Below are 115,343 nucleotides of genomic sequence, written 5' to 3'. Positions count from 1 at the left end.
CGCGAGGCTTTCTATGTAAAGGCGACCGAGCCGCAGCAGACGGCAAAAGTGGCCAAGAAGATCGATGAGTATCCGAATACATATGAAGTCGTTTACGGACAGGGAAAGGTCGAGAAACTGTTCAACTTCTTGAACCTCGGAAGAAACGCCGGCCTTGTGCTCATTCTGGCTCTCCTTTTTACCGCCATGTTCTTGATCGCAAACACGATCCGCATTACGATCGTCGCCAGGAAGACCGAAATCGGCATCATGAAACTTGTCGGTGCGACAAACAGCTTTGTGAGAATCCCATTCGTGCTTGAAGGGATCTGGCTCGGCCTCTTCGGCTCCCTGATTCCGATGATCATCATCACTCTCGGCTACATGGAGTTTTATGACTATGCCGAACCGCGACTGCGCGGCGAAATGATCCAGATCATCCATCCGCTGCCATTCCTGTATATTGTGAACGGCCTCGTCCTGTTCATGGGGATTTTCATCGGGTCCTGGGGCAGCTTCATGTCCGTCCGTAAATTCCTTAAAGTTTGAGGAACAGCGAATGAACTTCATTTGAACTATCGCAAAGCCGCTGAAGCCGGGGCTGCCGTCCCGGACATCCGATATGTGGAAGGATCAGCGATAACACTTGGAACCCAACGGGCAACCGCCCTCATCAGATAGAAACCGCAAGTTTTTGAAAGGGGAAATGAACGTTGAAGCAGTCGAAGCCGCTGATCGCCACGGTCGCCGCCACTATGCTCCTGAGCTTTGGTCTCGGTGCCGGAAATACAAGTGCATCCGTGTTGGATGATTTGAAAAACGAACAGAAACAACTGGAGCAGAAGAAAGCCGATCTGAACCGTGATATCAATGAAACCAAATCCGAAATCCAGGCAAAGTCCGCTGAAATGGACAAGCTTCTTGCACAAATCAAAACCCTGCATGAGAAGATCGACGAAACTCAAGGGAAAATCCGCTCTCTTGAAGAAGAGATCAATCTGACGAAGAGTGAGATTGAGGCGCTTCAGGCATCCATCAAGGAGCTCGAACAAAAGATCGCAGAGCGCGACGCACTTCTCCGTGACCGTGTCCGGGCGATGCAGGTGACCGGCGGGTCGACCAGCTATCTCGACGTTCTCCTCGGCGCAAACAACTTCTCGGACTTCATCGACCGGGTGTCGGCTGTGAACACACTCCGTGAAGCGGACCGTGAAATCATCCGTGAACAGAAAGCGGACAAGGAACAGCTGGAAGAGCAGAAGAAGATGGTTGAGCAGAAACTCGCCGAGCAGGAACAAAACAAGAAAAAGCTCGAAGAGCAGAAAGCCCAGCTTGACGCCCAGAAGAAAGAGCTCGACGGTCTTGTGACGAAGCTTGAAGAAGAGCAGAACCGCCTCCAGAAGGAACAGGCGAACAAAGAAGCAGAATATGAAGAAACACATGAAGTGAGCGAAGAAGTGACGCAGAAGATTGTCGCTGAACAAAATCGCCTTGCTGAAATTGCACGAAAGGCCGAGGAAGAGCGCAAACGGAAGGCTGCTGCAGAAGCAGAGGCGCGCCGTCAAGAAGCTGCGGCAGCGACGACGGCTTCCACAAAATCTTCCGGAAAGTCCGGACAGAGCAGTTCGGCACCAACACATTCTTCGGGCAGCAATACATCTTCTGCACCGAAGCCTTCCGTTTCATCCGGTGCGTGGACACGCCCTGCTGCCGGACGGATTTCCTCGACCTACGGTTACCGCCCGATCGGTTGGGCTTCCTCCAACCACGCAGGCGTTGACATCGCGAACGGAGTCGGAACTCCGATCGTTTCCGCTGCAGACGGAGTGGTTTCCTTTGTCGGCCAGTTCGGCACATACGGCAATGTCGTCATGGTGACCCACTCGATCAACGGCACCATTTACACAACCCTTTATGCGCATATGTCCGGTTTCAATGTCAGCAAAGGACAACATGTGAACAAAGGACAGCAGGTCGGCCGGATCGGCGTCACAGGCCGGACGAGCGGACCTCACCTTCACTTTGAACTTCACATCGGAAGCTACGGCAATCCGGTCAACCCGATGCGTTATGTTCCAATCTAAATCGAGCACACCCAAGCCCGCCGTCACGGCGGGCTTTTTGCATGCTTGTATCTGCTCGGTCCTCTTCCTCCTGCACCGGCAATCATTTGTTACGGGGCTGATGACCGGCACCATTTGCCTGAATTCATCATTCGGACACAACCTTCATGAAAAGAAGGCAGAGGGGTGGACGGTGCGGGGTTCCTTCCTCTAACCTATTTAAGAAGGGAAGCGGAGGGATTGCCTGTATGCCTGTGACCACTTGGATCACATTGTTCACACTGACGGTTCCTTCTTCATGGATCGCCGCCATTGCCGCCCTGGCGGCCGCGTATGCGGTTGTCCGCATCCGGGCGGGAAAAGAAGCGGCTGCCGTGTATTCGGATGCCGCGTTCTTGTTTGTCGTCATCTGGAAATTGTCTTATGCCGTGTTTCATTTCGGAACGTTCATCAAATCTCCTCTCTCGCTTCTTTATTACAACGGCGGTTTACCCGGCACCATCATTGGACTGCTGTGGGCGCTTTTTACCCTTCACCGGAAAGGGGCGGGACGAAGCGCATGGCTGCTCACCGCTGCGGTGCTGCTGCAGGCGGTGTACCAGACATCGATGGCACTGTTCAACGAGGGCGGCCTGCTGCCGAAGACCGTGACGATCGGCGCCTTCACGGTTCTGCTCATCGCCGTCTTGATAAAGGCCGGGACGACATCGAGCTGGACGATCCAGCTGGCGATCCTGTTTCCGGTGGTCCATCTGTTCGTGGCTGCGGTGCAGCCGGATGGATTCACGGGACTTCCCTTGTTGGCAACCGGGATTTTCAGTGTTTATTTCATCTTCATGAACGTACGTTTTAACATATCGGAACGGGAGGCACACGGATGAATAAGAAAGTGTTCGGGTCGATCGTGGCTTTGGTCATCATCGGGACGCTCGTTGCCATCATGGTCCGGGATGCAACCGGCGAGGAGTTCAACGGGCGCCAGAAACAATTGGAACGACAGCTCGAGGAAGCCGGCCAGACGGAGACGGTTTCCGACGACGAGGAAGCGGTCGGGATTCGGCCGGGCGAGGCTGCGCCGGACTTTACACTGCAGAAGCTGGACGGCGGAGAGATGTCGCTGTCGGATTTCCGGGGCAAGAAAGTGATCTTGAATTTCTGGGCATCCTGGTGCGGCCCTTGCCGGTCAGAGATGCCGCATATGGAAAACTTCTATAAGCAGGAGGCCAAGAAGCTCGGGGTGGAGATCCTCGCCGTCAACCTGTCGGCTTCGGAGCGGGGGAGCGATGAAAAGGTGATGGAGAACATCACCAACTTCGTCGGTGAGTTCGGAATGACGTTCCCGGTCCTGCTGGACAAGGACGGGAAACAGGGAGACATCTATCAGGCGATCAGTATCCCGACCTCTTATATCATCGATTCGTCGGGAGTGGTACGCCAGATGGTCCGCGGGCCGATGGATGAAAAGATGATGCGGGAACTTGCCGAAAGCATCGAATAAAATCAATGCCGGTTCATGTGTCGTATGATCTTCCGGCCGTTCATACAATTGGACGGAGGAGGGATGCAGATGCGCATGAGCCGGTTTTTCCTGTTGGCGGCGGTCGCTGCAGTTGCAGGCGGCCTGGTTTATTTTATCCTGAACGGCAAAGGGGAGGGGCAGGAGCCGATCAGCGAACAGAATCCGATTGACGAGGCACATGATCTCATCATGGAACGGGCCGTTCACCGTGTCGGGACGGACGAGCTTGTCGAAGGTGCGCTCCGTGGGATGGCGGATGTGCTGGGCGATCCGTACAGTACATACTTGACCAAGGAGGAGGCGGCCGAGCATGAGGAATCGCTGTCGGACGAACGGGTCGGCATCGGTGCGGAGATCACGGAGAGCCGCGGCCGCTTCATCATTGTGGCGCCGGTAAGAAATTCCCCGGCGGAGAAGGCAGGGATCCTGCCTTATGATGAGATTGTCAGAGTGGACGCCGAGCGGGTCGAGGGCCGTACGATGAAAGAGCTCCTGCGGCTGATCAAGGGGAAGGAAGGGACGAGTGTCGCCCTCACCTTGTTCAGGCCGGAAGAGGGCCGGCATGTCGAAGTGTCGGTGAAGCGCGCCGCAATCCCCCAGAAGACCGTAGAGAGCAGGCTGATCGAGCAGGACGGATATACGATCGGCTATCTCGGACTGTCGATGTTCGGGGAAAAGACGGCTGAGGAGTGGGAGACCCATACGCGGAAGATGATTGCAGGCGGGGCGGATGCGTTCATCATCGATGTAAGGGGTAATCCCGGCGGCTATCTCAGAAGCGTCGGAAAGGTAGCGGGCTCGCTTCTTCGTCCGGGCACGGTTTTCGCTTTCATGGAAGACGCGGACGGGTTGAAAGAGCCGCTTGAGACAGAAGCGCCCGGTGACAAGGAATACGCCGAGAAAATGCGCCGCATGCAGGCCGTGATCCTGCAGGACAAGGGCAGCGCCTCCGCAAGCGAGGTGCTGAGCGGTGCGCTCCGTGACAACGGCCGCGCATTCATCATCGGCACCGTCAGCTTCGGGAAGGGGACCGTCCAGGAAACGATGCCGCTTTCGAACGGCGGTGAGATGAAGCTGTCGACACGGAAGTGGCTCACGCCGTCAGGGACATGGATCCACGGCAAAGGGATCCAGCCGGACCTGAAGTCGGACCAAGGCCCGCTGTACGGCATCCCGTCAATGCCGGTGGACGGCCGGTACCGCCCGGGGGACTACGGAGAAGATGTCGGCTACGCACAGAGGGTGCTCGGAGCACTCGGTTATGAAATCTCCCGGAAAGACGGCTATTTCGATGAAACGACGGAGAAGGCGGTCGAAAAGTTCAGGAATGACGAAGACCTGCAGCCCGGCCGGGCGATGGACCGCGACTTCTTCCGTTCCCTCAGGAGCCGGATCACCAAATATCAGGCGGATGTGAAAAACGACGAGCAACTCCAGCTCGCCATCGGATATATGAAGCATGCGCTCCGCACGGGCAATTAAAAAACGTTCCTATCCATCCCGGCGTTTGATAGAATGGAAAGAAGAGTGATGTTCTATCGGGGATGGTGAGAAGTCAATGATCCAGGAAATCTTGTTGGAGTTGCTGAAAGGGGCGGGCCGGTTTTTCTTGAACCCGCTGTTCTATATCGTCCTGCTGTTCTCGGTTCTCCTCGGCTACATCCGGGTGAAGCGGGAGCGGCGGGATTTTCGTGTCCGGATCGATGACGGGCTGACCGAGCTGCGGAACGTCCTGAGCGAATCGTGGATTCATGCAGTGGTCCTTTCCGTGGCCATCGGAACGGCGGGGCTTGCCGTCCCGAAAGGCTGGCTTGTCCTGTTCTGCGCGGCGATGCTTCTTGTCGTCCTGTCCGTGCAGTATGCCCTCGGCTCCCCGGTCTACGCGGCCGGGGCGGCGGCGCTCGCATACTGGCTGCTCGGCCATTACGGGGCAGACACCGATCTGCCGCTGATCGGATGGACATACAGCGGACAGCCGGAGGGCATGGCATTCACGGTGCCGCTCATCGCGGGACTGCTTCTGTTGGCAGAGGGCATGCTCATCCGCCGGCGTGCCGCGGATGATGCGTCTCCGCTCCTCCTGAATACCGCACGCGGACTCAAAGGTGCCGCATACCGGACCAGGCGGCTGTGGCTGCTGCCGCTCCTGTTCGTTGTTCCGGGAAAGGCGATCGCCGAGCTGCTCCCATACTGGCCGCAGTTCACGCTCGGGGAGGAGACGTTCTCCTTCATCTTCATCCCGGTGGTCATCGGATTCCGGCAGACGGCGAAGCACACTATGCCGGAAAACCTGTTCCCCGGACTCGGCAAGGCCGTCATCTGGACGGGGGCCGGAGCCTCAGCGGCGTCATTCCTGTATTTCTGGCTGCCTGACTCCGGCTGGTACGTACTCGGCGCCTCCGTCCTCGTTCGCGCCTTCATTTCGTTCTGGTACGCCGCCCGGGAAAGAAAAGGCAACTTTGCCGTCTCTCCGCGGAGTGAAGGCGTGACGGTCGCCGCCGTCCTGCCGGGCTCTCCGGCCGATAAGATGGGCATCCTTCCGGGTGAGACGATCCGGAAAGTGAACGGGGTTTCCGTTGCCGACGAACGTGAATTATATGATGCCATCCAGGTGAATGCCGCCCACTGCCGGGTCGAAGTGCTCAATCGTGACGGGGAGCTGCGGCTCTGCCAGCATGTCATCTTCCGGCACGATCACCACCGGATCGGCCTGCTCGTCATCCGGTGACCCTGTCCTCAGGAGGGATTGAATCATGCTCGAATCCTATGTGCTGAAAATCATCCTGGCGCTCTTCATTCCCGGACTGCTGGTTGTCCTGCTCACGCGGATCACCTACCACCACGTCGTGGGCCTCGTGCTGACCGTCGCGCTCATTGCGGCCTCGGTCTACGCGGGCTACACCCACACCTGGCTCCTTTATACTGCTGACGCGCTGTCGCTCACTGCCGGCTTCTACTTTGCCGGACGGATGAGGCAGCAAAAGGGCAGGAAATAAAAGAACGTCCCGTGCACGGCCGGAATGGCCGGAGCACGGGACGTTTTTGATGTGCCGGTTAATCCGGGCTGCACGATGTTCCGCCGGTCATCAGACGAGCAGACTGTACACGGCAAGAACGGCGATCGTGCCGAGGACCGTGCCCATGACGCCTCCGCCGAGCCACGCGATCGCCAGGGCGGCGATGGTGCCGATGACGCCGAACAGGAGATCGGTCTCCTGGGCATACAGGATCGCGGGGAAAATCAGTGCCCCGAGAACGGCGTACGGGATATTCCGCAGGACACCCGAGACGGCGGGAGGGAGTTCCCGCCCTTCGAGGAATGTGAGGGGGATGGCACGCGGGATGTACGTCACCGCCGCCATCCCGAGGATCATCCACCAGTACCAGCTGCTCATCATGCGCCCTCCCTTCCGCCTGCCGCCCGCCGGATGACGGCACCGCGGCGCGAGTAGATGATTTCAACGAAGATGGCCGATGCGAGCGTGGAGACCATGATGGCCCAGCCCGTCGAGAGCAGGCCTGTCCAGAAGAAGAAGCCGTTCAGCGCAGCGGCGGTGAGCGCCAGCATGACGACTTTCCGGTTGCCTTTCATCGAAGGGACGAGAAGGGCGACAAACATGGCGTAGAGGGCGATCGACATGGCGGCCTGCAGAAACAGGGGCAGGTTCGCGCCGATCACATGCCCGACGCCCGTGAAGATGACCCAGCTCCCATATGCCATGATGATGACGCCCGCGGCATATGAGGTCCGGACACGCCCCTCACCGTGAGTGGAAATGACGGAAAAGGTTTCGTCGGTCACGCCGAATGCATAGACCGCTTTTTTCCAGCGTGTCTCCGGCTGCATCTTTTCGTTGAGCGAAGCCGTCATAAGAAAGTGGCGGATGTTCACTATGAACGTATTCAGCACGATCACAAGAGGATCCACTTTTCCTGCGATCAGGCTGAGGGCAATATACTGCGAGGCTCCGGCGAACACAAAAATGCTCATGCCGACGGCCTCGATGATCGAAAGGCCCGTGGTTTTGGCGAGCAGGCCGAACGTCAGGGCGATCGGAAAATAGCCGATCGCGATCATGGAGCCTGATTTCAGGCCTGCCTTGAATCCGTCTTGCTGCATAAAATCCCGACTTTCCTGAGTGAATAGTAAGACTTATTATACTACAATTGAAATAGACCCGGGCAACAGATTTTTCAACAGGCGGGTAACTGACTTAAAATTAGGGAAAAGATGAGTTAGAAATTTGGCGGAGGTTGGACTAATGGGGAACTCGTTTGACATCGATACAGTAATTGAACTGACGCGCCATTACCGGGCTTTCGGACCGCTCATCGGATTCCTTCTCCCGTTCATCGAGGCGTTCCTGCCGTTCCTGCCGCTATTCGTGTTCGTCATCGCGAATGCCACGGCCTACGGGCTTGTCTTCGGATTCCTGCTAAGCTGGGCGGGAACCGTCGCGGGTTCCTATGCGGTTTTCCTGCTGGTCCGCAAGTACGGTGAGACGCGTCCGTTCCGTTTCCTGACGAAGAGCCAAAAAGTCCGGAAGCTGATCCACTGGGTGGAGCGCAACAGCTTCGGTCCGCTGTTCGTCCTCATCTGCCTGCCGTTCACCCCATCGGCCCTCGTCAATCTTGTCGCCGGCCTGTCGAACATGAAGAAGAAAGTTTATTTGCTGACGCTCATGGCCGGCAAGTTCGTCATGATCGGCACCGCCAGCTTCATCGGCTCCGACCTGAAAGCGCTCCTCACGCAACCGGTCCGCACGGCCATCGTCATTGCCGTGATCGTCATCCTCTGGTATGCCGGGAAGCGGCTTGAAGTGCGTCTCAACAAGAAGGTCGAAGCCGAATTCCGCGAGATTTCCGAACAGCAGGCCGCCGCCGGCCGGGAGGGGAAAGTTGAGGGGGCCGATCAAAACCGCGCAACCGGCACGGAATCCCCGGAGCGGCCTCATGACAGAATGAAATGAATACGTCACCCGCACATCCGATCAATTGAGCGAACCCGGTCCCGTTTTCATTCCCGCGTACCCTTCGGTACAATGGGAGAGAACGGGTTCTTTTATTCTCTTAAAACGAATCAGGAACATTTGTTCCCTTACAAGCAATCATTTATAATGAAAAGATCACAATAGTAGGGAGGGTCAGCGATGACATTCAGGTTGATCACCGGGCGTGCAGGCTCGGGAAAGACGACAAAGATCAGGCAGGAGATTGCCGGGCGGCTCAAGGAGGATCCGCTCGGACCGCCGATTTTCGTCATCGTGCCGGACCAGATGTCGTTCTCGATGGAGAAAAGCCTCTCTGCGGAGTATGGTCTGAAAGGGACGATCCGTGCGCAGGTGGCGACGTTCAAGCGCCTTGCCTGGCGGATCCTCCAGGAAACGGGCGGAATCACGCGCACCGAGGTGAACGGCTTCGGTTACCGGATGCTCATCAGGAGTCTGCTCGCTGAAAACCGGGAAGAGTTCAAGCTGTTCCGCCAGGCGGCGGACAAGCGGGGGTTCACCGAGCAGGTGGAGGAGCTTCTCAAGGAGTTCAGCCGGTATTGCCTGGACTGTACGAGGATGACGGACATGCACGGCGAGCTCGAGAAGGCGGGCGCCCCGAGGGCGCTTCTCGACAAGGCCGATGATCTTGAACTGCTCATGCAGAAGATCGAAGAACGGCTCGGGACGTCATTTGTCGACAGTGAAGGCTATCTGGCGCTGCTTGCGTCACAGATTCATTTCTCGGAGCTGGTGAAGGACTCGGATATTTATATTGATGGTTTCGTCACGTTCACGACCCGGGAGCTGGAGATTGTCGAGGAACTGATGAAGCATGCCAGGAGGGTCACCGTCGTGCTCCCGATGGAAGAGCCGTACGGGCCGGCAAGCGGTTCACAGCTCTTCTTCAATGCGATGGGCAGTGCGGCCCGTCTGTTCGACGCGGCCAAGCGCAATGGGGTGGAGACCGAGGAAACGGTGCACGAGTACGGACAGCGGCGGTTCCAAAGTCCCGCGCTGGCACATGTTGAGGCGGAGTTCGACCGCTATCCCGCCGGCCAGGCTTCCGCCGGAGGGGACGTGGAGATCATCCGTGCGGCGGATGCACGGGCAGAGGTGCATGCGGTGGCACGCCGGATCCGCGGCCTCATGATGGACGGGATGCGCTACCGGGACATGGCGATCCTGTACCGCCAGCCGGAAGTGTACGATGAGCTGATTGAGACGGTATTCCCCCTCTATGACATCCCGGTGTTCATCAGCCGCAAGAAACCGATGCTTCACCATCCGCTGATCGAGTTCAGCCGTTCGGTGCTTGAGGCGGTTGCCGGCGGGTGGACATACGAGGACCTGTTCCGGGCGATCAAGACCGACCTGTTCTTCCCGCACGGCGCCGATATTCCGGAATGGCGGGACCGCGCGGACCGGCTGGAGAACTTCGTGCTGGCGAACGGCATCTACGGTGAACGGTGGTTCGATGAAGACCGCTGGAAGGTGAAGCGGTACCGCGGCCTCGAGTTCCATTCATCGGTGCAGACCGACGAGGAGCTCGCAACGGAGAGGGACCTCCGCATGGTGCGCGATGCCGTCCGGGATCCCCTCGCAAACTTCGAGGCGAGGCTGCGCCGGGGGAGCACCGGGCGTGACATTGCCGCCACTCTCTTCACATTTATGGAAGACTTGAATGTCTTCGAAAAGATCGTCGATCTGCGGCGCCGCGAGGAAGAGGCGGGCCGCCTGTTCGCGGCGGCCGAACATGATCAGGCATGGAACACGTGGATCGAGGTGCTCGACCAGTTTGTTCTCATGTTCGGCGATCAGGAGCGTCCGCTCGGGGAGTTCGTCAAGATTCTCGACGAAGGCTTCGATACATTGGAATTCGCCCGGATCCCGCCGTCCATCGATGAGGTCACGGTGACGACGATCGACATATCCCGGCTTATGGACATCGAGGCGGTGTTCGTGATCGGCGTGAACGACGGGGTGCTTCCGAAGCGGATCGACCAGGAAGGGCTGCTGTCCGACCGGGAGCGCGAATGGTTCATGGAGATCGGATTCGAGCTCGCACCGACGACGAAAATGCGCCTCATGGACGAACTGTACATGGCGTACCGGGCATTCACGACGGCTTCGTCCAAACTGTACGTCTCCTATCCGGCTTCCGATGCCGAAGGAAAAGCGCTCATCCCGTCCCTGTACATCAAGCGGATCGGCCAGCTGCTTCCCGATGTCCCGGAAACGGTCGTGATGAACGATCCGGCGGGCCTGCCGGATGAAGAAAGCTGGCGTGAATACATCAGCCACCCGCGTGCGACGCTGCAGCACGCATCGATGCAGATGCGGCTTGCCGAGCACGGGGGGGAGCTTTCCGCGCCCTGGCTTGCAGTCATTGATTATTACACGAGAGATCCGTACTGGGCACCGATCGTGGGACGCATCCTCCGCCCGGCAGCTGGACGGAAGCGTGCGGAGAACCTGGATCCGGATGTGACGGCGGGCCTTTACGGAAAGGAAATCGCCTCCAGTGTGTCCAGGGTCGAGTCGTATTTCAGCTGTCCGTTCCAGCACTTCGCCAATTTCGGCCTGAAGCTCCGCGAGCGCGGCGAGTTCACGCTCGATCCGCCCGCAGTCGGCGACCTGTTCCACGCGGCGCTCAAATGGATTGCGGATGAAGCCGCACGGACCGGAAAGTCCTGGGGGGAACTGAGTGCGACCGAGTGCCTCACCCTTGCAAGGGATGCGGTCGAGTCGATCACGCCGTATTTCTTCAACCAGATCCTTCTCTCCTCCAGCCGCTATCATTACATCAAGCGGAAGATCACACGGATCATGCAGCGGACGATGCTGTCGCTGTCAAAGCAGGCAAAGGCCTCCGGCTTCCGTCCCGTGGCGATCGAAGCCGCATTCGGGCCCGGCGAGGCATTCCCTCCGCTCCGGATCCCGCTCAAGGGGGGCCGGGCGATGCAGATGCGCGGCCGGATCGACCGGGTCGATGCTGCGGAGATCGACGGGACGCCGTACATCCGGGTCGTCGACTACAAGTCGTCTGCTCGGGCGCTCGACCTGACCGAGGTGTATTATGGGCTGTCCCTCCAGATGCTCACGTATCTGGACGTTGCCCTGCTCCACTCCGAGGAGTGGCTCGGAACGGAGGCGCTGCCGGCCGGCGTGCTTTATATGCATGTCCATAATCCGATGATCCGCGCAGACGCAGGCGTGATGGAAGAGCGCGAGATCGAGGCGGAGGCGATGAAGTCGTACCGGATGCGGGGTTATGTGATCGACAACCCGGACGTCGTGCTCGAGATGGACCGGAACCTGGAGGGCTCTTCTGATGCCCTTCCGGTCCGGATGAACAAAAACGGGACGTTCTCGAAGACATCCAAAGTGCTCACGCCCGCAAGCGTAGGGCTCATGCGGTCGTACGTCCGGAATAAGCACCGGGAGGCGGGGGATTCGATGATCCTCGGGGATACCCGGGTCCTTCCATACCGCCTGAAGGACAAGATGCCCTGCCAGACGTGCGCTTTCAGGTCCGTGTGCCAGTTCGATCCTACCGATCCCGCACAGAAATACAAGCAACTGCATCCGCTCTCGCCCGAAGACTCGATCGACCGGATGAAGAAGGAGGTTAAAGGAGATGAACATACCGGCGAAACCCGCTGATGCCACCTGGACGGATGCCCAGTGGCAGGCAATCCATGCAACCGGCAGCGACATCCTTGTGTCCGCGGCGGCAGGATCCGGGAAGACGGCTGTCCTCATCAACCGGCTCATCGGGAAAGTGACCGATCCCGCGAGCCCGATCGACGTCGATGAGCTGCTCGTCGTCACGTTCACGAATGCCGCGGCTGCGGAGATGCGACACCGCATGGCATCCGCACTCGAGGAGGCGATTGCCAAAAATCCTCAGTCTTCCCGGCTGCGCCGCCAGCTGAGCCTGCTCAACAAAGCGCAAATTTCCACGCTTCACTCGTTCTGCCTGAATGTCGTGCGCCAGTATGCATATATCCTGGACGTTGACCCGGGCTTCCGGATCGCGGACACGGCCGAGGCCGCGCTTATCCGCGATGATGTGATCGGCCGCGTGCTCGAGGAAGCATACGGCTCCGATGATCCGGAACCGGTCTACCGCCTGGCCGACAGCTTCACGTCGGACCGGGACGACCAGGCGATCGAAGTCCTGGTCGACCGGCTGTATGACTACTCGCGCGTCCACCCGCAGCCGGAGGAATGGCTGAAATCGATTCCGCGGGCCTATCATCTGCCGGAGGGGGCGGACATTGATCATCTGCCGTTCATCGGACCGCTGAAGGAAGCGATCCGCCACCGTCTGGAAGAGGCGGCGGCGATGTCAGGGGAGATCGGGCGCATCGCACGCATGCCGGACGGCCCGTCACCGTTTGCCGTCACCGCGGAAGAAGATGCCATGACCCTATCCGTCCTGCTCCGGATTCTGAAGGAAGGCACCTGGGCGGAGGCGCACACGGCGTTCTCCGCGCTCACCTGGTCCCGTGCGGCGGCGATCAAGAAAGACAGCTGCGACGAGGAGCTTGCCGAACGGGCGAAGAAAAAGCGCAATGATGTGAAGAAAATCGTCAATTCCCTGAAAGAGGCATATTTCGTCCGTACGCCGGACCGGCTGCTCGATGAGATGCGGCTCATGGCACCGATGATGGATACGCTCATCGGATTGACGATCCGGTTCGGCCGCCGTTATGCCCAGGTGAAGAAAGACCGGGGCATCGTCGACTTTTCGGACCTGGAACATCTGGCGCTCGCCATCCTGTCCGAGGAAGAGGACGGCCGGCTCGTGCCGTCGCCGGTCGCGCTCGACTTCCGGGAGCGGTTCAAGGAAGTGCTCGTGGACGAGTACCAGGATACAAATCGGCTCCAGGAAACGATCATCGGTCTTGTGAAGCAGGGCGGAAACGAGGACGGCAACCTGTTCATGGTCGGGGATGTCAAGCAGTCGATCTACCGCTTCCGCCTTGCGGAGCCGATGCTCTTCCTCGGCAAATATCTCCGTTTCGGCGGAGAGGCGGAAGATTCCGGCCTGAAGATCGACCTCAATGCCAACTTCCGCAGCCGGAGCCAGGTGCTTGAAGCGACGAACTATGTGTTCTCCCAGGTGATGGGCGCCCGTGTCGGGGAGATCGATTACGACGAGGCGGCCGCCTTGAAGCCCGGTGCCCCTTATCCGGATGGCGGCATGCCGACGGCGCTAACGATCATACATGAACCTTCGGAAGAAGATCCGGAGGCAGCCGAGGAACCCGTTTCGGCAGAAGGCCTCGGCAGGGGGGAGACGGTGAAGCAGTCCCAGGCGGAAGCCCGTGCAATGATCCGGGAGATCCGCCGGCTCATGGACGCCGGGACCCCGGTGACCGACCCGTGGAGCGGAAAACAACGCCCGCTCGAATACCGGGACATCGTCATCCTGCTCCGCTCGATGACCTGGTCGGGGGAGATTGCGGACGAGTTCCGGCTTGCGGGCATCCCCGTGTATGCCGATACGTCCGGCGGCTATTTTGACGCTCTTGAAGTGATGATCATGCTGAACACGCTGCGGGTGATCGACAACCCGTACCAGGACATCCCCTTCGCTTCGGTCCTGCGATCGCCGTTCATCGGACTCGGTGAAAATGAGCTTGCCAGGATCCGGCTGGCGGCCCCCGACGAGCCGTTTTATGAAGCATTGAAGCAGTTCGTCAGGAACGGCATAGCTTCCGGGATCCCGGCAGCGACCGAGGAAAAGATCCGCCGGTTCTACATCCATTTCGAGAATTGGCGGAATCTTGCCCGCCGCGGTTCGCTTGCAGACCTCATCTGGCAGGTGTACATCGATACGCACTACTACGAGATGGCCGGCGCCATGCCGAACGGCAAGCAGCGGCAGGCCAATCTGCGTGCGCTCCACGACCGGGCTATCCAGTATGAGCGGACATCGTTCCGCGGGCTCTTCCGCTTCCTCCGGTTCATCGACCGGATGAGGCGCCGCGGCGATGACATGGGCACCGCCCGGGCGGTGGGTGAACGTGACGATGTTGTGCGGATCATGACGATCCATTCCTCGAAAGGTCTTGAATTCCCGCATGTGTTCATCGCGGGGGTCGGACGGTCGTTCAACAAGATGGACTTCAATGAACCGTACTTGTTCGACCAGCATTTCGGCCTTGCCGTCAAGGCGGTCGACCCGGATAACCGGATCCAGTACACGTCACTGCCGTTTCTCGCGATCCGTGAGAAAAAGGAACTGGAAATGCGGGCGGAAGAAATGCGTATTCTTTATGTCGCGATGACTCGCGCGAAGGAAGGACTGCATCTGGTCGGATCCGTGAAGGATCTGCCGGCGGCGGTCATGAAATGGCAGGAGGGCCAGCTTGCGCCCGCGGATGCCATGCTCCCCGAGTACGTCCGGTCACGTGCGGCGGGCTATCTCGACTGGATCGGCCCCGCAGTGGCGCGCCATCGTGATTTTGAGCCGTTCGGCACGCTGCCGGGCGCCCGGCTCATCGATGACCCGTCCGACTGGAAAGTGGCGTTCATCCCGTCCGGCGATCTGTCGGCAGAAGAAGCGGCGGCCGGAGAGCCGCCGGCCGAACATGCGGCGGACCGGGAAAATGCGGAGGAGGAGCTGGCCGCCGCCGCAAGGGTGCGGCAAGTATTCGACTACTCCTATCCGCATGCGTCCTCGGTGCTCAAGCGGTCCAAGCAGTCTGTGAGCGAAGTGAAGAGGATGTGGCTGCTCGAGAGGGCGGAAGAACCGGATCCGTTCATGACCCGGTCGGATGAAATCCGTCCGGTGTACATGCATGACCGTCCGGAGTTCATGCAGGAACGCACCTTGTCTGCTGCAGAGATCGGAACGGCCGTCCACGCGGTCATGCAGCATGCTGATCTGTCCAGCCCGCAAAATGTCCGGGATATCCAGAAGCTCATCACGGGACTGGCGGACCGGGAGATCATCACTCCGGCGGAGGCCAGGGAAGTGGATGCTTCCTCGATTGCCCGGTTTTTTGCGAGCCCGCTCTACGGCCGGATCAGAAAATCGGATGATGTCCGCAGGGAAGTTCCGTTCACGTACGGTTACGATGCGGGCGAAGGCGACCGCCAGATTATCCAGGGGATTGTCGACTGTCTGTTCCGGGAGGGGGACGGCTGGGTGCTCCTCGACTATAAGACGGACCGGACACGGATGTTCGGCTCCGAGGAAGCGCTTGCCGCCGAGATGGAGAACCGCTACGCGGTCCAGCTAAGCCTATACGCCCGCGCACTCCGTGACATCCTGAACATCGAAATCAAAGAAAAGCTTCTGTACCTGTTCGACGGCGAGCGGGTGATCAGTATCCGGGGGGATCATTTTGACGACTTTGAAACCGACCGCATTGGCTGAACGCATCGACGGTCTTGACTATTTGAGGGGATTTGCACTGCTCGGGATCTTCGTGGCAAACATGCTGTTTTTCCATATGCCGTATGTGTACGTCGATCCGTATTCCTGGTTCCCTTCACTGAGGGACGAAGTGTCGCATATGTGGGTCGACATCCTGTTCCAGAGCAGCTTTTACCCGTTGTTTGCGATGCTGTTCGGCTATGGCATGAACATGCAGTATGAGAAGGCGAAGAAGACCGGCCGGCCCTTCATCCCGATGGTCTCGAGGCGGATGGCGGTGCTGCTCGCGTTCGGGATTATCCATGCCTTCCTCATCTGGCCGGGTGACATCCTGATCACGTATGCGCTCATGGGCTTCCTGCTCATGCTGATGCTCCGGCTGCCGGCTGCGGCGCTTGCAAGCATCGCGTCCGGTTTGTACATCATCGGGCTCGGAGGACTCACTGCTCTTGTCTGGCTTGGGGAGCTCCTCACTCCCGACGGGTCCCTCGCCGAATATGCGGACATCACGTCCATCAACAACTCGATTGCCGCTTATTCAAACGGTTCGTACTGGGATGTGACGGTCCAGCGCACGGCCGACTGGCTCTTCATGAATACGTCCTCGCTCCTGCTGGCGCCAGTCATGATCCTGCCCCTCTTCATGATCGGAGCGGCAGCCGCAAAATGGAAGCTCATCGAGCGTGCGGACCAGCAATGGAGGCGGTGGATCTTCCCGACGGTCCTCGGACTGGCAGGCGGGCTCTCACTGAAAACATTGCCGTATTTCTCGGACCATATGCTCACGGCGAGCATGGTCCAAGACTCTTTCGGGGGACCGCTCCTGACGGTCGGCTACACGGGACTGATCCTTCTGCTGCTACGGTTGAAGCTGTTCCGAACGGTGTTTAACCCGGTCCGGATGGCGGGACGGATGTCACTCACCGTATACATCAGCCAGTCGGTCATCGCGACGCTCATCTTTTATTCGTACGGCCTGGGCTATTACGGGAAGATCAGCGTGGGCACCGGAACCTGGATGGCGGTCGGCATCTTCGCCATCCAGGCGATCCTGGCCGGCCTGTACTTGCAGAAATTCCGTCAGGGGCCGCTTGAGGCATTGTGGCGCCGGCTCACCTATGGCCGGCCGGGTCCGGAGGGCCGGTGAGGGGGCACCCCTGCAAATCTGTGTTTCGCAAGAAAAAGGATTCCGGACGGTCCGTGTCGTACTTTATCAAAATACGAAAACTCATGACGAAAGGAAGGCCAGCCATGAAATTATTGTCGTTCCGCTATGGCGGGGAGCAGCTGTTCGGTCCGAAAGTGAAAAGGGAAGAGGCGGTATGGGATGTGATCGCCATCCAGGAGGAGCTCGGCGGCGCAGCCCCGTTCCCCCGCCGACTGATCGACGGAGTCGGGGGCGGCATGGAATTTGTCGAGCAGATCCGCAAGCTCGTCAGCATGGCGGAATCCTCGGACCGGGCAGGCGAATTCAAACACTCATTCGATGAGATCGAATGGACGGCCCCGATTCCCCGGACACCGAAAAACGTCATCTGCATCGGAAAAAACTATGCGGACCATGCGACGGAAATGGGTGCGGAACGGCCGCCCGAAAAACTGGTCGTCTTCACAAAGTCCCCGCTGGCCATCGCAGCGGATGAGGAAGAGCTGCCGGTTCATGCCGGCGTCACGGAAAACTATGATTATGAGGGAGAGCTCGCCGTCATCATCGGAAAAGGCGGCCGCCATATCAAAAAGGCGCTCGCTTTCGACCATATCTTCGGCTATTCGATCGCCAATGATCTGACGGCACGCGAAGTGCAGGCGGCCCACCAGCAGTTCTTCCTCGGAAAAAGCCTGGACAAATCCTGCCCGATGGGTCCGTATATCGTCACAAAAGACGAGATCCCGGATCCTCAGAAGCTGTCACTCGTCACGAAGGTGAACGACGAGGTGCGTCAGAACGGCCATACCGGGAACATGATCTTCCCGGTGGACGAACTGATCGCCCAGGTATCCACATATGTCACGCTTGAACCGGGCGATGTCATCCTCACGGGTACGCCTGCCGGTGTCGGCAAAGGGATGAAACCGCCAAAATTCCTGAAGGCCGGGGACACGGTGAAAGTATCGATCGAAGGGATCGGTACGCTGTCCAACACATTTGCCTGACCTCCATGCGTGAACGGATCGGAAAGCTATGATAGGATAGAAGGGCAATCATAGTAAATGAGGTGACAAGTTGGGCGTATTCACGGATACTACACATCTTCATATCTTCACTTGGGTGGTCGGGATCATCCTGTTCCTCATCGCCGCCGTCATGGCGAAAGGGACGAAGGGACGGAAGATTGTCCATATGATCCTTCGGCTGTTCTATATTCTCATCATTGTGAGCGGCGCATTCCTGTTCTTTAAATGGTCCAGCTCGGACGCGATGCTGTACGGCATCAAGTTCCTGATGGGAATCCTGACGATCGGCTTCATGGAAATGACGCTCGTCCGCCAGAACAAAAACAAGCCGGTCACCGTCATGTGGGTGCTGTTCTTCATCAGCCTCCTCGTGACCATGTTCCTCGGCTTCAAGCTGCCGGTCGGCATGAAGTTCTTCTGATCCCGGTAATCCGGAAGCGGTTCATCCCGCTTCCGGATTTTTTATGGAATGAATGGACGCATCGAAGGACGGGATGCCCCCGCACCCGCCATTTTTCACATTTCCGACGAATTTCTGCAGAATTCCGGACTGCCCCGGGAATTCCGGTCGCAGGGCTCTTCGGGGAGTGATAAAATAACGGGTGATGGCAACAGAGGAGGCACTTGCGTTGATCAAACAATCACTCGCTGCACTTTCCGCAGCAATCATCATCGGGGCAGCTGCCTGGACACCTTCCGCATCCGCAGCGCCGGCATCCGGCGACCCGACATTTGACGGCACCATTTATGACACACTCGTCGACCGTTTCTTCAACGGCACACCGGCGAATGACCAGGACGCAGATCCTGCCGATCCGGATGCCTTTTCGGGCGGCGACTTCGCAGGGTTGATCAAAAAAAGAGATTATATCCAGTCGATGGGCTTTACCGCCGTTTCAATCGGTCCCATCTTTTCAACGGACACGTATGACGGCCACGGCGTGCTGGACTACGGCTCGATCGAGGACCGGTTCGGCACCGAGAAGGAGCTCTCCGGGCTCATCAGTGAGTTCCATAAACAAAACATGGACATCTATGCAGACTTTCCGGTCGGGCAAGTGAGTGCACATCATGTGTGGACGACCGATCATGAGGACTGGGCGGTCCGCAATCCGGACGGAACCGTCAGCTGGAACATCGAAAAGCCCGAAGTGAGGGAGGCGCTGATCGGAGCGGCCGTCTCCTTTGTGAAGAAAACAGGGGTTGACGGACTGCGGCTCACCCGGTTCGGAGAAGGGGACGCAGCATTCCTGAACGAACTGATCCGGGCCGTCAAGGCAGAGAAGAAAGACCTGCTCGTCTTTTCGGATGAACCGTCGGGCGCTGAATTCGACCTCTCTTACAATACCGGGGAAAACGCCATTCTGAAGCAGGTGTTTTCAGAAATGGACCCGAACTCCTCGGTGCTGGAAGGGATCGAACCGACCGATCCGCCGAGCCTGCTGTTCTTCGACACGCTTGAGGGGGACCGGTTCACCGCGGAAATGGTGGAAAAGCGAATGTTCCCGCCGACCCGGTGGAAAGTGGCCGCAACAGCGTTGTTCACGCTTCCCGGCGTCCCGATCATGACTTACGGCTCCGAAGTGGCCGAGGCGGGGACCGGCCATCACGGGAATCATCCGAACCATGATTTCAAGGCGGATGAGGACCTGAAAGATCATATCGCCAACGTCAATGAGCTCCGGAATAAGTCGGAGACCCTCCGGACGGGCGATTATGAACTCCTTTACAACGAAAAAGGCATGATCGTCTACAGACGCTATACCGAGGATGAAACGTGGATCATCGCGCTCAACAACACGAGTGAGACGCAGCGGGTCGACATCCCTCAGGAAAAGGTGGGGGGCGGAGACAAGACGCTCCGGGCGCTGTTCGGAAGTGACCTCATCCGCCAGGCCGACCGGGGAGACTACCGGATCGTACTTGACCGGGAAACGGCCGATATGTTCATCGTCGAAGAGGACAAGGGGCTGAACATCCCGTATATTATCGCGGCCATCCTCGTCTATACGATTTTCCTCCTGTTCATCTGGCAAGTCTGGCGGAGAGGACGCCAGCGACGGGCCGATGAAGCAAAAGCAAAATAAAAAGCCCCCGTGCCGCCGATGCGGCCGGGCGCTTTCTATCAAACCATCCGTCCCCATTATCGGGGCGGATGGTTTTTTATTTCCCGTCTGTGCGGTTCCCCGGCCGGTCCATCGATTTGTATCCGGCCATATTGACCGGATCCTTCGGAGAACTGTAGGCGGGGGAATACGCGATTTCAATCGCGGCCAGATCGTCCATCGTCATGCGGCCGCGGATGGCGGTGGCGATGATGTCGATCCGTTTGTCCGCGCCCTTCTCGCCGACGGCCTGGGCACCGAGGATCAGACGGGTGTCCGGGTCGTAATGAATCTTCAGCCGGAGTTTTCCGTTGCCGGGAAAGTATCCCGCATTTGACCGGCTCTCATGGATGATGGTCTTGAAGGCCATGTTTTCCTCTTTGAGCATCTGTTCCGACATACCGGTCATGCCGGCCGTGAGGGAGAAGAGCTTGGTGATCGACGTGCCGAGAAGCCCGTCCATCTCCGTGTTGCCCCCGGCGATATGATTGGCGGCGATGAACGCTTCCCTGTGCGTGCTCCAGGCGAGCGGCACCCGCTTCGGCTTGCCGGTGAACCAGTCCCGGCCTTCCGCCGCGTCCCCGATCGCATAGATGTCCGGATCGCTTGTCCTCATGAATGGATCTGTCGCGATGCCGCCGGTCGGCCCGATCGTGAGGCCGGCTTCTTCGGCGAGCTCCGTGTTCGGCACGAGGCCGACCGCAGCCGCGATGAAATCTGCACGGAATTCGGAGCCGTCGTCAAGGCATACCCGGTCACCCGTGACCGAACGGACTTCCCTTCCGAGGTGGAGGACGACGCCGTTCTCTTTCATCTCCTGTTCGAGCAGTCCGCTCATGTCCGGATCGGAAATGGGCATGATGCGGCCATGATGCTCAACGAGTTCAGTGTGAATGCCGAGCTGGCGGAAGTTTTCAGCCAGTTCCACGCCGATGAAGCCGCCGCCGATCACGAGTCCGCGCTGAGGATGGGTCCTTTCCAGGTAATTCTCGAATTCGGCCATGTCGTCGAAGTGACGGAGCGTGAACACCGGAATCGACGGCGACCCCGGTATTTCCGGTGTCCTCGCCGAGCCGCCCGGCGACAGCACGAGCTTGTCGTAGGGGAGGGCTTCCGTTTCGCCGCTGTCCAGGTCCCTCACGATCACTTTCTTGCCCGGGCGGTCGATTTCAGTCGCCTCATGGCGCAGCCTGACGTCGATTGATTTCTTGTCCCTGAAAAGCTCGGGTGTCACAGAGACGAGCGAATCCATGCTTTCGACAAGTCCGCCGAGCACGTAAGGCATCCCGCACGTGGCGAAGCCCATCCGGCTGTCTTTTCCGATGACGGTGATGTTGGCATCAGGCAGGAACCTGCGCAGCTGGGAGGAGACGGTCGCGCCTCCCGCAACTGCTCCGATGACCACGATGTTCAATGGCTTCATCCTTTCTGAAGAGATTCGGGCCCCGCCTCAAGGTCCTGGAAAAAGAGGGCAATCGTCCCCGGCCCGGCATGCGAGCCGATGACGGAGCCGATCATGTGAATATCGACTGATTCGGGTTGATGCGTTTCCTCGATCAGTGATTTCAGGGCAAGCGCGGCTTCTTCGTCATCGCCGTGACTGATCGCCACCCGCTGCCGGGAAAGTCCGCTGCCCCGTTCTCCCATGAGCGCATTCATGCGCTGGAACACCTTCTTGCGGCCCCGGTGTTTTTCGATCGGGACGAGTTTTCCGTCCTCGACATGAAGGAGCGGCTTGATGTTCAGAAGGCCGCCGATGAAGGCGCCTGCCCTGGACAATCTGCCGCCCTTCGCCAGATAATCGAGGTCTTCGACCGTAAACAGATGGACCATCCGCGCAGCCATCTGCCGGATGGCATCCGCGATCTCGTCCCGTTCCCTTCCTTCTTCCCGCAGGCGGGCCGCTTCAATCAGCAGCAGACCGTATCCGAGCGATGCACATTTCGTGTCAATGATCTCAAGATCGAGTCCTGGATGATCGCCCATCACCTGGTCCCTCATCATGACCGCCGTCGAATAAGTGCCCGACAGCTCGGACGAAAAGGCGATGTACAGGCCTTTCTCGCCGGAGCGGGCAAGCGATTCCCACTGCCCGATGAATTCTTCCGGGGAGGCTTGGGATGTCTTCGGCCGGTCGCCGCCCCGGATCTTCCGGAAAATCTCTTTTGAATCGATTTCCACGATGTCCCTGTAGCTGGCGCCGCCGATCTCCACATGGAGGGGGATCAGTTCCACATCATGCTCCCGGAAAAACGCAAGAGGCAGATCGGTTGCGCTGTCTGCATACAACTTCATTTGGCTTCCTCCTCAGATCCGGCTGGCAAGCTTCAGCTTCAGCCGTTCTTCGAGGACGGCGGCAATCCCGTCCTCGTTGTTCGTTCCGGTCACTTCATCAGCGATCGTCTTCAGGTCATCGATGGCATTGCCCATCGCGACGCCCGTTCCCGCATATTCAATCATTTCCAGGTCATTGTCCTCGTCTCCGAACGCGATGATCCGGTCACGCGGAACGCCGACCCAGCCGGCGACGGCGGACAGTCCGACCGCCTTGTTCAGCCCGTGGCGGATAATTTCGATGACGTGCCATGGAGCACCCCAGCGGCGGTGGTCGACGGCTTCCGCATGGACTTCGCCGAGCCGTTCCCGGATCCGGTCCGCGTCTTTGGCATCCGGATGGATGAGCAGGCTTGTCGGATTGTCTTTCAAATACGAACGGAGATCACCGACCGTGACCTTCGGGTCGCCCATTGTAAAGATGTTGAGCAGTTTCTCATCGTGCTGGTGAACATACACATCATCCTGCACTTCGGCCACGATATTGTGGAAATTGAATTCTTGGATCGACTCCATCACGTCGCCCACGACGGGCAGGCTGATCGGCTCGTGGATCGTTTTCCAGGAGCGGTCCTTCGGATGATGGACGAACGCGCCATTGAAGTTGACGATCGGCAAGTCCAGGCCAAGTTGCCGGTAATACGGCTCACTTGCCCGGTAAGGGCGTCCCGTCGCGATCATGACCAGGTGGCCCTCCGCCTTTGCAGCCATCAGCGCCTGTTCGGTTTTGGTTGAGATGACCTTTTCATCAGTCAGCAGGGTTCCGTCCAGGTCGAGTACGATCAAATGCTGTTTCATCGATGCATTCCCCCTTCTTCTCTTATATTGAGTGTATCCTTCCCCTTTCTCCCAAGTCAAAAAAATCCCCCGGCAAGTCATTGGTTTAAAGGATGCCGGGCCGATTCCGCCGGCAAGGCCGCCACGCCGCCGGTGTTGCCGGACGGGCCTGCTGCCGTCTCCTGCGATCACCCGCTTCACGGCAGACGGTCCCGCCGAACCGACGGGCAGACCGGTTTGTTTTTCATCCAGGGTCTGTTAGGATAAAAGAAAAAACAGGAAGTGCTGCATATGCTCATCAAGGAAGAACATTGGGCGGGAATCCCGCTTTTGCATGTATACCCGGAAGACGGCGGTGAATCGGCACCCGTCGCGATGTTCCTGCACGGATTCACGAGCGCCAAAGAACATAACCTCCACTATGCATACAATCTGGCAAAGCGCGGCATCCGGGTCTTGCTGCCCGAAGCCCATCTGCACGGAGTTCGTGAAGAGGGACTCGACGAAGTCCAGCTCAGCCTGCGTTTCTGGGAGACCGTGCTCACGACAATCGAAGAAGTCGGCAAACTGAAGGCGGAGCTGCAAAGACGCTTCCCGGACGCAAAGAAATTCGGGCTCGCCGGAACTTCGATGGGGGGCATTGAGACACTCGGCTGCCTGAAGGCGTATGACTGGATCGACACAGCAGGCGTCATGATGGGCACGCCCGGATATGTCAACCTGTCGAAAGCCCAGATGGCCCAATATGAAAGCCGCGGATTCAAGCTTCCCCTTACTGGCGGGGAGCGGACGGCACTGCTCGATACGCTTGCCCGGTTTGACCTGACGAAAGACCGGACGGCGCTTGCCGGGCGCCCGGTCTACTTCTGGCATGGGATGAACGATGAAACCGTCCCGTTCAAGCCGACGGCCAATTTCATCGAAGCATGCAGGAAAGATTATGAGAATGTGCCGGACCGGCTGAAATTCACCGCGGACCGCTCTGCGGGACATGCCGTTTCCCGGACGGGCATGCTTGAATGCACGGACTGGCTTGCAACTCATTTGAACGGTTGAGCACAGGTCTGTTATGATGAATGGAATACGGAACGGAAGGGGTATCACGATGGATCAAGAGATGAAAGAAAGCATCATGGGCGCGCTTGAGAATGTCATCGATCCCGAGCTTGGCATCGATATCGTCAATCTAGGACTCGTCTATGACATCGATATGGACGACGCCGGCAAAGTCGATGTGACGATGACCCTCACTTCGCTCGGCTGCCCGCTCGGGCCGATGATCGTCGACAACATCAAGCGTGAACTGGCTGAACTGCCGGAAGTGAAAGACACTGAAGTGAACATCGTCTGGAACCCGCCATGGTCGAAAGACATGATGTCCCGCTATGCAAAAATCGCACTCGGCGTGCGATGATCATAATCAAAACGCGGATCCCCGAAAGAGGCGATCCGCGTTTTTTATATGCAGGGCAATGACCGGGCCGGTGGCAGCTGCATGATCCGGAACGCCCCAGACTCCCGGCGTTTCACTTTACCCTGTGAAGGGAATAGCATATAATGGAATTAGTCAAAGATGGTCAAAAAGGTTGATGACATTAGGCAAAACGGGGTGAATGTGCAAATGCAGATGAACATGCAGCAGGAGGATCAGAGAAGTCCGCTCGAGCAATTCGGCCGGAATCTGATCGAGCAGGTGAAGGAAGGGAAGATGGACCCGGTGATCGGCCGCGACCAGGAAATCCGGGACGTGATCCGCATCCTTTCCAGAAAAACAAAGAATAATCCGGTTCTGATCGGCGAGCCGGGCGTCGGAAAGACGGCGATCGTCGAAGGGCTTGCCCAGCGGATCGTCAAGAAGGACGTCCCCGAAGGTTTGAAGGACCGGGATTTGTATGAGCTGGACATGAGTGCGCTCGTTGCCGGTGCCAAGTACAGGGGGGAATTCGAGGAACGGCTCAAAGGCGTGCTCCGGCAGGTGAAGGACAGCGATGGGCAGATCATCCTGTTCATCGATGAGCTCCATACAATTGTCGGTGCCGGAAGGACCGAAGGATCGATGGACGCAGGCAATATGCTGAAGCCGATGCTCGCGCGGGGAGAACTCCATTGCATCGGCGCCACCACGCTGGACGAATATCGCATGTATATCGAAAAAGATCCCGCGCTTGAGCGCCGGTTCCAGCAGGTGTATGTCCGCGAGCCTTCCGTCGAAGACACGGTGTCCATTCTGCGCGGTCTGAAAGAACGGTATGAACTTCATCACGGGGTCCGCATCCATGACCGTGCGCTCGTGGCGGCGGCGGCCCTGTCAGACCGGTATCTGACGGAGCGGTTCCTGCCGGACAAGGCGATTGACCTGGTCGACGAGGCTTGTGCGCTCATCCGGACTGAAATCGACTCGATGCCGCAGGAGCTGGATGAAGTGACCCGCCGCATCATGCAGCTGGAGATCGAGGAACAGGCGCTCATGATGGAAAAAGACGAGCGGAGCAAGGCACGGCTTGAAGCCCTGCGTGCAGAACTTGAGGAACTCCGGGCGTCGACCGCAGACATGCGTGATCGCTGGGAACGGGAAAAAGAATCGATCCGTGAAATCCAGGCGAAGCGGGAGGAACTGGACCGTTACCGCCGGGAGCTTGAAGACGCGGAGAACCGGTATGACCTCAACAAAGCGGCCGAACTGAGGCACGGCCGCATTCCACAGGCCGAAAAAGAGCTGGCGCAGCTGGAGGCGCCGCTCACAGATGAGGAGAACCGCCTGCTCCGGGAAGAAGTGACCGAAGAGGAGATTTCTGAAATTGTCGCACGATGGACGGGAATTCCGGTTGCGAAACTTGTCGAAGGCGAGCGGGACAAGCTGCTCCGCCTGCGCGAGACGCTGGAAAAGCGGGTGATCGGACAGGATGACGCCGTCCGGCTCGTCACGGAGGCTGTATGGCGGGCAAGATCCGGGATCAAAGACCCGCACCGGCCGATCGGATCGTTCCTGTTTCTCGGTCCGACGGGCGTCGGGAAGACGGAACTGGCGAAGACGATCGCCGCGACGCTCTTTGACTCGGAATCCCACTTCATCCGGATCGACATGTCCGAATACATGGAGAAGCACTCTGTTTCCCGTCTCGTCGGAGCGCCTCCCGGATATGTCGGATTCGAGGAAGGCGGACAGCTGACGGAAGCCGTGCGGCGCAACCCGTACTCCGTCGTCCTGCTGGATGAAATCGAAAAGGCGCATCCGGATGTGTCGAATATCCTCCTGCAGGCGCTCGATGACGGGCGCATCACGGACAGCCAGGGGCGGAACGTCGATTTCACGAACACGATCATCGTCATGACGTCGAACATCGGCTCCTCCCTCCTTCTCCAGATGGAAGGGGAAGAGGAACATGCGGTCGAAGACCTGATCATGGCCGAGCTGAAGCGCCACTTCAAGCCGGAGCTGCTCAACCGGATGGACGATATCGTCATTTTCCATTCATTGAAAAACGAGGATTTCCGGCGGATTGCACGGAAGATGCTCGACGACCTGGCCGACCGCGTGGCGACTCAGGGTATCGTGCTCACATACGGCGACGGCCTGGTTGACTGGATTGTCCAAGAGGGGACCGACTCCGACTTCGGGGCCCGGCCGCTCAAGCGGTTCATCCAGCGCCATGTCGAAACGGCCGTCGCCCATGGGCTGATCCAGGGCGGCTATCAGGAAGGGGATTCGATCCGTGCCGAGCTTGCGGACGGGAGCATCACGATCCGGAAGCTGGGCAAATGACTACCGCAGCGCAATACAAAAAAACCGTTCTTCCATTTCGGAAGAACGGTTTTTCAGTGAAGTCACGCTTCGTAATCCGGTGTGGACTCACTCGGCAGGACCGCCGAGACGATGAACACGAGAACCGAAAGAACGACAGAGACAATCACGCCGAGTCCAAATTCGAACGGCACGTCATTGATCGAGCTGACCACGTAGTTCAGCATCGTGACGAGTAGGAACGACCAGAAAAATGTCATGATGTATTGCATGAAAGTCACCTCTGCACGGAATTTTCCTTTTTCATCATAACACACTGCACAAGGCCGGGAAAGCACGATTCCGGTGAATGTCCGCCCGTGCCGCTTTTCACGGTCAAGAAGTTGTCAAAACCGGGTCCGCTGTGTTAAATTATCACCAGGTATTAATAGATGATAATAAAGAAAAGGGGTTAAGGAATGGGCGTAGGAATGATCGGAATCGGGAAATGCGTCCCGGAACATGTGCTGACAAATGCTGACCTGGAAAAGCGGCTCGACACTTCTGATGAATGGATCCGCACACGGACGGGGATCGAGGAGCGCCGCATAGCGGGAGACGATATGGACACTTCCGACATGGCGTACAAGGCAGCGGAGGAAGCCATCCGGGATTCCGGGATCTCGCCGGATCAGATCGGGCTCATCCTCGTGGCGACCGTCACGCCCGACCGGCCGTTCCCGAGCGTGGCAACCCAGCTGCAGGATCGCCTCGGCGCCACCCATGCCGCCGCGATGGACATTTCTGCCGCATGTGCCGGATTCATGTACGGTGCTGCCACGGCCATGCAGTTCGTCGAGTCCGGGACGTATGAATACGTGCTAGTGGTCGGTGTGGAGAAGCTTTCGAAAATCACCGACTGGGAAGACCGCAATACGGCAGTCCTGTTCGGGGACGGTGCGGGCGCTGCAGTCATCGGCAAGGTTTCGGAAGGGAAGGGCATCCTTGCATTTGAACTCGGTGCGGACGGCTCGGGAGGAAAGCACCTGTATCAAGACGAATATCTCCATATGAACGGGCGGGAAGTGTTCAAGTTTGCTGTCCGGCAAATGGGCGAGTCCGCCTTGTCCGTCCTCGGAAAAGCCGGGCTCACGAAAGAAGATGCGGATTATCTGATCCCGCACCAGGCGAACATCCGGATCATGGAGGCTTCCCGTGAACGCCTCGGACTTCCGCCGGAGAAAATGTCCAAGCGGATCCACAAATACGGCAACACATCCTCCGCATCCATTCCGATCGCCCTTTGTGATGAAGTGGCGGACGGCAATGTCAAAGACGGGGATCTGCTCGTGCTCGTCGGGTTTGGCGGGGGTCTCACATGGGGCGCCCTTGCCATCCGCTGGGGCAGATGAAGACCCCCGGCCCGCGGGATGCAATTCAGGAAATCCATATATAAATATCTGTGAGAAGGAAGGGAAATGATGATGGAGAAAAGACGTGTCGTTATAACGGGTGTCGGAGTGATCAGCCCGGTCGGCAATGACGCGGCCACTGCATGGGCTGCGATCAAAGATGGAAAATCAGGCGTCGGACCGCTCACGAGGCTGGACCGGGAACTGTTCCCGGCCAAGGTCGCGGCCGAGGTGAAGGGTTTTGACATCGAAGAATATATCCAGAAGAAGGAAGCGCGCAAAATGGACCGCTTCACGCACTATGCACTGGCGGCGGCATTCGAGGCACTCGACGATGCAGGCCTGCCGCGCCGGCTGGATGATGAGACGGCACTCCGGACAGGGGTCTGGATCGGATCGGGCATCGGCGGCATGGAAACGCATGAACAGCAGTTCAAAACGTTCCAGGAGCGCGGATATCGCCGGGTGAGCCCGTTCTTCGTTCCGATGATGATCCCGGACATGGCCGCAGGACAGGTGTCCATCTACACGAACGCCAAAGGGATCAACTCTTGTACGGTCACCGCATGCGCATCCGGGGCCAATTCAATCGGCGATGCCTTTGAGGCGATTGTACGCGGTGATGCGGATATGATGATCACGGGCGGTGCGGAAGCCCCGATCACGACGATGGCGGTCGCCGGCTTCTGTGCGAACACAGCCCTCACGACCAATCCGGATCCGGAAACGGCTTCCCGTCCATTTGATGCGGACCGGGATGGCTTCGTCATCGGTGAAGGTGCGGGCATCCTGATCCTCGAAGATTACGACCGTGCAGTGTCCCGCGGAGCGAAAATCTATGCGGAAATCATCGGCTACGGCTCCACCGGCGACGCACACCACATCACGGCGCCCGCCCCTGAAGGCGAAGGTGCGGCACGTGCGATGCAGCAGGCACTCAGCAAAGCCGGCGTCAGACCCGAGCAGGTCGATTACATCAATGCGCACGGCACGAGCACGCCGTACAATGATGAATTTGAAACGGATGCGGTGAAGAGCGTGTTCGGCGACCATGCCTATGAACTCGCCGTGAGCTCCACCAAATCGATGACCGGCCATCTCCTCGGTGCTGCGGGGGGAGTGGAAGCCGTCTTTACCGCGATGGCCATCCGGGACGGCATCATGCCTCCTACGACCAACTATAAAACCCCGGATCCTGCCTGTGATCTGGACTATGTGACCGAAGGGGCGCGCAAGCATGACATCCGCTACGCCATGAGCAACTCGCTCGGCTTCGGCGGACACAATGTTTCCTTGCTCTTCAAGAAAGCGGAATAAGATTCATGGAACGAAAGTCCCGGACCTATTGAGTGGTCCGGGGCTTTTTTGGTGCATCCGGGCCGGATTCGGGAGATAGGATATTCATCTTGGGACTTATTATCTTAGCAGAATATAAATTCAGAAAACAGTTTGCGAAAGCCCGATATAACTGGATTTTTCAAATGAATACAACCTTTTTCCGATTCCATCAAAATAGGAAATTCAAAAAATACCTTGCGCATGTAATCTTTTTGTAATAAAATTTAGCAAGAACGAAATAACAGAAAAATAGAAATCTTGAGGTGCAAAAATGACAGCAAATCAGGCAACGAACAAGCAGACACCTCTCCTCGAGGTCCACAATCTACAAACCGGTTTTAAAATCGGAAAAGAATATTTCAATGCAGTCGAAAGCGTCTCATTCAGCATAAACCGGAAACAGATTGTCGGGATTGTCGGCGAGTCCGGCTGCGGCAAGAGCGTCATGTCCCTGTCGATCATGCACCTCCTCCCGCAGGGCATCGGTAAAATCCGCGGCGGTGAAATTCTGTTTGAAGGGCAGGACATCGTCGATTACGACGAAAAGAAGATGAACGGCATACGCGGCAAAGACATCTCGATGATCTTCCAGGAACCGATGACTTCCCTCAATCCGGTATTCACGATCGGCTATCAGATCACGGAAGTCCTGCTCAACCACCAGGACATCACAAAGAACGAAGCAAGAACGAAAGCGGTTACATTGCTCAAGAATGTCGGCATTCCGCGTGCCGAACAGATCGTGGATGAATATCCTCACCAACTCTCCGGAGGGATGCGCCAGCGGGTGATGATCGCCATGGCAATCGCCTGCCAGCCGAAGCTGCTCATCGCCGATGAGCCAACCACGGCGCTTGACGTAACGGTGCAGGCACAGATCCTCGACCTGCTGAAGAACATCCAGGAAGTCAATGACATGGCCATCATGCTGATCACGCACGACCTTGGAGTCGTCGCCGAGATCTGTGACGTTGTCCTCGTCATGTACGCCGGCAAGATCGTTGAGCGTGCGACGGTGGAAGAATTGTTCGAGAATCCGAAACATCCATATACGAAGCTGCTGATGGAAGCCATTCCGAAGATGGAAGAGGAACGCGAGCGGCTTGCAACGATCGAAGGGCTCGTGCCGGCGATCAAGGACATGCCTGCCGTCGGCTGCCGGTTCGCCAACCGGTGTCCGAAAGCAATGCCGGAATGCATGCAGGTGACCCCGCGGCTCGGCGAATCCGCAGCCGAACACGAAGTGGCCTGCCTCCTCTATGAAGAAAGCTGGCCGAAAGAAGAAAGAGTGGGTGCACGATGACAACAAAAGAGCTGACAGAGCAAAACAGCAAAAAGAAAGAACGGGAAAACCTTCTTGAGGTAAAAAACCTGAAAACGTATTACCCGATCCACGGCGGCTTTTTCAAGCACGTGGTCGGCAATGTCAAAGCGGTGGACGATGTGTCCTTTACCATCAAGAAAGGCGAGACGATGGGGCTCGTCGGAGAATCCGGCTGCGGTAAGTCGACGACCGGCCGGACTCTCCTCAGGCTCATCAAGCCGACCGGCGGCCAGATCATCTTCGACGGGGAGGACATCACGAACATCAGCGGCTCCCGGCTCCGCAAGGCGCGCCAGGACTTCCAGATGGTCTTCCAGGATCCCTACGCATCCCTGAACCCGATGCAGATGGTCGGGGACATCATCGCAGAACCGATCCTCAACTTTGAGCGCCGGAACAAAAAAGAGCTGGAGCAATACGTCAAATCTCTCCTCACCCGTGTGGGTCTGCCGGAATCGGCTTACTATAAATACGCCCATGAGTTTTCCGGCGGACAGCGGCAGCGGATCGGGATCGCCCGTGCGCTGGCGCTCAATCCTAAGCTCATCATCGCGGACGAGCCCGTGTCCGCGCTGGACGTCTCGGTCCAGTCGCAAGTCCTGAACCTCCTGAAAGACCTGCAGGAGGAGTTCGATCTCACGTATCTGTTCATCGCCCACGACCTGAGCGTCGTCAAGCACATGAGCGATACGATCGGCGTCATGTATTTGGGCAATCTCGTCGAGGTTGCATCAAATAAAGATCTCTACAGCGAGCCGCTGCACCCTTACACGCAGGCGCTCATCTCCGCAATACCGGAGCCTGATCCGAAATTGCGGAAAGAGCGGATTGTGCTGCAGGGGGATGTGCCGAGCCCCGCGAACCCGCCTACCGGCTGCCCGTTCCATACGCGCTGCCCGATGGCACAGGAAATCTGTTCGCAGGAAAAGCCTCCTTTGAAGGAGGTGAGACCGGGTCATCACGTAGCGTGCGTCCTGTACTGATCAAAAATAATCTCTAAATGGGGGGTAAACAAGTATGAAACGCAAGTCGATGTTATGGCTGTTCGCGATGATCCTTGTCCTGTCCGCATTCCTCGCAGCATGCGGCGGCGACAAGGCTTCCGATGACAAATCGGGCGACAGCAAAGGTGACGGCAAAGCGACCGAAACGGAAGATTCCGGTCCGCAGCAGGGCGGTACGCTCACATACGCGCTTGACGCGGTTCCTGAAGGCCTCTTCAGCTTTGCCTTCTATGGCATTGCGACAGACGCAGAGATCATCGATTTCTTCGATGAAGGACTTATCAAGTACGACGAAAACCTCGAGCCGATCCCGAACTATGCGGAATGGGAAACCGAGGACAACCAGCACTTCACATTCAAGTTCAAAGAAGGCGTGAAGTGGCACAACGGTGAAGAACTCACAGTCAATGACTGGGTCTTCGCACTCGAAACACTGGCAAGCCCTGACTACGACGGCCCTCGTTATGCGAACGTCGAAACGGTCGAAGGTGCGCCTGAATTCCGTGAAGGCAAAGCCGACAGCATCTCCGGCCTGAAAGTCATCGACGATTACACAATCGAAGTGACATTCGACGCGCCGCGCCTGAACAACCTGACGAACCTCTGGACATACCCGATGCCGGCAAAAGAATTCGAAGGCATTGAAGTCAAGGATATGTCCGGTTCCGATGCAGTCCGCAAGAACCCGGTCGGCGTCGGTCCGTTCAAAGTTGAAAAAATTGTTCCGGGCGAGTCCGTAGAACTCGTGAAAAACGAAGATTATTGGAACGGAGACGTCAACCTTGACAAGATCATTGTCCGAATCATCGACAACTCCGCCACGGTCGGCGCTCTCCAGAACGGCGAAGTCGACATGGTCGCCATCCAGCCTGTATCCGGCCCTGAAGTCGAGAAGCTCGATAATGTGGAAATCGTCACGGCACCTGGCCTTTCCTATTATTATGTCGGCTTCAAACTCGGCAAGTTCGACAATAAACAACAGAAGATCGTAGAAGAAAATCCTAAGTACCAAGACGTCAAACTCCGCCAGGCTATGGCGCATGCCATCAACCGCCAGGAGTGGATCGATGCATTCTTCTTCGGCTACGGAAAACCGATCAACAAGCCGGTTCCATCGGCACACTGGATTTCCGCAGACGACAGTGAAGTCACAGGCTACGACTACGATCCAGAAAAAGCGAAAAAGCTTCTTGATGAAGCCGGCTACAAAGATGTAGACGGTGACGGCTTCCGCGAAGATCCGAAAGGTGAAAAATTCAGTGTCAAGTTCTCCCACTATGCTACGGGCAACCCGACGTTTGAATCCCGTGCAACAGCGCTGACCCAGTACTGGGAAGAAGTCGGCCTCAAGTCCGAACTTGAAATGGTCGAAGTCAACCTTTACTACGATATGATCGAAAAAGACGACCCGTCGATCGAAACATTCTTCGGCGGATGGAGCACAGGCGCAGATCCGGACCCGACTCCGACATGGGCATCCGACCAGATCTGGAACTACCCGCGCTACAATAATCCTGAGGCCGACGAGCTCCTCAAGAAAGCTCTGAGCGTTGAAGAAATCGGCGATGACAAAGACAAGCGCAAGCAGGTCTATGCTGAATGGCAGAAGATCGTCACTGATGATGTACCGATGATCTTCATCGCAGAACTGGATGAACTGTATGCGGTATCCGATAAGGTTGGCGGCTTCACGGTCGACGTTGCGGGCACAAACAACCCGTCGGAATGGTACAAGAAAGAAGGCAAGTGATCTGACGGATTGACTGAAGAACCTGTCAGCGGCGGGCGGAAAGCCTGCCTGCCGCTGATTCTATTTATTTTATTGTTTGGATGCTCTTAAGCACGGTAAGGAGTATTTCAATAAAAATAATTCTTACCGTGTTTGAGAGTGGCAACGAAGAGAGACAGAAGAGAAGGAGAGTACCGTATGGTTAAATATGTATTGCGCCGGCTGCTCGGGATGATTCCGATGCTGTTCCTCGTATCCGTCGTCGTCTTCTTCCTGGCGAAGGCGATGCCGGGGGACTCGCTCCGTGGCGAAATCGACCCGACCAACACCAACCCTGAATATATCGCCGAGATGCAAGAGAAACTCGGCTACAATGATCCGGTCTACGTCCAGTATTGGAATTGGGTGACCAGTTTCGTGCAGGGAGACTTCGGAAAATCAACCCGCTATAAAATGCCGGTTTCCGATCTGCTTCTCGAGAAAATACCGAATACCGTTTTCCTGGCACTCACTGCGCTGATCATTACATACATCCTTGCTTTTGCGATGGGGATGTACTCCGGACGCAAGCCGTACACGATCGGTGACAATTTAATCGCCGGTTTCAACTATACCGGCCTCGCCATCCCTTCATTCGTCGCCGGGGTGTTCGCCGTTTACTTTTTTGCATTCAAACTTCATTGGTTCCCGTTTGCCGGTTCCGTCGACATCGAAGTTCAGAATGGAACGATCGATTACTGGATGAGCCGCATCCATCACGTCATGCTTCCGGCATTCATCCTCGGACTGTTCAGTACGGCTTCCTATACCCAATTCCTGAGGAATGACCTGATCGAAAACTCGCGCAAGGACTTTGTGCGGACCGCCCGTGCAAAAGGGACTCCGATCGGCAAGATCTACAATGTCCATATTCTGCGAAACTCGATCATTCCGCTCGTGACGTTCCTCGGATTCGACATTGCCAGCCTGATGAGCGGTGCCGTGATCACAGAAAAAATCTTCTCGTATCCGGGCATCGGGCTCCTGTTCCTTGATTCCGTGAACAACCGGGACTACCCGACGGTGATGGCCATCACGATGATGCTCTCGGCACTCGTCCTTGTCGGTAACCTGATCGCTGATATTCTGTACGGAGTCGTGGATCCGCGGATCCGCTTAGGTTAAGGGGGAAAGCACATCATGACAACGAATGCAGCAACAGGGCCGGCCAAAAACCGGGAAAAAAGTCTCTCTCCGTGGGCAATCGCCAGACGGAAATTCATGAAAAATAAACTCGCGATGATCAGTACGGCATTTCTTTTCATCGTCATCATCCTGTCTCTTCTCGCACCGACTTTGGCGCCTCATCTTTCGCCGATCCCGGATGTCGCCAAGGTCAATATCAGCAAAATGAACATCGCGCCAAACGGCGACCATCTGCTCGGTACGGACAAGAGCGGCCGGGACGTCCTTACACGCCTGCTCTACGGGGGCCGGATCTCCCTACTCGTCGGTGCCAGTGCAACGGCACTCGTCATTTTCATCGGAACGCTCGTCGGATCAATCGCCGGATTCTTCGGCGGTGCAGTCGACAGCATGCTCATGCGTTTCACAGACTTTGTCCTGAACTTTCCGTTCCTCGTGTTCGTCATCGTGCTCAACACGATCCTGTTCGGCATCGTGGACGGCCTCTGGGTGCTCATCGGCGTGATCGGGTTCCTCAGCTGGGGCGGCGTGGCGCGGATCGTCCGGTCGAAAGTGCTCGCAGAAAAAGAGAATGAATACGTGCTTGCCGCCATTTCGATCGGCTGCTCTCCGGCAAAGGTCATCGTCAAGCACCTGCTCCCGAACGTCATGTCGACGATCATCGTTCAGGCGACACTCCTGTTCGCCAGTCTGATCATCGCTGAATCCGGACTGTCCTACCTCGGCTTCGGGGTGCCGCAGGAAATCCCGAGCTGGGGGAATATGCTCGCGTATGCGAACGAGCCGGATGTCCTTCAGGGCAAGCCGTGGATGTGGATGCCTCCTGCACTGGCGATCACGCTCACGATCCTTTCCATCAACTTCATCGGGGAAGGCCTGAAAGACGCCCTGAACCCGAAATCGCTGCGGTGAAAACTGCTGTGGTGAGCCGCTGAAGCGGACCGACAGACCAAAACCACACACAAAAGCGGGACCCTTTCCGAATAAGGGTCCCGCTTTTGCTATATGTTGTACAAACCATGAGCAGAAAGGAATCCGGCCATGAACCGTTTCTTCCTTTTCTTATTCTCCTACGGACTGTGCGTGATCACGATGTCCCATCTTGTCCTGTACCTGAACTACCGGGCACTCGGCTATTCCTGGGAGGTCGTGTTCCGCCATATCTTCTCGACGATTGACTTCAAGGTCATGCTCGCCTCACTGGCCGTCCTGCTGCTTACCGTTTCCGGCCGAGGCCCATTGCGGCTTCCATCCGGGAAAGAGTAGCCGAGGCGATGGCGCTCGCTTTTTCAGCCCCTTCATCAAGAATCCGGTCCAGCTGATCGGAATGGAGCAATTCCTGATATCTCTCCTGGATCGGCGTCAGGTGATTGATGACGGCCTCTGCAACCCCCGCCTTGAAATCTCCGTATCCGCCGCCTTCATACTTCCGGACAAGCTCCTCAACCGGCACACCGGAAAGGGAAGCCTCGATGTTCAGCAGGTTGGAGACGCCCGGCTTGTTCAGTTCGTCATAGGCGACGCGGCCTTCGGAGTCGGTCACCGCGCTCTTGATCTTCTTCTCGATCTGTTTCGGCGTATCGAGAAGCGTGATGACGGCCTTCTTGTTTTCGTCCGACTTGCTCATCTTTTTCGTCGGCTCCTGCAGCGACTTGATGCGTGCGCCGTGTTTCGGCAGGCGGATGTCGGGCACGGTGAGTGTCTGGCCGTAACGTTTGTTGAACCGCTCGGCCAGGTCCCTCGTGAGCTCCACGTGCTGCTTCTGGTCATCCCCGACCGGGACGATGTCCGTGTCGTATAGGAGGATGTCCGCGGCCATGAGAGGTGGGTAAGTGAGGAGTCCGGATGAGACGGCTTCCCGGCCCGTCGACTTGTCTTTGAACTGCGTCATGCGTTCGAGTTCGCCGATGTATGAAATGCACTGCATGATCCATCCGGCCTGTGCGTGGGCGGGGACCTCAGACTGGATGAACAGGGTCGCCTTGTCGGGGTCGATGCCGACTGCGACATAGATGGCTGCGAGAGACCGGATGGCACTGCGAAGGTCATCCGGGTCCTGCGGCATCGTGATCGCGTGCTCATCGACGATGCAGAACACACAGTCATAGTCATTCTGAAGCTCCGTAAACTGGCGGAATGCCCCGATGTAGTTGCCGAGGGTCACCATGCCCGTCGGCTGAACACCTGAAAAAATCCTCTTCATTCAAAAAACCTCCTGAAAATAAAAAAATCACCAGCCATCCCATCAAAACTGGGACGGATGATGTGTCATCAACCGCGGTACCACCCGCATTGCCGAAATTCGGCCGCTCAAGCCCGTAACGAGGGCGGACGGAACCGGCTACTCCATTCACCGGTCCTGCTCGGGAGCCCATTCGGCGGGGGAGCCGGCCTGTTCTCACCGGCCACAGGCTCTCTGGACGGCTGCCCTCCGCTTACTCTTCTCCGTTTGCGCATTTGTTGTTAAATGATTTCCCTCTATTATATAGATGCCGGGAAAAAGTCGCAACTTCGGGGTGCCTGAATATTTCCTGTAATCCTTTCTTCGTCTTCCGGGAACTGTTAGAATAAGGGCATCAACCAAAAGGGGTTTTGCGACATGAAGATAAAGTGGATGGCGGCTGCCGTACTCGCCGCCGGCCTGATGATGCCTGCCGCCGCCTCGGCAGAGATGGAACGTCCGGCCGATTTCAAAGAGATCGCCTACGGATTCGAAGATTTTGACCAGGGTCTGATTTCTTCCTCAAAACTCTTCACTTACGACTCCGGTCTGACCTTCGACTATCCGGACGCGGTCCGCGGCATTTATCTGACCGGCCATTCCGCGGGCGGAGCCAAGTTTGATCAGCTCGTGGACTTTGTCGGATCCACCGAGCTGAATGCCATGGTCATCGACATCAAGGATGATTTTGGCTATCTCACCTACGAACCGGAGAAAGACTCACCGCTCGCAGAGATGGGAATCGGACAGCCGTACATAAAAGATCCGCGGGCCATGCTCGAGAAGCTGGAGGAGAAGAAGATTTATCCGATTGCCCGTGTGGTCGTGTTCAAAGACACCATCCTTGCAGAAAAGCGTCCTGAACTTTCTTATACGGACGGCGGGAAAGTCTGGAAGAACGGGCGGGGAGAAGCGTTTGTCAGTCCGTTCCTGAAAGAAGTCTGGGACCATAACATCCAGATTGCCATCGAAGCGGCCAAAATGGGCTTCAAGGAGATCCAGTTCGACTATGTCCGGTTCCCGGAAGGATTCGAGACGCGTGCCGATACACTCGGTTACACGTTCGGTGAATATGAGGACTCGAAGCTCGATCCCGTACAGCGCAGGGTCCAGGCGGTCACCGACTTTGTCGCCTACGCAAAAGAGCAGCTTGAACCGTATGGGGTGGATGTTGCAGTCGACATCTTCGGATATTCGGCCACTTTGCCGGAGGCGCCGGGGATCGGACAGAATTTCTCGAAGATCTCCGAAAACGTGGACGTCATTTCATCGATGATCTATCCAAGTCACTGGACTTCGTATTTCGGGATTGCCAAACCGGACCTCGAGCCTTATAAACTCGTCGCCGAATACGCAAAGGTAGAAAACGAGAAGCTCGGCGAACTCAAGAATCCGCCGGTGTCCCGGCCCTGGCTGCAAGACTTCACGGCATCGTGGCTGGGCAGCGGGAATTACCTGAAATACGGCAAGGCGGAGGTGGAGGCGCAGATCAAGGCGCTCAATGACTCCGGAATCGATGAGTTCCTGCTGTGGAATGCGGCCAACCGGTACACGCAGGGCGTCGACTATACCCCTTGATCAAAAATGGAAGCTGGCCCGAACTGGCATGCACGGAAATAAATTTCCGGTGTATGCCATTTTTTCGTTTATCCCAGGACGAATCGGGAAATATATGAACTAGAACGGAACTTTTTGGCGGCACAATCGTACTAATTAATACAGGAAGATGAATTGAAGACGATTTTCATTCACAGCAACTTAATTGAGAATACCAACGTTCAATTTTCCTGTGTCTGTGTGCATTGAACACATCGCTATAACAGAAGGACAGACAGCTTTTTAACGGCAATCCGCAAATTTCGCGAATTTGTGAAGGCTGATGCCAGAGGGAAAACTTTTTCCGAAAATGTGTATCGCTATGGTCAGAAATGGTGTATAATAAAATCATGCTGAAAGACATTAGAATGATTTTAATCAGAAAGACCTAATAAACGCTCCGACTTCCTACCTATTTGAAAGGACGTGTAGTGGATGAGTGTCACCCTTTTTACATCGCCAAGCTGCACTTCTTGCCGCAAAGCGAAAGCATGGCTTGAAGAGCATGAAATTCCATATACAGAACGGAACATTTTCTCCGAACCGCTCACCATTGACGAGATCAAGCAGATTCTCCGCATGACGGAAGACGGGACGGATGAAATCATTTCGACCCGTTCGAAAATCTTCCAGAAGCTGAATGTTGACCTGGAGAGCCTTCCCCTTCAGACACTTTACGAACTCATCCAGGAGCACCCGGGTCTTCTCCGCCGGCCGATCATCCTCGATGACAAGCGTCTGCAGGTCGGGTACAACGAAGATGAGATCCGCCGGTTCCTCCCGCGCAAGGTGAGGGCCTACCAGCTTCTTGAAGCACAGCGGATGGTCAACTGAGCATAAAGACAGACTGACAGGAGCGTTCCGTGGAGCCTGTCAGTCTTTTCGTTTTTTTTCTTGCTTTCCGTTGTGCCGTCCCATACAATGCTTATACTACTAACTAAGACCTTCCCGCAGGACACGCCTTTCCATTCTTTTGCGGGCCGGCATATACTACAGCAGGACACTTGCCAACGGCGGAACGTTTCTTGATTTCATGTGGGTTTACGGAGATTACCGTCGGAAGGGAGAGGTGCAACATGGAAATAGAACGGATCAATGAAAACACGGTCAAGTTTTTCATTTCGTATATTGATATTGAAGAACGCGGGTTCACCCGCGACGAAATCTGGTATAACCGGGACCGAAGCGAAGAACTGTTCTGGGAAATGATGGAGGAAGTCGACGATGAAGCCGATTTTGCAATCGAAGGCCCGCTCTGGATCCAGGTCCATGCCATGGACAAAGGGCTGGAAGTGACTGTCACGAAGGCCCAGGTCACGCGGGACGGCAAGCAGCTCGAACCGCCGTTCGGCTCTGAAGACCGGAAACGGATGTACGGTCAGGACGAATCCTCCTACGCGGACCTCAACGATCTGGACTACATGCCGGAGTTCAGGCAGGAAGAAGACGAGTGGGCGGACGCCACGTTCCTCATCGGGGAATTCGATGACCTGATCCCGCTTTCCCAGGTCCTCAACGGGGAGCTGCTCAGGACTTCGCTCTACCTGTTTGAAGAAAGCTACTACCTGCATATCGGCTTCGATGATCTTCCGGGCGATGAAAGTGAACTGGAAGACATCAACAGTATCCTGCTGGAGTATGCACAGCGCTCCAATGTCACGATTCACCGGCTTGAGGAGTACGGGAAAGTGATCATCGCGGACGACGTTTTCGGTACAATTGCAGAGCATTTCGGCTGATCTGGAAGCCGTCTGAACGGGAAGCCTGCCGCTTCCCGTTTTTTTATTTGCAGAAAAAGACGGAAAGCCGGGGGTGGTTGCCCCAAAGCAAGATTTTGTTTTGACGCGGTTTCCGATGTCGATTTTAGAATTCGGCGCAACCCCCGTCCCCAAAATCCAAATTTGCCATCCACTTGCGTCGGGCGTGGGTTTGCCGAAAAGCGCCCCCGCGCCTACAATGGCGAAAAGGATGAAAGGGGACGGGGAATTGCTGTCTGCCATGATGGACAACGGGATTCAACTGGTCCTGACCCGACAGATGACGAAGAGTGCGCTGAGCCGGCTCAGGGAAGAGCATCGTTTTCATTGCCCGCAGTGCGAAGGGAGGATGTGGCTGAAACTCGGGGATGTACGGATTCCCCATTTTGCCCACCAGGCCGGAACGGAGTGCAGGGAAGAGTTTGCAGAAGGGGAGTCGGAGGCGCATCTGAAGGGCAAGCAGCTGCTGTACGAGATGTTCGGCAACCTGGGGCTGCCGACCGGAATGGAGACGAGGATCAAGGCAATCCGGCAGAGGCCGGATCTTCTCGTCGAAAAAGAGGGGCACGCCCATGCCATCGAATTTCAGTGCAGCCCGATTTCCGGTTCGGCCGTCAACGAGCGGACAAAAGGATACCGCAGCCTGGACATCGGTGTCCATTGGATTCCGTTGACGCCGGAAAACTGGGGCAGGCCCGGTCCGCCGGTACGTTTGCATACGGTCCCGGCTTTTTTGCGCATGTTTTTCAGGGACGGAGGTGCAGCCGGTCAATACATCATGACCTTTGATCCGCTGACCGCCCATTTTTATTACTTCATTCATCCGATGCATGCGAGCGGAAATCAATTCATCGGAAAAATGATCGCTCTGCCATATACACAGCAGCACTTTCCGTTCGCGGTTCCTTCCCCGCCGGACGAAGCCGAGTTCGGGCGATACTTAACAATATATGCGAAAAAGAGAAAGGCATTCCTTGACCGGCGGGTGCAGCTCAGCCGGAAGGGCATTCAGGACCCCCTCCTGCGGGCATGCTATGAAAACGGCGTGATGATCGGCCGCCTTTCCCCGTATATCGGGGTTCCGACCCTCCATTCGGGACGCTATTCGGACCATGCAGCCGAATGGCAGGCGATGTACGTGTTCCTGCTCGCCTCACACGGCACTGCGGGCAGGTGGAGGGACGGGGGGATGATCGCCAAGTTCCTCCGTAAATATCCGGCACAACTGGGCGACGGGCGCCCGGCCCTGGAAGCATATGCCCGGTTTCTCGAACGCTCCGGCATCGGATCGCTTGAAGACCTGAAGGGGAGGGAAGCCATGACAGATCAATCCGTCCGGCTTCTTTGGAATGATTTCCTTGCCAGTCAAAGTGAATATTGAGAAAATGGTCATGTGTTTTATTTTGGCAAGAGCAGGAAGGGGCATATTCGATGACAACTGAATCAAAGACGGATGTTCTGACAAGGAACCAGGTGCCGGCAGAGGAAACCTGGCGGCTAGAAGACATTTTTGCGAGCGATGAGGATTGGAATGAAGAATACAAAGCGGTCGAAGAGCTTTCCGGGAAAGCGGAAACATACCGGGGTACGCTTGGCGAAGGACCGGAACAGCTGCTGGAGGCGCTTCGCTACCGGGACGAGCTGTTCGAGCGCCTGCAGCGCCTTTATACCTACGCCCATATGCGCTATGACGAAGATACGGCAAACAGCCATTACCAGGCAATGGACAGCCGGGTGAAGACGCTGTATGTGAAGGTGGCGACGGCCTTCTCCTTCTTCACGCCCGAACTGCTGTCGGTGGATGAAGCGAAGCTCAAGCGGTTCGTGGATGAAAGCGAGGGGCTGAGCCTCTATCGCCAGGCCCTGGAGGAGATCAACGCCCAGCGGCCGCATGTGCTTCCGGCAGAACAGGAAGCGCTGCTTGCGCAGTTCTCCGAAGTCGCGGGTTCGTCGTCCGAAACGTTCGGCATGCTGAGCAACGCGGACCTGGAATTCCCGATGATCAAGGATGAGGACGGCAAGGATGCCCGCCTGACCCACGGACGCTATACGACATTCCTTGAAAGCGGCGACCGGTCCGTCCGCGAATCCGCTTTCCGGGCCATGTACGACACGTACGGCAAATTCCGCAATACGTTTGCATCAACACTGGCCGGCAATGTCAAGGCGAACAACGTCAATGCAAGGGTCCGGAACTACAGCTCGGCCCGGGAGGCGGCCCTTTCCGGCAATCACATCCCGGAAAGCGTCTATGACAATCTGGTGGGCACGATCAACAAGAATCTCCCGCTGCTCCACAAATACGTGGCACTCCGGAAAAAAGTGCTCGGTGTCGACGAACTTCACATGTGGGACATGTATACGCCGCTCGTCAAGGACGTCGACATGAAAATCCCATATGAAAAAGCGAAGGGCATGATGCTCGAAGGGCTCCGGCCGCTCGGCGATGAGTATGCCGCCATCCTGAGGGAAGGGCTTGAAAATCGCTGGGTCGACGTCCGGGAAAACAAGGGCAAGCGTTCCGGCGCCTACTCGTCGGGGTCTTACGGGACGAACCCGTACATCCTCATGAACTGGCACGACAATGTGAACAATCTGTTCACGCTCGCCCATGAATTCGGCCACAGCGTGCACAGCTACTACACACGGAAAACACAGCCGTTCGTGTACGGTGACTATACCATCTTCGTTGCAGAGGTCGCATCGACATGCAACGAGGCCATCCTCAACGACCATCTGCTGAAGACGCTCACAGACGAGCAGCAGAAGATGTACCTCCTCAACTACTGGCTGGAAGGGTTCCGCGGCACGGTCTTCCGCCAGACGATGTTTGCGGAGTTCGAGCACAAAATTCACAAGCTTGACCAGGAAGGCGTTGCGCTCACGGCGGACAAGCTGACCGAAGTGTACTATGCCCTCAATAAGAAATACTTCGGCGAAGACCTTGCAGTCGACGAAGAGATCGGACTTGAGTGGGCACGGATTCCTCACTTCTACTATAACTACTATGTGTACCAGTATGCGACAGGCTACAGCGCCGCCGTCGCCCTGAGCAACAAAATCCTTGAAGAAGGAGAGCCGGCAGTTGACCGGTATATCGGGGAGTTTCTCAAGGCGGGTTCGTCCGACTATCCGATCGAAGTGCTGAAGAAGGCAGGCGTCGACATGACGACGAGCGAACCGATCGAGGCGGCTTGCCGGGAGTTCGGCGAGAAGCTGGCGGAGCTGGAGAAGCTGCTCGCTCAGTCCGAGTGACAGGCGGCAGAAGCCGGGCAGGGAACGGGATAACCGGTTCCTGCCGGCTTTTTTGCTTATAAGAAAATAGTAAATGATTTTACGTTTTTTGATTTTTTAATTTCGGATTACTTTTTATATATAATTATTAATAGATTGAAAACGTTCACAATGTGACAACCATGTGAAATTCATTGTGAAAACTTGCGCATACTATTATTCCGTGTTAAATTAAGAACGTGAAATATTTCACCAAACAAACACCCCTTTTGTTTGAACGTGAACATTTCCCCCATCCCCTTCGTGTAATACGAAAAAGGCACCCGCTCCTCCCCCGGAGCGGGTGTTCTTTTTGTTTTCGGCCTTCTGTCTGTTTCCATAAAGAATGGGACATCCCTGTAATCATGGCCCCATGGAATTGACATGAACCGCCGGAGCCAAAATAAAGCCCCGCAACGCTTCGGCAGCGGGGCAGGGCAGTTCCGGATATGATGGCGGTCAAAGATCCAATTTTCGGCGCCAGAGCTTCGTTCCCGAGAAGGGAACGCATTCAACCCGGCGCTGGAGGAGGCGCTTTTTCAATTCGCGCTCAGCCGTACGGATATTCACTTTATAAATGGCGGCGATTTCGTTGGTCGTGAGGGAGTCGAACCGTTTGAACAGTTCATCCAGTGAAGGCGGGACGGCTTTGTCCATCTGTTCACCGAGCAGCTCCTCGAGCACCTTCACATAGATCTCATAATCGTGGACACCCTCAACCATCAGACCTTCGTCTTCGAAATTGTTGTTGAAGAAGACGAAGCTCGGGGCATTGTCGACCTCCATCTCCCTCGAAATGTACAGGTCGCACTGGAACGACTTTGCGGCGTTGACCGACCGGAAGTCCTGTATGAACTCATCGATATCGATGCCGATCCGGCCGGCAATCTCGATCAGCGTCTCGGGGGTGCTCACATCGCGGCCTTTCAGGAAGCGATAGTCGAACAGCTTGGACAAGAACTTGAAGCCGGCCCGTTTGCCCTGGAATTCAGCAGCCTTTATGGCCACAGCCGGGAGGGCGGGATGCGCAGCCTGCAGCATGCCGGTTTCGATGGCGTATGGGATTCCCCGCTGCGCCACCTTTGAGACCTTCATGATGACACGGTAGGTGAAGTACCGGTCGTACTCCACCTGAAGCCGGCGGAGCACAGGGATGAGGTTCCAGCATAAATCATCGCCCGGGTCGATGAACACATAGAGTTCAAGCGGCTTGGACGGTTGCTCGGCCTCGGTGCTTTCAGACGGGTTCGGCATGAGATTCAACTGGATCCCTCCTCATCCGTGTCTTGACGATTGACCATGTGGTTCGCGGTCAAAATGAGGCGGTTGTAAAAGTCGTCCCGGATCTTCCCGTCGAGTCCGACTTCATCCATCGCCTCTGCCATGCATTCCAGCCACGCCTGTGCCCGGTCATAGGTGATCGGGAACGGCATATGGCGGGCACGGAGCATCGGATGGCCATGCTCCTGCGTGTATAGGTTCGGTCCGCCCAGGAATTGGGTGAGAAACTGTTTTTGCTTCCTGGCGGTTTCAGTCAGGTCATCAGGGAAAATGGGCGTAAGCATCGGATGCCGGGCGACTTTTCCATAGAAGCGGTCCACAAGATCGGACAGCAGCTCGGCGCCGATCTCTTCGTAAGGAATAATGGGTTTCCGGGTCATGATGCATGCTCCTTTGCAATTTCCGTTGGCTCTTCAATTGGCTATGATTTTAAAATCATTCTATCAACCGGCCCCCCGATTCACAAATAAATCGATTTTCACCCTCTCCGGGTGCCTTCCGTCCCATATTGGGAACTGCGAAACGGCGTGCTCTGTGATAGACTGAGAACGACTATGCATTTATGTAAGAAGGGAAGAGGGCATGTGAATCGCAACCTGATGATCCGCGAAGCAATTGAAAGCGGAGAGAGCATCGAATTCCTCCTCGAAAAAGGAGTGGCATTGCCGGATGCAAAGCCGGCAGGACGGATGATCACCGATACCGATACCGGGTCATTCGTCTATCTGCTCGACGACGGGGATCAGTTCCTCCATATTCATTTCACGGAAGAGACATGGCCGCTGATGGCAAAGTCGCTTCAAAGAGGGACGGATCCGCATCTCACGGACGGCAGCAGCCGGATGTGTCTGGACCGCTTTACGGACGAACTGGACATGCTCGTCTTCAACATCGAAGGAAACGATAATTACGGAGACGGGTTCTCCGCCGCGGTGGAAGCCGCGTTTCACGAAATCCTCGGGGCCTGACGGGTCCGGACCGATCGGGGGAGTAAACAATGGGACAATGGGAACGATTCCTGGAACCGTATAAACAGGCGGTCGATGAGCTGAAAATCAAGCTGAAAGGGATGCGGGCCCAGTTCGCGACGGAGATCGAGCATGCGCCGATCGAATTCGTCACGGGCCGGGTCAAACCGCTTGCGAGCATCTACGACAAATCGCTCGAAAAAGGCGTTCCGTTCGAGCCGGGAGAGGAACTGGCGAATGAACTCCCGGACATTGCGGGACTCCGGATCATGTGCCAGTTCGTGGACGACATCGGAACGGTCGTGGAAAGCATCCGGCAAAGGAAAGACATGCGCGTGGTCGAAGAGCGGGATTATATATCCAAGGTGAAGCCGAGCGGCTACCGGTCCTATCATATGATCATCGAATATCCTGTCCAGACGATCCACGGTGAGCGGGCCATCTTTGCCGAGATCCAGATCCGCACGCTCGCTATGAATTTCTGGGCATCGATCGAGCATTCCCTCAACTACAAATACAAAGGCGATTTCCCGGAAGAGATAAAGAAACGCCTGCAGAGTGCGGCAGAGGCGGCATTCTCACTTGACGAGGAAATGTCTCAGATCCGCGACGAGATCCAGGAAGCGCAAAGATTTTTCAGCGAATACCGGGGCGAACAGCGTGATGATGTCCGGAAACCGGAGGAAGGGGGCGGGAACGATGAAGTTTTCAATCCAGTCGAGAGGGGATGACCTGTCCAATACTCTTGCCGAGCAGGCCAAGGGTTATCTGACGGGCTTCGGCATGGTCTTCAACGAGGCCGAACCGGACATCGTGCTGACAATCGGCGGTGACGGGACGCTCCTCCATGCGTTCCACCGCTACCGGGACCGTCTGTCGGAAACGGCCTTCCTCGGCGTCCATACGGGGCATCTCGGTTTCTATGCCGACTGGCAGCCGCCGGAACTCGAGAAGCTCGTCATCTCGATCGCCAAGGGAGAATACGATGTGATCGAGTATCCGCTTCTCGAAGTGACGATCAGCTACCGGAGCGGGATGAATGACGCCGTTTATCTCGCAATGAATGAATCGACCGTCAAATCTCCGGATGTCACGCTTGTCATGGACGTGGAGCTTAACGGCATGCCGTTCGAACGTTTCCGGGGGGACGGCCTTTGCGTCTCGACGCCATCCGGGAGCACGGCATACAACAAGGCGCTCGGCGGGGCGATCATCCACCCGTCGCTGCAGGCGATGCAGCTGACGGAGATGGCGTCGATCAACAACCGGGTGTTCCGGACCGTCGGCTCCCCGCTCGTCTTGCCGGCGCATCATTCGTGTGTGCTGAAACCTGTGAAGGGCCCGGACTTCATGGTGACGATCGACCATCTCCATCTTCTCCATAAGGATGTCAAGACGATCAGCTACCGTGTTGCCGGCGAAAAAGTCCGCTTTGCCCGGTTCCGGCCATTCCCCTTCTGGAGAAGGGTCCATGATTCATTCATCGATTCGGATATCGGACAGGATGTCCGCTGACCGCAGGTTCCGCCTCACGTTCATCGCCGGGGAAGAAAGCGGTGAACTGGGGCGCTTTTTGTCCGGATGCGGCATATCAAGACGAACGCTCACCGCTGTGAAATACCGCGGGGGCAACCTGTATGTGAACGGGCTGGAAAAGAATGTCCGGCACCGTCTCGCGGCAGGAGACGAAGTGACGGTCGTCTTCCCGCCCGAACAGCCGGCAGAGGGACTGTTGCCCGAAGTCGGGCCGCTGGCCATCATTTACGAAGACGAAGCGCTGCTCATCCTCGACAAGCCGGCAGGACAGGCGACCATACCGTCACGGGATGCATCATCCGGCACGCTTGCCAACTTCGTCGCCGGAAAATTCCGGAGCGAGGGGCTTCCCGCGACCGTACACGTCGTCACGAGGCTGGACAGGGAAACATCGGGTCTTGTCTGCATCGCCAAAAACCGCCACATCCATCATCTCATGTCCGAGAAACTGAAGGCGGGCGGCATGTTCAAACGGTATGCGGCCATCGTGCCCGGCCGGTTTGAAAGCGGCCATTTCACAATCGATGACCCGATCGGCCGCAAGAAGGGCAGCATCATCGAAAGGGAAGTCCGGCCTGACGGGCAGCCTGCGCTGACCGAAGTGCGGGTGGTCCGGACCGGGATGCCGGCAGGCCGGCCGCTCAATGAGCTGTCGGTCATCCTGCACACGGGGAGGACCCATCAGATCCGCGTGCATCTTGCGTCCATCGGGCATCCCCTTGAAGGGGACAGCCTGTACGGCGGCGACCTGTCAATCCTCGGCAGGCAGGCGCTCCACTGCAGAGAGCTCGCATTCGACCATCCATTGACCGGGAAGCCGGTCCGGTTTCTCAGTGAACTGCCGGAAGATATGCGGATAAGCGGGCTCAGCCGGGGAAATGACTGAACTTCCCCGGCTGGTCCGGCTGCCGGGAAGCGACGCTTTCCACTGTCTTCTCCGGATAGCGCAGGACGCTCAGTTTGCCCCCGAACACGCATCCGGTATCGATGTTCACCGTGTTGCGGATGAACCGGCATTCCCTGACCGGGGTGTGCCCGTAGACGACGAATGCATTTCCCTTATAATGCTTCGCCCAGTCACGCCGGACCGGACGTCCGTCCGGAAGTGTCTCTCCGGTAATGTCACCATAAAGGACGAACGTCCTGAGCCTGCTGCCGCCCGTGCGGCCGATCAGTTCCTCCGGGATGCCGGCATGCGCGATGATGAGTTTCCCGCCGTCGAGCTGCCGGTACAGCGGCAGCGATTCGTAAAACTTGATGTACCTCCGCCGGATGTGTTCACGTTCCTTTGCCGGAAGTGCATCCAGTTCAGCGACCGTTGTCTCAAGACCGTGTTTGAGCTGGACATGATTGCCGAGCATGTACCGATACAGTTTGTTGCAGTGATTTCCCGGGGAATAGATGAGATCGCCCGCATCGTCAAGGGCGAACAGGAATTTCAGCATGTCCACCGACTTCGGGCCGCGGTCCGTCGCATCTCCGACGAATGCAGGCTTCCTGCCATCGGGGTGGACGGGGCGGCCATTCTCCATCCGGTAGCCGAGCTTCTTGAACAATTCCATAAATTCATCAAAACATCCATGGATATCACCAAATATATCTAATTTCATATCGCTCACTCCATTCCCGGTAGGTCTGTTATCAGTGTACCCCGTGAGCGGCCCGTTCATCATTCTCTCCGCCGCCCCGATGCGGCGGGTCATAACGGAAGGAGGGGACCGGCATGCCGGAACTACTCAATGAACAAGAAGAACAACATATCGATGAAGAACTGGTAACCCGTCTTTTGGAAGAGGAGCAGCCCGAGTTGTTCAGGGAGGAATTCCTTGCCGGGCACCCTTATGACCAGGCCAAGTATTACGAGAAGGCCGGCCCCGGGCTTCGCAGGCGAATGTATGAGTACCTGTCACCGGCGGAACTCGCCGAGATTTTCGAGGTCTCGGAAATCCCGGATGAAGAATTCGGCGGATTCCTTGAGGAAATGGACACCAGGTACGCGGCCGACATGCTCGCCCAGATGTATGCCGACAACGCGGTCGACGTCCTCAATGAGATTGATAAGTCCAAGGCGCTCACCTACCTGACCCTCATGGAAGATGAGGATGCCCGGGAAATCAAGGACCTGCTCCATTATGAAGAATATACAGCCGGCTCCATCATGACGACGGAATACGTCACAATCCCCAAAAACTCGACGGTCCGATCGGCAATGGCGATCCTGAGGAATGCCGCTCCTGAGGCGGAGACCATCTACTACATATTCGTGGCGGATGACGAAAACCGCCTCGCCGGAGTCGTCTCGCTTCGCGACATCATCATCGCCGATGAAAACTCGATTATCGGGGACATCATGAATGAGCGGGTCGTGAGCGTCCTGGTCAGCGCCGACCAGGAAGAAGTCGCCCGGACGATGAAGGACTATGACTTCCTCGCCATCCCGGTCGTCGACTTCCAGCAGCATCTACTCGGGATCATCACGGTGGATGACATCATGGATGTCCTTGAAGAAGAAGCCTCCGATGACTACTCGAAGCTTGCCGGTGTTTCCGACATGGATACACCCGACCGCAGTCCGCTGAACGCAGCCAAGAAGCGGTTGCCATGGCTCATTCTCCTTACATTCCTCGGGATGGTGACCGCCAATCTGATGGGCCATTTTGAAAAGACGCTCGACCAGGTGGCCCTTCTCGCCGTTTTCATCCCGCTCATTGCGGGGATGGCGGGAAACAGCGGAACCCAGTCACTGGCAGTCGCCGTCCGCGGGATCGCCACGGGAGACATCGAGGAAGAAAGCAAAATGAAGCTGCTGTTCCGCGAAGCCGGGACCGGCCTGATCACCGGCAGCGTCTGCGGCGTGTTCGTCTTTTTGCTCGTATTCCTCTGGAAACACGAAGCGGTGCTCGGACTTCTTGTCGGGGCCGCGATACTCGGCTCCATCTTCGTGGCGACGGTGGCAGGATCGTTCATCCCGCTGCTCATGCACCGGATCAAGATCGACCCGGCCGTCGCTTCCGGACCGTTCATCACGACACTCAACGACATCATCAGCATCCTGATCTATCTCGGGCTCGCCACCCTGTTCATTTCTCAGTTGTAGAAATGCTGGTGTCCGCTGCGCATCCGCCTGCATAAGATGGGGAAAAAGGATGTGGGCAATGGAAATTCGGGACACAGGACCGCTTTTGTTTGTCGACTCTCCGCCGGTCCATTTCATTTCAGAGCCGGTTTACTCAAAGGAGTGGCTTGCCGAGGAAGAAAAACTGGACGAAAGCACATCCGTCTATACACTTCCGGGAAAAACGGAGGAGGCAGAGAAAGTCCTGGCACAGCTGCGGTTCCTTTCCCGGCCGTTCCAGCGCCAGGCCTACCGCCCGATCCAGTTCCGCCTGAAGGACGGCGGTGCAGTCACGGGAGACATCGAGCGTCTGGAAGACGGGATGGTCCATATCCGGAATGCCGTCGAAGCGGGCGATTCGAGGGAGATTCCGGTCCATGCGCTTGAAGCCATCTGGTGGAAAGGGAAGCCGTTTCCGAGAAGTTAAACAGATGGGCTGATGCGCAAAAACCGTGAAGAAGAAAGATCGGATTGTCGAGATAAGGCAGGGCCGCACTCCCGCAAAGGAGTGCGGCCCGCTTTTTTGTATGTGCGGATGCATCAGAGGAATCATAATAAAAAACGCCCGGCTTGGCCGGGCGAGGACACCGCAACGTCAGCGGTCAGTCACACAGATCGAGGAAGCAGTCAGCCACACACTGTACAGCGCAGAAGCAGCTGATGTCGACCGTTACACAGACGTCAGTCGCCTCAAAGCAACAATGCGTCGTCGGGCTTGTTGTATGCAGCTTTCTGAGTGCGCGAAGCGTCACGCAGCAGCTTCCGTTCAGGATTTCTTCGATCCGGAAGAATTTGAACTCTTCTTCATGCTTGTCAGCCGAGCACGTCAGGTCCTGCACTTTGAAAGGACAGCCTTCTTTCGTGAGGAGGACGATGACACGCGTGTCGATCGGCGTGCGGCGAGCCGGATTCACAAGGCTTCCGAGCGGCTCGAGGAAACAGCTTGTTGCGCAGGTTGCGCACTCTTCCGCGCCGGCATCCTGGATGTCCTTGATGACCCGGATGACTTCGCAAAGGCAGTTCTCAAAGGAAGAAGATCCGGAGACGAATTCTTTTCGTCCACAGCAACCCATAGTTAAACACCTCCTCCCCTCTAACTCTACCTACTTTATGCGGTGCCGGAGCGGGCGGCCGGGCGGACGTCCGGTATTCACCGGTTGAGGCAAAGAAATTTGAATGAAAACGCATCAGTTGCAAGGAGGGATGGCCGAATTGATTGCATACCTGATCAGGCCGTCGGACATACTGGATAAAAGCGAGCGGGCCGGCCATGGACAGCAGGCACAAGTCCGGCTGCGGAACCGGGCCAGCCCCGGGGAGCAGCAAGGCCTTGAGCCCGGCCCGCACAGCTGGACGAAAAACGGAGGTGGCGTCTTGAAAAAAATGCTGGGAGCCGCCGGAATCGTGCTGATCCTGTCGGGCTGCGGCCAAGGGAAGGCGGAGATCCGTGTGACCGGCGAGCCGGATGCAGACGACGAGCAGCGGGCCGAACGGGTGCTGGACGGGGAAGAGCGCATCTCCTCCGCAGTCGCTGTATTCGTCAAGGAGGACCTGCTCGTCGGGGTGGACGTCAAGCCGCTGAGCCGGTTCAAGAAAGCGAAGATCGAGGAGAAACTCAAAAAGAAGATGGAAGAGGAGTTTCCCGAGCGGACCGTCACATTGTCGGGAGATCAGAAAATCTACTGGGAAACCGAAAAACTAGAAAAACTGAGGGATGACAAGAAGAAGCTGCACGACCAGGTGGAAACAATCAAATCCCTTTCGAAGGAAGAGACCTGATGGACCAAAAAACATATTCTCAGCTGGAACAGAAAATGAGCCCGAAAGTGCCGCTGGCCGGGAACCTGATCCGGGCCTTCCTGACAGGCGGCCTGATCTGCGCGATCGGGCAGGGAATCATGTATTTCTATATGTATTTCTTCGACTTCACCGAGAAGACGGCGGGCAACCCGACGGTGGCCACGCTTATCTTCATCGTGATGCTGCTGACCGGCTTCGGTAAGTATAAGAAGATTGCGCAGTTCGGCGGGGCGGGATCCGCGGTGCCGGTGACCGGGTTCGGCAATGCAATGATTTCTTCGGCGATCGAGCACCGGACCGAAGGATATGTGCTCGGGGTCGGAGGGAATATGTTCAAGCTGGCAGGATCCGTCATCGTTTTCGGCGTGTTCGCTGCATTTGTGGTTGCGCTCATCAAAACGATCCTCGTGAAGTTCGGGGTGGTCGGATGGTAGCCCGGGGTGTCCTCTCCTTCAGCGGCCGGCCCTCGATCCGCTCCGCGGCGGTCGCAGCGGGTCCGCTCGAAAAAAAGAAAAGCCGGTTCGCTCATCTGTTCGACCAGTTTTATGATTCCGAACTCTGCGGCGAAGAGACGAACGAAAAAGCGCACAGCCGGATGATCGAGGACGCCTGCGGTCTCGTTCTTGAAAAGGCGGAAGCGATGCCGGCGGATGCAGACTTTCTGCTCTGCGGTGATCTCGTCAACCAAATGACGCCTTCGAATTTTGCGGCAGCCAACTTGCATCTCCCGTACATCGGCCTGTTTTCCGCATGTGCCACATCAGTTTCTTCATTAATAGCCGCAGCCCTTCTGACAGAGGCGGGGGCGTCCCGCCTGACGCTTGCCGGCTCGTCGAGCCAGCACAATGCAATCGAACGGCAGTTTCGCTATCCGATCGAATATGGTTTCCAAAAAGGGCCGACTGCCCAATGGACGGTGACGGCGGCAGGTTTTGCCGCGGTGACGCCCAACGAACCCGGCTACCCGGAGATCCGGCATGCGACGGTCGGCCGCTCGGTCGATTACGGGCTCACCGATCCGCTGAATATGGGGGCTGCGATGGCACCGGCCGCATTCGACACGCTCAACCGCCACCTGTCCGGCACCGGAAACACACCGGATGACTATGATGCCATCATCACAGGCGATCTGGGCAGCGTGGGCTCCTCACTGTTCCGGAACATGGCGAAGGACGAAGGGATTGAGGTGAAAAGGTCGAAATGGCGGGATGCGGGTGAAGAATTTTACGGGGACGACCCTTCATTCTTCGCCGGTGCCAGCGGTGCGGGCTGTTCGGCCGCCGTTTATTTTTCCGATGTATTCAAGCGGCTGATGGACGGGGAGTACAGGCGGGTTCTGCTCATCGCCACCGGGGCGCTGCTTTCGCCACTTTCATTCCAGCAGGGGGATACCATCCCGTGCACGGCGCATTCCGTGGAACTGGTCATGGGAGAGGGGGGCGAATCATGATTTCTTCGTTCATCCTCGCGTTCATCGTGGGGGGCCTCATCTGTGTGATCGGACAACTTCTGTTCGACGTGGCGAACCTGACGCCGGGCCATACACTCAGCATTCTCGTCGTCGCAGGTGCCGTTCTTGACGGACTCGGGCTTTATGAGCCGCTCATCGATTTCGCCGGTGCAGGGGCCACCGTCCCGATCACCTCGTTCGGCAACTCCCTGACGCACGGTGCACTCCGTGAAGCGGAAGAGCATGGGATCATCGGTGTCATCACCGGCATGTTCGAAGTGACGAGTTCCGGCATCAGCGCCGCCATCCTGTTCGGGTTCATCGCCTCTCTCATCTTCCGTTCGAAAGGACGGCCATAAAAGCAAGCAGCGGGATCCCCGGTGCTTGCTTTTTCTTGTTGTCCATGGGGAGCATCTGCGTCCGGCGGTGCATAAAGTGAACATAACCCCGGGATCTGCGGGCGTTGGACGAAGCCGCACGGGCCGAACGGAAGGGAAATCCAAACCGGGCGAATAACCAGCCGACCTGTCGGGATGCGCATACACTACACGGAACAGGAAAGGAGGGAATGCGATGTTCGGCTACGGTTATGGCGGCGGTGGCTTCGGCGGCGGCTGGGGCTGCGGCGGCGGCGGCTACGGCGGTGGCGGCTATGGCGGGCGTTATGGAGGTTCCATGTTCGTCTTGATCGTCATCCTGTTTATCCTGCTCATCATCGTCGGGAAGAGCTATACGAATTGCTAAGGAGGCAACAGGATGAACGAGTCGCTTTTCCGGAAAATTGAAAACAAGACCGGTGTTGCGATGGATGAATTGTTCGCGCTTGCCAATGCAATCCAGCATGCCAACTTCCAGGATGAGCGGCAAGTGAGAAAAATCATCCGAAAGGTCGGGAAGCTGGCGAGGAAAGATGTTTCCAAGCAGCTTGAAGACCAGATTGCCGAGTCGATCCTGAAGAGCGGGAACTCCTTGAATGTCGGGGACATCCAGCGCATGATCGACAAAGGCTGACACAAAAATTCCGCTCGGGATCAGATCCCGGCGGAATTTTTTCATTGACTTATTCATCTGTCGCGGCATGCGTGGAATTTTCCATGGGCACCAGCGACTTTTCCATTGCCCGATGCGGAATGCCTGCATCCAGGAACTCAGGAGAAGTGACCGAGTAACCGATCTTCGTGTAAAAATCCTGTGCATGGGACTGGGCGTTCAGCCGGATCGTGCTGAGGCCGGCCTCGCGGGCATGGTCTTCGAGCATGACCATCATCCGCTGCCCGAGCCGCTGCCCGCGGTATTCCGGCAGGACGCATACACGCTCGACCTTGCCGGTGCCTTCTCCGATTTCCCGGATCCGGCCGGCCGCAATCGGACGGTCACCGTCATAGGCAATGAAATGGACAGCCGTTTCGTCGCCTTCATCCAGCTCGATGTGAAGCGGAACTCCCTGTTCTTCGACGAAAACGGTGCGCCGCACGGCGAAGGCATCCTCCCGCTCTTTGTCGGTGGATGCAAGCTTCAGGCTGACCAACGCTTACCGGCCCCCCGACAGGGTGAACGTTTCGTATACGGTCCACATCCCGTTCTCGAGCTGGTAAAGAAGGTGGACACGGTCGATCGTTTCAGTATGCTCCATGCCGGCCATCTTGATCTGGCCGATGACGTCGTCGTGTTCTCCGGACGACATCTTCTGGGCAATCGTGATGTGCGGGACATACTGGTGTGATTCTTCGTTTGAGATGAAGTCGAGCGAAAGTGCCTCGCGCAGTGCCAGAATGTCATCGTTCGGTTCGACTTTATAGTAGATGGCATTCGTGACCGGGGCGAAAGTGCTGACTTTTGTCACGTTCAGCTCAAACGGCTTATGCTCGGAAGCCACCTTGAGGAGTTCGTCCGAGGCTTCCTTCATGGACTTGCCTTCGATCTCGAATGGTCCGATGATCGTCATATGCGGCGGAATGAGCGCGTAGTGTGGATCATAGCGCTTCCGGTAGGCGTTTGCCTGATCTTGCAGTTCTTTGGATGGAAAAGCGACGATGCCGTATTTCATGCGATTACCTCCCAGTTGTGTTTTCATAATTAAGAATATCAGAAAGCGCGAGGATAGTGTATCGGCTCAGTCTCCGAGCGCGAATCGGATTGCGCGCTCCAAGTCCTGCTGCCAATACTTCCAAGTGTGCTCACCGTTAAATTCTTCATAGAACGAGGAAAACCCTTTTTTCTCGATCAAATTCCTTAATTCGCGGTTCGGGGCAAGGAAATCCCGGATGCCGTCGGATGTCGTCTTCACTTCGGTCTCTCCCGTGCCGATCACCTGATAGATGTCCAGACAGTATGGATCCGTGACGCCTTCCACTGCGGCCATCACCGTGCTGTCGACATACGGCGACTGGCAGACTGCCGTTCCGAAGATGTTCGGGTACTTGCAGGCGGTCATGAGGGAGACCGTCGCGGCCAGGGAATCCCCGATGAGGACACGGCCGGCCCCCATTTGATAAGTGGGGAACTTTTCGTCTATGTACGGGACGAGCTCATGTGCCAGGAACCGGATGTAATCTGCATTCCGGTCCCCGTCGGGATGATACATCCTGCGGCGTTCGCCGACACTCTTGTAGGGGATCCCGACAACGATGGTCCGGTCGATCGCCTGTTCTTTCCGCAGGCGTTCAAGCAGGCGGGACAGCCGCCCGTACTGAAAATAATCTTTTCCGTCGGAAGCGATCAGGACCGAGTATTTATAGAGCGGGGAGTAATCTTCCGGCAGGTAGACGAGCAATTCCATGTCTTCGCCCAGTGAGCTGCTGTATAGGTTGAGTTCGTTGATGCGTCCATTTTTCAAGGCCGGGCCCTCCTGTTGGGTGAAATGCTGTACACGCATTGTAGCATAACGGATAGAATGGGTATAATGTGGGCATCGTCCACTACGAAAGGGGAAATGATCATGTTCGACCCTACCAAGATTGTGCCGTCCGATGTCGTCACCAAAGCCGCAAAGGACGCGCTGGAGCGCCGCGGGGTCTCCATCGAGGCCATCGCCAAAATTGTCTATGAGATGCAGGCGCCATACAATGACGGGCTGGAACTTGCCCACTGCACGGAATCGGTTGAGAGCGTCCTGAAGAAACGTGAAGTCCAGCATGCGCTTCTTGTCGGGATTGAACTTGACGAGCTGGCGGAGAAAGGGCTGCTGTCCGAGCCGCTCAAGCAGATCGTCACTTCCGACGAAGGCCTGTTCGGCGTGGATGAAACCATCGCACTCGGTGCCGTATACACATACGGCAGCATCGCCGTCACGACATTCGGGCATCTGGACAAAAACAAGATCGGGGTCATCAATGACCTGGACACGAAAAAAGGGATCGGCGTACACACGTTTCTCGATGACCTGGTCGCCAGCGTCGCAGCATGCGCCTCTTCAAGGATCGCCCACCGGACCCGTGACCTCGAAGAGCAGGGAGAGTCATTCAGGAACCTGCCGCCGGAAGAAACTGCACCCGAAACGGAAATCGACGGGGCGGAGTTTTGAGGATCCGCCCTTCGGGGATTGCCTGAACCGATCTCCACTCCCCATATAATGAGAGTCATGGATTTATTGATTAACCCGTTATTTTCTAAAAACATTGACACCTGAATGAATCATCATGGTAGAATAGGAGGAAGCGTTTTCAAAAAACAGAGAAAAGGGGAGGACCAAACGATGAAGAAACGATTCCGATTCTTGGCCATTCTCAGCATCCTGGCACTTTTCGTGATGGCGGCCTGCGGTGAAGGCGGAGGCGACAGTGCAGAAGGAAATTCGGGGGATGACGGCGGCAAAAAAGAAAGCGATATCAAATTCCTCAGTATTCTGACAGGCGGCACACAGGGGACCTACTACCCGCTCGGGGGATCATTTGCCGAGTTCATCACGGATGAAACGGGCATCAAGACAACTGCCGAGAGTTCCCAGGCATCTGCCGCCAACATGACGGCACTTCAGGACGGGACGGCGGAGATCGCGTTCGTCCAGACGGACATCGCCTACTATGCCAACAAGGGAGAGCTCATGTTCGAGAAAGACGGTGCGATCGATTCCGTATCCGCAATCGGATCCCTCTATCCGGAGACGATCCAGCTTGTGACGACGGACAAATCCGGCATCAAGACTTTTGACGACCTGAAAGGCAAAAAAGTTTCTGTCGGTGCGCCGGGATCCGGAACATATGCCAACGCGGAACAGCTTCTGGAGATCCACGGACTGACCATGGATGACATCAAAGCCCAGAACCTCGACTTCGGCGAATCCCAGGAGAGCCTCCAGTCGGGCCAGATCGATGCGGCCTTCATCACCTCCGGGACACCGACGGGTGCTGTGGAAGCACTCAATGCGGTGGCAAAGGTGAACATTGTTCCGGTTGAGGAAGACAAGGCGGATGAACTGATCGAGAAATACCCGTACTACGCAAAAGATACGATCGAAGCCGGCACGTACGGCCTGGAACAGGATGTTCCGACGGTATCCGTCGGTGCCATGCTCGTTATCCAGAACGACATCCCGGATGACGTGGTCTATGACATCACGAAAGCCATCTATGAAAACACGGACAAGATCACGCACGCCAAAGGTGCGCTCATCAGCAAGGAAAAAGGCCTCGAGGGCATCGGCATTCCGGTACACGAAGGCGCCCAGCGCTATTTCGATGAAGCGAACGGCAAGTAAGTGATCCAGGAACTGCCAAAAAGGAAGTGGAGCGATGAAGCCGTGCTTCATCGCTTCATTTCTCTTTAATCGGACCGACAGGAGGGGGAGACATGCGCAGAGCTCTGCTTGCCGCTTCCGGTGTTCTCCTGTTTGCCTGTCTGCTGTTTGTCCCGCTGGCCGAAACGTTCACGTTTACGGAGACAAGGGCGGATGAGCCCGCGGTCCATTACATACGGGTTGACGGCAACCGGAATTTTGTCATCCGGTACACGCATTCCATCCACCTCTCCGACGTGGTGGAGACCTACGCGGTGACGGATGACGGGAAGATCCGGCTCGCCAGGATGGAGTATGAAGACCTGGCAATCGGCCTTCCCGGACACGCCGAGGAAGGCGAGACCTTCTCGGAGAAGGGCGGGAAGTATGTCCTTGAGTATGACGACAAGGTCCTTGACTCATTCGTCCTGCTTATTGCCGACATTGATGCGGACCTGGAGTTTCGCCATGGCGGCCGGAACTATGACCTGAAAGAAAAGTTGCAGCGGGGAAAAGCATATGATTTTAGAATCCGGAAGCTTTCCCTGTTCGAACTGATGAAAGGAATGAACATGAATGGCGGATAACAAAGAACCGCTCAACACTCCTGCCGACGGGCAGCTGTCCGAGGAGGAGCAACAGGAACTGCTGAAGAAATACGACCCGGAAGCCAACACGCGCGACCTTGTCGGGATCATGAAGAAAGTGGTCTTCTTCGGCCTGCTTGCATTCTCCCTCTTCCAGCTGTATACCGCGATATTTGGCCAGTACACGGCATATATCCAGCGTTCGATCCACCTGGGCTTTGCATTGGCGCTGATCTTTCTGCTGTTCCCGTTCCGCAAGAAAACAGCCAAGAGGGACAAAGTGCCGTTCTATGACATCATCCTTTCGCTGCTGTCCGTAGGAGTCGGGCTGTACTGGCCGCTTAACTACGGAGACCTTGTCCTGCGGGTGGGACGGATGACGGACCTGGATCTGATCGTCGGAATCCTGGCCGTCCTTCTGACGATGGAAGCGGCCAGACGTGCAGTCGGCCTCCCGATTACGATCATTGCGTCCGCATTTGTCGTCTATGCGTTCTTCGGGCCTTACTTTCCGAGCTTCCTCGCCCATCGCGGGCAGGATCTGACGGCCATCACCCAGCTACTGTTCTACACGACCGACGGGGTGCTCGGGACGCCGATCAGCGTATCGGCTACGTTCATTTTCGTGTTCCTCCTGTTCGGCGCATTTCTCGTCAAGACCGGCGTCGGCCAGTATTTCAATGATCTTGCCGTTGCGATTGCGGGCAAGCTCACCGGCGGTCCGGCCAAGGTCGCCATCTTCTCGAGTGCCCTGCAGGGAACGATTTCCGGCAGTTCGGTCGCGAACGTCGTCACCTCGGGCTCCTACACGATCCCGATGATGAAGAAGCTCGGCTACCGCAAGGAATTCGCGGGTGCCGTCGAGGCCTCCGCCTCCACAGGGGGCCAGCTCATGCCGCCGATCATGGGGGCGGCCGCCTTCCTGATGGTGGAGTTCATCGGCGGGATCACATACTGGGAGATCGCCAAGGCAGCGGCCATCCCGGCCATCCTTTACTTTGCAGGAATCTGGATCATGACCCACTTTGAAGCGAAGCGCATCGGCCTGTCGGGATTGACCGATGAAGAGATGCCGGACCGCAGGGAAGTGTTCAAGAAAATCTATCTGCTGCTTCCGATCCTCGGTATCATCGTATTCCTTCTGATCGGCATTCCGACGATGCAGGCGGCCCTCTGGGGGATTGTCCTGACGATCGTGGTGAGTGCGTTCGATAAAGAAACCCGTCTCGGCTTCAAGGATATGATCAATGCATTGGTGGACGGGGCGCGCACGGCGCTCGCCGTCGCTGCCGCCACCGCCTGCGCCGGGATCATTGTCGGTGTTGTCGTGAAGACCGGTCTTGGCCTCAGCCTGGCGAACGGCCTCATCTCCGCTTCCGGCGGCCACCTGATCCTGACCCTTTTCTTCACGATGCTGGCTGCCATCATCCTCGGGATGGGCTCGCCGACGACGGCCAACTATGTGATCACTTCAACAATCGCCGCTCCGGCCGTCATCACCCTGCTCATGATGGATGAACCGGCAGGCGCCGCCGTCCCGGTGGTCGTGGCACTGTCTGCCCACTTGTTCGTCTTCTATTTCGGCATCATTGCGGACATCACTCCGCCTGTTGCCCTTGCGGCATTTGCAGCGTCCGGAATTTCCGGCGGCGATCCGATCAAGACCGGCGTCACTGCCGCAAAACTGGCCATTGCCGCGTTCATCATTCCGTATATGTTTGTCTACAACCCGGCCATGCTGATGATCGACGCGAGCATCATCGAGATTGTCTGGGTGACGGCAACCGCATTCGTCGGAATGATCGCCATCGGCGCGGGAGCCGTCGGGTACTGGTACCGGAAGCTCCACTGGCTCGAACGCATCGGGGCGCTGGCCGCCGGCATCCTGCTCATCTTCCCGGAAAGCATGACCGATATTCTGGGCGTCGTTCTTTTCGTCATCCTGATCACCATCCAGATTTTGACGAAGAGCCGGGGCAGCAAAGGAAAAATGGCAACAGCCTGATAAAACCGAAAATCCCCTCAGGAGACAGACGCCTGAGGGGATTTCGTTATTTCCGGTTGAAGTCTTTGATATTGACGAGGGCCAGGCCCTTCAGCTTCATTAAATACTCCAGTGCGGTTTTGAATGTGGCAAATGCTTTGATCTGCTGGATGAACGGAAGGCCGGAATTGACCAGCACCTGTGCAAAAGGAGGGGAAATACCGACGACGATTACCTTAATCCCCATCAATGCGAGAGAAGCCGTCATTTTTTCGATGAATTCGCCGAGCACCTCCAGCTCGTCCAGCATATTGAGGGAAATGGCAGTGAAGTCGATAATGGCCGAGTCGGTGTGCGAATTCGACGCATAATCAAGGATCTTGGCCACGGACAAGTCGAGCCGGTCGTGGGACAGTTCACCTGCAAACGGGATGAGGATGGTGTTTGGCAGAATCGAGGGGATGATCGGAATGTTGGCGTCCTCAATGAGCTGCTCGAGATCGCTCACTCTCGTATTGAGTTCATCAATCCTGTCTTTGAGAAGTTTATCGTCCATAAGTACCTCACTGTTTAAAGTATATTTGGGAAATCAAATCTATTATATAATGATTACCTTTGTCTGCGAAATCAAAACCTTCCATACTCATCATGCTAAGTCAGGTATTTAAAGAAGATCAGTCCTCAGTCGGGAGATGAAAAGAAAATCTAAAACTTTTTTAGAAAAGCTGTTGACTTTGGATGCGCGGCAGTTTATTATAGGTAATGTGCTTGAGAGAGTTACCGAGTGACTCACCGCACAACATCCCAGATTTGATTCCGTAGCTCAGCTGGGAGAGCGCTACCTTGACAGGGTAGAGGTCGCTGGTTCGAGCCCAGTCGGAATCATCATCAAAACCTTGGATACATAAGGGTTTAAGAGACACCTTGCGCATGCGTGAGGTGTCTCTTTTTTCATTCGTTTGTGGCACATGAACCTGATGCCAAAAGTCCTCGGATGACATGCCACAGGGCTGGCTTTGCAGGATATTTCGTTTATGGTCAGGAATTGGCAAACAGGAAGATAACGAAGATAAAATTATTTTTTGCGGGGGATTATATGTCATTTGAACAATGTCAGCGTGTCACTTCATTAATGGCTGATTTTGAAAAACCATGGTTTTTCGCAGGGGGATGGGCAATTGACATTTTTATTGGCGAAGAAACAAGGGAACATGAAGATATAGAGATTGCTGTTTTCCGGAAAGACCAATTACGCCTGAAGAATTATCTTAAAGGATGGGAATTTAAAAAGGTGATCAAAGGAGGATTTCATTCCTGGGATCAGGAATTTTTAGATTTGCCGATTCATGAAATACACGCTGCGAATCCGGTGAACGGGGAAAAAATAGAAATTCTTCTCAATGAGACAGACGAGGGTGAATGGAAATTCAGAAGAGATCTGCGAATTTCCTATCCGCACAATTCGATATCGGGTGTCTCCAAAAAAGGTATACCGTATTTGAATCCCGATATCGTTCTTCTGTATAAGGCGAAAAACACAAGAGAAAAAGACCATCTTGATTTTCATGCCGTAAAAGAATATCTCGATGACGAGAAGAAAACTCGTCTTCGAAATGCATTGGAAACCCATGAACCAGACCATGAATGGCTTCAGTTTTTGCTGTAATAAAGAGGTGTTTGGGGAAACACATCCTGATCTAGAACATCCTCTCTACTTGAACGGCTTTCAGGTCTTTGAGGTTTTGTCAGAATACGAACGAAAGTTTTTGAAAATTAAATGACGTAAAATGATATAATAAGGACCGCACCCTGACGCCCTGTTGAGCGGGTTGCGGTCCCTATGTCATGCCAAATCGTTTTTCTGCAGACAGCGATTGTCGCTTATTCAATCGTTATTGCTCCTGTGGAACGGTTTCTTGCTCTTCAGTGAAGTACAGGAAATTCTCCTGCTCCAATTCGGCCAGCCGTTCTTTGTTGATCCCGAGTTCGAGATTCCCTGTAAACATTTGATCCCACCAGTTTTCTTGTTTCATCATGACATTTCCTCCTTGATCTCATTCGTTGTTTGACTTCTATATACCCGTCGGTGTTACAATCCGAAACAGAGCTAGATGCAAAACAAGCCAGAAGACCTATATTTCTATTTTTATAAGGACGGAGCTGGATTTGATGAACAAGACGACAATCGCTGTGATCGGTGCCGGAATTGTGGGGGAACGCATTCTCCGCACGCTTTCCGGGCATCCTGAGGCTGGGGCTATAGTCCTGTTTGACACGGATGCCGACAGACTTGGGGAATTGAGCCGGAAATATTCCGTGCCGGCTGCCCGGTCCCTTGAGGAAGTTTTTGAGCTATCCCCGGACTGGGTGTACATCGGTACGCCGCCGCGCTACCATGCACCGATTGCAGAAGCTGCCTTTCAAGCCGGGCTCGACGTTCTTTGCGAAAAGCCGCTTGCCCACGATGAACCGACTGCTGCACGCATGGCTGCGGCCGCTGAGCAAAGTGGCCGGCTGACCGCGATGCATTTCCCGATTCTCTACAGCCCGACTGTCCGCACACTGCTCGCGGATGTGGCGGAAGGGAAGCTCGGTTCCCTCATGCGGGTCGAACTGCAGGCTCAGTTTCCCCAGTGGCCGCGGAAGTGGCAGCAGAACCCTTGGATCGGAACCCGGGAACAGGGCGGGTTCATACGGGAAGTCTTCCCGCATTTCATTCAGATTATGAGCCGGCTGTCGGGGGGAATCGAAATTTTGTCGAAACGGACCGATTACCCGGATGACCCCGCGCTTTCCGAAACCGGCGTCCTGGCAATCGGTGAAACACGGACCGGTGTGCCCGTCCAGTTCGGCGGCCTTGCCGGAGCGGCCTCCAGTGAACGGATCGAGCTGACGGTATATGGATCCGAAGCAGCCATGAAACTCGTAAACTGGTCGGAACTGTACCGTGCGGAGGGAGATGGACCATTTGAGAAGACCGGTCCCGAATCCCCGGTTCCCGGACTGTTTGATGAACTGATCCGGCTGAAAAACGGGGAGGAAGCAGAGATCGTCACGTTCAGCGAGGGCGCGGCCATCCAGAAGGTCGTCGACGCATTGCTCTGAACCACCCAACAGACATTTCGATGCGGCGAGAATAGTACAGCCATCGATTAGCTCCTTGGTTTTCCAAGGCATGCCAATAAAGACGAGTCGAGATTGCACCCATTGATGGGGACACAATCTCGACTCTTTTTGTCTGGGCGGTTCAATACCGATGAAACAGCAGATCTTTGGCAAGAAGTTTCCTTTTTGTCATGGGGAGGCACAGGGCGGATGAAGGAAAAAGTCGGGGGACGGCGAACAGGGAAGGAACAGGGAATGCCGACAAAGGAGTGGTGAAGATGAGATTTACGGAGCAAACAGCCGGGCGGATTGTCGCCATGCAGAAGGATTTCTACCGAACGGGCAGCACGAAGCCGGCCCGGTTCAGGAAGGAGCGGCTGAAGGCGCTCTACGAAGCAATCCGGGTGAGAGAGTCCGATATTCTGGAGGCGCTCCGTGCGGATCTTGGAAAAAGCGCCTTTGAGGCGTACGTGACTGAAGTCGGATTTGTCCTTTCGAGCATACGGGACACGATTTCAAAGCTCGACGGATGGATGGAGCCGGAGCCGAGAAAGACCCCGGTGTTCCTGCAGCCGGGGAAAAGCTTCGTCGTCCGGGAACCGTGGGGGACGACGCTGATCATCGGACCGTTCAATTATCCGTTCCAGCTGCTGGTCGAACCGCTCGCCGCATCGATTGCGGCAGGAAATACGGCAGTACTGAAGCCGTCCGAGACCGCACCCCATACCGCTTCCGTCGTGCGTGATCTCATCCGGTCCGTCTTCGAACCCGGGCATGTCACGGTTGTTGAAGGGGGAAAAGAGGAAACTTCCGCACTTCTGTCGGCACCGTTTGACTTCATGTTCTTCACCGGAAGCGCGGCGGTCGGACGGATCGTCATGAAGGCCGCCGCAGAGCGTCTGGTCCCGGTCGTCCTTGAACTGGGAGGGAAGAGCCCGGCAATCGTCGACCAGACTGCGGACCTCCGGCTTGCGGCGGAACGGATCGCCTGGGGCAAGTTCACGAACACCGGGCAGACGTGCGTGGCACCGGATTATGTGCTTGTCCATCATTCCGTGAAAGACCGTTTCATGGGGGAGCTTGCCGGCGCAATCCGGCGGTTTTACGGAAAAGATCCGAGCCAGAGCCCGGATTACGGCCGGATCGTGGACGAGCGCCAGTTTGACCGTTTGCGCGGCATGCTGGATGCCGACCGGGACCGCATTGTTCTCGGCGGCAGGATGAACCGGGATGAGCTGTTCATCGAGCCGACCGTTCTTGACAGGCCTGCTCCCGGCAGTCCGGCCATGAGCGAAGAGATTTTCGGGCCGATCCTGCCGGTCTATGGCTATGGCAGCCTCATCGCGGCGGTGCGGGAAATCCGCGAAAAGCCGAAGCCGCTTGCTGCATACCTGTTTTCCGGGAACCGGCAGGCGATCGATTACTTCCTGTCGGAGCTACCGTTCGGCGGCGGCTGCATCAATGATACGATGTCGCATGTCGGGAACATCGACCTGCCGTTCGGAGGTGCGGGTCCGTCGGGAATCGGCAGCTACCACGGCCGGGACGGATTCAATGCGTTCTCCCATGCAAAAGCGGTGCTCAAGCGCGGGACTTTCCCGGCGAAGCTCGCGTTTCCGCCATACGGCAACCGGCTCGGCCTCGTCCGCCGCTTCATGAAGTGACGGACGCTCCGTGACGCGCGCCCGGCAAAGGCGTATAATGAGGTTGGGATTTTTCCGATCTGGGAGGATATGAGCCTTATGACGATACCTTTTGATCTTGAACAATCGATTGAAACGCTGGAGCAGCTCGTCAACACGCCGAGCCCGTCCGGCTATACAGCAGAAGTCATGCAAAAAGTGTCCGGCATGCTCAAGCAAGCAGGGCTGGACGTCCAAAAGACGAACAAAGGCGCGGTCCTCGCAACGATCAAAGGCAAGGACGACCGGCGCCAAAGACTGATCACGGCGCATGTCGACACGCTTGGTGCAATCGTGAAGGATGTGAAGCCTTCCGGCCGCCTGAAGCTCGATAAAATCGGCGGCTTCAACTGGAATGCCGCCGAAGGGGAGTATTGCACGGTCCACACGGCGGACGGCCGGAAAATCCGCGGGACCGTGCTCATGCACCAGACGACGGTCCATGTCTACCGGGATGCCGGTACGGCAGAGCGGAGCAGCGACAACATCGAAGTGCGGCTTGACGAAAAAACGGTCTGCGCGGAGGAGACGCGGCAACTCGGCATCGAAGTCGGGGATTTTGTCTCGTTCGACCCGAGATTCGAGCGGTCGGAAAACGGGTTCATCAAATCACGCCATCTTGATGACAAGGCGAGCACGGCCCTTCTTCTCGAGCTTGCATCGGCGATCGGGGAATCCGGTGCCGAACTTCCGCATACGCTTCACCTGTATATCTCCAACAACGAAGAGATCGGTTTTGGCGGCAACGCCTCCGTACCCGGGGGAACCGTCGAATACGTTGCGTTCGATATGGGGGCGATCGGAGACGGTCAGTCCTCCGATGAATATACGGTATCCATTTGCGTGAAAGATTCAAGCGGGCCGTACCATTACGATTTGACCCGCCATCTGGCGGATCTGTGCAAGCGGGAAGGGATCCCGCACAAGCTGGACATCTATCCTTACTACGGGTCGGATGCGTCGGCGGCGATCCGGGCAGGCTATGACGTGAAGCATGCACTGTTCGGGCCGGGAATCGAGTCATCGCATGCACTGGAACGCACCCATACCGAATCTCTGGAGGCGGCAGCACGGTTGCTCCGTGCCTATGTCATGTCGCCGATCGTGGAGGACTGATCTGATGGAAACGAAAAAATTGCTGGAACAGCTGCCGGTGAAAAAAGTAACGGGAACATTGCCTGCAGAAGTCACGGATCTCACCGTCGACTCCCGCGCGGTCCAGCCGGGCGGTGCCTTCATCTGCATCAGCGGTTATACGGTGGACGGCCACGACTACGCAGGCAGGGCACTCGAAGCGGGTGCCAGGGTGATCATCGCGGAGCGGCCGGTCGACATCGATCCCGAACGTGCGGCACTCGTGCTCGTCGACGATACGGCGCGGGCAGAGGGTCTGCTCGCCGCGGAATTCTACGGCCATCCGTCCAGGGCGATCCGCCTGATCGGGGTGACCGGGACAAACGGCAAAACGAGCGTGACCGGCATCATCCACGGCATCCTCCGTTCTGCCGGCCGGAAGTCAGCCGCTTCGGGTACGATCGGCTTCGACCTGGACGGCACGCTTTATGAGTCCGCCAATACGACGACCGATGCGATCACGACACAGCAGATGATCCGGCAGGCGGTCATCGAAGGATGCGACACGATGACGATGGAAGTTTCATCGCACGGACTCGTCGAGGGCCGGCTGTCCGGAACGGAGTTCGACATTGCCGTCTTCACGAACCTGACGCATGATCACCTGGATTTCCACGGGACGATGGACCATTACGGATATGCCAAGGGATTGCTGTTTTCCCAGCTCGGTCAAGATACTTCACAAAAGAAGGCGGCCGTCCTCAACATCGATGACCCGTGGTCGGAACGGTACCGTCAGATGACCCCGTTCCCGGTTTACAGCTACGGTCTTGCAGAGGGTGCGATGTTCCGCGCATCCGGCATCAATCTGGAAGCGGACTCCACGTCCTTCACGATGGAAACGCCGGAAGGGCAGTTCGCCGTGAAGATGAATCTGCTCGGTGAGTTCAATGTGCACAATGCGCTTGCGGCCACTGCCGCGCTCCATGCATCCGGCATGCCGATCGGCGAGATCCTCGACGGGCTCGCCATGCTCCCGCCGGTGAAGGGCCGGATGGAGAAGGTGCAGGCGGATCTGCCCGTCACGATGTACATCGACTATGCCCATACGCCGGATGCGATCGAAAAAGCGATCGATTCGGTCCTTCCGTATAAAAAGAATAAATTAATCTTCCTGATCGGGACGGGCGGAAACCGCGACCGGTCCAAGCGGCCGACAATGGCCGAAAAGGCATCGGTTGCAGACTATGTCGTGCTGACGACCGATGATCCGAGAGATGAGCCGTATGATTCCATCACTTCCGAACTGGCGGCCGGAATGAAGCATGGCCAGTTCGCCTGCATCGGCGACCGTGCAGAGGCGGTCCGCCATGCAGCGGCGGTTGCGGAAGAAGGCGATATCATCATTTTCGCGGGCAAGGGCCACGAGGATTACCAGATCATCGGACGGACCAAGTATCCGCACAGTGACGCGGCCATCGCGATCGAGGAACTGGAACGCAAATTCGGGCGCAAAGCGGGCGTCCGCAAATGAACCGGCGGCCGGAAAGGGATTTCCTTTCCGGCTGTCTCCGTGAAAATGCTTGAAATCCCGGTTCGCGGTCTCTATGATGAGAAAAGCTGAACACATGAGGAGAAATGGAAATGGACCAACCACTAAAAAATGAGATTGCCTCCAGGCGCACGTTTGCCATCATCTCGCACCCGGATGCGGGGAAAACGACGATGACGGAAAAGCTGCTCCTGTTTGGCGGCGCCATCCGGGATGCCGGTACGGTCAAAGGAAAGAAATCCGGAAAGTTCGCCACGTCCGACTGGATGGAAATCGAGAAGCAGCGCGGCATCTCCGTCACGAGCTCCGTGCTCCAGTTTGACTACGACGGCAAGCGGGTGAACATCCTCGATACGCCCGGCCACGAAGACTTCAGTGAAGACACATACCGCACGCTCATGGCGGTCGATTCCGCAGTCATGATGGTGGACTCGGCCAAAGGGATCGAACCCCAGACGATCAAGCTCTTTAAAGTATGCCGGATGCGCGGAATCCCGATCTTCACGTTCATGAACAAGATGGACCGGATGGGGAAAGAACCGCTTGAACTGATGGAGGAGCTCGAAGAAGTGCTCGGCATCGAGTCGTATGCCATGAACTGGCCGATCGGCATGGGCAAAGAGTTCACCGGCATCTACGACCGCCATAATCGCCGGGTCGAGCTGGCACGTGCGGAAGGGGACGGGCGGTTCCTTGAGATCGGGGAAGACGGCGATCTGGCCGAGCCAAACCCGATCCAGGACTCCTCGTACTACCAGCAGGCGCTGGAGGACATCCTCCTGCTCGACGAGGCGGGGAATTCCTTCGACGTGGAGCGCGTCCGGAAAGGGGAACTGACCCCGGTGTTCTTCGGGTCGGCGCTGACGAACTTCGGCGTGCAGACGTTCCTGGAGACCTACCTCCAGTTCGCACCCGAACCGCAGCCGAGGAAGACGGCGGATGACTCTGAGATCAACCCGTATGATGACGAGTTCACCGGGTTCATTTTCAAAATCCAGGCAAACATGAACCCGGCCCACCGGGACCGGATCGCATTTGTCCGGATCGTCTCCGGTGAGTTTGACCGCGGGATGCAGGTGACGGTTCCGCGGATCCCGAAAACCTTCAAAGTGAGCCAGTCGACGCAGTTCCTGGCAGATGACCGGGAAACGGTCAACACGGCCGTGGCGGGTGACATCATCGGCCTCTACGACACGGGGAACTATCAGATCGGCGACACGATCACCGGCGGGAAAGGGCGCTTTGCGTTCGAGGCGCTGCCCCAGTTCACTCCCGAACTGTTCGTCAGGGTCTCTCCGAAAAACGTCATGAAGTCCAAGCACTTCCACAAGGGCATTCTCCAGCTTGTCCAGGAAGGCGCCATCCAATACTACAAAACCCTCCACACCGAGGAAGTGATCCTCGGGGCGGTCGGCCAGCTGCAGTTCGAAGTGTTCGAGCACCGGATGAAGAACGAATACAATTCCGAAGTGAACATGGAACATATCGGATCCAAGGTCGCCAGATGGATCGAGAACGAAGGCGACGTCAAAGAATCGATGACCGGACCGCGCAGCATGCTGGTCAAGGACCGCTATGACCGGCTCGTGTTCCTGTTCGAGAACGACTTTGCCCTGCGCTGGTTCCAGGACAAGCACACGGACATCAAACTGTACAGCCTGCTTTAACCAATCAGTGCCTTTTGGCCGGAACAGCCGTGATGCTGTTCCGGTATTTTGTTTGCAGGAAGACATGGCGGGAGGTACCGTGTTTTGCGGGCTTTCGCCACATTCTCTCCGAATCCCCGGAATTCCCCCATTCTTTCGCGCCGGCATTGAATGAAGGGCCGCCGATTCGGTATGATGGAGTTATGTATCTGGAAGTGGGGTCAATCCAATGAAAATCAGCGAATTCTCCATCAGGCGTCCGGTCTTCACGATTGTGACGATGCTGCTCGTCCTGATCCTCGGTGCGGTCTCGTTCCTGAAGATTCCGCTAACACTCATTCCCGAGCTGAACCCGCCTGTTGCGGTTGTCGTAACGAACTATTCCGGAGCGGGTCCCGAAGAAGTGAGTGAAAAGGTGACAAAACCGCTTGAAAACAATCTGTCGACATTGCCCGGCCTGAAGAAGATCCAGTCGATGTCCCAGGAGGGGGCGAACCTGCTCTTCCTGGAGTTCGACTGGTCGACGGAGATCGATGATGTACAGATGGATGTGCTCCAGCGCATTGACCAGACGCCGATCCCGGAGGATGCGGGAAAACCGCAGTTCATGAAATTTGATCCGTCCCAGTTCCCGGTGATCCAGCTGTCGCTCAGAGCCGATGAAGGAACGGGCGACATCCGGGAGATCGCGGACCGGCTTGAGACGGAGCTGAGACGGACGGAAGGCGTGGCCAGCGTCACGGTTTCCGCAAAGCTGGTGGAAGACGTCGCCATCACGCTTGACCCGGACAAACTGGAATCCCGCGGGCTTTCGCAGGCGGAAATCGTCCAGGCCATCCGTGCCAACAATATTTCCTTGCCGGGAGAGCCTGTCAACACCGAGGAAGGCCAGCGCCTGACGACGAGGGTCATGAGCACGCTCACATCAGCCGATGAGATAAGAAACCTGGCCGTTACGGTCAACCCGCTGGACGGGACTGAAGTGAAAATCGGGGATGTTGCCGAAGTGTCGATGGCGGGCGAAGAGGACATGACCACCCGGACGGATGATAAGCCTTCCGTCATCATGTCGGTGCTGCAGGAGTCGGGCGCCAATACGGCCGATGTCTCCAAATCATTCAAGGAATCCCTCGACCGCCTGCTGAAGAAGAAAGAATTCAGCAGTGTCACTGCCGACATTCTGTTTGATCAGGGGGATTATATCGCCCTGGCGATCGGCAATATCGGACAGTCGCTCATCCTTGGCGGGGTCTTCGCCATGATCGTGCTGTTCCTGTTCCTGAAGACGCTGAAAAGCCCGGCGATCATCGGCGTGGCGATTCCGTATTCGGTCATCGTCACATTCGTCCTCATGTATTTTGCGGACTTCGCGCTGAACATCCTGACGCTCGGTGCCCTTGCCCTCGGGATCGGGATGCTTGTGGACAATGCAATCGTCGTCATCGAAAACATCGAGCGGCATCTGGCGCTCGGCAAGAAGCCGCGGCAGGCCGCACTGGACGGGACGAGGGAAGTCGGAGGCGCCATCACGGCCTCCACCTTGACGACGATTGCCGTATTTGTTCCGGTCATCTTCATTTCCGGACTGATCGGGCGGATCTTTACGGAATTTGCGCTGACGATTTCATTCAGCCTGCTGGCCTCCCTCGCAGTCGCCCTCACCGTCATCCCGATGATGGCGTCGAGGATGCTCGGCATGCCGAAGCGGAACCTTGAGGCCAGGCGACGGCGCTCCAAAACATACAAGAACTTCGAGAAATCGATCATCTGGTCGCTCGGCCACAGGGGGACGGTCCTCGGACTCACGCTCCTCATGCTCCTGGCCGGCGTGGCGGGCCTGATGCGGGTCGGCACGGAGTTCCTGCCGGCGACAGACGAAGGGTTCGTCAGCATTGACGTCAACCTGCCGGATGGCGCTTCCCTGGAGGCGACAGACCGGGTCATCAGGAAGATTGAGGACCGTCTTCGTGACGAGAAAGATGTTGACGTCTATGTGAGCCTCACCGGCGGAACCCAGCAAGGGCTCGCCCAGGGAACCGGTGAAGCCGACAGAGGGGAACTGTACGTGAAACTCAAGCCGCTCCATGACCGATCCCGTTCCGTGTTCGAATTCGTTGATGAAGTCCAGCCGGACATCAAGAAAGAGGTCGGGAATCAAGCCGAGGTCACGTTCAATCTCCAGACTGCAGCCGGCTCCTCGCCGAACACGCTCACATTCACAATGACCGACATCGACGGCGGCCGGCTTGACAAGGAAGCGGACAAGCTGATGGGCCTGCTTACGAAAGTGGACGGGTTCACGGAAGTGTCCAATGACCTGGTTGAAGCGGTGGAAGAAATCCGGATTACCGTCGACCGGGAAGCGGCAGCCGCAAACGGCATGGCGCCCGCCCAGATCGCCGATACGGTGAACAATATGACCCGCGGGGAGACGGCCACGCAGATCGTGGAAGACGGCAATGTCCGGACGGTACACGTCCTGCTCGGCGGAGAATCCGGCAAAAGCCTGGACGGTCTCCGTGGCATGAAGCTCCGCACCCCGTCCGGCTCGTTCGTCCGTCTGGATGATCTGGCCGACGTCCGGATCGAGGAAGGCCCTGCGGCCATCCGGAGAGTGGACCAGGCGGATGCTATCCGGTTCACTGTCCACTATGAGTCCGGCCTGTCACTCGGACAGGCAACGAAGAGAGTGAAGGCGGAAATTGGAAATGCCCGTTTCTCGGAAGATACCGGCATTTCGTTCGGGGGAGACCGCGAACTGTTTGAAAACTCGATCGGGGACATGACGCTTGCGGTCATACTTGCGGTCATCCTCGTATATATTGTGATGGCGGCGCAGTTCGAATCGTTCAAGTATCCGCTTGTCATCATGTTCACCGTACCGCTCATGATCATCGGGGTGGCGGTGGCCCTGTTTGTGACGGACACCCCGCTCAGCGTGTCGGCCATCATCGGCATCCTCATCCTGGTCGGGATCGTCGTCAACAACGGGATCGTCCTTGTCGATTACATCAATCAGCGAAAGGCGGAAGGCATGCCCGCCCGGGAGTCGATCATCGTCTCGGTCAAAGACCGTGCACGCCCGATCCTCATGACGGCCCTGACGACCATCCTCGGCCTCCTGCCGCTGGCACTGGGCATCGGGGAAGGGACCGAGATCAACCAGCCGATGGGCATCGCGGTCATCGGCGGCCTCGTGTCCTCGACCGCCCTCACGCTGTTCGTCGTCCCGGTCATCTACAGTCTTTTTGATCCGGAGACGCGAAAGATGAAATAAGGCGAGACAACCCCCTTGTGCATATGATAAAATGACGACAACGGAAAACTGAATCGACTTTGACATGTGTCAAAGGGGAGTAGCTATAGGGAAACCTATTTCATAATCGTCATTACATGGCTTCGGCCATCGGTTATGATAGTGCCGCCACTGTACAGTGGCGGCGCTTAGCAAGACCTTTGCCCGCTTTTTCGGGTAAGGGTCTTTTTGTTTTCCGCCATAAAGGAGGGAACTTGGAATTGGATACAATCTTGCTCGAATACGGCTGGGTGCTGCTCGTGCTCGTCGTGCTGGAAGGGCTTCTTGCAGCGGACAACGCCGTCGTCATGGCGGTCATGGTCAAGCATCTGCCGCCAGAGCGCCGGAAGAAAGCATTGTTCTATGGCCTGCTCGGTGCTTTTGTCTTCAGATTTGCGGCATTGTTCATGATCACCATCCTTGTGGACATCTGGCAGATCCAGGCCATCGGGGCCATCTACCTGCTGTTCATCTCGGCCAAAAACTTGTATGACATGAAAAAGCATAAAAGCGGCGGAGACGGGCATATCGAAAAACCGAAAAAAAAGTCCGGTTTCTGGATGACCGTCGTGAAAGTGGAACTTGCCGACATTGCCTTTGCCATCGACTCGATGCTGGCTGCGGTCGCCATCGCGGTGACGCTCCCTGAACTGGGTGATTTCCACGTCGGCGGCATCAACGGCGGACAGTTTGCTGTCATGTTCCTCGGCGGGGTGATCGGACTGATCATCATGCGTTTTGCTGCCACCTGGTTTGTCCGCCTGCTCGACAAGTATCCTGCATTGGAAGGGGCCGCGTTCGCAATCGTCGGATGGGTCGGAGTGAAGCTCGTCGTGCTGACTCTCGGACACGAAGACCTTGCCATCATCGACCCGGCATTCCCGCATTCAACGGTCTGGAAGACGATCTTCTGGTCGGTCCTCGTCCTGATCGCGGTCCTCGGGGTGCTGATCGGAATCCGGAACGACAAGAAAAAATCCGCATTCTGAACGCACGAAGCGGCAATGATGGGACAAATGGAGAACAAGAAATGTGAGAAAAGCGGCAGGGAGTGCACGATGCCTCCGATTGCCGCTTTTCTTTTGTGAAGAAATTCTTTAGAATGGGGGATATTCTTCATCATCGGTCCATCTTGAAAGGATCTGGAATGTCATGTCTTTCGTAGAACGCCTCAAAGTGAATAAAATGACGCCGGCGAGGGTGCTCGTCACTTATTATTTCATCGCCATCACCGTTTCAACAATTCTGCTGAACCTTCCGGGTGTGCATCTTCCAGGCGTAAAGATCGACTTCATGGACAGCCTGTTCACCGCGGTGAGCGCAGTGAGCGTCACGGGTCTGTCCGTCATTGATGTTGGTTCCACCTACACGACCTTCGGGCTGGTCATGTTCATGATCGTGCTCCACTTTGGCGGAATCGGTGTCATGTCGATCGGTACGTTTTTCTGGCTCATCGTCCGGCGGAGAATCGGCTTGCGGGAGCGCCAGCTGATCATGGTCGATCAAAACCAGTATACGATGGCCGGCGCCGTCAAGATGATCCGGGAAATTATGCAGCTCATGATCCTGATCGAACTGATCGGCGGGAGCATCCTCACCCTGTACTTCACGAAATACTACGACTCATTCGGTGATGCATTGCTCAACGGAATGTTTCATGCCGTGACATCGACGACCAACGCAGGCTTCACGATCCAGCCGTCGTCGCTTTCGTTTTTCTTCAACGACTATTTCGTCCAGCTGATCACGATGGCATTGATCGTCCTCGGGGCCATCGGCTTTCCTGTCCTCATTGAGGTGAAGCGTTTCTTGTCGAGCAAGGAGCCGGGATTCAAGTTCTCGCTTTTCACGAAAATCACCACTTCCACTTTCGGACTTCTGATGCTCGGCGGGACGGTCGTGATCCTGCTGCTGGAATCCTTCCACGCATTCAAAGGGATGGCCTGGCATGAGGCGTTGTTCGCAGCGCTTTTCCATTCGGTTTCCGCACGGTCGGCCGGCCTGACGACGATCGACGTCACCCAGTTCAGCGAAGCAACGGATATTTTCATCAGCGCCCTCATGTTCATCGGTGCCTCACCGAGTTCCGTCGGGGGCGGGATCCGGACGACGACATTTGCAATCGCCGTCCTGTTCCTCATCAACTTCGCCAGAGGCAAGAGCGTGATCCAGATATTCGGGAGGGAAATCGAACAGATCGATATTTTCCGGTCTTATGCCGTGATCCTCATCGCCATCCTGATGGTGGTGGCTGCCACGATGATCATGACAATCACCGAAGGCGGAGTATCTGCCACCGCTCTCCTGTTTGAGATCACTTCCGCGTTCGGTACATGCGGAATGTCGCTCGGGATCACAGCCGATCTGAGCGGCATCGGAAAGGTGATCCTCATGTTCCTCATGTTTGTCGGGAGAGTAGGGCTAATTTCCTTCCTCTTCACGCTCGGCGGAAAGCCGAAAAAGTTGAACTTCCACTATCCGAAGGAACGCGTCATCATCGGTTGACCGTTTGAAAAATTTTAAATCACGGCAGGTCCATCCAGCTCAGATGGTCCCTGCCGTTTTTTATATCCCAAAAGGGCCAGATGGATTTTTGTCGGGTGGGCCAATCCGGCAGAAGAAGGACCCGAGTCGTGCAAAAAATTTTTTTTAGGGCTTGAAACTGCGCCGCTTAAAGGATACTCGGATTTGGAAGGAAAATACCATCTTGACCTTCTGTCGGGAAAATGAGTAAATGGTCTTATATAAAGAAGCATACAAACATGAAACAATCATAATTATCGGATAACTAGTCTTGTTATATCTATCGTTTGCCCCCAGCATGTTCAACCGACCAAATTCATAGGATGAATAAAAAGTAAGAAGGGCCGGTGTGAAAGTTGCCTTTTAAATCTATGATGGAAACTTTTGAGTTCCTGTTTGAGGATACCGACGATGCCATTATGATGGTCAAGCAGGACAGCCTGTGCCTGCGGGCCAACTCCGCGGCGAAATCTCTTTTTGGCATTTCTCCCGGTGAAAGGATGGACATGCTGCTGCCGCTTTCGGAACATCAGTTATGGATGCAGTTTCTTAACTCGATCAAACCGGGAAAGAAAGTCACGTCCCTCTTCAATCTGAGGCTCGTGGAGGGAGGGGCGGTCACGGGGCTTGAAGCGACCGGCTCTTTCTTCCGCCAGAACAGTTCGGTGATCGTCAGATTCAGGCCGGCGAACAGAAGCCGTTCCGGCCAGACGGACTTCAATCCCCATCATTACTCCGGCATATTCCGGCATGCTCTGAATTGCTTCGTCCTGTTTGACCGCGCCGGGATTATCAGGGATGCCAACAATCGTACCGGCTTTTTCTTCGAAAGGCCGCCCGAGAGCATCATCGGACTGAAGGTGCTGGAGCTGCGCAGTCTTTTTCATGATGCCGACAATGATTATGAACGGATGTCGGAAATGATGAAATTGGAAGGCAAGGCGGAGACGAAATGCACCTATCTCGCTGAGGACGGATCCGAAAGGCATTATCACATCTATACGATTTTTGACGAAGACTCGGATCTGTATGTCATGACAATCCGGGACGACACGGAAAAGGTGGAGCTCAAATACCAGATGGAGCGGAGGGAGAACCTGTCCGCCCTCGGCCAGCTGGCTGCGAGCATCGCCCATGAAATGAAAAACGGAATGACGTCCATCCGGGGATTTACAGAACTGATCAAAATCTCTGCAGACGAGACAACGATGAGCTACATCGACGTCATCGACAGCGAGATGGGCAGGATGGAGGCGCTGATGAGGGAATTCCTGCTGCTCTCAAAGCCGACCAGCAAGGAACAGTTGCCGTTCCCGCTGTTCCGGACAATCTGCGAAGTGGCCACCATCATGGGTCCGCAATGCATGCAGCGGGGCATGACCATCTTCAAGGAAAATCATACCGACAAGGAAGTGACGGTCGTCGGCAATCCGCAGCGGATGAAGCAGTCGCTCATCAACCTGGTCAAAAACGCCGTAGAAGCATCCGAAAGAGGAACCCGGCTCATGCTGTCCATAGAGAACTATGATGACGGGCACGTCCTGCTGGCAGTGACCGACGAAGGAAAAGGGATGACCGAGCTTCAGCTCAAGCAAGTGTTCATGCCATTCTTTACGACAAAGCGCGAAGGGACAGGCCTGGGTCTTCCGTTCGCCCTTGAAACGGCAGAGCTGATGGGCGGCCATCTGTTCGCCAAATCGGTCCCGAACAAAGGGACGAGGATCGAAATGCTTCTGCCGGTCGCATCCGCAGAAGTGGAGGGGATTCCGGCCAAGGTGGGCAAAGTGATCTGATGGCATCCTGTTTTGACAGCTTCACTTTCCCCGCTCTATAATGGATAGCAGTGTTCCTGTAGAATAGGACAGGGGATGAGAAGATGGAACAGACAGGCAGCGGCCTATCATTGAAGTTATTCATTGTTCTTTCGAGGGCTCACAAAGTGATTTCCGAGCAGGCGAACCGTCTGTTTGCCGAGCATGGCCTCAATCCGACCGAGTTCGCGGTACTTGAACTCATTTATCATAAGGGCCGGCAGCCAATCCAGAAAGTCGGCGGGAAGATCCTCCTTGCTAGCGGTTCGATGACGTATGTCATTGACAAGCTGGAGCGCAGGGGGTTCTTGAGCCGGACTGTCTGTGATACGGACCGCCGGGTTACATTTGTGGACATCACGGAGGAAGGCCGGCGGCTCATGGCGGAAATTTTCCCGTTGCACGAGCGGAATCTTCACGAACTCATGTCTGCGCTCGATGATGATGAGAAGAGGACTGCGATCGAACTCATGAAAAAGCTCGGCCTCTCGATAAAGGACCTTTCAAGCTGAATGCAAAAAAGACCGGTTTCCCGGTCTTTTTTGCTTGTTATTTTTTCGGGCCGACTGTTGCACCCATCGACAGGAATGCATCGGCCAATCCGCCTTCCGGCCCTTCAAACACTGTGAGCCGGACGATTTTTCCGGAAGCGGCGAAAACCGCGCCCGTCGTGAGGCCTTCATCCGTCTTGGCCTGCTTCACGACCAGTTCATCGATGGACGGATCCCCCGCGAGTCCATAGTTTCCGGCCGCATCTTCGGGATCCGAACCCTGACCCGCCAGCATCTCTTCCATCCCGGAGACTGTCTTCGCATAATCGGCTCCGTCTTCGTCAAACACTTCAATGCGCATGAAGTTCGCGTCATCTTCAGTATAATAGAGCGAGTCCTTGCCCGGCTCCTCGGAAGTGAGTTCGAAGCCGTCAAGCACATAAATGGAATAGTCCTGTGCATCGCTGTCTGTGAGGGCGGCCTTTCCGGATTTTTGGCTGCCGTCTTTCTCGTACGTCAGCTCACGGTCCGGCCCACGCTCTTCGGAACCGTCCGCTTCCTGCCCATCGGCCGACCCGCTGTCTTCTTCACTGCTGCCGTCTGTTTCCTCATCCGCAGTACCTGCTGCTCCGTCTCCCGTGGCCGTTTCCCCGGCATCCGGCGAATCGGCAGCATCGCTGCCGTCCTTGTCGGCGGTGTTGCAGGCAGCCAGCATCATTGCGGCCATGAGAGAAAGGGTAAGGATCTTCCATTTTGCATTCAAATCTGATCTCCTCCTTCACAATAAGTAGACGGCGGGCTGCCATGTTTGTTTCAGGCAGTCAAAAAGGATTTTCACTCCCGGCCGTCGAATCCTACTCGAAATAACGGACAAGGAGTGGATTCAATCATTGCTGCCATAAAGGATCTTATAGCGTTTATGGTTGACGACGGTCTTTTCTTCTATCTCCAACTCATCGAAGTTTTCCATAAATGTCAGGTCCACGATGACCGAGTTTTCATTGACCTTCTCTACGATTCCCTGAAGGCCGTCCCTGAATTCGATGATATTTCCTACTTCGGCGATTTTCATACATCCAGCCCCTTCCGGTTGATTAACTAACAGTTTGCCTTATATTCTCTTGATAGTAAAGAATTTTCCCCGGGTTCTTTCAAGACATGCAGACGGCGGGGGGAGAGGGGATTTCAGATGGAGTTTTCTCTTTTGCAGCAAATTGAACAGGTCAGAATCCGGATGATCGAAAATGCCCGGATCCGCGGCCTGGACGATGGGGAGACGATCCGGCTCAGCACGCGGCTCGACAGGCTCATGAACCTGTACGACGGCCTGAAAAACGGCCGGCGTCCGGTCCTCCGCCGCAGGCGGCAGCCGGTCCATTCACAAAATCCGATTGGCTCATCTGCGGGCAGTCCCGGCAGGTTAGGAAAAAATTTGTGATTATTTATGATTGTGAATGTTTAAAGCGTCCAAAATGTGGTTATAGTACCACTGAACACAGCAACATTCTCATTTCCCCCTTTATTTGGCGGCATCCTCAGCGATGCCGTCCTTTTTTTATTGCAAGGAAACGGATCGTGGTCCTTTGGGCGGGTTCGCGCAAGAATGTTCTTTGGTACAATAATTGCATCAACCGTATCAAAGTGACTGGAGGAGCGGAAATGGACAGAAAACGAATCGGGTTCATCGGCACAGGGGTAATGGGGACAAGCATCGTGCGGCATTTTCTTCGTGCCGGACATGAAGTGACGGTGTATACCCGGACGAAATCGAAGGCGGAGCAGCTGATTGGGGAAGGGGCTCATTGGGCGGCCAGCCCGGCAGAAGCTGCGGCGGCTGCGGAAGCCGTCATGACGATGGTCGGGTATCCGGCCGACGTGGAAGAAGTGTATTTCGGGGGACAAGGGGTCTTCTCGGCAATCCGTCCGGGGACCGTTGTCGCAGATATGACGACTTCCTCGCCGCAGCTGGCGATCCGGATTGCAGAAGAAGCGGAAAAGCTCGGCTGCCGCTCGGTGGATGCACCGGTATCCGGCGGAGACGTCGGTGCACGTAACGGGACCTTGTCCATCATGTGCGGAGGATCTGCCGAGGCTTTTCTGCAATTGGAACCGTTCTTCAAATTGGTCGGATCAAATATCATCCACCACGGGCCGGCAGGTTCCGGACAGCATGTGAAGATGTCCAATCAGGTCGCCATCGCGACCAACATGATCGGTGTCTGTGAAGCATTGGCATATGCCATAAAGGCCGGCCTTGATCCCGAGCGTGTGCTCAAATCGATTGCCACCGGAGCCGCGGGTTCATGGTCACTCAGCAATCTTGCACCCCGCATGCTTGAAGGGGATTTTGCACCGGGCTTCTACGTGAAGCATTTCCTCAAGGATCTCCGGATTGTGCTCGAAGAGGCACGGGTGATGGAACTCGAACTGCCGGGCGTGAAATTGGCGGAACAGATGTACGCGGAATTATCCGGAAAAGGATTCGGTGATGACGGGACCCAGGCCCTTTACAAGCTGTATATTTGATCACTTGAGCGGTCCGAACCAGGACCGGTGACCGGAGGCTGTGCCCCTCCGGTCTTTTTTGGGCACACCCCTGCGAGGCGAGGGTGTTGCCGGGGATTCCGGCTGATCACTGTTTTCTTTCAGACCGGTATAATCGGACAGCAGCTGCTTTGCCGCCCTGAGGCTGACGGATGCTTTGGGATTCCGGATCTCCAGGTTCTGATCCCCGAGATGGGGCAGTGTCTGAAAGTCTTCTTTCGTTGCAGGCAGGTGAAACAAAAATTCGCCGCAAGTGATCAGGACGGCAGATTGCTGTCGGCTGAAGCTCGGGTTCCGGACGAAATGGAGCCCGGTTTTTTCTGCCAGGCCTTCAAAAATCATTTTCTCCAGGGCCGCTTTTTTCAGGCTGTACAAATAACGGTTGTCCGGCGCTGTTTTGGCATGGCGGTTGACCGTGTGCACGGCCTCCGCAAGACGGACGGAATTCGGGGATGGCTTCATCGGCTCTCCTCCTGCCATTGGAATTGACGACATTTTATCATGATTGGTTCACGGACGGAAAAAATACAGACGAATGAGACAAACGTTCCCGGGCATACTTTGAAAAAGAATGCTGGAGGGTAAGCAATGGAAATTTGGCTCTGGCCGCTGATCGGGATCATCCTGCTGATTGCGGCAATCGGAATTGCCATGAGCAGAAAAATGGACGGGATGATTCCTGAAAACGGGCGGGATGAAATTCCTGCGGAAGTCAGGGATCACCCGTTCAAGTTCAATCCGCTGCTCATCGTCATCGGCATTTCTGTCGTGTTTGTCGGAATCGTCATCTTCTATTATGCGTTCATTTGGTAACCGCCGGGCACTGCCGGCGGTTTTTTGATTAAAAAATCTTCTCCTGAGGAGGTGCCTGTTAAGGTGTGGGAACAGCATCAACAAGGGTAAAGGTTCCATAGTCCGGTCCCGTCACAGCGGACGGGAACAATGCGAGAAAGGCCGGCCCGATTCCGCTTTTCTGCGAGCGGCCCGCCATGCGCTTATGGTATGATGGAAATACAGGGATTCCTGGAAATGAAGGTTTGACAAAAGGGGACGGATTATATGATTTCCGTAAACAGCACAGATTTCCTGCATGACACGATCAGGAACCATATCATCTCTTCCGAAAAGGTGGCACATGTCCAGGTCGGCAACAATGCGGAACATGCGCTGCTCGTTCTCACAAAGACGGGCTATTCCTCGATTCCGGTGCTTGATCCTCAGTACCGGCTAAAGGGCCTGCTCAGCATGGGCATGATCACGGAAGCGATACTGGGGCTTGAGCGCATCGAGTATGAGCGGCTTTCAGATATGAAGGTCGATGAGCTGATGCAGACTGATATTCCGGTCGTCGGGATTGATACGGAATTCAGGAGGGTGTTCGATCTGCTCATCAATCATCCATTCCTCTGTGTGGAAGATGAGGAAGGAATGTTCGCCGGCATCATGACCCGCCGGGTTCTTATGAAAAAATTAAAGAAAGCGGTCTATACGATGCCGCGTTAAGCATTCAGCCAAAAGGTCTCGTTTTTCGGGGCCTTTTTTTCGGTTTCCGTATAATAGACAGCAGCAAATCCGGTAATGGAGGAATGTCACATGAACATCAACGAATTCACCATCATCAAAACGCTCGCCGCCGAAGGGAACATGAGAAAGGCATCCGACCGGCTGTTCATTTCCCAGCCGGCACTGTCCCAGCGCCTCCGCTCCATTGAAAAGGAATGGGGGGTCCAGCTGTTCATCCGATCGCCCAAAGGCCTCACGCCCACGCCCGCAGGTGAGCGGGTGATCCAGTTTTCCAGGGAAACGCTCGCCCGCTATGAGGAAGTGACCGAAACACTGCAGACAATGGCGAACAAGGTGCACGGCACGCTCAAGATCGCCTGTGCATCCATCGTGGGACAGACCTGGCTGCCGGAAGTCCTAAAGGAGTTCATCACCGAACATCCGGATGTCAAGGTGTCGCTAATGACCGGGTGGAGCTCTGAAATCGTCCGGGCTCTCCATGATGGAGAATCCCATATCGGGATTGTGCGCGGGCACTCGGACTGGAAAGGTTCTAAAATCCACCTTTTCCGCGACCATCTGTTTCTGGTGGACCGGGTGATCCGGTCTGTTGAAGAGATCCAGGAGACAGACCGGCCGTTCATTCAGTTCAAGAGCGACTCGGACTATTACGAAGAGATCCGGGAATGGTGGCAGCGTCATTTCTCATCCAATCCGAAGAGGCAGATCACAGTCGATCAGATTGAGACTTGCCGTCAGCTCGCTCTGAACGGGATCGGATATGCCATCCTTCCCTCCATCACGTTGACGGATGTTGACTCGGTCAATAAAATCCCGCTGACGGACAGCGACGACCGGTTCGAACTGTCGAGGGACACCTGGCTGATCGGCTACGAACCTGCATTTTCACTGCCGCAGGTGGATGCCTTCCGGCGGATTGCCCTGCAGCACGCGAAAAAAGTTATTTGAACGTTCGGGGAACCAAAGTTTGCCGGCCGCGTAATAATGCATAGGTGCAGGAAACCTAAACAGGAAGGGAAGGGATGGCATGGGGAAACGGGCGATCGGACTGGCAGCCGTCACAGGCGCGCTGCTGCTGTGGGCAGCTCCGGCAATGGCGGCTCCGGCGCTTGAAGTTAAGGCGACCGGCGGCCTGGAGGGCAAGGCGAAAGAGGGGGCCGGTTTTCCGCTGATCCTCGAGATCCATAACAGCGGTGACCCGTTTTCAGGTGATCTGATCCTGGATTTCCCGGGCGGCTATGAAACGGGGACAGCCGAAGCCGTTCCGGTTGAAGTCGGCAGCGGAGAAACCGCAGTGATCCGCACAGAAATTGACCAAGCGGATTCTTACTCCCTTCAGGAGCAGGAGTTCCGTTTTTTTGAAGGGGGTTGGGAACGGGGCAACGAACTTCCATACAAAGGCGATCATTATCCGAAACTGAACTTTTATTTCGAAGATGCCCAATTTCTCGTTGCGCTGACCAAGAGCAGTGACCGGCTGAGCGCACTAAAGGATGTGGGCATCGGTTCCCCTTCCGAGAAAGTGTTTCTCCTGCCTCTCGGCGATCCAGGGTTCACGCCGCCGGGGGAAAAGACGGGCTGGGATTCGGCAGACATCATCTTGCTGGACGAATCCGTATTGGCCGGATTTACATCCGGTGAACAGAAGGCGCTTGCCGGCTGGGTGGAAGAAGGCGGTGTGCTGGTGATCGGCGCAACCGATGACCTGTCGGTGGAGAAGGAACTGTTTTCAGATCGCCTGCCCCTGGACGTCTCGGGAAGGCGGGATATTCCGGGCGACGCATTTTCCGGTCTTGTGCCGGAGGCGGTGTGGCCGGACTCCGTGCCGGGATTTGCCGCCAAGGCAGCACCGGGGGCGAGGAGCCTTGCAGGCTCCGACGGCCAAGATCTCGCGGCATGGCTCTCCTTCGGATCAGGAAAAATTGTCCAGACCGCCTTTTCCCTCGGTGACCGTCCGCTGTCCGGAACCGCCGGGTACCCGGTGCTCATGGACCGGCTGCTGGCAAATGTGCCGGTGAGTGCGTCCGGAGGGAACTGGATGTATGCGAGTCCGGATGCCGGGTTCTTCGATATCGGCAAATCGGTGACGGAACGGTTTGAGACCTTTGAAATTCCGTTCCCGGTCGTCCTGGGGATCATGGTCCTGTATATTGTGCTGATCGGGCCGGTGCTCTATCTGATTCTGAAGAAGCGCGACAGGCGGGAGCATGCCTGGTGGATCATTCCTGTTACATCCGTCGCCGTCTCAGCGGCTTTGTTTGCATACGGAGCGAAGGACCGGCTTTTCAGCCCGCAGCTCAGGCAGGCGGCACTGCTCATCGATGAAGGGACAGGCAGTCCGTCAGGAAAATATGTCGGCTCCGTACTTACCAACAAAGGGGGAGACGTTGTGGTCCACGTCCCGGACGGCCTGTCCCTGACTGCTTCGGGAACCCCGGACCCGTTCTTCGGAACGTCCGGGGACAGCCTGCGCCATGCGGTTTCGAAGCAGAGTGCGGACGGCACGAGGCTCGTGCTTCGGGACCTGCCGTTCTGGTCGGTCGGCACGGTCTACGGGGATGTCCGGCTTGAACAGAAAGGTTCTGTCGGCGCAGACCTTGTAACGGAGAACGGAGTACTGACGGGCACGATCACAAACGGCCTCGGATTCCGGCTGAAGGATGTCTCCGTCTGGAGCGGGGCGGAATTCATCCCGGTCGGTGATCTGGAAGCCGGAGAAAGCATGGAAGTGAAAATGAAGCTGCCGGGCGGGCAGCTGTTGCCGGCGATTTCAGCCGGTTCCGCCCAGTCCGGCGGTATGGCCGGAACCGCAAAAGGCTACGGGGAGAGCAGCGATCCCCGGGCAACGGGCATGGCGGAAGCCGCATCCCTCTATCTGGACGGTGCCCGGCCGGCAATCATCGGCAGGACGGATTCATCCGTCATCCCGCTTGAAATGAGCGGGAAGCCGAAACGGACGTCGGTGAGCATCATCGTCCGTCCGTTTGAGCCGGACGTCCGGCTGTCCGGGAACTTTACGGTTCCGGAAGCCATGCTTTCCACCACTCTCTATCCGGAGGAAGATCCAGGTCTTTACTATGAAGAAGGGCCGGAAAGGGAAATGTACATGGAGCCCGGATCCTACATTTTTGAGTCGAGGGTGCCCGAAGCATTCCGGTCGGCAGCCGGAACCTGGAAAGCGGTATCGGTCGAAGGGGGCCGGGGGATCGGTGACATCGAGATCCTGAATGTCCGAACGAACAGCTTCGAACCGGTCGCCGGCGGGAAGCCGGGTTCGGGGGAAGCAGAAAACTTCGTGTCGGATGACGGGACGATCACACTGAAATTCAGGAAGCTGCCGGACGCGGACATGGCGGAATTGCCGAAGATCAAGGTGGAAGGGGTGGCCGCACGATGATTGACATCAGAAAGCTGTCCAAGTCATACGGTTCGTTCCAAGCACTGCACGAGCTGGATCTGGAAATCCCGGAGGGGACGGTGTTCGGAGTGGTCGGGGCCAACGGAGCCGGAAAGTCCACGACATTCTCAATCCTGGCCACGCTGCTGCCGCCGTCATCGGGTGATGCGCTGATCGGCGGAGCCAGCGTCCGGGATTCGCCTGAGGAAGTGCGGAGAAAGGTCGGCTACATGCCTGACTTCTTCGGCGTGTATGATCAGCTGAAGACGGAAGAATATCTTGATTTTTATGCCGCCAGCTACGGAATCGCGCTGCATGGGCGGGGGGTGCTCATCGGGCAGCTGCTGGAACTCGTGAATCTCTCCGACAAACATGATGTGTATGTGGATTCACTGTCGAGGGGCATGAAACAAAGGCTTTGCCTCGCCCGCAGCCTCATCCATGACCCGCAGGTGCTCATCCTCGATGAACCGGCATCCGGTCTCGATCCCCGGGCGCGAGTGGAAATGCGCGGCATCATGAAGCGCCTGAAGGAAATGGACAAAACAGTCCTCATCTCTTCGCATATCCTTCCGGAACTCGCGGAAATGTGCGATGAAATCGGTGTGCTGGACAGGGGGCGGCTTGTAGCCCGGAATTCCGTCAGGGAAATCCATTCCAGGCTCAAGGGCGACCGAATGATTACCGTCAAGCTGAACGGCCCGTCGGATGAGGCCGTCCGGTTTTTCGAAAACCGGCCGTTTGTGGCCGGCATCGCGGCAGACCCGCAGGTCCGGGAAGTCCGGTTTTCATTCAGCGGCTCCGAGGAAGAGCAGGCGGAACTGCTGGCTTCCGCATCGGCGGAAAAGTTCGGGGTCCGGTCATTCTCGGAGGAGGAGACGGACCTGGAAGATGTCTTCATGGCCATCACGGAAGGGGGGAGCGGACAATGAACACCAAGTTTTCAAATCCTGTCCTGATGAAGGAGATCAAGCTCCGTTTCAGATCCCCGAAAAGCTTTGTCGGCATCCTTTTCTACCTTGCGGCGATGAGCCTGTTCGTGTTCGGGTTCCTCTACCTCATGACGACGCTGGATGCCCCGGGTACCGGGGGCGGCTTCCTGAACACGGAAGAAAGCTTCATCCTGTTCACGATCCTCACCTATATCCAGCTTGCGCTCGTGCTCTTCATCACACCGGGCCTCACGGCGGGCTCCATCAGCTCCGAACGGGAAAAGCAGACGCTCAACATGCTGTTGACGACCACCCAGACCTCTTATCAGATCATCCTGGGCAAGCTGCTGTCGTCCATTGCCTTTCTTGCCCTGATGATTGTGTCAAGCCTGCCGATCTACAGCCTCGTTTTCCTTTTCGGAGGAATTTCGCCGGCCCAGCTCGCGCTCATGCTGTTTTATTTTCTGCTGACGACCCTTGCCATCGGAAGTGTGGGGGTCATGTTTTCGACGCTCATCCGCAAGACGGCCGTCGCGATGATCGCGACTTACGGCACCATGCTCGCATTGACGGCGGTCACAGGATTCCTTTCCGTATTTACCGCCTCGCTTGGCTTTGCGGGCTCCTCGGCCGGGCCGTCACCGATGGCCCACTTCTGGGCGTCGATCAACCCTGCAGTCGTCGTGGCGTCTCTGCTCTCGCCGGGTTCGGGAAACATTTTGTCCGACATGACGGGCATCGAGTTCCCGGTGTGGATCATCTATCTGATATTTTACACGTCGCTGATCATCCTTTCGGTGTTCATCGCAGTGAAGAAGCTCCGTGTAAATATGAAGGCGGGAAACTAAATTGAAAGGCGGAGCGGACAGCAGGAAGCAGCTTGACGGTGCCATCAGAAAAGCGCTTGCACGGATTCGGGCACAGTGGATGGCCAGACAGGCGCTGGGCGGAATGGCCTGGGGCATCTGGGCGGCCTCGGCCATGCTGCTGGCCAGCCGGTTTTTCGTACTACCTGGCTATGGCGCCTGGGCAGCGGCAGCGGCGGCAGCCGCTTTTGCGGCAAAGTTTGCCTTATCGGTGAACACCAGGCCGATGAGGAAGGAGGCGCTCCGGGCATTGGACCGGCATGTGCCTCACAATCTGATTTTGGCCGCAGGCTCCTTGCCGGGTAACGGGGGCACGCTGGAAGAGCAACTGATGCGTGAGGCCGCCGGACGGTCTGACCGGGCCCTTTCGGAATTCCGGAGGACGAAGGGCCGCTGGATGGAACGCCGCACCGCGGCATGGATCGGCTCCGGCTTCTGTGTTCTTTTCCTGCTTCAGCTGTCCCCGTCGCCCGCCCAGCAGGAGGCGAGGGAGGACGAGACGGAACGGGAGATCGTCTCGACCATGAAAAAGGAAGTCGAGAAGCTGCGGGGCCGTGCGGATGACGATCTCAGTGACCGGCTTGCCGACCTGGCCGCCGGTCTTGACCGTGCAACTGCTCCGGAAGAGGCAATCGGGGAGGCGGTCAAGCTTCAGCGGGAACTGAGTCTGCGGGATCGGCTTGGGGAAAAAGCTGGGGAGCGACCGTCGGACGGGGGGCATACCATCTCGGATGCAGAGGCTGCCGAAGCGCTCGCCAAGATTGCCGGCGATGCGGATGAGCAACTTGCCGGTCTTGGCCGGTCGGCGTCGGACAGCGGGATCGCAATCCGGCCGCCGGAAGAGGCAGCGGAGGCGGGCGATCATGGTGATGGAGAAACTGAACACGGGGATCAGGGCGGCCAGCCGCCACCTTCGTCGGGAAAGACCGGGGACGCGGGAGAACAGGGGCCGCAGGACGGCGCTTCTTCGGGAGATGGAGGCCAAGGATCCGGGGAGGGCAATGGTGAATCTGGAGACGGGAAAGGTCCGGGCGGCGGAGAGGGAGACGGCGAAGGAAAGGGTGAAGGGAACGGCGAAGGAAGCGGCGGGAACGGACGCGGACCGGATGAACCCGGAACCGGTACCGGTGCAGGCGGAATGGGATCCGGGAGCCGGGACTTTGTCAGTACGCCTCCGCCGGTTCTGGATGACCGTGCCCCGATTCCGGACACCGGTCCGGCCCCTCCCGGCGGTACCGGAAGGAAAGGCGCGGTGGCAGCGGAAAAGGGGTCCGTTCGGCCGTACGTTGAAGCGTTCGGCGAATACAGGGATGTCTACCTGAAAGACGCCGGACGGCTCGGGCTGCCGGAAGATCTGCAGAAAGTACTATCTGACTACTTCTCTTCCATGGAACGGAGAGAATAAGGGGGCGTTGCGGCAATGAATGAAGAGTACAAGGAGATGGGGCGGGCGATCGGAGAAGTGCGCGAGGAGGTCGGAAAGTTCATTGTCGGCCAGAAAGAGGCGGTGGACCTGATTCTGTTCTCGATCCTCGCCGGGGGACACGCCCTGCTGGAAGGCCTCCCCGGGCTCGGGAAGACGATGCTCGTGCGGACATTTTCGGAAGTGCTGGACCTCGGCTTTACAAGGATCCAGTTTACGCCGGATTTGATGCCGTCCGACATTACGGGCACGAGCATCATCGAACGCATGCCGGACGGAGGCCAGCGGTTTGTGTTCCGGGAAGGTCCCCTGTTCAGCGAGATGGTCCTTGCCGATGAGATCAACCGGGCGACGCCGAAGACGCAGAGTGCGCTGCTGGAGGCGATGGGCGAACGGACGGTCACCGTGCTTGGGGAAACGAGAAAAATGGCGGATCCGTTTTTTGTCCTCGCCACCCAAAACCCGATCGAGCTGGAGGGGACTTATCCGCTTCCGGAAGCCCAGCTCGACCGGTTTACGAGCAAAATCCTCGTCCCTTATCCGGACGCGGAAGAGATGAAGGAGATCATGAGGAGGACGACAGGAAAGAAACCGCCCATGCTGAAGAAAGTGCTGGATGCGGAAGGGGTCCGCAGGGCCCGGGAACTCGCCAGATCGGTCATCCTGCCGGAAGAGATGCTGGGCGCGGCGGTCCAGATCGTCATGGCCACCCGGCCGGACGAAGGGACCGTGCCGGAAATCGGGCGCTTCGTCCGCATCGGCAGCGGACCCCGGGGCCTTCAGAGCCTGATTGCCCTCGCCAAGTCGCGCGCCCTTGCGGAAGGAAGATTCCACGTCTCGATTGCCGATCTCCGGGCATCTGCCGCACCTGCACTCCGCCACCGGCTCATCCTCAGCTATGAAGGAGAAGCTTCGGAGATCTCGCCGGACGGGCTGATCGCCAAAATTCTGGAACGGGTCCTCTCCGGGGTGCGCTCATGAAGCCGGAGGAATTCTTCCCCCCCGAATGGATCGCCCGCCTGGGGAGAAGCCGTTTTGCCGCCGTCCACCGCTACAGGGGCATGAAGCATGGAACCGGTCTTTCCCGCAGAAGCGGCAGTTCTCCCGATTTTTCGGAGTACAGCGAGTATCATCCGGGTGATGACATCCGCAATATCGACTGGAATGTGTTCGCCAGGACCGAAAAGCTGTATATCCGCCGTTACCACGATGAGCGCGAGCTGCGGGTCTCCGTAATCCTGGACTCGACCCGGTCGATGTCCGGCGGCGGACGGTGGCTGTTCACAAGGAGGCTCTGTGTTGCACTCGGACTGATTTCCCTCTCTTCGGATGACCACTTTACCGCCGGAACCGCCGGCAGCGGCGCACTGCCCCTCTTCGGCGGGAAGGGTTCACGTCACCGGAATATGTTGCTCCGGAAGATGTCCGGACTGCCTGAGCCCCAGGGGCAGGGTTCCTTTGCAGGTGAGGCATGGGAACTTGCCGGCAGTCCTGCGACGATCCGGTTCCTCGTCACCGACGGCCTGGAGCCTGCGGACCGCCTACGCCCATTGTTCCTCCGTCTGCTTGCCGCAGGCGGAGAGACGAGGCTGATCCTCATCACGGGCGAGGAAGCCGCACGGCCGGCAACTCCGGGGGATTACCGGCTGCTCGATTCAGAATCCGGAAATGCGGTGGACGTGTCGCTTACACCGGCGGCAATCCGTTCATATGAAGAGCGCATGGACGGGCACCGGAAGGCACTGGCAGGCTACTGTGCAGATTTCGGCGTAAGGATGCTGGAGGCGGATCCGGCAAACGGAATTCCGGATTTCATTAATGTCCGGATGAGACGCGCAGGCTGGATTCATTGACGGTACGGCCACGCGGGAAAAAGACCGGACGGCGATCAGAAGCCGAAGACCGGAAAGGAAGGAGGCGGGGGCATGGGATTCGGCTCACCCGGCATGATCTGGACGGCGGTCATACCGGCCGCTGTGCTGCTGTATTATTTTCTGTCAAAACGCTATGAAGAGCGGACGGTTCCAAGCACGATGCTCTGGGAAGAAAGCTTCCGCCACACAGAGGCCACCCCGATGCTGCGCCATCTGCGGCGGAATGCCCTGTTTTATCTCCAGATGGCGGCTCTGCTCCTCCTCGTCTTCCTGCTGCTCGGCCCGCGGTTCCCAAAAGCATCCGAACAGACCGGCGAAGTCCTATTGATCATCGACTCGTCCGCCTCGATGATGTCCGAAGACCGGGGAGAACCCGTGTTTGAGCATCATCGGAAAGCGATGGAGGAGCTCGTCCGCGAATCAGGTGACAGCCGGTTCACGGTCATCCTTGCCGGAGAGAGCCCCGAAATCCTGTTGCGCAGGGCGGAAGACAAAAAGGAAGTGCTCGAAGTGGTCGGGAACCTGAAGATCTCATATGCACCCGAGCATATGGAGAGCACGCTGGCATTCGCAGTCTCGGCGACCGAAGGGGAGCCTGCGAATGTCCACGTGTTCACCGACGGGCTGGACAGGGGCGGATTGCCCTCGGCACCCGGGATTTCCTGGCATGTGCATGCAGCCTCACAGGAGCCGGCCAATGTATCGGTGGATGCGTTCGGCGTGGCACGGACGTCGGCAATCGTCAGGCTGTCCAATGAATCTGACGACGAAAAGCAGGTCGTGCTTCATCTGAGGGATGAGAAGGGGGAACGTGCCGGCAAGCCGGTGAACAGGACAATCGGCGCCGGAAGCACGGAGAATATCCGGATCGACGGCCTTCCGGATGCAGCGGCATTTTCCCTGCTGCTGGAGACGGACGACGGCTACAAGCCGGATAACGAGGCTTTCACGGCATCCGGCGGGCGTCCGCTCCCGGTCTATGCAGACGCAAGGCTCCACGAGCTTCTGCTCAAAGGGCTCAGGGCGTCCGGCTTCGAGATATTTGCTTTTTCACCGGATGAGGCAGGCTCCATTCCTGAAGAAGCGGTCGTCTTCACGCCGGACGAAAAGCTGTTCCTGCAACGCGGTGACCGGACGGTCCTGTTCGGACGAGAAAGCGGAGAGCCGGCCGATGTGCAGCTCACCGTTTCATCGGCGTCCGATCCGCTGTTTTCCTTCGCATCACCCGAAGGGGTTTATGTGTCCGGTCTTTATCCTCCGTTTGACGGATTCACGACAGCCGCCGAAGCAGGGGGCCGTCCATTCGTCCAGCGTTCCGCCGACGGAGGGATCGCCGTGCTTGCCGATCCCGGCATGACCGACTGGGCGCTCCGCCCGTCCTTCCCGCTTTTCCTGTGGAGTGCGGTCAACCGGTATTCAGCGGAAACGGGGGGCCTCGGCTCATTCCTTCCGGGTGAAGGAAGGCCGGTGCCCGCCCCGGAGGAAGGGGACGTCTGGGAAGTGTTTACGGCGGCCGGGGAATATGTGAAAGAGACCGGGACCGGAAGTGGGTTTCAGGCGCCGGAAAAACCGGGTCTCTATGTGCTGAGGTCGGGCGATGAGGAAAGGTATATGGCGGTGGTCCTCCCTGACTCAGAGAAGCATCCGGCCTCAGGGCCCTCATTCTCCTTGGGAAGCACGGGCGAGGAAAAAGAGGACGGGGGACGCGGGGCCGAAAGGGAAAAAGCCTCAGCGGCATTGCCGTTCATCCTGCTGGTCCTCGGATTGATCGTGGCGGAATGGGAGGTGCAGCGAAGACGTGGACTTTCGTATTGAACAGCCGTTCTGGCTGCTGCTTGCCATACCCGCCGCGGTTTACTTCGCATGGACCTACCGGCGGAGTGCCAAAGGTCCGCGGCACAGTGCCCGTGTGCTGCTCCTTCTGAGGACACTGGCCGCTTTCTGTCTGATCGTCTCCGCGGCTTCCCCGTTCCTTCTCCTCAGAAGCGACGAACAGAAAATCTTCTTCCTGGCAGACCGTTCCGCGTCCATGTCCGGTTCGGAGGAGGACGTGGACGCGTGGCTGCCGGAAGCTTCAGATGGCCGGACGCCGAATTCGGGAATCCGGGTCCTGTCCTTTGCTGGGTCCGTCCGGGAAGGGCGGGATGACGGGGGGCTTAAAAACGAGCGGTCGTCCGGGGGGACCGGGGAGACGAATCTGGAGCAGGCGATCCGGCACGCAGCGGCGGCCGCAGCAGGAGATCCGGCAAGGATCGTCCTTCTGTCGGACGGGAGACAAACGAGGGGCGATGCACTCGGATATGTCCGCTCCTCGTTGCCCCCGGGCATTACCATTGATGCGGCCGTGCTGTCCGGCCGGAAAAAAGAAGATGCCTCGCTGACTTCGCTGGAAGTTCCGTCATCAGGCCGGGCAGGGGAAGCGATGGAGCTGACCGTGACGGTCGATTCGACTTTCGCTACGACAGGCCGGCTGCTCCTGTTCAAAGATGACAGGCCTGCGGGGGAACGGAACATCACGCTGGCCGCGGGGGAGAACCGCTTTACGTTCACTGAGGTCCAGCCGGATGAAGGGTCCATCAAATATGAGGTGCAGATCATTGCAGAGGGGGACGGCGTCCCTGAGAACAACCGGATGACCGCCGTCACGGAAATCGAAGGTCCGCCCCGCTTCCTGGTCGTCGGCCAGGACGGAGCCGAGAGCCCGGCCGGCAAGTGGATTGGGGGCGGGGGTGTCCAGGTGGACCGGATCGGTGCCGGACAGCTTCCGAATGAACTTTCTTCTTATCTGGCCTATGACGGGATCGTCTTTGACAATGTGCCCGGGCACCTCGTCGGCGAAAAGCGGATGGGGTTGATCAATCAGGCGGTGAAGACGTTCGGCACGGGATTCATGATGATCGGAGGGGAAGAGAGCTTCGGCCTCGGCGGCTATTTTGAAACGCCGATCGAGGAGCTGCTTCCGGTCAGCATGGATGTGACGGGTAAGCATGTCATCCCGTCGCTTGGCCTCATGATCGTACTCGACCGTTCCGGCAGCATGACCGGCAGCAAGCTCGAGATGGCCAAAGAGGCCGCCTCCAGGTCCGTCGCACTCCTTCGGGAAGAGGATGTGCTCGGCTTCATTGCATTTGACGATCAGCCAATCGAGGTGATCGGGACAGAGCTGGTCGGCGACACGAAGGATGCATTGGAGAAGATCTATTCGATTGCGCCGGGCGGGGGGACGGACATCTTTCCCGCCGTGCAGCTGGCGGTTGAGCGGCTGGCGGATCAGGACGTCCAGCGCAAGCACATCATCCTGCTCACCGACGGGATGTCTTCGGCAGCCGGGGACTACGGCGGTGTGCTGAAAGAGGCGGAAGCGTCCGGCATCACGATGTCCACCGTTGCAATCGGCTCGGATGCAGACCGGATCCTGCTCGAACAGCTGGCTGGCCTTGGAGCAGGCCGGTTCTATGATGTCCGAAGTGCCGACACGGTGCCGGCCATCCTGTCGAGGGAGACGGCGATGCTGTCCCGGACGTATATCGTGGATGAGCCTTTCCGCCCGGCTGTCCGGGAAGCCGAGGGCTGGCGGATCCTTACGGGGGAGCTGCCGACGATGAATGCATATATTGCCACGACTGTGAAACCTGCCGCGGATGTCATCATGGAGAGCCCTGAAGGGGATCCCGTGCTGGCCGAGTGGCGGTACGGCCTCGGCCGGTCCATCGCCTACACCCCGGACTCAGGCGGATGGAGCGGAGGCTTTACGTCATGGGAAGGGTGGCCCGGCTTCTGGAAAGCCGCGGCTGCCCGGATGCTGCCGTCATTCCGGGAGGAGCCGTTCGAGGTGAGGAGAAATGCCGACGGGTCTTACAGGGTGACCGGCACCGGTGCCTCCTCATTCATTGATGCGGCAGTCATCGATGAGGACGGGCGGGAACTGGAAGCCTCTGTCGATCCGACCGGTCCGGGAAGTGCCACTGTCCGATTCGACGCGCAGCCGGGTCTTGTGTTTTTCAGGATTTCCGGTGACGGGGAAACCTACTCGAAAATCGGCCTGACCGTCCCGTACGGTGATGAATACAGGCCGGGCGCGCCTGACGGAGAACTGCTGGCCGCATTGGCCGCCGCGTCGGGCGGAAAGGTGCTGGACAATCCGGCCGACGCCCTGAGGACGCCCGGGCAAGTGCAGCTTGAGATGAAGCCGGTCCGGAATTGGTTCCTGCTGCTGTCCATGCTGCTGTTCTTCGCCGACATCACGCTCCGCCGTTTCGGAGTCCCGGCGGATGCCATAAAACTCCGGAGGAGAGGCGCCGAACCGGGCGAGGGTCGCGGGAAGGAAACGTCACACGTAGAGAAGCTGCTCGATGCAAAGCGGAAAAATAAATGAATGATAAAGCCGGACAGTCATCAGCATCACGCTGACGGCTGTCCGGCTTTATAGTTTGTTCGATGAGGTTCAAAACGAAATCCTCAGCCTGCGGGCTGGACTTTATGGCTTTGGAGGCGGTGGAGCAGCTCCCGGTTTCGCGATGACCACACGGCGGAGATTGTGAGGCAGCCGGACAGGATGAGCATTCCGGCCACGTATGGATAGGCCATGTTCACATCGAAAAGGGTGCCGGCAAGAGCCGGTCCGACCATGTTGCCGAGGCTCATATAGGCGTTCATGAGTCCTGCAGCAAATCCCTGGCCGTCTCCGGCCATTTTGGAAATGAGCGTGTTGATGGCCGGCCGTAGAAGGGAAGTAGCCGTGAAAAAGAACGTGGCGACAAGAAGGATCGTCCAAAACGTATGGACGAACAGGATCCCGATCATGGAGATTGCCGCCACTGCAAGGTTGACCAGAATCACCTGCATCTCACCAAAACGCTTGAAGAGAGGGTCGACGACGAATGTCTGGACGATGACGCCGATGAATCCGCCCACCGTGAGGAGGACGGCGATGTCAGAAGGCGTGTAATTGTATTTTTTGTCGACATAGAACGAAATCGTTGACTGGAAATTGGCCAGGCCGAACGAGAATACGAGCATGATGATCAGCAGGACAAAGTAGGGCATCGACGCCGACCGCCTGAGCTGCATGATGACATTCTCGCGGGGCATCCCTTCCTTTTTCTCTTCCTTCTCCATTTCTTTTACCGGCTGCTTGGCGGCATGGGGGTCCGGCAGGATGAACGCCGATGACACTGCCGCAATGATCGCCGCCCCGAATGCCACAAAGAACGGGAACTGGATGCTCACGTTCGCAAGGAACCCGCCGATCGACGGCCCGATCATGAAGCCGAGTGACATCGATGCACCGAGCCAGCCCATTCCCTTGCCGCGCTCTTCAAATGTTGTAATGTCCGCGACAAATGCCATCATCGGGGGCACCAGGAACGCCGAGCCGAATCCGCTCAGGAACCGGGCGGCGAATAAAACCCAGAGGTGATCGGCAAGGCCAAAGATCAGTTGGGAAACACCGAAAACGACGAGCCCGAAGATGATCAGCTTTTTCCGGCCATATTTGTCCGACAGGTTTCCGGACAGGGGGGAGAAGAGGAACTGGGCGAAGGCAAACGTGGCAATGAGGAAACCGAACACCTGGCCGGCCGCCCCGAATGTATCCAGAAAACCGGGCATGATCGGGATGATGAGCCCGATTCCCGACATGGCAATGAACATGTTGAACATGAGAATGTAAAGGGCAAAGCGGTTGCTCTTTACGGCCATGCCGCATCAACTCCTTTTTCTTTCGTGGGTCTAATCATTTTACCATACAGAAACCCGCCCAACGCTGATTCGAACAAAATATTTCTGGACGGAACCCGGAATCCGCTGGAATCATGGCCCGCGACACGTCCCGGTCGGCTCTTTGTGCGCGGCCTTCACCGGATCCGATGCAAAAACGGCAGGAGCGAGGGCTCCTGCCGTTTTTCAGTTCATTTCCATTTTGAATTTCAGGAAGCGTTCGTTGTAGTCCCCGAGCATTTCCGGGCCGAGATTCCGGTATACTTCCAGATGGTCACGGATTTCCTCGTCCGGATAATAGCGCTCGTCGTCGACAAGCTCCGGATCCATCAGATCGAGCGCATCCTTGTTAGGCGTGGAATAGCCGACCCAGTCCGCATTCTGTGCAGCGACTTCCGGGTCGAGCATGAAGTTGATGAACTTATGGGCACCGTCGACGTTTGCAGCCGTTTTCGGAATGACCATGTTATCGAACCAGAGGTTGGACCCCTCTTCCGGCACCGCATAGTCCAGTTCTTCATTGACGGACATCATGTCCGCCGCCTGGCCCGACCAGGTGAGGGCGATGGCTGCCTCTTTGCGCTGCATCATCTCGACGATCTCATCCCCGATGATCGCCTTGACGTTCGGGGCGAGCGTCGCGAGCTTTTCCGAGGCCTCATCGAGCTCCTTCTCATCTGTGGAGTTCAGTGAGTAGCCGAGGGAGTTCAGGCCCATCCCGATCACTTCCCGGGCGCTGTCGACCAGAATCACCTTCTGGCGGAGTGCCGGATCCCAGAGATCTTCCCAGCTGCTGAAGTCATAGTCGCCGTCAAGCAGTTCGGGATTAAAGGCGATTCCGACCGTTCCCCAGAAATACGGGATGGAAAACTCGTTCCCCGGGTCGAACGGAAGATCGAGGAAATACGGGTCGATGTGCTTCAGGTTCGGGATCTTCGAATGGTCCAGCGGAATGAGAAGGTCATTCTCTTTCATCTTCTCAATCATATATTCGGACGGGATGGCGATATCATAGGACGTGCCGCCCTGCTGGATCTTCGTCATCATCGCCTCGTTCGAGTCGAATGTCTCATAGACGACGCGGATGCCGGTCTCTTTCGTGAATTCCTTCAGCAGGTCCGGATCGAGATATTCTCCCCAGTTGTAGACGGTGATCGTATCGGCGCCCGCCTTGCCGGCGGATTTCCCGAGCTCGGCATTCGCCCACATGAGCAGTGCCGAAACGATGAGGACGGCCAGTGCCGCCCGGATGAGGTCTTTCATCTCTTCACCCCCGTGAACAAGGTCTTGCTGCGGCGGTTCAATGCATAGTAGCCGAGCACCAGGCCGACGGTGACGATGAACAGCAGGCCGGAAAGGGCATTGATGGTCAGCGTGATGCCGGCGCGGGCCATCGAATAGATTTCGACGGACAGGGTGCTGAAGCCGTTGCCGGTGACGAAGAACGTCACCGCGAAATCATCAAGAGAATAAGTGAGTGCCAGGAAAAAACCTGCAAAGATGCCGGGTTTAATGTACGGGATGATGACGCGGGTGAGCACGTCTTTTCCCGAAGCCCCAAGGTCCCGGGCCGCATCGATGAGGGAGTTGCTCATCTCAAGCAGCTTCGGCAGCACCATGAGGACGACGATCGGAACGCTGAACGCGACGTGCGAAACGAGGACCGACGTAAAGCCCAGCTTGACCCCGAGCGCCGTGAACAGGATGAGGAACGAGGCCCCGATGATGACATCCGGGCTGACGATCAGGACATTGTTGAGGGAAAGCAGCGTGCTCCGTAGTTTCCGGTTCTTCATATAGACGATGGCCAGGGCGCCGAGCACTCCGATTGTCGTCGCGAGCAGCGAAGACAGGAGGGCGACGATGACCGTGTTGAAGACGATCATGATGAGCCGGGTGTCCTCGAATACCGCCGCGTAATGTTCCCAGGTGAACGATTCGAATGAAGTCATCGTCCCGCCCGAGTTGAACGAATAAAAAATCAGGAAGAAGATCGGGGCGTACAGGATCAGGAATACGAGCCCGAGAAACAGCTTTTGTCCCTTACCGGTTCCTGCCATTGCCGGTTCCCCCTTTCTCTCTCTGCTCGGTGAAGAGCATGATGATGAACATGAACAGGATGAGGAAAACGGCGATCGTCGAACCCATCCCCCAGTTTTGCGTGACGAGGAACTGCTGCTCGATCGCGGTGCCCAGCGTGATGACCTTGTTTCCCGCGATGAGGCGGGTGATCATGAAGAGTGAAAGCGCCGGGATGAAGGTGACCTGGATCCCGGATTTCACGCCGTTCATTGTCAGCGGAAGGATCACCCGGCGGAATGTGGTCCACGAATTGGCGCCGAGATCACGGGAAGCATCGATCAAAGCCGGGTTCAGTCGGTCGATGGCGTTGAAGATCGGCAGGATCATGAACGGGATGAAAATATACACCGAGACGAAAATGAAGCTGAAGTCCGTGAACAGAATCTGCTTGTTGCCGATGCCGATCGCTGCGAACAGGGCGTTGATCGGTCCGTACTGGCCGAAAATGCCGATGAACGCATACGTCTTGAGCAACAGGTTGATCCATGAAGGGATGATGATGAGCAGCAGCCAAAGCTGCTTATGCTTCGTCTTCGTCAGATAATAGGCCGTCGGATAGGCGATCAGGAGCGAGAAAAGCGTGATCAGGAACGCATACCAGAACGAACTCAGCGTCAGGCGCAGATAGATCGATGAAAAGAAGTTCCGGTAATTGCCGAACGTGAAGCTGCCGTGCAGGTCGAACAGAGAGTAATAGCCGACGAGTGCAATCGGCGCGACGACGAACAGCAGGATCCAGGCGCCGTACGGAATGAGATAGAGCGCGCGGGCCGACTTACTCTGCATGGCCGGTCACCTCGTAGGACTCGAGCCTCCGGTCGAAATCTTCCTCGGACTCATTCAGCCTCATGACGTGGATCGCTTCCGGGTCAAAGTCCAGGCCGATCTCATCCCCGACCTGTGCTTTTTTCGTGGAATGGACGAGCCATTCATTGCCGTCCTTATCGTACGTCGAGAGCTCGTAATGGACACCGCGGAAAAGCTGCGTGTCGACCGTAACGACGAGCTTGCCTTTCTCCGGGGAAGTGATCTCAAGGTCTTCCGGCCGGATGACGACCTCGATTTTTTCATTCGGATCGAGGCCGGCATCCACGCATTCAAACTCCTTGCCCGCAAAGAGGACGAGCTGGTCGCGGATCATGACGCCGTCCACGATGTTGGATTCGCCGATGAAGTCTGCGACGAACCGGCTGATCGGCTCATCGTAGATGTCGATCGGCGTCCCGGACTGGATAATCTGCCCCGCGTTCATGACGAAGATTTCGTCCGACATCGCGAGCGCCTCTTCCTGGTCATGCGTGACGAAGATGAACGTCTTGCCCAGCCGCTGCTGGAGCTCGCGGAGTTCATACTGCATCTCGGTGCGGAGCTTCAGGTCGAGCGCGGAAAGCGGTTCGTCGAGCAGGATCACTTCAGGGTCGTTGACGATCGCCCGTGCGATGGCCACGCGCTGACGCTGTCCGCCCGACATTTCGGAGATCTCGCGCCCGCCGTATCCTTCGAGGTTGACGAACCGCAGCGCCTCTTCGACCCTTCTTTTCACTTCCGGGCCCTTCACTTTTTTGATCCGGAGGCCGAAAGCGACATTTTCAAACACATTCAGATGGGGGAAGAGGGCATAGTCTTGAAAGACGGTGTTCACCTGGCGTTCGTTCGGGGGAACGTCATTGATGTTCTTTCCGTCGAATAAAATCTGTCCCGCCGTCGGCTCGATGAATCCGGCGATCAGCCGGAGGATCGTCGTCTTGCCGCACCCGGACGGGCCGAGCAGGGTGTAAAATTTGCCGCGTTCCATTTCAAAGCTGATGTCGTCCAGGATGGTCGCATCGTCTCCGTATCGTTTGCTGACGCCGTCGAAGCGGATGATGGGCTGTTTAGTCAATTTCAAACCTCCAGTTTCATTTATAGATAGGATTCAGTCGCCACGAGAAGGCATTCCGCCTCTGTGTCTCCGGCATTGAATACCCGGTGGACGTCCGATGCTTCGTAGTACACCGCGTCGCCCTCACCGGCATCGAACATGTCTTTTCCGAGTTCGATCCGGATCTTCCCCTTGAGTACGTAGATGAACGTCTCGGACAGGGACGGCTCAAATTCCTTGAATTTCCCGCCCGCCTCGAATGTGAGGAGGACCGGTTCCATCAGATTTTCATTGGACTCGGAAACGAGCCAACGGACGGTGAACCCCCGATCCGGGTCGGTGTTCAGTGTATGTTCTTCCTTGCTGAACACAACCTTTCGGCTGTCCCCGCTATCGTCGAAGAACTCCTTCGGTGAAGAGCCGAGCACTTCCAGAAGGGAGAAGAGTGTTTCGATCGACGGAGAAGTGAGATCCCGTTCAAGCTGGGAAATATAACCTTTGCTCAAGTCCGTGCGCTCGCCGAGCTCTTCCTGCGTGAGCCCCTTTTTAAGCCGGAGCCGTTTGATCTTTTTTCCGATTTGCATCGGGATGCCTCCCGTATAGTTTACTATTATCAAACTAAAAGTTTAATAAAACACGTCTTATTATACAAAAACGGAGGAGGTTTGCAAACAAAAAACGGCCCGAAATGAGGCCGCTTTTGTCAAAGATCCATATCGTCCCACCTCATCCGGAGCTTACGCCAAAGCGTGCGGCCGAGCGTAGTGATGAATAGGTAGATCGACATGCTGATGCCGATGACGGCCGTCAGCAGGGAGATCCATTCGAAAAACCCGTATGATTCAATTTCTTTCCAGCTGATATCATCTTTCCAATCGTCGATTACGAGGTTCATCCCGTAGATTCCCGAGATCACCGTGAACACGGTGAGGAAGAAGAGGAGCAGGTTCATCCGGGAAGTCGCTGAGTTTTCCTGTACACGGTAAAGCTCGTCGAGCGTGTCCTTGACTTCCCGGTAGAGCACTTCGATGTTGAACGCTTCACGGAACTTCTTTCCGAGCTCCCGTCCTTCCTGGCGTGCGCTGATATGTTCGAAGTAGTACCAGGAGGAGAAGATCGTGATGAGCTGGATGAGCCGCTTCAAATATTCTTCGTCTTTGTCCCATTTCAGCCGGCTGTACTCGAAGGACACCCGCAGCAGCATGATCCGGTAAAAATAGTGGATAAGGAAGTTGTAATAATGGGTGCTCATGAAGTGGGCGAGCGGCCGTTCCATCTCTTCGCGCGGTTTGGTCGAAACGGCGGCGAATGAATAGTCCGTCGTCAGCAGGTAATAACCCGGTGCCCAGCGATCATGAAGATATTTGTCCAGATACTCCTCCACGTAGCGGCCGTTTGTCGTGGAAATAAACCGTTTCCCCTTCGAGTCCAGGCCGTCCACCCGGCCGACCCTGAACAGCTGTTCGTCCGCAACATCGGCGTCCGGCTCGGTAAAGTAAAACGCATGGACGTACATCCGCTCATCCTCGAAGTAGGGCAGGCTGCCGAAATAGCCCGTCAGCCGCTCGTCGTGGATCACGTACGGCTTGATCGCGACAGCCTGGCGCCCCAGCAGGAAGTCGTGGATGTTCTCGTAGCCCTTGCCGTCCGGACAGCGGATGGCCGTCCCTTTTTCCTCCTTGAGCTTGTTCTCCGCAGCCCGGAAGTGTTGATTAAAGTCCAGGACGGAAGAAAGGGGAAGCGGACCGGTCAGGAGCTCCACGCGCGTCGTCATAAAGGCGATGCCGAACGGAGCAAGGACGATGTCGACACTGATGATCCTGAATGGATACGACCGGTCCTTCACCTCCAGGACGAACTCCTCGCCGACCGGTTTTGAAAAGCGCTTGAATCCGTAATCGTGCGCCGATTCGGGGAACAGCTTCTGCTCCACATAAGGCAGGAAATACTGGTCAAGCTCCTCCCGCATGACTTTCACGCCTTCGGGATAGATCCCTGACATGGAGTCTCGATCATCGAGCGAGAAGAATCGGTATCCGTCCCGCTCGAGCGAGGCGGTCACACGGGACAGATTTTTTTTCTGATAGGCAAATGGAAGGACAAACGCCAGATGGGCTTCCACCACCGTAAAATCATCCGGTTCGTCGATCGGTTTCATAAATTCACCGCGATTCATTGTTGTTTTGTTCGAATGTGGTACACTAATGGAAAAAGGAGGGGCGGCCATTGGAACGCAAAAATAACTTCTTCCTCGATCCCGGCGGCAGAAAAGGCAGGAGCAACGTCTCCCCGGTCGTCGAAGGGATTTTCCTGATGACAAAAGACCGGATCATCCCTTACGAGGAGCTCGATGATTACTGCGAAGTCTGCCTGGAACCTCTGTCCTATGATGCGACCTACGATGCGGCCTATTGTGCCGAGTGCAATGAGTGGCGCGAAGACGCATGCAATGATCCATCTTGCCAGTTCTGTTCCGCCCGTCCGAAAAGGCCCGTGAACCGGGGCTGAGTCATCTATTGAGCATTTTCCCTTCAGGCGTGCCGGTAAACACCTGGCATGGCAGGGAAGACACTTCTGACAGACGGGGGACCGGCAAATGAAAAAAGAATTCGTTGTCATCGGCCTCGGCCGTTTCGGAGGCAGCATTGTCCGTGAACTGATCCATCAGGGGGCGGATGTGCTGGCCATAGACCGTGATCCCGAACGGGTCGATGAATATGCAGCGATCGCCACGCAGGCGGTCGCCGCCGACACGACAGACGAGCAGGCGCTTGTCTCGCTCGGCATCCGGAATTTCGAGCATGTCATCGTCGCCATCGGCGAACATATCCAGTCGAGCATCCTGACGACGCTCATCCTGAAGGAGCTCGGTGTCGAGAAGATCACAGTCAAGGCACAAAACGATTATCATGCGAAAGTCCTGCAGAAGATCGGTGCCGACCAGGTCGTCCACCCCGAACGGGACATGGGGATCCGGATCGCCAATAATATGATGTCCAATAACATCCTCGATTATCTGGAATTATCCGACGAGCACTCGATCATGGAGATCAAGGCGAATGAGATACTGGCCGGGCACACCATCCTGGATCTGGATATCCGGGCGAGATACGGCATCAACATTGTGGCGATCAAGCGGGATGCGGAAGTCATCGTCTCCCCGATGGCCGACGAAGAGATCCGGCTGGGGGATATCCTGATCATCATCGGATCCGACGGGGACATCCTGAGATTTGAAAAGAAAGCACTCCACTAATCGAACAAGCCAGGCCGCATGCAGTCCGCATGCGGCTTTTTCATATACCCTGAATGGACCGGCTTCCGTCGAACCTAGAGAAAAAAGCCGCATCCCCGGGAGGATGCGGCCTGGCTTCATATTCAGACTTCCATGACGACCGGCAGGATCATCGGCCGGCGCTTTGTCTTGTCGAACAGGTATGGGCCGAGGATGTCCGTGATCTGGCTCTTCAGGGCATCCGGATCCGGTTCCTTCGACGACCCGACAGACTGGCGGAGCCGGCGGTTCAGCATCGACTGTGCCTCGTTGATCATGGCGCCGGATTCCCGCATGTAGACGAAGCCGCGGGAAATGAGGTCCGGCCCCGAGACAATCTTGCCCTTGGCCTTGTTCAGCGTCACGACGACGATGACAAGACCGTCCTCCGAAAGCACACGGCGGTCGCGCAGGACGACGTTGCCGATATCACCGATTCCGCTGCCGTCGATATAGACATCGCCGGACGGGACCCGGCCGGCAAGGCGTGCTTCATCGGAACCGAGCGCAAGCACGTCGCCGTTTTCCATGATGAAGACGTTTTCTTCGGGGACGTCGCATTGGACTGCAAGGGATTTGTGCATCTTCAGCATCCGGTACTCACCGTGGATCGGCATGAAGAATTTCGGCTTGATGAGGCGGAGCATGAGTTTCTGTTCCTGTTGGGATCCGTGTCCGGACGTATGGATGTTGTTGAGAGAACCGTGGATGACTTCCGCACCTGCACGGAACAGCAGATTGATCGTCCGGTTGACGCTCGCGATGTTGCCCGGGATCGGGGAAGAAGAAAAGATCACGGTATCGCCCGGCTGGATCTGGATCTGACGGTGGGTTCCGTTTGCAATCCGGGAAAGCGCAGCCATCGGCTCGCCCTGGCTGCCCGTGCACAGGATCATGACTTCATTCGCCGGCAGGCGATTGAGGGTCTGGGTATCGACGAACATTTCCTTCGGCGCATCGATATAGCCGAGTTCCCGGCCGATCGTGATGGCGTTGTCCATGCTCCGTCCGAACACGGCGATCTTCCGTCCGTGTGCGATGGCGGCGGTCACCGCCTGCTGGAGCCGGTAGATGTTCGATGCAAAAGTGGCGAAGATGATTCGGCCATCCACTTTGCGGAAGATCTCGTCGATGCTTTCGCCGACTTTCTTTTCGGACATCGTGAAATCCGGCACTTCCGCATTGGTGCTGTCGGACAGGAGGCAAAGGACGCCCTCCTCGCCGATCTGGGCCATCTTGGCCAGGTTGGCCGGCTCTCCGACAGGCGTGAAGTCAAACTTGAAATCTCCAGTATGGACGATGTTGCCCGGAGGTGTCTTCACAACGATGCCGAACGCGTCCGGGATGCTGTGGGTCGTCCGGAAGAAGCTGACCGACGTCTTGCGGAATTTAATGACATCTTCTTCTTTGATCTCGATGAGCTTCGTCCGGCGCAGCAGGCCGTGTTCTTCAAGTTTGTTGCGCAGGAGGCCGAGCGCAAGCTTGCCGCCGTACACGGGGATGTTCACTTTTTTCAGAAGGTAGGGGATCCCGCCGATGTGATCCTCGTGGCCGTGTGTGATGAACAGCCCTTTGATCTTGTCGGCGTTCCGCTCGATGTACGTGTAGTCCGGAATGACGTAGTCAATTCCGAGGAGATCATCTTCGGGGAACATGATTCCCGCGTCAATCAGGATGATTTCGTCCTGGAACTGGACTCCGTACGTGTTCTTGCCGATTTCGCCCAGTCCGCCGAGCGCGAAAACGGCTGTCTGATCATTTTTAACCGACTTCATCCGGCTCACACCTGCTCGATTTGGAAGTTTTCGGACTTCTTCTCATACTCGAGATGCCCGTCTTCCAGCAGTTGGATGTATTCGATGTTGATGCCGCGTTCCTTCAGACCCGCGCGGACCTGGCGTTCGCTTTCCGCCTCGACATACATGGATTTTGTGTTTTCGCGGACCGGTACTTCATGCATGTTTTCTTGGTAAAATACTTTGTAGATCATCTTCTGCTCTCCTTTATCACGTTCAAATACTTGCCATATCCTCTATAATAGCATGCAGGTCCCCTGAAATAAAGAAAAGCCCCCGGGATGAGCGGGGGCGAGTCATCATGCAATGGACTTTTTGCCGAGGATGCCATTGAGCCGTTCCAACCATCTGCGCTTCAGGCGTTTAAGCATGGCAATCACTCCTTGTCCTCATTATATGCAAGATCGAATGTTCTGTCAAGTAGTTTTTTATATTTAAAAGGAGGAGATCCGCATGGGTAAAATTTTATTCTTCGATATTGATGGAACGCTCTACGACCACGAAAAAAGGCTGCCGGCCTCGGCAAAAAAGGCGATTTTAGCGGCCCGGGAAAATGGGCATCTGATCGCGATTGCAACCGGGAGGGCCCCGTTCATGGTACAGCCGGTGTTGGAGGCGCTCGGGATTGATACATATGTCTGCTTCAACGGACAGTATGTCGTGCACCGGGGCGAGAGGGTGCACAGCGGCGTCCATTCGCCGGAACTGCTCAGCCGGGTGAAGGAGATGGCCGACCGGAAGGGGCATCCGCTCGTGTACATGGATGAAAAAGAGATGGTCGCTTCCGGCGAAGGGCACCCGCATGTCCGGGAAAGCCTCGACACGCTGAAGCTCCGCTACCCGAGAGTGGACGAGGATTTTTACAAGAATCATCCGGTGAACCAGGTGCTTCTGTTCTGCGGTGAAGAGGAGGAAGAGGATTACCGGGAAGCGCTGCCCGGAATGGAGTTCGTCCGTTGGCAGCGGATGTGCTGCGATATCCTTCCGTCAGGGGGATCGAAAGCCGCCGGTATGGAGTTCATCCTTGAGCGGGAGGGACTGACAATGGAAGACGCCGTCGCATTCGGGGACGGGCTGAATGACCGGGAGATGCTGAAAGCGGCGGGCATCGGCGTGGCAATGGGCAACGGGCATGAAGAAGTGAAGAAGCTCGCTGACTACGTGGCCGGAGATGTTTCGGAAGACGGGATCGCCCGCATCCTGGATGAACTCGGGCTCGTCTGAAGGCAGAACGAGAAAAGGCAAGAGGCGCGGCAGCGTCCTCTTGCCTTTTAAGTTTATTCGCCGTCCCCGACCGGGCGGGCATCCGGATAATCCCTGAACGGATCGTCGGGATCGATGTGGTCGTAGAACAAGACGCCGTTCAGGTGGTCGAGCTCATGCTGGAATGCGATGGCGGGCAGCCCTTTCAGCCGTCGCTTGATCGGCTCACCGTCGGGGGTGAATCCCTTGACCGTCACTTTTGCGTACCTCGGCACAAAACCGGGCACTTCGCGGTCGACGGAGAGGCATCCCTCGCCGCCGGGAAGAAATGACCTGGCGCCGGAATGGCTGGCGATCTTCGGATTCACGATGACGAAACTGACCGGCTCGCTTCCTTCATCGACGATGTGGATGGCGAACATTCGCTTCGGCAAGGCGATCTGGTTCGCGGCAAGCCCGATACCCGGCCGCAGTCCGTATTTTTCGGACAGCTCGGGGTTCTGGCTGTTTTTCAGAAACTCGAGCATTTGCCGTGCGGTTTCTTTTTCTTCTTCGGTCAGAGGGAATGTCATTTCTTCCGCTCTTTTGCGGAGCGCCGGATGGCCTTCCCTGACAATCTGATCCATCGTAATCATCGTGCAGACTTCCTTTCGTGCATCTTGACTTTACTTCAAGTATATACATGGAAAGGGCATGCGTGAAATAAAAATGCCCCATTTCATTGAAAACACCCGACACTCCTAATATAGTAAAAGTAGAATTGCAGAACGGGAGGATTGAGAGGATGAAACAGAAGATTGCCGTAGCGGCACTTGCTGCTGCACTGCTCCTGTCCGCCTGTTCGTTCGGGTCATCCGCCCAGGACCGGCTGGCCGGGGCGGTGACCGGCATCCAGGACGAGGAAAAGCCGTTCCTGGAGGCGCAGGAAGACATGGCGGGCCTGGAGAAGAAGGAGTTCGACCTGTTCAAATCGATGATGGAACTTTCAAAAGAGGATTCCGAAAAACTTTCCGCGATGGTCAAGGAAGCGGATGAATCCGTCGGCAAGCGGCTTTCCCTGCTGGATCAGGGAGATGAATCCGTCGCCAATGCAGAGAAAAAGCTGTCGGGTCTCGACGATGTGAAGACGGACGACAAAAACGCGGAGAAGGCCGTCGGTGAGCTGAAGGAAGCTATGGAGAGCCGCTATGCCGCACAGAACGACTACTCGTCACTTTACAGGGAAGCGGCGGATCTTCAGAAAAAGCTGTACGGAATGCTGACGGATGAGAAGGCGGATTTCAAAGAGATCCAGGAACAGGCCGATCAGGTGAATGCAAAACATTCGGAGGTCCGCGCTGCGCTGAGTGAATTCAACCAGGCGACGGAGCGGTTGAATGAATTGAAGGCAAAGGCTTTTGACGTCTTGGATGCGAACGACTCAAAATGAACAGAATGACGACGAAGGAACGCTCAGGCGTTCCTTTTTTCTTTTGCCGGAGTGTCCCTGCGCAGATTCCGGCGAACTGGCAGAGATGCCGGAAGCGGGCTCGCTCCGGACAGGCCGTACTGGTTTCCGCGCATGGGCAAAGGGGAAAGAGGAAAGGTGGAGAAGGAATGAATATGAATCGCTGGTACAATTGAAGCTCATGTATTAATACAGTTTGCGATACAGCAGAGGGTGTACTAATACTAAAAGCGCTTTCAAATCGTTGCATTGACCGGACTTTTCCGTTCTTGTATAATTCACAGGTGAGAAGTTGTACTACCTGCATGACCGTTCCTGATAATACAGAAAAGGAGAGTTGCAGACATGGCTGCCAATAAGTCGAACCGATTCGATCCGGAACAGACGCTCCGTGAGATCGAAGACAAATTTGAAATGTTACAGATTCTGAACGAAGAGGGGGAAATCGTCAACAAAGAGATGGACCCCGGCTTGTCGGATGAGGAGCTGACCGAACTCATGACCCGCATGGTCTGGACCCGGATCCTTGACCAGCGCTCGATCTCCCTAAACCGCCAGGGCCGCCTCGGCTTCTACGCACCGACCGCTGGCCAGGAAGCGTCCCAGCTTGCATCGCATTTCGCGCTTGAAAAAGATGATTTCATCCTTCCGGGCTACCGGGACGTGCCGCAGATCATCTGGCACGGCCTGCCGCTTGACCTTGCATTCCTCTGGTCCCGCGGCCATTTCCAGGGAAGCGATATCCCTGACGGTGTGAATATCTTCATGCCGCAGATCATCATCGGTGCCCAATACATCCAGGCAACAGGCGTGGCGCTCGGCATGCAGAAGCGCGGCGCGAAGTCTGTTGCAGTCACATACACGGGAGACGGAGGAACCTCGCAGGGAGATTTCTATGAAGGGATCAACTTTGCCGGGGCCTATAATGTTCCTGCAATTTTCTTCATCCAGAACAACCAGTACGCCATCTCGACTCCGCGCGAGCTGCAGACTTCCGCGAAGACGCTTGCACAGAAGGGCGTGGCTGCCGGAATCCCGAGCGTACTCGTTGACGGCATGGATCCCCTTGCGGTGTACGCAGTGACGAAGCAGGCACGCGAACGCGCGCTCAACGGCGGCGGTCCGACGCTCATCGAGACGATGACCTACCGCTACGGTCCGCATACGATGGCCGGCGATGATCCGACCCGTTACCGTACATCCGACACTGATTCCGAATGGGAAAAGCGGGATCCGCTCATCCGTTTCCGCAAATACTTGGAAGCGAAGGGCCTCTGGAACGAAGAAAAGGAAAACGAAGTAATCGAGCGCGCCAAGGAAGAGATCAAGGCTGCGATCAAAAAGGCGGACGCCGCTCCGAAGCAGAAAGTGAGCGACTTCCTGAAGATCATGTACAAGGGCGAAACGCCGCAAAACATCCAAGAACAACTCGACATTTATACAGAGAAGGAGTCGAAGTAACCGATGGCACAAATGACGATGATCCAGGCCATTACGGATGCCCTCCGTACTGAGCTCAAAAATGATGAGAATGTCCTCGTCTTTGGTGAGGACGTCGGGGTCAACGGCGGCGTCTTCCGCGCCACGGAAGGCCTCCAGAAAGAGTTCGGCGAAGACCGCGTATTCGACACGCCGCTTGCGGAATCGGGGATCGGCGGCCTGACGGTCGGCCTTGCCATGCAAGGGTTCCGTCCGGTTCCGGAAATCCAGTTCTTCGGTTTCGTCTATGAAGTGATGGATTCCATCAGCGGTCAGCTGGCACGGCTGAGCTTCCGTACTGCCGGCCATTTTCATGCACCGGTGACGATCCGTTCACCGTTCGGCGGCGGGGTCGCAACACCTGAAATGCACGCTGACAGCCTGGAAGGGCTCATGGCCCAGCAGCCGGGACTGAAAGTGGTCATCCCGTCCGGACCATACGATGCGAAAGGCCTGCTCATTTCCGCGATCCGCGACGAGGATCCGGTCATCTATCTCGAGCACATGAAACTATACCGTTCGTTCCGTGAAGAAGTGCCTGAAGAAGAGTACACCATTCCGCTCGGAAAGGCCGGCGTAAAGCGTGAAGGCACGGACCTGTCCATCTTCGCATACGGCGCAATGGTCCGCGAAAGCCTGAAAGCGGCGGAAGCGCTCGAGAAGGAAGGCCATTCCGTGGAAGTGGTCGACCTCCGCACCGTCCAGCCGCTGGACATCGACACGATCATCGCTTCAGTCGAAAAGACGAACCGTGCGATCGTCGTCCAGGAAGCCCAGCGCCAGGCGGGTGTGGCGGCAACGGTCGTTGCAGAGATCACGGAGCGCGCCATCCTCAGCCTGGAGGCACCTGTCCTCCGCGTGACGGCGCCGGACACGATCTATCCATATGCGCAAGGCGAAAATACATGGCTGCCGGATGCAAACGACATCGCGGAAACTGCCAAGCAAGTTCTTGAATTTTGATAATGAATAGAAAGGAAGGGTGAGAGGCGTGGCTTATGAATTTCGGTTGCCGGACATCGGTGAAGGGATCCATGAAGGAGAAATCGTAAAGTGGTTCGTCGGAAAGGGAGACACGCTCCAGGAAGACGACACGCTCTGCGAAATCCAGAACGACAAGGCTGTCGTTGAAATTCCGTCTCCAGTCGGCGGTACGGTTCTGGAAGTCCTCGTCCAGGAAGGGGAAGTTGCGGTCGTCGGTGATGTGATCATCCGGATCGACTCCCCGGACCACGAGGACGAAGATTCCGGAACAGAAGAAACTGAATCCCAGGTTCAGTCGACGCTGGAATCCGGACAGGATGTGGAAAAGGACGAGGCGCCGAAAGGCAAGAAGGAAGAAGGCGTCCCTTCCGCTCCGGCCCAGTCCGCCGGGAAAGAAGCGGACGGCCGCCGGGTCATCGCCATGCCGTCCGTGCGCAAATATGCCCGTGAGAACAACGTGGCCATCCAGGAAGTGCAGGGAAGCGGCAAAAACGGCCGTGTCCTGAAAGAAGACATCGATGCGTTCGTGAACGGCGGACAGAAGCAGCAGGCGGAAGCGCCGGCACAGGAAGCACAAACGGCAACCCCTCAACAAGAGGCACAAAAACAGCAGCCGGCTGCTGCGCAGGCCGCACCGGAAGGGGATTTCCCGGAAACCCGGGAGAAGATCTCCCCGATCCGCAAGGCGATCGCGAAGGCGATGGTCAATTCCAAACATACGGCACCCCACGTCACGCACCTGGACGAAGTGGATGTCACGGCACTGGTCGAACACCGCCGCAAGTTCAAGGAAATTGCGGCAGAAGAAGGCATCAAGCTGACCTACCTTCCATATGTCGTCAAGGCGCTCGTTTCCACGCTCCGGAAATATCCGCAGCTTAATGTATCGTATGACGACAACACAGAAGAGGTCATCCAGAAGCATTACTACAACATCGGTATCGCAGCGGACACGGACCGCGGGCTTCTCGTCCCGGTCATCAAGCACGCAGACCGCAAATCGGTGTTTGCCGTGTCTGACGAGATCAACCAGCTGGCCGCAAAGGCCCGCGACGGCAAGCTTGCCCCGAATGAAATGAAGGGCGGCTCCATCTCCATCTCGAATCTCGGTTCGGCAAACGGACAGTGGTTCACTCCGGTCATCAACCATCCGGAAGTGGCGATCCTCGGAATCGGTCGGATTGCGGAGAAACCTGTCGTCAAAAATGGTGAAATCCAGGCCGCTCCTATGTTAGCATTGTCATTGAGCTATGATCACCGGATGATCGACGGCGTCACGGCACAGCAGGCGCTGAACCATATCAAGAAGCTGCTCGCAAATCCGGAACTTTTACTAATGGAGGCGTAAAACAATGGTAGTAGGTGATTTTCCAATTGAAACGGATACGCTCGTCATCGGTTCGGGCCCGGGAGGATATGTAGCGGCCATCCGTGCCGCGCAGATGGGCCAGAAAGTGACGATCGTGGAAAGAGGAAGCCTTGGCGGCGTTTGTCTGAACGTCGGCTGCATCCCGTCGAAAGCCCTCATCTCCGTCGGCCACCGCTTCGTTGAAGCAAAAGGCTCCGACGATATGGGCATCACGACTTCCGAAGCGAAAATCGACTTCTCCAAAGCCCAGGAATTCAAAAACAACGTCGTCAAGAAACTGACCGGCGGTGTCGAAGGCCTCCTGAAAGGCAACAAGGTAGAAATCGTGAAGGGCGAGGCTTATTTTGTCGATGCCCATACGGTACGGGTTATGGATGATAAATCCGCCCAGACTTATAAATTCAACAACGTGATCCTGGCAACCGGATCCCGCCCGGTTGAAATTCCGTCCTTCAAATTCTCCAAGCGGGTCATCGATTCGACCGGTGCGCTTTCCCTCGAAGAGGTGCCGGGCAAGCTGGTCGTCATCGGCGGCGGCTACATCGGCACGGAGCTTGGCTCTGCATATGCCAACCTCGGTTCCGAAGTGACGATCCTCGAAGGCGCGAAAGACATCCTTGCCGGATTCGAAAAGCAAATGACGCAGATCGTCAAAAAAGGCCTCAAGAAAAAAGGCGTTGAAATCGTGACGGGCGCCATGGCAAAAGGCGCCGAAGAAACGGACAACGGCGTAACGGTCACATACGAAGCCGGCGGAGAAGAGAAGAAGATCGAAGCCGATTACGTGCTCGTGACGGTCGGACGCCGTCCGAACACCGATGAAATGGGCCTCGAAGAAGCAGGCGTGAAGATGGGCGAAAGAGGTCTGATCGAAGTCGACCGCCAGGGCCGCACAAGCGTGCCGAGCATCTTCGCCATCGGCGACATCGTTGCAGGTCCACAGCTTGCACACAAGGCTTCCTACGAAGGCAAGATCGCCGCTGAAGCGATTGCCGGCGAAAAAGCCGAAGTCGACTACATGGCAATCCCGGCTGTCTGCTTCACAGATCCGGAACTTGCAGTGGTCGGTCTGAACGAGCAGCAGGCGAAAGACGAAGGCTACGAAGTGACGGCGGGCAAATTCCCGTTCGGCGCAAACGGCCGTGCGCTTGCGCTTGATGCAACCGACGGCTTCGTGAAGCTTGTCGCACGCAAGGAAGACGGTCTCCTTCTCGGAGCACAGATCGTCGGTACCGGCGCATCCGACATGATCGCGGAACTCGGCCTAGCCATCGAGGCAGGGATGACGGTGGAAGACATCGCCATGACGATCCATGCCCACCCGACACTCGGTGAAATCTCGATGGAAGCGGCGGAAGTCGTCCTCGGATCGCCGATCCACATCCTGAAATAATCTCGGTCCATCAAAGGGCTGCCCGAAAGCCGATCCGGCCAGACGGGCAGCCCTTTTTCTTTTTCTCCGGAGGTCGGGTACCGGAGGATGGACGAGTAAGGGACATGCGAAGAACAGAAGAATCCGCCGCTTCACGGCATCCCGGGTGAATTGCGGGAGCGGGTTCTAGCATGATAGACTGGAAATTCGAAGGGAGAGGTGGTCTAGATGAGAAAGCTGAAATGGATGGCGTACATAGCATTCGCCGCGGTGCTGCTCCTTGGAGCCTGCGGCGAGGGCAAGGCCGGAGATTCCGGAGACTCTGACGAAGGGGAGACCATCCCGGCCGGCGGTCAGACGGAGACCGGAACAGAAGACGGGGAAACCGGGGACCCGGAAGGAAACGAAGCCGGGACAGACGCCGATGAGGAGGAAGCCGCTCCGGAGGAGGAGGAGACAGAGCCGGCCGGCCCGCTCTATGAACTGAATGAAGCGACATGGGCATTCTCGCCGATCGGCGATGCCGAACCGAAGGCGGCGCTCCTGACGTTTGACGATGCACCGGACAAGCATGCACTTGAATTGGCGAAGACGCTTTCCGAGAAAGATGCACCCGCGATCTTCTTCGTCAACGGGCATTTCCTGGACACGGATGCCGGGAAGGAAATGCTGAAGGAAATCCATGACATGGGCTTTCCGATAGGAAACCATACGATGACCCATGCGGATCTGAAGGGGCTGACCGAAGAACAGCAGCGTGAAGAGATTCTGGGCGTCAATGAAATCGTCGAATCGGTCATCGGCGAAAAGCCGCGGTTCTTCCGTGCCCCGTTCGGCTCGAACACGGACTTCAGCCGGCAGCTTGCAGAAGAGGAAGGCATGCTCATCATGAACTGGACATACGGGTACGACTGGGAAAAGCAATACATGGATGCCCAGGCGCTGGCAGACATCATGGTGAACACCGAATATCTGAACAATGGGGCGAATCTCCTCATGCATGACCGTGAGTGGACAGCCGCAGCCCTGCCGCAGATCATCGACGGCCTGCGGGACAAAGGCTACACGCTGATCGATCCGGCGACGATCAAACTGCCGGAAAAGTGAGGACGGGGCAAGTTTCTGATTGGGGAGAGGGCTGCATTTTCAATGCAGGCTCCCGTGCCGGGACCTGCACGGAAAAAGAGCGGACCGGCAGGCACGGAATAAATGGAAGCACAGCAAAAAAGCAAGGACGGCGGCCTGCAGGAAATCGGCCATCGTCCTTGCTTTTTGCTTTTTGTGAAAATCTATTTGCCGGCGGCTATCCGGGTCTTCGATCAGGAAAGGAACGGCATCTGTTCACGGATGACGAGAAGCGATCCGATCGTGTCGTCCTCGGGTCCCTGGACAGGGAGGCCCGCCTTCATGTTCATCCGGATATAGTCGATGTTGTCACGGGTGATGATTTCCCCCGGGATGACAATCGGAATGCCCGGCGGATACACCATGATGAACTCTGCCGAGATCCGTCCTTCCGCCTCTTCCAGCGGGACAGGTTCCGTATGCGCGTAAAAGGCATCCCTCGGAGAAAGGGCGAGTGCGGGGATCTCCGGCAGTGTGACGAACGGAGGATGTTCGGTTCCGTCCGGGGCAAAGGTCCCGGCCAGCCGCTTCAATGCATTGATCAGCAGATTTGTCTCACGGGA

109 protein-coding genes, 1 tRNA gene, 1 riboswitch and 1 other annotated feature (2 of these 112 running past the window's edge) are annotated in these 115,343 nt (G+C 56.7%); of the genes, 80 read left to right on the top strand and 30 right to left on the bottom strand.

What is annotated here, in order from left to right; translation table 11 throughout:
- The 7 genes from ftsX to B0B07_RS02165 form a co-directional block, all read left to right on the top strand.
- Positions 1-528: the 3' portion of a permease-like cell division protein FtsX gene (gene ftsX / locus B0B07_RS02195; protein ID WP_076756730.1), read on the top strand. It extends 357 nt beyond the left edge of the window; only the last 528 of its 885 coding nucleotides appear in the window; its start codon lies off the left edge, out of view; it ends in the stop codon at positions 526-528.
- A 164-nt stretch (positions 529-692) separates the two neighbouring features.
- The gene (locus B0B07_RS02190; protein ID WP_144264270.1) at positions 693-2,063 is read left to right on the top strand and encodes a murein hydrolase activator EnvC family protein; all 1,371 of its coding nucleotides are present in this window, start codon (positions 693-695) and stop codon (positions 2,061-2,063) included.
- A gap of 227 nt (positions 2,064-2,290) precedes the next feature.
- Complete coding sequence (locus B0B07_RS02185; RefSeq protein WP_076756729.1) at positions 2,291-2,923, top strand: hypothetical protein; 633 nt, start codon at positions 2,291-2,293, stop codon at positions 2,921-2,923.
- Entirely contained in the window at positions 2,920-3,540 is a 621-nt protein-coding gene (locus B0B07_RS02180) for a redoxin domain-containing protein (RefSeq protein ID WP_076756728.1), read from the top strand. Before B0B07_RS02185 ends, B0B07_RS02180 begins: the two co-directional genes overlap by 4 nt.
- Positions 3,541-3,609: 69 nt before the next feature.
- The gene (locus tag B0B07_RS02175) at positions 3,610-5,043 is read left to right on the top strand and encodes a S41 family peptidase (RefSeq protein WP_076756727.1); all 1,434 of its coding nucleotides are present in this window, start codon (positions 3,610-3,612) and stop codon (positions 5,041-5,043) included.
- A gap of 76 nt (positions 5,044-5,119) precedes the next feature.
- Complete coding sequence (locus tag B0B07_RS02170; RefSeq protein ID WP_076756726.1) at positions 5,120-6,289, top strand: PDZ domain-containing protein; 1,170 nt, start codon at positions 5,120-5,122, stop codon at positions 6,287-6,289.
- Between the two features lie 25 nt (positions 6,290-6,314).
- Positions 6,315-6,557 carry a CsbA family protein gene (locus B0B07_RS02165; protein WP_076756725.1) on the top strand — a complete coding sequence of 81 codons (243 nt, stop codon included), beginning with the start codon at positions 6,315-6,317 and terminating at the stop codon, positions 6,555-6,557.
- Positions 6,558-6,647: 90 nt separating this feature from the next.
- On the opposite strand, the gene B0B07_RS02160 is transcribed toward B0B07_RS02165, so the two are convergent.
- Positions 6,648-6,956, bottom strand: a complete 309-nt coding sequence (locus B0B07_RS02160) for an AzlD domain-containing protein (protein WP_076756724.1) — start codon at positions 6,954-6,956, stop codon at positions 6,648-6,650.
- Positions 6,956-7,681 carry an AzlC family ABC transporter permease gene (locus B0B07_RS02155; RefSeq protein ID WP_076756723.1) on the bottom strand — a complete coding sequence of 242 codons (726 nt, stop codon included), beginning with the start codon at positions 7,679-7,681 and terminating at the stop codon, positions 6,956-6,958. Before B0B07_RS02155 ends, B0B07_RS02160 begins: the two co-directional genes overlap by 1 nt.
- 142 nt (positions 7,682-7,823) lie before the next feature.
- On the opposite strand from B0B07_RS02155, the gene B0B07_RS02150 reads away from it, so the two are divergent.
- The 7 genes from B0B07_RS02150 to B0B07_RS02120 all read left to right on the top strand — a co-directional run bounded on the left by B0B07_RS02150 (position 7,824) and on the right by B0B07_RS02120 (position 20,207).
- Complete coding sequence (locus B0B07_RS02150) at positions 7,824-8,531, top strand: TVP38/TMEM64 family protein (protein WP_084186504.1); 708 nt, start codon at positions 7,824-7,826, stop codon at positions 8,529-8,531.
- Positions 8,532-8,711: 180 nt separating this feature from the next.
- Positions 8,712-12,215 carry a helicase-exonuclease AddAB subunit AddB gene (addB, locus tag B0B07_RS02145; protein ID WP_076756722.1) on the top strand — a complete coding sequence of 1,168 codons (3,504 nt, stop codon included), beginning with the start codon at positions 8,712-8,714 and terminating at the stop codon, positions 12,213-12,215.
- On the top strand, positions 12,190-15,945 hold the full coding sequence (addA, locus tag B0B07_RS02140) for a helicase-exonuclease AddAB subunit AddA (protein ID WP_076756721.1): 3,756 nt from the start codon (positions 12,190-12,192) through the stop codon (positions 15,943-15,945). The genes addB and addA overlap by 26 nt, the downstream gene beginning before the upstream one ends.
- A complete protein-coding gene (locus tag B0B07_RS02135) occupies positions 15,914-17,092 on the top strand; it encodes a DUF418 domain-containing protein (RefSeq protein WP_076756720.1) in 1,179 nt (392 codons plus the stop codon). The genes addA and B0B07_RS02135 overlap by 32 nt, the downstream gene beginning before the upstream one ends.
- 104 nt (positions 17,093-17,196) lie before the next feature.
- Positions 17,197-18,099, top strand: coding sequence for a fumarylacetoacetate hydrolase family protein (locus tag B0B07_RS02130; RefSeq protein ID WP_076756719.1), 903 nt, complete (start codon positions 17,197-17,199; stop codon positions 18,097-18,099).
- A gap of 70 nt (positions 18,100-18,169) precedes the next feature.
- Positions 18,170-18,541: a YisL family protein gene (locus B0B07_RS02125; RefSeq protein WP_076756718.1), complete on the top strand. Its 372-nt coding sequence runs from the start codon at positions 18,170-18,172 to the stop codon at positions 18,539-18,541.
- A gap of 208 nt (positions 18,542-18,749) precedes the next feature.
- A complete protein-coding gene (locus B0B07_RS02120) occupies positions 18,750-20,207 on the top strand; it encodes an alpha-amylase family glycosyl hydrolase (RefSeq protein WP_234982230.1) in 1,458 nt (485 codons plus the stop codon).
- A 76-nt stretch (positions 20,208-20,283) separates the two neighbouring features.
- Here the strand turns inward: B0B07_RS02120 and B0B07_RS02115 are convergent, their stop codons facing one another.
- From B0B07_RS02115 to B0B07_RS02105, 3 genes are read right to left on the bottom strand one after another with little or no spacing between them, the layout of a single operon-like run.
- Positions 20,284-21,630 carry an FAD-dependent oxidoreductase gene (locus B0B07_RS02115; protein WP_407643862.1) on the bottom strand — a complete coding sequence of 449 codons (1,347 nt, stop codon included), beginning with the start codon at positions 21,628-21,630 and terminating at the stop codon, positions 20,284-20,286.
- A 14-nt stretch (positions 21,631-21,644) separates the two neighbouring features.
- Positions 21,645-22,520, bottom strand: coding sequence for a DegV family protein (locus tag B0B07_RS02110; RefSeq protein WP_076756715.1), 876 nt, complete (start codon positions 22,518-22,520; stop codon positions 21,645-21,647).
- Between the two features lie 12 nt (positions 22,521-22,532).
- Positions 22,533-23,357 (bottom strand): Cof-type HAD-IIB family hydrolase, encoded by an 825-nt coding sequence (locus tag B0B07_RS02105; protein WP_076756714.1) that lies wholly within the window; start codon positions 23,355-23,357, stop codon positions 22,533-22,535.
- Between the two features lie 270 nt (positions 23,358-23,627).
- Between B0B07_RS02105 and B0B07_RS02100 the strand changes: the two genes are divergently transcribed.
- The 3 genes from B0B07_RS02100 to B0B07_RS02090 all read left to right on the top strand — a co-directional run bounded on the left by B0B07_RS02100 (position 23,628) and on the right by B0B07_RS02090 (position 27,099).
- A complete protein-coding gene (locus tag B0B07_RS02100; protein WP_076756713.1) occupies positions 23,628-24,392 on the top strand; it encodes a prolyl oligopeptidase family serine peptidase in 765 nt (254 codons plus the stop codon).
- Positions 24,393-24,441: 49 nt separating this feature from the next.
- A complete protein-coding gene (locus tag B0B07_RS02095; protein ID WP_076756712.1) occupies positions 24,442-24,750 on the top strand; it encodes a metal-sulfur cluster assembly factor in 309 nt (102 codons plus the stop codon).
- Between the two features lie 213 nt (positions 24,751-24,963).
- Entirely contained in the window at positions 24,964-27,099 is a 2,136-nt protein-coding gene (locus B0B07_RS02090) for an ATP-dependent Clp protease ATP-binding subunit (RefSeq protein ID WP_076757466.1), read from the top strand.
- Between the two features lie 62 nt (positions 27,100-27,161).
- Here the strand turns inward: B0B07_RS02090 and B0B07_RS02085 are convergent, their stop codons facing one another.
- On the bottom strand, positions 27,162-27,350 hold the full coding sequence (locus B0B07_RS02085) for a DUF2929 family protein (RefSeq protein ID WP_076756711.1): 189 nt from the start codon (positions 27,348-27,350) through the stop codon (positions 27,162-27,164).
- 186 nt (positions 27,351-27,536) lie between these two features.
- On the opposite strand from B0B07_RS02085, the gene B0B07_RS02080 reads away from it, so the two are divergent.
- The 8 genes from B0B07_RS02080 (at position 27,537) to B0B07_RS02045 (ending at position 36,315) form a co-directional block, all read left to right on the top strand.
- On the top strand, positions 27,537-28,469 hold the full coding sequence (locus B0B07_RS02080; RefSeq protein WP_076756710.1) for a beta-ketoacyl-ACP synthase III: 933 nt from the start codon (positions 27,537-27,539) through the stop codon (positions 28,467-28,469).
- A 72-nt stretch (positions 28,470-28,541) separates the two neighbouring features.
- Entirely contained in the window at positions 28,542-29,786 is a 1,245-nt protein-coding gene (gene fabF, locus B0B07_RS02075) for a beta-ketoacyl-ACP synthase II (protein WP_076757465.1), read from the top strand.
- 292 nt (positions 29,787-30,078) lie between these two features.
- Positions 30,079-31,110, top strand: coding sequence for an ABC transporter ATP-binding protein (locus tag B0B07_RS02070; protein ID WP_076756709.1), 1,032 nt, complete (start codon positions 30,079-30,081; stop codon positions 31,108-31,110).
- Positions 31,107-32,114 (top strand): ABC transporter ATP-binding protein, encoded by a 1,008-nt coding sequence (locus tag B0B07_RS02065; protein WP_076756708.1) that lies wholly within the window; start codon positions 31,107-31,109, stop codon positions 32,112-32,114. The genes B0B07_RS02070 and B0B07_RS02065 overlap by 4 nt, the downstream gene beginning before the upstream one ends.
- A gap of 34 nt (positions 32,115-32,148) precedes the next feature.
- Complete coding sequence (gene opp4A / locus B0B07_RS02060; RefSeq protein ID WP_076756707.1) at positions 32,149-33,885, top strand: oligopeptide ABC transporter substrate-binding protein; 1,737 nt, start codon at positions 32,149-32,151, stop codon at positions 33,883-33,885.
- Positions 33,886-34,062: 177 nt separating this feature from the next.
- Entirely contained in the window at positions 34,063-35,028 is a 966-nt protein-coding gene (opp4B, locus tag B0B07_RS02055) for an oligopeptide ABC transporter permease (RefSeq protein ID WP_076756706.1), read from the top strand.
- A gap of 15 nt (positions 35,029-35,043) precedes the next feature.
- Complete coding sequence (gene opp4C, locus B0B07_RS02050) at positions 35,044-35,961, top strand: oligopeptide ABC transporter permease (RefSeq protein WP_076756705.1); 918 nt, start codon at positions 35,044-35,046, stop codon at positions 35,959-35,961.
- Between the two features lie 129 nt (positions 35,962-36,090).
- Positions 36,091-36,315, top strand: coding sequence for a hypothetical protein (locus B0B07_RS02045; protein WP_076756704.1), 225 nt, complete (start codon positions 36,091-36,093; stop codon positions 36,313-36,315).
- Here B0B07_RS02045 and trpS read toward each other — a convergent pair.
- On the bottom strand, positions 36,266-37,252 hold the full coding sequence (gene trpS / locus B0B07_RS02040) for a tryptophan--tRNA ligase (RefSeq protein ID WP_076756703.1): 987 nt from the start codon (positions 37,250-37,252) through the stop codon (positions 36,266-36,268). The genes B0B07_RS02045 and trpS overlap by 50 nt on opposite strands.
- A gap of 46 nt (positions 37,253-37,298) precedes the next feature.
- Positions 37,299-37,510: a binding site (T-box leader), on the bottom strand.
- Between the two features lie 138 nt (positions 37,511-37,648).
- Between trpS and B0B07_RS02035 the strand changes: the two genes are divergently transcribed.
- From B0B07_RS02035 to pepF, 5 genes are all read left to right on the top strand, one after another.
- Complete coding sequence (locus B0B07_RS02035) at positions 37,649-38,848, top strand: putative glycoside hydrolase (protein ID WP_084186502.1); 1,200 nt, start codon at positions 37,649-37,651, stop codon at positions 38,846-38,848.
- Positions 38,849-39,301: 453 nt separating this feature from the next.
- Positions 39,302-39,700, top strand: coding sequence for a transcriptional regulator SpxA (gene spxA / locus B0B07_RS02030; protein ID WP_040227801.1), 399 nt, complete (start codon positions 39,302-39,304; stop codon positions 39,698-39,700).
- A gap of 242 nt (positions 39,701-39,942) precedes the next feature.
- Positions 39,943-40,605, top strand: a complete 663-nt coding sequence (mecA, locus tag B0B07_RS02025) for an adaptor protein MecA (protein ID WP_076756702.1) — start codon at positions 39,943-39,945, stop codon at positions 40,603-40,605.
- A gap of 247 nt (positions 40,606-40,852) precedes the next feature.
- The gene (locus tag B0B07_RS02020) at positions 40,853-42,004 is read left to right on the top strand and encodes a competence protein CoiA (protein ID WP_159438409.1); all 1,152 of its coding nucleotides are present in this window, start codon (positions 40,853-40,855) and stop codon (positions 42,002-42,004) included.
- A gap of 50 nt (positions 42,005-42,054) precedes the next feature.
- The gene (gene pepF, locus B0B07_RS02015; protein WP_076756700.1) at positions 42,055-43,878 is read left to right on the top strand and encodes an oligoendopeptidase F; all 1,824 of its coding nucleotides are present in this window, start codon (positions 42,055-42,057) and stop codon (positions 43,876-43,878) included.
- 477 nt (positions 43,879-44,355) lie between these two features.
- Here the strand turns inward: pepF and B0B07_RS02010 are convergent, their stop codons facing one another.
- Together B0B07_RS02010 and B0B07_RS02005 are read right to left on the bottom strand one after the other, a co-directional pair.
- Positions 44,356-45,150, bottom strand: a complete 795-nt coding sequence (locus B0B07_RS02010) for a DsbA family protein (protein ID WP_076757463.1) — start codon at positions 45,148-45,150, stop codon at positions 44,356-44,358.
- Between the two features lie 5 nt (positions 45,151-45,155).
- Positions 45,156-45,557 (bottom strand): globin domain-containing protein, encoded by a 402-nt coding sequence (locus tag B0B07_RS02005; RefSeq protein ID WP_076756699.1) that lies wholly within the window; start codon positions 45,555-45,557, stop codon positions 45,156-45,158.
- A gap of 204 nt (positions 45,558-45,761) precedes the next feature.
- Between B0B07_RS02005 and B0B07_RS02000 the strand changes: the two genes are divergently transcribed.
- The 4 genes from B0B07_RS02000 to B0B07_RS01985 are packed head-to-tail and all read left to right on the top strand — an operon-like array spanning position 45,762 to position 48,567.
- The gene (locus tag B0B07_RS02000; RefSeq protein WP_076756698.1) at positions 45,762-46,145 is read left to right on the top strand and encodes a UPF0738 family protein; all 384 of its coding nucleotides are present in this window, start codon (positions 45,762-45,764) and stop codon (positions 46,143-46,145) included.
- A 29-nt stretch (positions 46,146-46,174) separates the two neighbouring features.
- Positions 46,175-46,876, top strand: a complete 702-nt coding sequence (locus B0B07_RS01995) for a GTP diphosphokinase (RefSeq protein WP_076756697.1) — start codon at positions 46,175-46,177, stop codon at positions 46,874-46,876.
- Positions 46,845-47,660 (top strand): NAD kinase, encoded by an 816-nt coding sequence (locus B0B07_RS01990; RefSeq protein WP_076756696.1) that lies wholly within the window; start codon positions 46,845-46,847, stop codon positions 47,658-47,660. Before B0B07_RS01995 ends, B0B07_RS01990 begins: the two co-directional genes overlap by 32 nt.
- Positions 47,650-48,567, top strand: coding sequence for an RluA family pseudouridine synthase (locus B0B07_RS01985; RefSeq protein ID WP_076756695.1), 918 nt, complete (start codon positions 47,650-47,652; stop codon positions 48,565-48,567). Before B0B07_RS01990 ends, B0B07_RS01985 begins: the two co-directional genes overlap by 11 nt.
- Here the strand turns inward: B0B07_RS01985 and prpE are convergent.
- Complete coding sequence (gene prpE / locus B0B07_RS01980) at positions 48,548-49,291, bottom strand: bis(5'-nucleosyl)-tetraphosphatase PrpE (RefSeq protein WP_076756694.1); 744 nt, start codon at positions 49,289-49,291, stop codon at positions 48,548-48,550. The genes B0B07_RS01985 and prpE overlap by 20 nt on opposite strands.
- Before the next feature lie 113 nt (positions 49,292-49,404).
- Between prpE and mgtE the strand changes: the two genes are divergently transcribed.
- Together mgtE and B0B07_RS01970 are read left to right on the top strand one after the other, a co-directional pair.
- Positions 49,405-50,778 (top strand): magnesium transporter, encoded by a 1,374-nt coding sequence (gene mgtE / locus B0B07_RS01975; protein ID WP_076756693.1) that lies wholly within the window; start codon positions 49,405-49,407, stop codon positions 50,776-50,778.
- 58 nt (positions 50,779-50,836) lie between these two features.
- Positions 50,837-51,223, top strand: coding sequence for a hypothetical protein (locus B0B07_RS01970; RefSeq protein WP_076756692.1), 387 nt, complete (start codon positions 50,837-50,839; stop codon positions 51,221-51,223).
- 175 nt (positions 51,224-51,398) lie between these two features.
- Here B0B07_RS01970 and B0B07_RS01965 read toward each other — a convergent pair whose 3' ends face one another.
- Positions 51,399-51,869, bottom strand: a complete 471-nt coding sequence (locus tag B0B07_RS01965) for a CotY/CotZ family spore coat protein (RefSeq protein WP_076756691.1) — start codon at positions 51,867-51,869, stop codon at positions 51,399-51,401.
- A gap of 130 nt (positions 51,870-51,999) precedes the next feature.
- On the opposite strand from B0B07_RS01965, the gene B0B07_RS01960 reads away from it, so the two are divergent.
- The 6 genes from B0B07_RS01960 to B0B07_RS01935 all read left to right on the top strand — a co-directional run bounded on the left by B0B07_RS01960 (position 52,000) and on the right by B0B07_RS01935 (position 55,057).
- Complete coding sequence (locus B0B07_RS01960) at positions 52,000-52,575, top strand: hypothetical protein (RefSeq protein WP_076756690.1); 576 nt, start codon at positions 52,000-52,002, stop codon at positions 52,573-52,575.
- On the top strand, positions 52,575-53,030 hold the full coding sequence (gene spoVAC, locus B0B07_RS01955; RefSeq protein WP_076756689.1) for a stage V sporulation protein AC: 456 nt from the start codon (positions 52,575-52,577) through the stop codon (positions 53,028-53,030). The genes B0B07_RS01960 and spoVAC overlap by 1 nt, the downstream gene beginning before the upstream one ends.
- Positions 53,024-54,046 carry a beta-ketoacyl-[acyl-carrier-protein] synthase family protein gene (locus tag B0B07_RS01950; RefSeq protein ID WP_076756688.1) on the top strand — a complete coding sequence of 341 codons (1,023 nt, stop codon included), beginning with the start codon at positions 53,024-53,026 and terminating at the stop codon, positions 54,044-54,046. Before spoVAC ends, B0B07_RS01950 begins: the two co-directional genes overlap by 7 nt.
- Positions 54,043-54,405: a stage V sporulation protein AE gene (spoVAE, locus tag B0B07_RS01945; RefSeq protein WP_076756687.1), complete on the top strand. Its 363-nt coding sequence runs from the start codon at positions 54,043-54,045 to the stop codon at positions 54,403-54,405. The genes B0B07_RS01950 and spoVAE overlap by 4 nt, the downstream gene beginning before the upstream one ends.
- 214 nt (positions 54,406-54,619) lie before the next feature.
- Positions 54,620-54,790 (top strand): sporulation protein YjcZ, encoded by a 171-nt coding sequence (gene yjcZ / locus B0B07_RS01940; protein ID WP_076756686.1) that lies wholly within the window; start codon positions 54,620-54,622, stop codon positions 54,788-54,790.
- Between the two features lie 12 nt (positions 54,791-54,802).
- On the top strand, positions 54,803-55,057 hold the full coding sequence (locus tag B0B07_RS01935; protein WP_076756685.1) for a stage VI sporulation protein F: 255 nt from the start codon (positions 54,803-54,805) through the stop codon (positions 55,055-55,057).
- Between the two features lie 49 nt (positions 55,058-55,106).
- On the opposite strand, the gene B0B07_RS01930 is transcribed toward B0B07_RS01935, so the two are convergent.
- The 3 genes from B0B07_RS01930 to B0B07_RS01920 form a co-directional block, all read right to left on the bottom strand.
- Complete coding sequence (locus tag B0B07_RS01930) at positions 55,107-55,574, bottom strand: GNAT family N-acetyltransferase (RefSeq protein ID WP_076756684.1); 468 nt, start codon at positions 55,572-55,574, stop codon at positions 55,107-55,109.
- A gap of 3 nt (positions 55,575-55,577) precedes the next feature.
- A complete protein-coding gene (locus tag B0B07_RS01925) occupies positions 55,578-56,093 on the bottom strand; it encodes a 2'-5' RNA ligase family protein (RefSeq protein ID WP_076756683.1) in 516 nt (171 codons plus the stop codon).
- A gap of 66 nt (positions 56,094-56,159) precedes the next feature.
- Positions 56,160-56,882: an alpha/beta hydrolase gene (locus B0B07_RS01920; RefSeq protein ID WP_234982229.1), complete on the bottom strand. Its 723-nt coding sequence runs from the start codon at positions 56,880-56,882 to the stop codon at positions 56,160-56,162.
- A gap of 102 nt (positions 56,883-56,984) precedes the next feature.
- Here B0B07_RS01920 and B0B07_RS01915 point away from each other — a divergent pair, with 102 nt between their 5' ends.
- From B0B07_RS01915 to B0B07_RS01900, 4 genes are all read left to right on the top strand, one after another.
- A complete protein-coding gene (locus B0B07_RS01915; protein WP_076756681.1) occupies positions 56,985-57,569 on the top strand; it encodes a phosphatidylglycerophosphatase A family protein in 585 nt (194 codons plus the stop codon).
- 171 nt (positions 57,570-57,740) lie between these two features.
- Complete coding sequence (locus tag B0B07_RS01910; RefSeq protein WP_076756680.1) at positions 57,741-58,742, top strand: TAXI family TRAP transporter solute-binding subunit; 1,002 nt, start codon at positions 57,741-57,743, stop codon at positions 58,740-58,742.
- 92 nt (positions 58,743-58,834) lie between these two features.
- The gene (locus B0B07_RS01905) at positions 58,835-59,347 is read left to right on the top strand and encodes a DUF1850 domain-containing protein (protein ID WP_076756679.1); all 513 of its coding nucleotides are present in this window, start codon (positions 58,835-58,837) and stop codon (positions 59,345-59,347) included.
- Positions 59,337-61,352, top strand: coding sequence for a TRAP transporter permease (locus B0B07_RS01900; RefSeq protein ID WP_076756678.1), 2,016 nt, complete (start codon positions 59,337-59,339; stop codon positions 61,350-61,352). The genes B0B07_RS01905 and B0B07_RS01900 overlap by 11 nt, the downstream gene beginning before the upstream one ends.
- A gap of 46 nt (positions 61,353-61,398) precedes the next feature.
- Here B0B07_RS01900 and B0B07_RS01895 read toward each other — a convergent pair whose 3' ends face one another.
- On the bottom strand, positions 61,399-61,887 hold the full coding sequence (locus B0B07_RS01895; RefSeq protein WP_076756677.1) for an STAS domain-containing protein: 489 nt from the start codon (positions 61,885-61,887) through the stop codon (positions 61,399-61,401).
- A 256-nt stretch (positions 61,888-62,143) separates the two neighbouring features.
- On the opposite strand from B0B07_RS01895, the gene B0B07_RS01890 reads away from it, so the two are divergent.
- Both B0B07_RS01890 and B0B07_RS01885 read left to right on the top strand, forming a co-directional pair.
- Positions 62,144-62,216, top strand: a tRNA-Val gene (locus B0B07_RS01890).
- 109 nt (positions 62,217-62,325) lie between these two features.
- Positions 62,326-62,997: a nucleotidyltransferase domain-containing protein gene (locus B0B07_RS01885; RefSeq protein WP_234982228.1), complete on the top strand. Its 672-nt coding sequence runs from the start codon at positions 62,326-62,328 to the stop codon at positions 62,995-62,997.
- A gap of 226 nt (positions 62,998-63,223) precedes the next feature.
- On the opposite strand, the gene B0B07_RS15315 is transcribed toward B0B07_RS01885, so the two are convergent.
- Positions 63,224-63,367 carry a hypothetical protein gene (locus B0B07_RS15315; protein ID WP_200805771.1) on the bottom strand — a complete coding sequence of 48 codons (144 nt, stop codon included), beginning with the start codon at positions 63,365-63,367 and terminating at the stop codon, positions 63,224-63,226.
- A gap of 133 nt (positions 63,368-63,500) precedes the next feature.
- On the opposite strand from B0B07_RS15315, the gene B0B07_RS01880 reads away from it, so the two are divergent.
- From B0B07_RS01880 to B0B07_RS01835, 10 genes are all read left to right on the top strand, one after another.
- Positions 63,501-64,436 (top strand): Gfo/Idh/MocA family protein, encoded by a 936-nt coding sequence (locus B0B07_RS01880; protein WP_076756676.1) that lies wholly within the window; start codon positions 63,501-63,503, stop codon positions 64,434-64,436.
- Between the two features lie 278 nt (positions 64,437-64,714).
- Positions 64,715-66,100 (top strand): aldehyde dehydrogenase, encoded by a 1,386-nt coding sequence (locus B0B07_RS01875; protein WP_076757461.1) that lies wholly within the window; start codon positions 64,715-64,717, stop codon positions 66,098-66,100.
- 84 nt (positions 66,101-66,184) lie between these two features.
- Positions 66,185-67,234 carry a M42 family metallopeptidase gene (locus tag B0B07_RS01870; protein ID WP_407643861.1) on the top strand — a complete coding sequence of 350 codons (1,050 nt, stop codon included), beginning with the start codon at positions 66,185-66,187 and terminating at the stop codon, positions 67,232-67,234.
- Between the two features lie 4 nt (positions 67,235-67,238).
- Positions 67,239-68,726 (top strand): UDP-N-acetylmuramoyl-L-alanyl-D-glutamate--2,6-diaminopimelate ligase, encoded by a 1,488-nt coding sequence (locus B0B07_RS01865; protein WP_076756674.1) that lies wholly within the window; start codon positions 67,239-67,241, stop codon positions 68,724-68,726.
- A 110-nt stretch (positions 68,727-68,836) separates the two neighbouring features.
- The gene (locus B0B07_RS01860) at positions 68,837-70,411 is read left to right on the top strand and encodes a peptide chain release factor 3 (RefSeq protein WP_076756673.1); all 1,575 of its coding nucleotides are present in this window, start codon (positions 68,837-68,839) and stop codon (positions 70,409-70,411) included.
- A gap of 208 nt (positions 70,412-70,619) precedes the next feature.
- Entirely contained in the window at positions 70,620-73,667 is a 3,048-nt protein-coding gene (locus B0B07_RS01855) for an efflux RND transporter permease subunit (RefSeq protein ID WP_076756672.1), read from the top strand.
- Between the two features lie 62 nt (positions 73,668-73,729).
- Positions 73,730-73,902, top strand: a riboswitch (yybP-ykoY riboswitch).
- A 4-nt stretch (positions 73,903-73,906) separates the two neighbouring features.
- Positions 73,907-74,674, top strand: a complete 768-nt coding sequence (locus B0B07_RS01850) for a TerC family protein (protein WP_076756671.1) — start codon at positions 73,907-73,909, stop codon at positions 74,672-74,674.
- Between the two features lie 151 nt (positions 74,675-74,825).
- Positions 74,826-76,190, top strand: coding sequence for a TrkH family potassium uptake protein (locus tag B0B07_RS01845; protein ID WP_268753114.1), 1,365 nt, complete (start codon positions 74,826-74,828; stop codon positions 76,188-76,190).
- Positions 76,191-76,579: 389 nt separating this feature from the next.
- Complete coding sequence (locus B0B07_RS01840; RefSeq protein ID WP_076756669.1) at positions 76,580-78,001, top strand: PAS domain-containing sensor histidine kinase; 1,422 nt, start codon at positions 76,580-76,582, stop codon at positions 77,999-78,001.
- 83 nt (positions 78,002-78,084) lie between these two features.
- Positions 78,085-78,531: a MarR family winged helix-turn-helix transcriptional regulator gene (locus B0B07_RS01835; protein ID WP_076756668.1), complete on the top strand. Its 447-nt coding sequence runs from the start codon at positions 78,085-78,087 to the stop codon at positions 78,529-78,531.
- Positions 78,532-78,568: 37 nt separating this feature from the next.
- On the opposite strand, the gene B0B07_RS01830 is transcribed toward B0B07_RS01835, so the two are convergent.
- The gene (locus tag B0B07_RS01830) at positions 78,569-79,273 is read right to left on the bottom strand and encodes a hypothetical protein (protein WP_076756667.1); all 705 of its coding nucleotides are present in this window, start codon (positions 79,271-79,273) and stop codon (positions 78,569-78,571) included.
- Positions 79,274-79,393: 120 nt separating this feature from the next.
- Positions 79,394-79,582, bottom strand: a complete 189-nt coding sequence (locus B0B07_RS01825; RefSeq protein WP_076756666.1) for a YkvS family protein — start codon at positions 79,580-79,582, stop codon at positions 79,394-79,396.
- A gap of 132 nt (positions 79,583-79,714) precedes the next feature.
- Here B0B07_RS01825 and B0B07_RS01820 point away from each other — a divergent pair, with 132 nt between their 5' ends.
- Both B0B07_RS01820 and B0B07_RS01815 read left to right on the top strand, forming a co-directional pair.
- Positions 79,715-79,948, top strand: coding sequence for an aspartyl-phosphate phosphatase Spo0E family protein (locus tag B0B07_RS01820; protein WP_159438408.1), 234 nt, complete (start codon positions 79,715-79,717; stop codon positions 79,946-79,948).
- 221 nt (positions 79,949-80,169) lie between these two features.
- Positions 80,170-81,036 carry an NAD(P)-dependent oxidoreductase gene (locus tag B0B07_RS01815; RefSeq protein ID WP_076756664.1) on the top strand — a complete coding sequence of 289 codons (867 nt, stop codon included), beginning with the start codon at positions 80,170-80,172 and terminating at the stop codon, positions 81,034-81,036.
- Here the strand turns inward: B0B07_RS01815 and B0B07_RS01810 are convergent, their stop codons facing one another.
- Complete coding sequence (locus B0B07_RS01810) at positions 81,037-81,516, bottom strand: YkyB family protein (RefSeq protein WP_084186500.1); 480 nt, start codon at positions 81,514-81,516, stop codon at positions 81,037-81,039. It lies immediately after the preceding gene.
- Positions 81,517-81,642: 126 nt separating this feature from the next.
- Between B0B07_RS01810 and B0B07_RS01805 the strand changes: the two genes are divergently transcribed.
- From B0B07_RS01805 to B0B07_RS01755, 11 genes are all read left to right on the top strand, one after another.
- Positions 81,643-81,867 (top strand): hypothetical protein, encoded by a 225-nt coding sequence (locus B0B07_RS01805; protein ID WP_076756662.1) that lies wholly within the window; start codon positions 81,643-81,645, stop codon positions 81,865-81,867.
- A 246-nt stretch (positions 81,868-82,113) separates the two neighbouring features.
- A complete protein-coding gene (gene cbpB / locus B0B07_RS01800; protein WP_076756661.1) occupies positions 82,114-82,557 on the top strand; it encodes a cyclic-di-AMP-binding protein CbpB in 444 nt (147 codons plus the stop codon).
- Positions 82,558-82,647: 90 nt separating this feature from the next.
- A complete protein-coding gene (locus B0B07_RS01795) occupies positions 82,648-83,526 on the top strand; it encodes a LysR family transcriptional regulator (protein ID WP_076756660.1) in 879 nt (292 codons plus the stop codon).
- Between the two features lie 79 nt (positions 83,527-83,605).
- Positions 83,606-85,975, top strand: a complete 2,370-nt coding sequence (locus B0B07_RS01790; RefSeq protein ID WP_076756659.1) for a hypothetical protein — start codon at positions 83,606-83,608, stop codon at positions 85,973-85,975.
- Positions 85,972-86,907, top strand: a complete 936-nt coding sequence (locus tag B0B07_RS01785) for an ABC transporter ATP-binding protein (protein WP_076756658.1) — start codon at positions 85,972-85,974, stop codon at positions 86,905-86,907. The genes B0B07_RS01790 and B0B07_RS01785 overlap by 4 nt, the downstream gene beginning before the upstream one ends.
- Complete coding sequence (locus tag B0B07_RS01780) at positions 86,904-87,755, top strand: ABC transporter permease (protein ID WP_076756657.1); 852 nt, start codon at positions 86,904-86,906, stop codon at positions 87,753-87,755. Before B0B07_RS01785 ends, B0B07_RS01780 begins: the two co-directional genes overlap by 4 nt.
- A 1-nt stretch (position 87,756) precedes the next feature.
- Complete coding sequence (locus tag B0B07_RS15090; protein ID WP_076756656.1) at positions 87,757-89,178, top strand: hypothetical protein; 1,422 nt, start codon at positions 87,757-87,759, stop codon at positions 89,176-89,178.
- A 15-nt stretch (positions 89,179-89,193) separates the two neighbouring features.
- A complete protein-coding gene (locus tag B0B07_RS01770) occupies positions 89,194-90,177 on the top strand; it encodes an AAA family ATPase (protein WP_076756655.1) in 984 nt (327 codons plus the stop codon).
- The gene (locus B0B07_RS01765) at positions 90,174-91,049 is read left to right on the top strand and encodes a DUF58 domain-containing protein (RefSeq protein WP_076756654.1); all 876 of its coding nucleotides are present in this window, start codon (positions 90,174-90,176) and stop codon (positions 91,047-91,049) included. Before B0B07_RS01770 ends, B0B07_RS01765 begins: the two co-directional genes overlap by 4 nt.
- Positions 91,050-91,121: 72 nt before the next feature.
- Positions 91,122-92,885 (top strand): vWA domain-containing protein, encoded by a 1,764-nt coding sequence (locus tag B0B07_RS01760; protein WP_076756653.1) that lies wholly within the window; start codon positions 91,122-91,124, stop codon positions 92,883-92,885.
- Positions 92,869-95,445 carry a VWA domain-containing protein gene (locus B0B07_RS01755; protein WP_076756652.1) on the top strand — a complete coding sequence of 859 codons (2,577 nt, stop codon included), beginning with the start codon at positions 92,869-92,871 and terminating at the stop codon, positions 95,443-95,445. Before B0B07_RS01760 ends, B0B07_RS01755 begins: the two co-directional genes overlap by 17 nt.
- 83 nt (positions 95,446-95,528) lie before the next feature.
- Here B0B07_RS01755 and B0B07_RS01750 read toward each other — a convergent pair whose 3' ends face one another.
- The 7 genes from B0B07_RS01750 to B0B07_RS01720 all read right to left on the bottom strand — a co-directional run bounded on the left by B0B07_RS01750 (position 95,529) and on the right by B0B07_RS01720 (position 102,889).
- Entirely contained in the window at positions 95,529-96,770 is a 1,242-nt protein-coding gene (locus B0B07_RS01750; protein ID WP_076756651.1) for an MFS transporter, read from the bottom strand.
- 204 nt (positions 96,771-96,974) lie between these two features.
- Positions 96,975-98,051, bottom strand: coding sequence for an ABC transporter substrate-binding protein (locus B0B07_RS01745; RefSeq protein ID WP_076756650.1), 1,077 nt, complete (start codon positions 98,049-98,051; stop codon positions 96,975-96,977).
- The gene (locus tag B0B07_RS01740; protein ID WP_076756649.1) at positions 98,048-98,848 is read right to left on the bottom strand and encodes an ABC transporter permease; all 801 of its coding nucleotides are present in this window, start codon (positions 98,846-98,848) and stop codon (positions 98,048-98,050) included. The genes B0B07_RS01745 and B0B07_RS01740 overlap by 4 nt, the downstream gene beginning before the upstream one ends.
- A complete protein-coding gene (locus tag B0B07_RS01735; RefSeq protein ID WP_076756648.1) occupies positions 98,832-99,656 on the bottom strand; it encodes an ABC transporter permease in 825 nt (274 codons plus the stop codon). Before B0B07_RS01735 ends, B0B07_RS01740 begins: the two co-directional genes overlap by 17 nt.
- Entirely contained in the window at positions 99,646-100,752 is a 1,107-nt protein-coding gene (locus B0B07_RS01730; RefSeq protein WP_076756647.1) for an ABC transporter ATP-binding protein, read from the bottom strand. Before B0B07_RS01730 ends, B0B07_RS01735 begins: the two co-directional genes overlap by 11 nt.
- Positions 100,753-100,772: 20 nt before the next feature.
- Positions 100,773-101,315: a helix-turn-helix domain-containing protein gene (locus tag B0B07_RS01725; protein ID WP_076756646.1), complete on the bottom strand. Its 543-nt coding sequence runs from the start codon at positions 101,313-101,315 to the stop codon at positions 100,773-100,775.
- 119 nt (positions 101,316-101,434) lie between these two features.
- A complete protein-coding gene (locus tag B0B07_RS01720) occupies positions 101,435-102,889 on the bottom strand; it encodes a magnesium transporter CorA family protein (RefSeq protein ID WP_076757460.1) in 1,455 nt (484 codons plus the stop codon).
- Positions 102,890-102,957: 68 nt separating this feature from the next.
- Here B0B07_RS01720 and B0B07_RS01715 point away from each other — a divergent pair, with 68 nt between their 5' ends.
- Together B0B07_RS01715 and B0B07_RS01710 are read left to right on the top strand one after the other, a co-directional pair.
- Positions 102,958-103,239, top strand: coding sequence for a hypothetical protein (locus B0B07_RS01715; protein WP_076756645.1), 282 nt, complete (start codon positions 102,958-102,960; stop codon positions 103,237-103,239).
- Positions 103,240-103,327: 88 nt separating this feature from the next.
- A complete protein-coding gene (locus B0B07_RS01710) occupies positions 103,328-103,987 on the top strand; it encodes a potassium channel family protein (protein WP_076756644.1) in 660 nt (219 codons plus the stop codon).
- 122 nt (positions 103,988-104,109) lie between these two features.
- On the opposite strand, the gene rnjA is transcribed toward B0B07_RS01710, so the two are convergent.
- On the bottom strand, positions 104,110-105,780 hold the full coding sequence (gene rnjA / locus B0B07_RS01705; RefSeq protein WP_076756643.1) for a ribonuclease J1: 1,671 nt from the start codon (positions 105,778-105,780) through the stop codon (positions 104,110-104,112).
- A gap of 5 nt (positions 105,781-105,785) precedes the next feature.
- The gene (locus B0B07_RS01700; RefSeq protein ID WP_076756642.1) at positions 105,786-105,995 is read right to left on the bottom strand and encodes a DNA-dependent RNA polymerase subunit epsilon; all 210 of its coding nucleotides are present in this window, start codon (positions 105,993-105,995) and stop codon (positions 105,786-105,788) included.
- A gap of 259 nt (positions 105,996-106,254) precedes the next feature.
- Between B0B07_RS01700 and B0B07_RS01695 the strand changes: the two genes are divergently transcribed.
- A complete protein-coding gene (locus B0B07_RS01695; protein ID WP_076756641.1) occupies positions 106,255-107,025 on the top strand; it encodes a Cof-type HAD-IIB family hydrolase in 771 nt (256 codons plus the stop codon).
- Between the two features lie 53 nt (positions 107,026-107,078).
- Here B0B07_RS01695 and def read toward each other — a convergent pair whose 3' ends face one another.
- On the bottom strand, positions 107,079-107,639 hold the full coding sequence (gene def / locus B0B07_RS01690) for a peptide deformylase (RefSeq protein ID WP_076756640.1): 561 nt from the start codon (positions 107,637-107,639) through the stop codon (positions 107,079-107,081).
- Between the two features lie 149 nt (positions 107,640-107,788).
- Between def and B0B07_RS01685 the strand changes: the two genes are divergently transcribed.
- The 6 genes from B0B07_RS01685 to B0B07_RS01660 all read left to right on the top strand — a co-directional run bounded on the left by B0B07_RS01685 (position 107,789) and on the right by B0B07_RS01660 (position 114,762).
- Positions 107,789-108,433, top strand: coding sequence for a YkyA family protein (locus B0B07_RS01685; protein ID WP_076756639.1), 645 nt, complete (start codon positions 107,789-107,791; stop codon positions 108,431-108,433).
- 363 nt (positions 108,434-108,796) lie between these two features.
- Complete coding sequence (gene pdhA, locus B0B07_RS01680; RefSeq protein ID WP_076756638.1) at positions 108,797-109,912, top strand: pyruvate dehydrogenase (acetyl-transferring) E1 component subunit alpha; 1,116 nt, start codon at positions 108,797-108,799, stop codon at positions 109,910-109,912.
- A gap of 3 nt (positions 109,913-109,915) precedes the next feature.
- Complete coding sequence (locus B0B07_RS01675) at positions 109,916-110,893, top strand: alpha-ketoacid dehydrogenase subunit beta (protein WP_076756637.1); 978 nt, start codon at positions 109,916-109,918, stop codon at positions 110,891-110,893.
- A 28-nt stretch (positions 110,894-110,921) separates the two neighbouring features.
- Entirely contained in the window at positions 110,922-112,262 is a 1,341-nt protein-coding gene (locus tag B0B07_RS01670; protein ID WP_076756636.1) for a dihydrolipoamide acetyltransferase family protein, read from the top strand.
- 4 nt (positions 112,263-112,266) lie between these two features.
- A complete protein-coding gene (gene lpdA, locus B0B07_RS01665) occupies positions 112,267-113,676 on the top strand; it encodes a dihydrolipoyl dehydrogenase (protein ID WP_076756635.1) in 1,410 nt (469 codons plus the stop codon).
- 207 nt (positions 113,677-113,883) lie between these two features.
- Positions 113,884-114,762 carry a polysaccharide deacetylase family protein gene (locus B0B07_RS01660; protein ID WP_076756634.1) on the top strand — a complete coding sequence of 293 codons (879 nt, stop codon included), beginning with the start codon at positions 113,884-113,886 and terminating at the stop codon, positions 114,760-114,762.
- Between the two features lie 212 nt (positions 114,763-114,974).
- On the opposite strand, the gene B0B07_RS01655 is transcribed toward B0B07_RS01660, so the two are convergent.
- A protein-coding gene (locus tag B0B07_RS01655; protein WP_076756633.1) for an aminotransferase class I/II-fold pyridoxal phosphate-dependent enzyme crosses the window boundary here: on the bottom strand, positions 114,975-115,343 show its 3' portion. 1,104 nt of this gene lie beyond the right edge of the window; the window shows 369 of its 1,473 coding nt (coding positions 1,105-1,473); the start codon falls outside the window, past its right edge; the stop codon is at positions 114,975-114,977.

Source organism: Edaphobacillus lindanitolerans, assembly GCF_900156305.1.
GTDB classification, from domain to species: Bacteria; Bacillota; Bacilli; order Bacillales_A; family Planococcaceae; genus Bhargavaea; species Bhargavaea lindanitolerans.
This window is presented reverse-complemented; position numbering and strand designations above follow the sequence as displayed.

Bases quoted from the DNA above. Each gene is read 5' to 3' on its own strand.
- B0B07_RS02185 (WP_076756729.1), top strand. From the start codon at position 2,291: ATGCCTGTGACCACTTGGATCACATTGTTCACACTGACGGTTCCTTCT.
- B0B07_RS02180 (WP_076756728.1), top strand. From the start codon at position 2,920: ATGAATAAGAAAGTGTTCGGGTCGATCGTGGCTTTGGTCATCATCGGG.
- B0B07_RS02175 (WP_076756727.1), top strand. From the start codon at position 3,610: ATGCGCATGAGCCGGTTTTTCCTGTTGGCGGCGGTCGCTGCAGTTGCA.
- B0B07_RS02170 (WP_076756726.1), top strand. From the start codon at position 5,120: ATGATCCAGGAAATCTTGTTGGAGTTGCTGAAAGGGGCGGGCCGGTTT.
- B0B07_RS02165 (WP_076756725.1), top strand. From the start codon at position 6,315: ATGCTCGAATCCTATGTGCTGAAAATCATCCTGGCGCTCTTCATTCCC.
- B0B07_RS02160 (WP_076756724.1), bottom strand. From the start codon at position 6,956: ATGAGCAGCTGGTACTGGTGGATGATCCTCGGGATGGCGGCGGTGACG.
- B0B07_RS02155 (WP_076756723.1), bottom strand. From the start codon at position 7,681: ATGCAGCAAGACGGATTCAAGGCAGGCCTGAAATCAGGCTCCATGATC.
- B0B07_RS02150 (WP_084186504.1), top strand. From the start codon at position 7,824: ATGGGGAACTCGTTTGACATCGATACAGTAATTGAACTGACGCGCCAT.
- addB (WP_076756722.1), top strand. From the start codon at position 8,712: ATGACATTCAGGTTGATCACCGGGCGTGCAGGCTCGGGAAAGACGACA.
- addA (WP_076756721.1), top strand. From the start codon at position 12,190: ATGAACATACCGGCGAAACCCGCTGATGCCACCTGGACGGATGCCCAG.
- B0B07_RS02130 (WP_076756719.1), top strand. From the start codon at position 17,197: ATGAAATTATTGTCGTTCCGCTATGGCGGGGAGCAGCTGTTCGGTCCG.
- B0B07_RS02110 (WP_076756715.1), bottom strand. From the start codon at position 22,520: ATGAAGTTGTATGCAGACAGCGCAACCGATCTGCCTCTTGCGTTTTTC.
- B0B07_RS02105 (WP_076756714.1), bottom strand. From the start codon at position 23,357: ATGAAACAGCATTTGATCGTACTCGACCTGGACGGAACCCTGCTGACT.
- B0B07_RS02100 (WP_076756713.1), top strand. From the start codon at position 23,628: ATGCTCATCAAGGAAGAACATTGGGCGGGAATCCCGCTTTTGCATGTA.
- B0B07_RS02095 (WP_076756712.1), top strand. From the start codon at position 24,442: ATGGATCAAGAGATGAAAGAAAGCATCATGGGCGCGCTTGAGAATGTC.
- B0B07_RS02090 (WP_076757466.1), top strand. From the start codon at position 24,964: ATGAACATGCAGCAGGAGGATCAGAGAAGTCCGCTCGAGCAATTCGGC.
- B0B07_RS02085 (WP_076756711.1), bottom strand. From the start codon at position 27,350: ATGCAATACATCATGACATTTTTCTGGTCGTTCCTACTCGTCACGATG.
- B0B07_RS02080 (WP_076756710.1), top strand. From the start codon at position 27,537: ATGGGCGTAGGAATGATCGGAATCGGGAAATGCGTCCCGGAACATGTG.
- fabF (WP_076757465.1), top strand. From the start codon at position 28,542: ATGGAGAAAAGACGTGTCGTTATAACGGGTGTCGGAGTGATCAGCCCG.
- B0B07_RS02070 (WP_076756709.1), top strand. From the start codon at position 30,079: ATGACAGCAAATCAGGCAACGAACAAGCAGACACCTCTCCTCGAGGTC.
- B0B07_RS02065 (WP_076756708.1), top strand. From the start codon at position 31,107: ATGACAACAAAAGAGCTGACAGAGCAAAACAGCAAAAAGAAAGAACGG.
- opp4A (WP_076756707.1), top strand. From the start codon at position 32,149: ATGAAACGCAAGTCGATGTTATGGCTGTTCGCGATGATCCTTGTCCTG.
- opp4B (WP_076756706.1), top strand. From the start codon at position 34,063: ATGGTTAAATATGTATTGCGCCGGCTGCTCGGGATGATTCCGATGCTG.
- opp4C (WP_076756705.1), top strand. From the start codon at position 35,044: ATGACAACGAATGCAGCAACAGGGCCGGCCAAAAACCGGGAAAAAAGT.
- B0B07_RS02045 (WP_076756704.1), top strand. From the start codon at position 36,091: ATGAACCGTTTCTTCCTTTTCTTATTCTCCTACGGACTGTGCGTGATC.
- trpS (WP_076756703.1), bottom strand. From the start codon at position 37,252: ATGAAGAGGATTTTTTCAGGTGTTCAGCCGACGGGCATGGTGACCCTC.
- B0B07_RS02035 (WP_084186502.1), top strand. From the start codon at position 37,649: ATGAAGATAAAGTGGATGGCGGCTGCCGTACTCGCCGCCGGCCTGATG.
- spxA (WP_040227801.1), top strand. From the start codon at position 39,302: ATGAGTGTCACCCTTTTTACATCGCCAAGCTGCACTTCTTGCCGCAAA.
- mecA (WP_076756702.1), top strand. From the start codon at position 39,943: ATGGAAATAGAACGGATCAATGAAAACACGGTCAAGTTTTTCATTTCG.
- pepF (WP_076756700.1), top strand. From the start codon at position 42,055: ATGACAACTGAATCAAAGACGGATGTTCTGACAAGGAACCAGGTGCCG.
- B0B07_RS02010 (WP_076757463.1), bottom strand. From the start codon at position 45,150: ATGCCGAACCCGTCTGAAAGCACCGAGGCCGAGCAACCGTCCAAGCCG.
- B0B07_RS02005 (WP_076756699.1), bottom strand. From the start codon at position 45,557: ATGACCCGGAAACCCATTATTCCTTACGAAGAGATCGGCGCCGAGCTG.
- B0B07_RS01995 (WP_076756697.1), top strand. From the start codon at position 46,175: ATGGGACAATGGGAACGATTCCTGGAACCGTATAAACAGGCGGTCGAT.
- B0B07_RS01990 (WP_076756696.1), top strand. From the start codon at position 46,845: ATGAAGTTTTCAATCCAGTCGAGAGGGGATGACCTGTCCAATACTCTT.
- B0B07_RS01985 (WP_076756695.1), top strand. From the start codon at position 47,650: ATGTCCGCTGACCGCAGGTTCCGCCTCACGTTCATCGCCGGGGAAGAA.
- prpE (WP_076756694.1), bottom strand. From the start codon at position 49,291: ATGAAATTAGATATATTTGGTGATATCCATGGATGTTTTGATGAATTT.
- mgtE (WP_076756693.1), top strand. From the start codon at position 49,405: ATGCCGGAACTACTCAATGAACAAGAAGAACAACATATCGATGAAGAA.
- B0B07_RS01970 (WP_076756692.1), top strand. From the start codon at position 50,837: ATGGAAATTCGGGACACAGGACCGCTTTTGTTTGTCGACTCTCCGCCG.
- B0B07_RS01965 (WP_076756691.1), bottom strand. From the start codon at position 51,869: ATGGGTTGCTGTGGACGAAAAGAATTCGTCTCCGGATCTTCTTCCTTT.
- B0B07_RS01960 (WP_076756690.1), top strand. From the start codon at position 52,000: ATGGCCGAATTGATTGCATACCTGATCAGGCCGTCGGACATACTGGAT.
- spoVAC (WP_076756689.1), top strand. From the start codon at position 52,575: ATGGACCAAAAAACATATTCTCAGCTGGAACAGAAAATGAGCCCGAAA.
- B0B07_RS01950 (WP_076756688.1), top strand. From the start codon at position 53,024: ATGGTAGCCCGGGGTGTCCTCTCCTTCAGCGGCCGGCCCTCGATCCGC.
- spoVAE (WP_076756687.1), top strand. From the start codon at position 54,043: ATGATTTCTTCGTTCATCCTCGCGTTCATCGTGGGGGGCCTCATCTGT.
- yjcZ (WP_076756686.1), top strand. From the start codon at position 54,620: ATGTTCGGCTACGGTTATGGCGGCGGTGGCTTCGGCGGCGGCTGGGGC.
- B0B07_RS01935 (WP_076756685.1), top strand. From the start codon at position 54,803: ATGAACGAGTCGCTTTTCCGGAAAATTGAAAACAAGACCGGTGTTGCG.
- B0B07_RS01925 (WP_076756683.1), bottom strand. From the start codon at position 56,093: ATGAAATACGGCATCGTCGCTTTTCCATCCAAAGAACTGCAAGATCAG.
- B0B07_RS01915 (WP_076756681.1), top strand. From the start codon at position 56,985: ATGTTCGACCCTACCAAGATTGTGCCGTCCGATGTCGTCACCAAAGCC.
- B0B07_RS01910 (WP_076756680.1), top strand. From the start codon at position 57,741: ATGAAGAAACGATTCCGATTCTTGGCCATTCTCAGCATCCTGGCACTT.
- B0B07_RS01905 (WP_076756679.1), top strand. From the start codon at position 58,835: ATGCGCAGAGCTCTGCTTGCCGCTTCCGGTGTTCTCCTGTTTGCCTGT.
- B0B07_RS01900 (WP_076756678.1), top strand. From the start codon at position 59,337: ATGGCGGATAACAAAGAACCGCTCAACACTCCTGCCGACGGGCAGCTG.
- B0B07_RS01895 (WP_076756677.1), bottom strand. From the start codon at position 61,887: ATGGACGATAAACTTCTCAAAGACAGGATTGATGAACTCAATACGAGA.
- B0B07_RS01885 (WP_234982228.1), top strand. From the start codon at position 62,326: ATGACATGCCACAGGGCTGGCTTTGCAGGATATTTCGTTTATGGTCAG.
- B0B07_RS15315 (WP_200805771.1), bottom strand. From the start codon at position 63,367: ATGATGAAACAAGAAAACTGGTGGGATCAAATGTTTACAGGGAATCTC.
- B0B07_RS01880 (WP_076756676.1), top strand. From the start codon at position 63,501: ATGAACAAGACGACAATCGCTGTGATCGGTGCCGGAATTGTGGGGGAA.
- B0B07_RS01875 (WP_076757461.1), top strand. From the start codon at position 64,715: ATGAGATTTACGGAGCAAACAGCCGGGCGGATTGTCGCCATGCAGAAG.
- B0B07_RS01865 (WP_076756674.1), top strand. From the start codon at position 67,239: ATGGAAACGAAAAAATTGCTGGAACAGCTGCCGGTGAAAAAAGTAACG.
- B0B07_RS01860 (WP_076756673.1), top strand. From the start codon at position 68,837: ATGGACCAACCACTAAAAAATGAGATTGCCTCCAGGCGCACGTTTGCC.
- B0B07_RS01855 (WP_076756672.1), top strand. From the start codon at position 70,620: ATGAAAATCAGCGAATTCTCCATCAGGCGTCCGGTCTTCACGATTGTG.
- B0B07_RS01840 (WP_076756669.1), top strand. From the start codon at position 76,580: ATGATGGAAACTTTTGAGTTCCTGTTTGAGGATACCGACGATGCCATT.
- B0B07_RS01835 (WP_076756668.1), top strand. From the start codon at position 78,085: ATGGAACAGACAGGCAGCGGCCTATCATTGAAGTTATTCATTGTTCTT.
- B0B07_RS01825 (WP_076756666.1), bottom strand. From the start codon at position 79,582: ATGAAAATCGCCGAAGTAGGAAATATCATCGAATTCAGGGACGGCCTT.
- B0B07_RS01815 (WP_076756664.1), top strand. From the start codon at position 80,170: ATGGACAGAAAACGAATCGGGTTCATCGGCACAGGGGTAATGGGGACA.
- B0B07_RS01810 (WP_084186500.1), bottom strand. From the start codon at position 81,516: ATGAAGCCATCCCCGAATTCCGTCCGTCTTGCGGAGGCCGTGCACACG.
- B0B07_RS01805 (WP_076756662.1), top strand. From the start codon at position 81,643: ATGGAAATTTGGCTCTGGCCGCTGATCGGGATCATCCTGCTGATTGCG.
- cbpB (WP_076756661.1), top strand. From the start codon at position 82,114: ATGATTTCCGTAAACAGCACAGATTTCCTGCATGACACGATCAGGAAC.
- B0B07_RS01795 (WP_076756660.1), top strand. From the start codon at position 82,648: ATGAACATCAACGAATTCACCATCATCAAAACGCTCGCCGCCGAAGGG.
- B0B07_RS01790 (WP_076756659.1), top strand. From the start codon at position 83,606: ATGGGGAAACGGGCGATCGGACTGGCAGCCGTCACAGGCGCGCTGCTG.
- B0B07_RS01785 (WP_076756658.1), top strand. From the start codon at position 85,972: ATGATTGACATCAGAAAGCTGTCCAAGTCATACGGTTCGTTCCAAGCA.
- B0B07_RS01780 (WP_076756657.1), top strand. From the start codon at position 86,904: ATGAACACCAAGTTTTCAAATCCTGTCCTGATGAAGGAGATCAAGCTC.
- B0B07_RS01770 (WP_076756655.1), top strand. From the start codon at position 89,194: ATGAATGAAGAGTACAAGGAGATGGGGCGGGCGATCGGAGAAGTGCGC.
- B0B07_RS01765 (WP_076756654.1), top strand. From the start codon at position 90,174: ATGAAGCCGGAGGAATTCTTCCCCCCCGAATGGATCGCCCGCCTGGGG.
- B0B07_RS01760 (WP_076756653.1), top strand. From the start codon at position 91,122: ATGGGATTCGGCTCACCCGGCATGATCTGGACGGCGGTCATACCGGCC.
- B0B07_RS01750 (WP_076756651.1), bottom strand. From the start codon at position 96,770: ATGGCCGTAAAGAGCAACCGCTTTGCCCTTTACATTCTCATGTTCAAC.
- B0B07_RS01745 (WP_076756650.1), bottom strand. From the start codon at position 98,051: ATGAAAGACCTCATCCGGGCGGCACTGGCCGTCCTCATCGTTTCGGCA.
- B0B07_RS01740 (WP_076756649.1), bottom strand. From the start codon at position 98,848: ATGGCAGGAACCGGTAAGGGACAAAAGCTGTTTCTCGGGCTCGTATTC.
- B0B07_RS01735 (WP_076756648.1), bottom strand. From the start codon at position 99,656: ATGCAGAGTAAGTCGGCCCGCGCGCTCTATCTCATTCCGTACGGCGCC.
- B0B07_RS01725 (WP_076756646.1), bottom strand. From the start codon at position 101,315: ATGCAAATCGGAAAAAAGATCAAACGGCTCCGGCTTAAAAAGGGGCTC.
- B0B07_RS01720 (WP_076757460.1), bottom strand. From the start codon at position 102,889: ATGAAACCGATCGACGAACCGGATGATTTTACGGTGGTGGAAGCCCAT.
- B0B07_RS01710 (WP_076756644.1), top strand. From the start codon at position 103,328: ATGAAAAAAGAATTCGTTGTCATCGGCCTCGGCCGTTTCGGAGGCAGC.
- rnjA (WP_076756643.1), bottom strand. From the start codon at position 105,780: ATGAAGTCGGTTAAAAATGATCAGACAGCCGTTTTCGCGCTCGGCGGA.
- B0B07_RS01700 (WP_076756642.1), bottom strand. From the start codon at position 105,995: ATGATCTACAAAGTATTTTACCAAGAAAACATGCATGAAGTACCGGTC.
- B0B07_RS01695 (WP_076756641.1), top strand. From the start codon at position 106,255: ATGGGTAAAATTTTATTCTTCGATATTGATGGAACGCTCTACGACCAC.
- def (WP_076756640.1), bottom strand. From the start codon at position 107,639: ATGATTACGATGGATCAGATTGTCAGGGAAGGCCATCCGGCGCTCCGC.
- B0B07_RS01685 (WP_076756639.1), top strand. From the start codon at position 107,789: ATGAAACAGAAGATTGCCGTAGCGGCACTTGCTGCTGCACTGCTCCTG.
- pdhA (WP_076756638.1), top strand. From the start codon at position 108,797: ATGGCTGCCAATAAGTCGAACCGATTCGATCCGGAACAGACGCTCCGT.
- B0B07_RS01675 (WP_076756637.1), top strand. From the start codon at position 109,916: ATGGCACAAATGACGATGATCCAGGCCATTACGGATGCCCTCCGTACT.
- lpdA (WP_076756635.1), top strand. From the start codon at position 112,267: ATGGTAGTAGGTGATTTTCCAATTGAAACGGATACGCTCGTCATCGGT.
- B0B07_RS01660 (WP_076756634.1), top strand. From the start codon at position 113,884: ATGAGAAAGCTGAAATGGATGGCGTACATAGCATTCGCCGCGGTGCTG.